This is a genomic window from Brevibacillus aydinogluensis, from assembly GCF_961514395.1.
Taxonomy (GTDB): Bacteria; Bacillota; Bacilli; order Brevibacillales; family Brevibacillaceae; genus Brevibacillus; species Brevibacillus aydinogluensis.
Window position 1 is genome coordinate 500,001 of sequence record NZ_OY569118.1, and the last position, 115,343, is coordinate 615,343.

Annotated in this window: 105 protein-coding genes, 1 tRNA gene, 1 other RNA gene, 5 pseudogenes and 1 riboswitch (2 of these 113 cut by a window edge); of the genes and pseudogenes, 87 read left to right on the forward strand and 25 right to left on the reverse strand. The window is 55.7% G+C overall.

All coding sequences use genetic code 11. The features are described 5' to 3' along the window. The 9 genes and pseudogenes from Q7F15_RS02450 to Q7F15_RS02490 form a co-directional block, all read left to right on the forward strand. On the forward strand, window positions 1-1,231 hold the 3' portion of the coding sequence (locus Q7F15_RS02450; RefSeq protein ID WP_171566342.1) for a tetratricopeptide repeat protein. Its footprint begins 503 nt before the window's first position; only the last 1,231 of its 1,734 coding nucleotides appear in the window; the start codon falls outside the window, past its left edge; the stop codon is at window positions 1,229-1,231. A gap of 74 nt (window positions 1,232-1,305) precedes the next feature. Further along, entirely contained in the window at window positions 1,306-2,265 is a 960-nt protein-coding gene (gene trxB / locus Q7F15_RS02455) for a thioredoxin-disulfide reductase (protein WP_171566341.1), read from the forward strand. Between the two features lie 331 nt (window positions 2,266-2,596). Continuing rightward, a pseudogene (gene rapZ / locus Q7F15_RS02460) lies at window positions 2,597-3,390 on the forward strand (RNase adapter RapZ). A gap of 66 nt (window positions 3,391-3,456) precedes the next feature. Then, on the forward strand, window positions 3,457-4,467 hold the full coding sequence (locus Q7F15_RS02465) for a gluconeogenesis factor YvcK family protein (protein ID WP_212133486.1): 1,011 nt from the start codon (window positions 3,457-3,459) through the stop codon (window positions 4,465-4,467). 6 nt (window positions 4,468-4,473) lie between these two features. Further along, window positions 4,474-5,424 carry a DNA-binding protein WhiA gene (gene whiA, locus Q7F15_RS02470; protein WP_171566338.1) on the forward strand — a complete coding sequence of 317 codons (951 nt, stop codon included), beginning with the start codon at window positions 4,474-4,476 and terminating at the stop codon, window positions 5,422-5,424. Window positions 5,425-5,475: 51 nt separating this feature from the next. Next, complete coding sequence (locus Q7F15_RS02475; RefSeq protein ID WP_171566337.1) at window positions 5,476-5,733, forward strand: HPr family phosphocarrier protein; 258 nt, start codon at window positions 5,476-5,478, stop codon at window positions 5,731-5,733. 186 nt (window positions 5,734-5,919) lie between these two features. Then, entirely contained in the window at window positions 5,920-6,471 is a 552-nt protein-coding gene (locus tag Q7F15_RS02480) for an AAA family ATPase (RefSeq protein ID WP_171566336.1), read from the forward strand. A gap of 172 nt (window positions 6,472-6,643) precedes the next feature. Further along, on the forward strand, window positions 6,644-6,817 hold the full coding sequence (locus Q7F15_RS02485) for a hypothetical protein (protein ID WP_171566233.1): 174 nt from the start codon (window positions 6,644-6,646) through the stop codon (window positions 6,815-6,817). 24 nt (window positions 6,818-6,841) lie between these two features. After that, window positions 6,842-7,021: an H-type small acid-soluble spore protein gene (locus tag Q7F15_RS02490; protein ID WP_171566335.1), complete on the forward strand. Its 180-nt coding sequence runs from the start codon at window positions 6,842-6,844 to the stop codon at window positions 7,019-7,021. Between the two features lie 64 nt (window positions 7,022-7,085). Here Q7F15_RS02490 and clpP read toward each other — a convergent pair whose 3' ends face one another. From clpP to Q7F15_RS02520, 6 genes are all read right to left on the reverse strand, one after another. Beyond that, window positions 7,086-7,679, reverse strand: a complete 594-nt coding sequence (clpP, locus tag Q7F15_RS02495) for an ATP-dependent Clp endopeptidase proteolytic subunit ClpP (protein ID WP_171566348.1) — start codon at window positions 7,677-7,679, stop codon at window positions 7,086-7,088. 120 nt (window positions 7,680-7,799) lie between these two features. Continuing rightward, window positions 7,800-7,931 (reverse strand): hypothetical protein, encoded by a 132-nt coding sequence (locus tag Q7F15_RS02500; protein ID WP_304415047.1) that lies wholly within the window; start codon window positions 7,929-7,931, stop codon window positions 7,800-7,802. Next, on the reverse strand, window positions 7,907-8,938 hold the full coding sequence (locus Q7F15_RS02505; protein WP_304415048.1) for a bactofilin family protein: 1,032 nt from the start codon (window positions 8,936-8,938) through the stop codon (window positions 7,907-7,909). Before Q7F15_RS02505 ends, Q7F15_RS02500 begins: the two co-directional genes overlap by 25 nt. Further along, the gene (locus tag Q7F15_RS02510; protein WP_171566333.1) at window positions 8,938-9,498 is read right to left on the reverse strand and encodes an anti-sigma factor family protein; all 561 of its coding nucleotides are present in this window, start codon (window positions 9,496-9,498) and stop codon (window positions 8,938-8,940) included. Before Q7F15_RS02510 ends, Q7F15_RS02505 begins: the two co-directional genes overlap by 1 nt. After that, window positions 9,485-10,090, reverse strand: a complete 606-nt coding sequence (locus tag Q7F15_RS02515; protein WP_171566332.1) for an RNA polymerase sigma factor — start codon at window positions 10,088-10,090, stop codon at window positions 9,485-9,487. The genes Q7F15_RS02510 and Q7F15_RS02515 overlap by 14 nt, the downstream gene beginning before the upstream one ends. Before the next feature lie 126 nt (window positions 10,091-10,216). Then, on the reverse strand, window positions 10,217-10,435 hold the full coding sequence (locus Q7F15_RS02520; RefSeq protein ID WP_171566331.1) for a hypothetical protein: 219 nt from the start codon (window positions 10,433-10,435) through the stop codon (window positions 10,217-10,219). 574 nt (window positions 10,436-11,009) lie between these two features. Here Q7F15_RS02520 and Q7F15_RS02525 point away from each other — a divergent pair. Further along, complete coding sequence (locus Q7F15_RS02525; protein WP_171566330.1) at window positions 11,010-12,212, forward strand: branched-chain amino acid ABC transporter substrate-binding protein; 1,203 nt, start codon at window positions 11,010-11,012, stop codon at window positions 12,210-12,212. A 284-nt stretch (window positions 12,213-12,496) separates the two neighbouring features. On the opposite strand, the gene Q7F15_RS02530 is transcribed toward Q7F15_RS02525, so the two are convergent. Beyond that, window positions 12,497-12,574 (reverse strand) — tRNA-Arg (locus Q7F15_RS02530). A gap of 41 nt (window positions 12,575-12,615) precedes the next feature. Here Q7F15_RS02530 and Q7F15_RS02535 point away from each other — a divergent pair. From Q7F15_RS02535 to eno, 11 genes are all read left to right on the forward strand, one after another. Next, complete coding sequence (locus Q7F15_RS02535) at window positions 12,616-12,780, forward strand: hypothetical protein (protein WP_304415049.1); 165 nt, start codon at window positions 12,616-12,618, stop codon at window positions 12,778-12,780. A 67-nt stretch (window positions 12,781-12,847) separates the two neighbouring features. Continuing rightward, window positions 12,848-14,224 (forward strand): RNA polymerase factor sigma-54, encoded by a 1,377-nt coding sequence (gene rpoN / locus Q7F15_RS02540; protein WP_171566328.1) that lies wholly within the window; start codon window positions 12,848-12,850, stop codon window positions 14,222-14,224. A gap of 3 nt (window positions 14,225-14,227) precedes the next feature. Next, a complete protein-coding gene (locus Q7F15_RS02545; protein ID WP_212133496.1) occupies window positions 14,228-14,497 on the forward strand; it encodes a glutaredoxin family protein in 270 nt (89 codons plus the stop codon). Between the two features lie 172 nt (window positions 14,498-14,669). Beyond that, the gene (locus Q7F15_RS02550) at window positions 14,670-15,689 is read left to right on the forward strand and encodes a sugar-binding transcriptional regulator (protein WP_171566326.1); all 1,020 of its coding nucleotides are present in this window, start codon (window positions 14,670-14,672) and stop codon (window positions 15,687-15,689) included. 24 nt (window positions 15,690-15,713) lie between these two features. Continuing rightward, complete coding sequence (locus Q7F15_RS02555) at window positions 15,714-16,220, forward strand: Na+/H+ antiporter NhaC family protein (protein WP_304415050.1); 507 nt, start codon at window positions 15,714-15,716, stop codon at window positions 16,218-16,220. 11 nt (window positions 16,221-16,231) lie between these two features. Beyond that, on the forward strand, window positions 16,232-17,068 hold the full coding sequence (locus tag Q7F15_RS02560; RefSeq protein WP_304415051.1) for a Na+/H+ antiporter NhaC family protein: 837 nt from the start codon (window positions 16,232-16,234) through the stop codon (window positions 17,066-17,068). Between the two features lie 28 nt (window positions 17,069-17,096). Next, entirely contained in the window at window positions 17,097-18,101 is a 1,005-nt protein-coding gene (gene gap, locus Q7F15_RS02565) for a type I glyceraldehyde-3-phosphate dehydrogenase (RefSeq protein ID WP_171566324.1), read from the forward strand. 101 nt (window positions 18,102-18,202) lie between these two features. Then, on the forward strand, window positions 18,203-19,387 hold the full coding sequence (locus Q7F15_RS02570; protein WP_304415052.1) for a phosphoglycerate kinase: 1,185 nt from the start codon (window positions 18,203-18,205) through the stop codon (window positions 19,385-19,387). A gap of 14 nt (window positions 19,388-19,401) precedes the next feature. After that, entirely contained in the window at window positions 19,402-20,169 is a 768-nt protein-coding gene (tpiA, locus tag Q7F15_RS02575; protein ID WP_171566347.1) for a triose-phosphate isomerase, read from the forward strand. A gap of 13 nt (window positions 20,170-20,182) precedes the next feature. Beyond that, window positions 20,183-21,724, forward strand: coding sequence for a 2,3-bisphosphoglycerate-independent phosphoglycerate mutase (gene gpmI, locus Q7F15_RS02580; protein WP_171566322.1), 1,542 nt, complete (start codon window positions 20,183-20,185; stop codon window positions 21,722-21,724). A 96-nt stretch (window positions 21,725-21,820) separates the two neighbouring features. Continuing rightward, complete coding sequence (eno, locus tag Q7F15_RS02585) at window positions 21,821-23,107, forward strand: phosphopyruvate hydratase (RefSeq protein WP_171566321.1); 1,287 nt, start codon at window positions 21,821-21,823, stop codon at window positions 23,105-23,107. Window positions 23,108-23,200: 93 nt separating this feature from the next. On the opposite strand, the gene Q7F15_RS02590 is transcribed toward eno, so the two are convergent. Genes Q7F15_RS02590 through Q7F15_RS02600 form a run of 3 tightly spaced genes read right to left on the reverse strand, consistent with a single transcriptional unit; the run spans window position 23,201 to window position 26,090 of the window. Beyond that, on the reverse strand, window positions 23,201-24,025 hold the full coding sequence (locus tag Q7F15_RS02590) for an ABC transporter ATP-binding protein (protein ID WP_171566320.1): 825 nt from the start codon (window positions 24,023-24,025) through the stop codon (window positions 23,201-23,203). A gap of 20 nt (window positions 24,026-24,045) precedes the next feature. Further along, window positions 24,046-25,083 carry a FecCD family ABC transporter permease gene (locus Q7F15_RS02595; RefSeq protein WP_171566319.1) on the reverse strand — a complete coding sequence of 346 codons (1,038 nt, stop codon included), beginning with the start codon at window positions 25,081-25,083 and terminating at the stop codon, window positions 24,046-24,048. Then, window positions 25,080-26,090: a FecCD family ABC transporter permease gene (locus tag Q7F15_RS02600; protein WP_304415053.1), complete on the reverse strand. Its 1,011-nt coding sequence runs from the start codon at window positions 26,088-26,090 to the stop codon at window positions 25,080-25,082. The genes Q7F15_RS02595 and Q7F15_RS02600 overlap by 4 nt, the downstream gene beginning before the upstream one ends. 196 nt (window positions 26,091-26,286) lie before the next feature. On the opposite strand from Q7F15_RS02600, the gene Q7F15_RS02605 reads away from it, so the two are divergent. Next, window positions 26,287-27,291 carry an ABC transporter substrate-binding protein gene (locus Q7F15_RS02605; protein ID WP_171566317.1) on the forward strand — a complete coding sequence of 335 codons (1,005 nt, stop codon included), beginning with the start codon at window positions 26,287-26,289 and terminating at the stop codon, window positions 27,289-27,291. 64 nt (window positions 27,292-27,355) lie between these two features. On the opposite strand, the gene Q7F15_RS02610 is transcribed toward Q7F15_RS02605, so the two are convergent. From Q7F15_RS02610 to Q7F15_RS02620, 3 genes are all read right to left on the reverse strand, one after another. Continuing rightward, window positions 27,356-28,102 (reverse strand): ABC transporter permease, encoded by a 747-nt coding sequence (locus tag Q7F15_RS02610; RefSeq protein ID WP_212133500.1) that lies wholly within the window; start codon window positions 28,100-28,102, stop codon window positions 27,356-27,358. Between the two features lie 12 nt (window positions 28,103-28,114). Beyond that, entirely contained in the window at window positions 28,115-28,852 is a 738-nt protein-coding gene (locus tag Q7F15_RS02615) for an ABC transporter ATP-binding protein (protein WP_212133502.1), read from the reverse strand. Between the two features lie 76 nt (window positions 28,853-28,928). Further along, window positions 28,929-29,318: a YqzM family protein gene (locus Q7F15_RS02620; RefSeq protein WP_171566314.1), complete on the reverse strand. Its 390-nt coding sequence runs from the start codon at window positions 29,316-29,318 to the stop codon at window positions 28,929-28,931. A gap of 207 nt (window positions 29,319-29,525) precedes the next feature. Here Q7F15_RS02620 and secG point away from each other — a divergent pair, with 207 nt between their 5' ends. From secG to ssrA, 4 genes are all read left to right on the forward strand, one after another. Then, window positions 29,526-29,768 carry a preprotein translocase subunit SecG gene (secG, locus tag Q7F15_RS02625; protein ID WP_029098168.1) on the forward strand — a complete coding sequence of 81 codons (243 nt, stop codon included), beginning with the start codon at window positions 29,526-29,528 and terminating at the stop codon, window positions 29,766-29,768. A 149-nt stretch (window positions 29,769-29,917) separates the two neighbouring features. Beyond that, complete coding sequence (gene rnr, locus Q7F15_RS02630; protein ID WP_171566313.1) at window positions 29,918-32,359, forward strand: ribonuclease R; 2,442 nt, start codon at window positions 29,918-29,920, stop codon at window positions 32,357-32,359. 98 nt (window positions 32,360-32,457) lie between these two features. Further along, window positions 32,458-32,931 carry an SsrA-binding protein SmpB gene (gene smpB / locus Q7F15_RS02635; protein ID WP_212133504.1) on the forward strand — a complete coding sequence of 158 codons (474 nt, stop codon included), beginning with the start codon at window positions 32,458-32,460 and terminating at the stop codon, window positions 32,929-32,931. A gap of 306 nt (window positions 32,932-33,237) precedes the next feature. Continuing rightward, window positions 33,238-33,593, forward strand: a transfer-messenger RNA (tmRNA) gene (gene ssrA / locus Q7F15_RS02640). Window positions 33,594-34,686: 1,093 nt separating this feature from the next. On the opposite strand, the gene Q7F15_RS20540 is transcribed toward ssrA, so the two are convergent. Further along, complete coding sequence (locus Q7F15_RS20540) at window positions 34,687-34,770, reverse strand: putative holin-like toxin (protein WP_256379891.1); 84 nt, start codon at window positions 34,768-34,770, stop codon at window positions 34,687-34,689. A 257-nt stretch (window positions 34,771-35,027) separates the two neighbouring features. Between Q7F15_RS20540 and Q7F15_RS02645 the strand changes: the two genes are divergently transcribed. After that, window positions 35,028-36,248 carry a beta propeller repeat protein gene (locus Q7F15_RS02645; protein ID WP_304415054.1) on the forward strand — a complete coding sequence of 407 codons (1,221 nt, stop codon included), beginning with the start codon at window positions 35,028-35,030 and terminating at the stop codon, window positions 36,246-36,248. A gap of 335 nt (window positions 36,249-36,583) precedes the next feature. On the opposite strand, the gene Q7F15_RS02650 is transcribed toward Q7F15_RS02645, so the two are convergent. Both Q7F15_RS02650 and Q7F15_RS02655 read right to left on the reverse strand, forming a co-directional pair. After that, complete coding sequence (locus Q7F15_RS02650) at window positions 36,584-37,429, reverse strand: IS3 family transposase (protein ID WP_230076700.1); 846 nt, start codon at window positions 37,427-37,429, stop codon at window positions 36,584-36,586. A gap of 17 nt (window positions 37,430-37,446) precedes the next feature. Beyond that, window positions 37,447-37,743: a helix-turn-helix domain-containing protein gene (locus Q7F15_RS02655; RefSeq protein WP_230076701.1), complete on the reverse strand. Its 297-nt coding sequence runs from the start codon at window positions 37,741-37,743 to the stop codon at window positions 37,447-37,449. A gap of 444 nt (window positions 37,744-38,187) precedes the next feature. On the opposite strand from Q7F15_RS02655, the gene Q7F15_RS02660 reads away from it, so the two are divergent. Further along, window positions 38,188-38,625 (forward strand): hypothetical protein, encoded by a 438-nt coding sequence (locus Q7F15_RS02660; protein ID WP_304415055.1) that lies wholly within the window; start codon window positions 38,188-38,190, stop codon window positions 38,623-38,625. 108 nt (window positions 38,626-38,733) lie between these two features. Next, window positions 38,734-39,078 (forward strand): N-acetylmuramoyl-L-alanine amidase family protein, encoded by a 345-nt coding sequence (locus Q7F15_RS02665; protein ID WP_304415056.1) that lies wholly within the window; start codon window positions 38,734-38,736, stop codon window positions 39,076-39,078. A gap of 29 nt (window positions 39,079-39,107) precedes the next feature. Here Q7F15_RS02665 and istB (Q7F15_RS02670) read toward each other — a convergent pair whose 3' ends face one another. Further along, on the reverse strand, window positions 39,108-39,875 hold the full coding sequence (gene istB, locus Q7F15_RS02670; protein ID WP_008409491.1) for an IS21-like element helper ATPase IstB: 768 nt from the start codon (window positions 39,873-39,875) through the stop codon (window positions 39,108-39,110). Continuing rightward, entirely contained in the window at window positions 39,872-41,095 is a 1,224-nt protein-coding gene (gene istA, locus Q7F15_RS02675; protein WP_008409807.1) for an IS21 family transposase, read from the reverse strand. The genes istB (Q7F15_RS02670) and istA (Q7F15_RS02675) overlap by 4 nt, the downstream gene beginning before the upstream one ends. 159 nt (window positions 41,096-41,254) lie before the next feature. On the opposite strand from istA (Q7F15_RS02675), the gene Q7F15_RS02680 reads away from it, so the two are divergent. The 7 genes from Q7F15_RS02680 to istB (Q7F15_RS02710) all read left to right on the forward strand — a co-directional run bounded on the left by Q7F15_RS02680 (window position 41,255) and on the right by istB (Q7F15_RS02710) (window position 48,292). Further along, on the forward strand, window positions 41,255-41,476 hold the full coding sequence (locus tag Q7F15_RS02680) for an N-acetylmuramoyl-L-alanine amidase (protein ID WP_304415057.1): 222 nt from the start codon (window positions 41,255-41,257) through the stop codon (window positions 41,474-41,476). A gap of 307 nt (window positions 41,477-41,783) precedes the next feature. After that, window positions 41,784-42,092, forward strand: a complete 309-nt coding sequence (locus tag Q7F15_RS02685) for a hypothetical protein (RefSeq protein WP_304415058.1) — start codon at window positions 41,784-41,786, stop codon at window positions 42,090-42,092. 316 nt (window positions 42,093-42,408) lie between these two features. After that, window positions 42,409-42,876, forward strand: coding sequence for a DUF6323 family protein (locus tag Q7F15_RS02690; RefSeq protein WP_304415059.1), 468 nt, complete (start codon window positions 42,409-42,411; stop codon window positions 42,874-42,876). Next, window positions 42,873-44,297, forward strand: a complete 1,425-nt coding sequence (locus tag Q7F15_RS02695) for a DUF6179 domain-containing protein (RefSeq protein WP_304415060.1) — start codon at window positions 42,873-42,875, stop codon at window positions 44,295-44,297. Before Q7F15_RS02690 ends, Q7F15_RS02695 begins: the two co-directional genes overlap by 4 nt. Window positions 44,298-45,529: 1,232 nt before the next feature. Then, window positions 45,530-45,967: a hypothetical protein gene (locus Q7F15_RS02700; protein WP_304415061.1), complete on the forward strand. Its 438-nt coding sequence runs from the start codon at window positions 45,530-45,532 to the stop codon at window positions 45,965-45,967. A 94-nt stretch (window positions 45,968-46,061) separates the two neighbouring features. Further along, window positions 46,062-47,558, forward strand: a complete 1,497-nt coding sequence (gene istA / locus Q7F15_RS02705) for an IS21 family transposase (RefSeq protein WP_212388566.1) — start codon at window positions 46,062-46,064, stop codon at window positions 47,556-47,558. Beyond that, window positions 47,555-48,292 carry an IS21-like element helper ATPase IstB gene (gene istB / locus Q7F15_RS02710; RefSeq protein ID WP_212133733.1) on the forward strand — a complete coding sequence of 246 codons (738 nt, stop codon included), beginning with the start codon at window positions 47,555-47,557 and terminating at the stop codon, window positions 48,290-48,292. The genes istA (Q7F15_RS02705) and istB (Q7F15_RS02710) overlap by 4 nt, the downstream gene beginning before the upstream one ends. A 595-nt stretch (window positions 48,293-48,887) precedes the next feature. On the opposite strand, the gene Q7F15_RS02715 is transcribed toward istB (Q7F15_RS02710), so the two are convergent. Then, on the reverse strand, window positions 48,888-49,355 hold the full coding sequence (locus tag Q7F15_RS02715) for a MarR family winged helix-turn-helix transcriptional regulator (RefSeq protein ID WP_212132814.1): 468 nt from the start codon (window positions 49,353-49,355) through the stop codon (window positions 48,888-48,890). 238 nt (window positions 49,356-49,593) lie between these two features. Here Q7F15_RS02715 and Q7F15_RS02720 point away from each other — a divergent pair, with 238 nt between their 5' ends. The 5 genes from Q7F15_RS02720 (at window position 49,594) to Q7F15_RS02740 (ending at window position 58,151) form a co-directional block, all read left to right on the forward strand. Further along, a complete protein-coding gene (locus Q7F15_RS02720) occupies window positions 49,594-50,784 on the forward strand; it encodes an FAD-dependent oxidoreductase (RefSeq protein WP_304415062.1) in 1,191 nt (396 codons plus the stop codon). A gap of 37 nt (window positions 50,785-50,821) precedes the next feature. After that, a complete protein-coding gene (locus tag Q7F15_RS02725; RefSeq protein ID WP_304415063.1) occupies window positions 50,822-52,924 on the forward strand; it encodes a multicopper oxidase family protein in 2,103 nt (700 codons plus the stop codon). Between the two features lie 34 nt (window positions 52,925-52,958). Beyond that, window positions 52,959-53,642: an MBL fold metallo-hydrolase gene (locus Q7F15_RS02730; protein ID WP_304415064.1), complete on the forward strand. Its 684-nt coding sequence runs from the start codon at window positions 52,959-52,961 to the stop codon at window positions 53,640-53,642. Window positions 53,643-54,414: 772 nt separating this feature from the next. Further along, window positions 54,415-54,500: riboswitch (cyclic di-GMP riboswitch) on the forward strand. Between the two features lie 235 nt (window positions 54,501-54,735). Then, window positions 54,736-56,994 (forward strand): methyl-accepting chemotaxis protein, encoded by a 2,259-nt coding sequence (locus Q7F15_RS02735; protein WP_304415065.1) that lies wholly within the window; start codon window positions 54,736-54,738, stop codon window positions 56,992-56,994. Next, the gene (locus tag Q7F15_RS02740) at window positions 56,991-58,151 is read left to right on the forward strand and encodes an ATP-grasp domain-containing protein (RefSeq protein WP_304415066.1); all 1,161 of its coding nucleotides are present in this window, start codon (window positions 56,991-56,993) and stop codon (window positions 58,149-58,151) included. Before Q7F15_RS02735 ends, Q7F15_RS02740 begins: the two co-directional genes overlap by 4 nt. A 156-nt stretch (window positions 58,152-58,307) precedes the next feature. Here the strand turns inward: Q7F15_RS02740 and Q7F15_RS02745 are convergent, their stop codons facing one another. Next, a complete protein-coding gene (locus Q7F15_RS02745; RefSeq protein WP_304415067.1) occupies window positions 58,308-59,696 on the reverse strand; it encodes a sensor histidine kinase in 1,389 nt (462 codons plus the stop codon). Continuing rightward, window positions 59,689-60,357 carry a response regulator transcription factor gene (locus Q7F15_RS02750; protein ID WP_171566300.1) on the reverse strand — a complete coding sequence of 223 codons (669 nt, stop codon included), beginning with the start codon at window positions 60,355-60,357 and terminating at the stop codon, window positions 59,689-59,691. Before Q7F15_RS02750 ends, Q7F15_RS02745 begins: the two co-directional genes overlap by 8 nt. Before the next feature lie 199 nt (window positions 60,358-60,556). On the opposite strand from Q7F15_RS02750, the gene Q7F15_RS02755 reads away from it, so the two are divergent. The 13 genes from Q7F15_RS02755 to Q7F15_RS02815 all read left to right on the forward strand — a co-directional run bounded on the left by Q7F15_RS02755 (window position 60,557) and on the right by Q7F15_RS02815 (window position 76,457). Continuing rightward, the gene (locus Q7F15_RS02755; RefSeq protein ID WP_304415068.1) at window positions 60,557-62,128 is read left to right on the forward strand and encodes an efflux RND transporter periplasmic adaptor subunit; all 1,572 of its coding nucleotides are present in this window, start codon (window positions 60,557-60,559) and stop codon (window positions 62,126-62,128) included. Between the two features lies 1 nt (window position 62,129). Further along, window positions 62,130-62,852, forward strand: coding sequence for an ABC transporter ATP-binding protein (locus Q7F15_RS02760; protein ID WP_171566299.1), 723 nt, complete (start codon window positions 62,130-62,132; stop codon window positions 62,850-62,852). Beyond that, a complete protein-coding gene (locus Q7F15_RS02765) occupies window positions 62,849-64,066 on the forward strand; it encodes an ABC transporter permease (protein WP_304415069.1) in 1,218 nt (405 codons plus the stop codon). Before Q7F15_RS02760 ends, Q7F15_RS02765 begins: the two co-directional genes overlap by 4 nt. A gap of 454 nt (window positions 64,067-64,520) precedes the next feature. Further along, a complete protein-coding gene (locus Q7F15_RS02770) occupies window positions 64,521-64,757 on the forward strand; it encodes a hypothetical protein (protein WP_171566297.1) in 237 nt (78 codons plus the stop codon). A gap of 111 nt (window positions 64,758-64,868) precedes the next feature. Continuing rightward, a complete protein-coding gene (locus Q7F15_RS02775) occupies window positions 64,869-65,075 on the forward strand; it encodes a hypothetical protein (RefSeq protein ID WP_230077848.1) in 207 nt (68 codons plus the stop codon). 264 nt (window positions 65,076-65,339) lie between these two features. Continuing rightward, entirely contained in the window at window positions 65,340-67,298 is a 1,959-nt protein-coding gene (locus tag Q7F15_RS02780) for a putative thiazole-containing bacteriocin maturation protein (protein ID WP_304415070.1), read from the forward strand. Continuing rightward, complete coding sequence (locus tag Q7F15_RS02785; RefSeq protein ID WP_304415071.1) at window positions 67,295-69,238, forward strand: TOMM precursor leader peptide-binding protein; 1,944 nt, start codon at window positions 67,295-67,297, stop codon at window positions 69,236-69,238. The genes Q7F15_RS02780 and Q7F15_RS02785 overlap by 4 nt, the downstream gene beginning before the upstream one ends. A gap of 21 nt (window positions 69,239-69,259) precedes the next feature. Continuing rightward, window positions 69,260-70,837, forward strand: a complete 1,578-nt coding sequence (locus Q7F15_RS02790; RefSeq protein ID WP_304415072.1) for a SagB family peptide dehydrogenase — start codon at window positions 69,260-69,262, stop codon at window positions 70,835-70,837. 606 nt (window positions 70,838-71,443) lie between these two features. Further along, the gene (locus tag Q7F15_RS02795) at window positions 71,444-72,397 is read left to right on the forward strand and encodes an ABC transporter permease (RefSeq protein WP_304415073.1); all 954 of its coding nucleotides are present in this window, start codon (window positions 71,444-71,446) and stop codon (window positions 72,395-72,397) included. Then, entirely contained in the window at window positions 72,387-73,337 is a 951-nt protein-coding gene (locus tag Q7F15_RS02800; protein ID WP_304415074.1) for an iron chelate uptake ABC transporter family permease subunit, read from the forward strand. The genes Q7F15_RS02795 and Q7F15_RS02800 overlap by 11 nt, the downstream gene beginning before the upstream one ends. Further along, the gene (locus tag Q7F15_RS02805; protein WP_171566290.1) at window positions 73,331-74,089 is read left to right on the forward strand and encodes an iron ABC transporter ATP-binding protein; all 759 of its coding nucleotides are present in this window, start codon (window positions 73,331-73,333) and stop codon (window positions 74,087-74,089) included. The genes Q7F15_RS02800 and Q7F15_RS02805 overlap by 7 nt, the downstream gene beginning before the upstream one ends. 187 nt (window positions 74,090-74,276) lie before the next feature. After that, window positions 74,277-75,203, forward strand: a complete 927-nt coding sequence (locus tag Q7F15_RS02810) for a siderophore ABC transporter substrate-binding protein (protein WP_171566345.1) — start codon at window positions 74,277-74,279, stop codon at window positions 75,201-75,203. 243 nt (window positions 75,204-75,446) lie between these two features. Next, on the forward strand, window positions 75,447-76,457 hold the full coding sequence (locus Q7F15_RS02815) for an LLM class flavin-dependent oxidoreductase (protein ID WP_230077431.1): 1,011 nt from the start codon (window positions 75,447-75,449) through the stop codon (window positions 76,455-76,457). 121 nt (window positions 76,458-76,578) lie between these two features. Here Q7F15_RS02815 and Q7F15_RS02820 read toward each other — a convergent pair whose 3' ends face one another. Beyond that, on the reverse strand, window positions 76,579-77,124 hold the full coding sequence (locus Q7F15_RS02820; protein ID WP_171566288.1) for a GbsR/MarR family transcriptional regulator: 546 nt from the start codon (window positions 77,122-77,124) through the stop codon (window positions 76,579-76,581). 252 nt (window positions 77,125-77,376) lie between these two features. Between Q7F15_RS02820 and proV the strand changes: the two genes are divergently transcribed. The 7 genes and pseudogenes from proV (at window position 77,377) to Q7F15_RS02855 (ending at window position 86,011) form a co-directional block, all read left to right on the forward strand. Further along, a complete protein-coding gene (gene proV, locus Q7F15_RS02825) occupies window positions 77,377-78,606 on the forward strand; it encodes a glycine betaine/L-proline ABC transporter ATP-binding protein ProV (RefSeq protein WP_304415075.1) in 1,230 nt (409 codons plus the stop codon). Beyond that, window positions 78,599-79,447 (forward strand): ABC transporter permease, encoded by an 849-nt coding sequence (locus Q7F15_RS02830; RefSeq protein ID WP_171566286.1) that lies wholly within the window; start codon window positions 78,599-78,601, stop codon window positions 79,445-79,447. The genes proV and Q7F15_RS02830 overlap by 8 nt, the downstream gene beginning before the upstream one ends. 3 nt (window positions 79,448-79,450) lie before the next feature. Beyond that, entirely contained in the window at window positions 79,451-80,350 is a 900-nt protein-coding gene (locus Q7F15_RS02835) for a glycine betaine ABC transporter substrate-binding protein (RefSeq protein WP_171566285.1), read from the forward strand. A 142-nt stretch (window positions 80,351-80,492) separates the two neighbouring features. Beyond that, the gene (locus Q7F15_RS02840) at window positions 80,493-81,347 is read left to right on the forward strand and encodes an SDR family oxidoreductase (RefSeq protein WP_171566284.1); all 855 of its coding nucleotides are present in this window, start codon (window positions 80,493-80,495) and stop codon (window positions 81,345-81,347) included. A 241-nt stretch (window positions 81,348-81,588) separates the two neighbouring features. Continuing rightward, a pseudogene (locus tag Q7F15_RS02845) lies at window positions 81,589-83,835 on the forward strand (DEAD/DEAH box helicase); the annotation flags it as partial. A gap of 363 nt (window positions 83,836-84,198) precedes the next feature. Then, window positions 84,199-85,146: pseudogene (locus Q7F15_RS02850) on the forward strand (ribonuclease H-like domain-containing protein); the annotation flags it as partial. A gap of 97 nt (window positions 85,147-85,243) precedes the next feature. After that, window positions 85,244-86,011: pseudogene (locus tag Q7F15_RS02855) on the forward strand (MerR family transcriptional regulator). A gap of 162 nt (window positions 86,012-86,173) precedes the next feature. Here Q7F15_RS02855 and Q7F15_RS02860 read toward each other — a convergent pair. The 3 genes from Q7F15_RS02860 to Q7F15_RS02870 form a co-directional block, all read right to left on the reverse strand. Next, complete coding sequence (locus Q7F15_RS02860; RefSeq protein ID WP_212132829.1) at window positions 86,174-86,491, reverse strand: hypothetical protein; 318 nt, start codon at window positions 86,489-86,491, stop codon at window positions 86,174-86,176. Window positions 86,492-86,506: 15 nt separating this feature from the next. Further along, entirely contained in the window at window positions 86,507-86,983 is a 477-nt protein-coding gene (locus Q7F15_RS02865) for a YqxI family protein (RefSeq protein WP_212132830.1), read from the reverse strand. A gap of 317 nt (window positions 86,984-87,300) precedes the next feature. Beyond that, complete coding sequence (locus Q7F15_RS02870) at window positions 87,301-87,882, reverse strand: GNAT family N-acetyltransferase (RefSeq protein ID WP_171566278.1); 582 nt, start codon at window positions 87,880-87,882, stop codon at window positions 87,301-87,303. A gap of 168 nt (window positions 87,883-88,050) precedes the next feature. On the opposite strand from Q7F15_RS02870, the gene Q7F15_RS02875 reads away from it, so the two are divergent. From Q7F15_RS02875 to Q7F15_RS03000, 26 genes and pseudogenes are all read left to right on the forward strand, one after another. Continuing rightward, window positions 88,051-88,629 carry a TetR/AcrR family transcriptional regulator gene (locus Q7F15_RS02875; RefSeq protein WP_212132831.1) on the forward strand — a complete coding sequence of 193 codons (579 nt, stop codon included), beginning with the start codon at window positions 88,051-88,053 and terminating at the stop codon, window positions 88,627-88,629. Continuing rightward, on the forward strand, window positions 88,626-89,006 hold the full coding sequence (locus Q7F15_RS02880; protein WP_171566276.1) for a DMT family transporter: 381 nt from the start codon (window positions 88,626-88,628) through the stop codon (window positions 89,004-89,006). The genes Q7F15_RS02875 and Q7F15_RS02880 overlap by 4 nt, the downstream gene beginning before the upstream one ends. Before the next feature lie 17 nt (window positions 89,007-89,023). Continuing rightward, window positions 89,024-89,284 (forward strand): annotated as a pseudogene (locus tag Q7F15_RS02885) (DUF5360 family protein); the annotation flags it as partial. 298 nt (window positions 89,285-89,582) lie between these two features. Then, complete coding sequence (locus Q7F15_RS02890; RefSeq protein ID WP_304415076.1) at window positions 89,583-90,947, forward strand: DUF8726 domain-containing protein; 1,365 nt, start codon at window positions 89,583-89,585, stop codon at window positions 90,945-90,947. Further along, on the forward strand, window positions 90,842-91,939 hold the full coding sequence (locus Q7F15_RS02895; protein WP_304415077.1) for a DUF8815 domain-containing protein: 1,098 nt from the start codon (window positions 90,842-90,844) through the stop codon (window positions 91,937-91,939). The genes Q7F15_RS02890 and Q7F15_RS02895 overlap by 106 nt, the downstream gene beginning before the upstream one ends. Continuing rightward, window positions 91,936-92,862, forward strand: coding sequence for an ABC transporter ATP-binding protein (locus Q7F15_RS02900; protein WP_212132835.1), 927 nt, complete (start codon window positions 91,936-91,938; stop codon window positions 92,860-92,862). Before Q7F15_RS02895 ends, Q7F15_RS02900 begins: the two co-directional genes overlap by 4 nt. After that, the gene (locus tag Q7F15_RS02905) at window positions 92,859-93,749 is read left to right on the forward strand and encodes an ABC transporter permease (RefSeq protein ID WP_230077424.1); all 891 of its coding nucleotides are present in this window, start codon (window positions 92,859-92,861) and stop codon (window positions 93,747-93,749) included. Before Q7F15_RS02900 ends, Q7F15_RS02905 begins: the two co-directional genes overlap by 4 nt. A gap of 6 nt (window positions 93,750-93,755) precedes the next feature. Then, a complete protein-coding gene (locus Q7F15_RS02910) occupies window positions 93,756-95,498 on the forward strand; it encodes a DUF8809 domain-containing protein (RefSeq protein WP_304415078.1) in 1,743 nt (580 codons plus the stop codon). A 29-nt stretch (window positions 95,499-95,527) separates the two neighbouring features. Then, window positions 95,528-96,511, forward strand: a complete 984-nt coding sequence (locus Q7F15_RS02915) for an AAA family ATPase (RefSeq protein WP_230077422.1) — start codon at window positions 95,528-95,530, stop codon at window positions 96,509-96,511. Next, the gene (locus Q7F15_RS02920; RefSeq protein ID WP_171566270.1) at window positions 96,508-97,389 is read left to right on the forward strand and encodes a DUF58 domain-containing protein; all 882 of its coding nucleotides are present in this window, start codon (window positions 96,508-96,510) and stop codon (window positions 97,387-97,389) included. The genes Q7F15_RS02915 and Q7F15_RS02920 overlap by 4 nt, the downstream gene beginning before the upstream one ends. 19 nt (window positions 97,390-97,408) lie before the next feature. Beyond that, window positions 97,409-99,265, forward strand: coding sequence for a VWA domain-containing protein (locus Q7F15_RS02925; RefSeq protein WP_304415079.1), 1,857 nt, complete (start codon window positions 97,409-97,411; stop codon window positions 99,263-99,265). Then, window positions 99,255-102,197, forward strand: coding sequence for a VWA domain-containing protein (locus tag Q7F15_RS02930; protein WP_212132838.1), 2,943 nt, complete (start codon window positions 99,255-99,257; stop codon window positions 102,195-102,197). The genes Q7F15_RS02925 and Q7F15_RS02930 overlap by 11 nt, the downstream gene beginning before the upstream one ends. Window positions 102,198-102,421: 224 nt before the next feature. Beyond that, window positions 102,422-103,198 carry a prolipoprotein diacylglyceryl transferase gene (locus Q7F15_RS02935; RefSeq protein WP_212132839.1) on the forward strand — a complete coding sequence of 259 codons (777 nt, stop codon included), beginning with the start codon at window positions 102,422-102,424 and terminating at the stop codon, window positions 103,196-103,198. Between the two features lie 3 nt (window positions 103,199-103,201). Further along, entirely contained in the window at window positions 103,202-104,620 is a 1,419-nt protein-coding gene (locus Q7F15_RS02940) for a radical SAM protein (RefSeq protein ID WP_212132840.1), read from the forward strand. Further along, window positions 104,613-104,882: a hypothetical protein gene (locus Q7F15_RS02945; RefSeq protein ID WP_171566265.1), complete on the forward strand. Its 270-nt coding sequence runs from the start codon at window positions 104,613-104,615 to the stop codon at window positions 104,880-104,882. The genes Q7F15_RS02940 and Q7F15_RS02945 overlap by 8 nt, the downstream gene beginning before the upstream one ends. A 284-nt stretch (window positions 104,883-105,166) precedes the next feature. Beyond that, on the forward strand, window positions 105,167-106,015 hold the full coding sequence (locus Q7F15_RS02950; RefSeq protein WP_171566264.1) for a patatin-like phospholipase family protein: 849 nt from the start codon (window positions 105,167-105,169) through the stop codon (window positions 106,013-106,015). 169 nt (window positions 106,016-106,184) lie between these two features. Beyond that, window positions 106,185-106,580: a hypothetical protein gene (locus Q7F15_RS02955; RefSeq protein WP_171566343.1), complete on the forward strand. Its 396-nt coding sequence runs from the start codon at window positions 106,185-106,187 to the stop codon at window positions 106,578-106,580. Window positions 106,581-106,727: 147 nt separating this feature from the next. After that, a complete protein-coding gene (locus Q7F15_RS02960; RefSeq protein WP_171566263.1) occupies window positions 106,728-107,345 on the forward strand; it encodes a SurA N-terminal domain-containing protein in 618 nt (205 codons plus the stop codon). 158 nt (window positions 107,346-107,503) lie between these two features. Continuing rightward, on the forward strand, window positions 107,504-108,961 hold the full coding sequence (locus Q7F15_RS02965) for an MDR family MFS transporter (RefSeq protein ID WP_304415080.1): 1,458 nt from the start codon (window positions 107,504-107,506) through the stop codon (window positions 108,959-108,961). 154 nt (window positions 108,962-109,115) lie between these two features. Further along, window positions 109,116-109,472: a hypothetical protein gene (locus Q7F15_RS02970; RefSeq protein ID WP_216369454.1), complete on the forward strand. Its 357-nt coding sequence runs from the start codon at window positions 109,116-109,118 to the stop codon at window positions 109,470-109,472. A 413-nt stretch (window positions 109,473-109,885) separates the two neighbouring features. Further along, window positions 109,886-110,929 carry a cytochrome c oxidase subunit II gene (gene coxB, locus Q7F15_RS02975; protein ID WP_171566260.1) on the forward strand — a complete coding sequence of 348 codons (1,044 nt, stop codon included), beginning with the start codon at window positions 109,886-109,888 and terminating at the stop codon, window positions 110,927-110,929. Between the two features lie 42 nt (window positions 110,930-110,971). Continuing rightward, window positions 110,972-112,816 carry a cytochrome c oxidase subunit I gene (ctaD, locus tag Q7F15_RS02980; RefSeq protein ID WP_171566259.1) on the forward strand — a complete coding sequence of 615 codons (1,845 nt, stop codon included), beginning with the start codon at window positions 110,972-110,974 and terminating at the stop codon, window positions 112,814-112,816. Next, window positions 112,816-113,442 (forward strand): cytochrome c oxidase subunit 3, encoded by a 627-nt coding sequence (locus tag Q7F15_RS02985; RefSeq protein WP_171566258.1) that lies wholly within the window; start codon window positions 112,816-112,818, stop codon window positions 113,440-113,442. The genes ctaD and Q7F15_RS02985 overlap by 1 nt, the downstream gene beginning before the upstream one ends. 3 nt (window positions 113,443-113,445) lie before the next feature. Then, complete coding sequence (locus tag Q7F15_RS02990) at window positions 113,446-113,763, forward strand: cytochrome C oxidase subunit IV family protein (RefSeq protein ID WP_171566257.1); 318 nt, start codon at window positions 113,446-113,448, stop codon at window positions 113,761-113,763. Window positions 113,764-114,059: 296 nt separating this feature from the next. Then, entirely contained in the window at window positions 114,060-114,962 is a 903-nt protein-coding gene (locus tag Q7F15_RS02995) for a cytochrome c oxidase assembly protein (protein WP_171566256.1), read from the forward strand. A 32-nt stretch (window positions 114,963-114,994) separates the two neighbouring features. Beyond that, window positions 114,995-115,343, forward strand: partial view of a DUF420 domain-containing protein gene (locus tag Q7F15_RS03000; RefSeq protein ID WP_171566255.1) — the 5' portion only. It continues 110 nt past the right edge of the window; 349 of the gene's 459 nt are visible here — the first part of the coding sequence; the start codon lies at window positions 114,995-114,997; the stop codon falls past the right edge of the window.

Here is a 115,343-nt window from a genome sequence, read left to right on the forward strand (position 1 = left end):
CTTTTTAGAGGCACTGGAGACGTTGAAAGAAATTGTGGAGACGGACCCGTCGTTCATGCCGGCCTGGAACAACCTGTCGCTGGCCTACTACTACGTGGGCGATTTTGCCCAGGCGATGGCGACGATCGAACAGACGCTGGAGCGGGAAAACGGAAACCTGCATGCGCTGTGCAACCTGGCCGTCCTGCTTTCCCACCACAATCGCGTGCAGGAACTAGTCGGGCTGATCGAGATGCTGAAAAAAGTGGTCCCGTATCACCCGGAGCACATGTACAAGCTGGCGACGACGATGGGCGTGCTCGGGCAGCATGAGGAAGCGTACCGACTGTACTACCGGATGTTGCGGACGGGGCGTATGCACGAAGCCTGCACATACCACTATGCGGCCATCTCTGCCTATATGACCGGACGCAGAAATCAGGCACTGCGTTGGTGGCAGAAGGCCAAGCAGCTGGACCCGGATTCGGGTGTAGCGGATCACTACTTGCAATTAGTAAAAGCGCAGGAAGAAGGGGAGAATACCCTATTGATTCCGTATCAGTACCATCCGCCGCAGCGTGAAGTATCCTGGGAAAAAGCGGCGCTTGAAGGCGTGGAAGGCCTCAAACAGGACCCGATGATCCGCGCTTCGTTGCTCTGGGCGCTGCAGCATGGGCGGGATGAAGTAAAGTTTGCCGTCCTGCAAACGCTTGCCATGATCGGCGATGACGAAGCGGAAGCGGCTGTTCGCCATTTTTACCACCAGACAGACGATCCGCAGCTGCAGAAGCTGGCCTTGCTGGCACTGGCTGACATGGGAGCGGCGTTGCCAGACTGCCCTCCCGGCATATCGGCGGAACGCGTCAAGGGCAAGCCAAACGCAGCGCAGCGTGATGCCGTCACAGACGGTGAGGCGAGCCGCACGACAAACGGTGCGGCGGGTCGCGTGAGCAGTGTCCCGCCCCAGACGGAAATGGAGAGCGTGGAAGACTGCATCTGCCGCTGCCTGATGGAAAACGACCGGACTGACATGGGCGAATGGTGCCTCAAGGTCTGGCACCGCTACAAGGAAAGCGTCGCCAACCCGGTACAGGTGCGGAAAACGGTGGCGTGGGTGGCCGCGCTGGAATATCTATACGGAACGATGAACAATCAGAAGCAATCCCAGGCGTATTTCGCCGAAAAATACGGGATATCTCCTTCAACCGTAGCCAAGTGTGTCAAAGCGTTGGCAGCACTTGATCTGAAATAGATTCTCATTTTATAATAAGTTTAAATAAGTGAATGAGAGCAGGCACAATCGTGCAGATTGAGGAGGCAGTGGACATGAGCGACCAAAAAATTTACGATGTCATCATTGCCGGAGCCGGCCCCGCCGGCATGACGGCTGCCGTATACACCTCCCGTGCCAACATGAGCACGCTGATGCTGGAACGCGGCGTTCCGGGCGGGCAAATGGCCAATACGGAGGAAATCGAAAACTATCCGGGCTTTGGGTCGATTCTCGGACCCGACCTGTCTACCAAAATGTTTGAGCACGCCCAGCAATTTGGTGCCGAGTACGCGTATGGCGAAATCAAGGAAATCCAAGACGGACATCCGTACAAGCGGGTGATTGCCGGCGACAAGGAGTACCTGGCGAAATCGGTCATCGTCGCGACCGGTGCTGAACACCGCCTGCTTGGCGTCCCCGGGGAAAAAGAACTGTCCGGACGCGGCGTTTCCTACTGCGCTGTATGTGACGGGGCGTTTTTCCGCGGCAAGGAGCTGGTCGTTGTCGGCGGCGGCGATTCGGCCGTGGAAGAGGCAGTCTTTTTGACCCGGTTTGCCTCCAAAGTGACCATCGTGCACCGTCGGGATCAATTCCGCGCCCAAAAGATTCTGCAAAAACGGGCGTTTGACAATGAAAAAATCGACGTAATCTGGGATACGGTCGTCAAGGAAATCCGCGGCGACAGCAAAGTACAGGCAGTGCTGCTGGAAAACGTCAAAACGGGCGAGCAGCGCGAATTCCCGACCGATGGCGTGTTCATCTACGTCGGCATGAATCCGCTGTCGGAGTGCGTGCGCGGGTTGGGCATCACCAACGAAGCGGGGTACATTTTGACCGATGAGCGTATGCACACCAAGGTAAAAGGAATTTTTGCCGCAGGGGACGTGCGGGAAAAAATGCTGCGCCAGGTCGTGACTGCTACCGGCGACGGTTCCATCGCTGCTCAATCGGCTCAGCACTACGTGGAAGAACTGAATGAGCGGCTGGCGGAAGAAAATGTCACAATGTCTTAACCTCCTTGTAACATAAATGAAATATTTGGGCGGTACACTAGAAGACGATGAATTGACCCCCTTATCTATACGAACCATACTTGCGTGGCTGCATTCAGCCGCGTCTTTTTTTTACCGAATCGGATGGGACAACCCGCTTCAGGTGCGATGCAGTCCGGCCGGTTCCACGGTTAGGTGGTTGGGAGGGTACGAATACGACAGTGGTTATGGTATGCTTATGTCAGAATCGTAGGAGGCGAGTGGAGTGACGGAAGTGGGAAAAGACAGAGCCATCAATTTGCTCATTATTACGGGAATGTCGGGTGCTGGCAAGACCGTAGCCGTACAAAGCTTGGAAGATTTGGGGTACTTTTGTGTCGACAACCTGCCTCCGGTGCTGATTCCCAAGTTTGCGGAACTGATTAAACAATCGGGCGGCGGCATCGAACGGGTTGCCCTGGTGATTGACCTGCGGGGACGAGAGTTTTTCGAAAGCCTGTCCGAAGCGATTGACAGCCTGAATCAGATGGAGGGTATTTCGTTTCATATCCTGTATCTCGATGCCAGTGACCAGACGCTGGTGTCCCGCTACAAAGAGACACGCCGACGCCATCCGCTTTCGCCGAACGGTTCGCCATTGGAAGGCATTCACGCCGAGCGCCGCCTGCTGCAGGAAATGAAAGGGCGGGCGCATCAGATTATCGATACCAGCCAGATGAAACCGGCACAGCTGCGTGAAAAGATTATCAGTCAATACGCACAGCAGGGATCGCCGCTGACGATCAACGTGCTGTCGTTTGGTTTCAAATACGGTACGCCGATTGACGCCGACCTGATGTTTGACGTGCGGTTTTTGCCGAATCCGCACTACGTGGAGGAACTGCGGCCGAAGACGGGATGTGACCCGGAAGTGGCCGAATACGTCATGAATCATAAGGAGACGAAGGAATTTATCGACAAACTGGTCGATTTTCTGTCCTTTACATTACCCCATTACCAGCGGGAGGAAAAAGCCAGCTGGTGATCGGTATTGGCTGCACAGGTGGCAAGCATCGTTCGGTGGCGATCACCGAGCACATCGGGAACGTCTTCAGCAAAGATTTTACGGTTCGCATCAGCCATCGAGACATTGACAAAAACAAATGAGCATAGGATGGCGAAAGGACATCTGCGAGGAACGCCTGTGTGGATCAGCATATAATGAGGTGACATATGCCGACAAGGAGAAAGGGAACGCAGCCCGGGGAACAGCTGCGGGTTGTCGTGATCGGCGGGGGAACGGGATTGTCTGTCCTGCTGCGGGGGTTGAAGCATGAACCGGTTCACATCACGGCGATTGTTACCGTCGCCGATGACGGAGGAAGCTCAGGCATACTGCGGGAGGAGATGGATATGCCCCCGCCCGGTGACATTCGCAACGTGCTGACGGCCCTCGCCGACACCGAGCCGTTGATGGAGAAAGTGATGCAGTACCGTTTTTCAACCGGCACGGGATTAGCCGGCCATAATTTGGGGAATCTACTACTTGCAGCGATGAACGAGATTACGGGAGATTTTGTGACAGCAGTGAAAAAGCTGAGCGGTGTCCTGGCTGTGCGCGGCGACGTGCTGCCGGCGTCCACCCAGTCGATTCGGCTGCTGGCCGAAATGGAGGACGGCTCGATCGTCGTCGGCGAGTCCCAGATACCGCTTACAGGCAAGCGGATCAAGCGCGTCTTCCTCGATCCCGAAGACGCAGTGCCGTTAAGCGAGGCCTTGTTGGCCATTGAAGAAGCGGATGCGATCTTGATCGGTCCCGGCAGTCTGTACACCAGCATTTTGCCTAACTTGTTGGTGCGCGGACTGTTTGATGCCGTGAAGCGTTCGCCATCACCAAAACTGTACATTTGCAACGTCATGACGCAGCCGGGTGAAACGGATGGGTACACCGCGTCCGCGCACGTGGAAGTGATGTACCGTCACGTGGGCAGTCCATTTTTGGACACCGTAATCGTCAACTCGGCTGACATTCCCGCGCATGTCTTGGAAAAGTATGCGGAAAAGGGGGCAACTCCGGTCATCTGCGATCTGGGGCGATTGCGTCAACTGGGGCTGCACGTCGTGGCGAAGCCGCTGGTAACGTTTGAGGACGGTTATCTGCGTCACGACGCGCACGCCGTAAGCAAACAGGTGGTATCCCTGATCAGGCGCAAGCGCAGGATGCAGAAGCTAGAGAAGGAGTGAGGGTCAATGTCATCATTCGCCGCACAAACGAAAAAGGAACTGACCATGCTGGACACCCCCGAGTGCTGCAGCCGGGCGGAGCTGGCTGCCTTGATCCGGATGAACGGCAGTCTGCAATTCGGGGCAGGACGGCTGGTGCTGGATGTGACAACAGAGAATGCGGCGATTGCCAGACGGATCTACACCCTGACCAAGCGCCTGTTTCATATACACGCCGAACTCTTGGTGCGCAAAAAAATGCGGCTGAAGAAAAACAACGTCTACATCGTGCGGATTCCGCACAAGGCGCACGAGATTTTGCAAGAACTTGGCATTATGGACCAAGACAAGTCCTTTGTTCAGGGCATTTCACCGGAGATCGTCAAAAGCTCGTGCTGCCGGGCGGCCTATCTGCGCGGGGCGTTTTTGGCTGGTGGTTCGGTGAATCATCCGGAGGCGTCCAGCTATCATTTGGAAATTTTCACGTCCTACCAGAATTTTTGCGAAGCGCTGACCAAGATGGCCAACCGCTATCGACTAAACGCCAAGTGTATCGAGCGGAAAAAAGGGTATGTGCTCTACATCAAGGAAGGCGAGAAGATTACTGAATTTCTCAGCCTCATCGGCGCGCATCAGGCTCTCCTGTACTTCGAGGACGTGCGGATCGTCAAAGACATGCGCAACTCGGTGAACCGCTTGCACAATTGTGAGATTGCCAACATCAACAAGACGGTAAATGCCGCTGCCCGCCAGATGGAGAACATCAAGCTGATTCAGCAGGAGATCGGCTTGGAGAACCTGCCGAAGCGGCTGCGGGAAGTGGCGGAACTGCGCTTGATGCACCCGGACATCAATCTGAAGGAGCTGGGGGAAATGCTGCCCAGCGGTCCGGTCAGCAAATCAGGCATCAATCACCGGTTGAGAAAAATCAACGAAATTGCTGAGAAATTGCGAGAAAAACAAAATGTATCCATCTAGCAGCATGGTATACTTATCGGTAACGAGTACACTGTGTGAGGAGGTCCATACATGGTTCAACAGCAGGTTGTGGTCAAATTGAAAACTGGGTTGCAGGCCCGTCCTGCGGCATTTTTCGTGCAGGAGGCCAACCGCTTTGTATCGGAAATTTTTGTGGAGAAAGGAAACAAAAAAGTAAACGCAAAAAGCATCATGGGCATCATGAGCCTCGCCATCAGTTCGGGAACGGAAATCACGATTTCGGCGGAAGGCCCTGATGCGGCTCAAGCGGTCAGCAGCCTGGCCAATCTGGTCAGCAAAGAGGAATAGGCCGCAACGTTATTGACACCTTGCAGCGCAGCCCCGTTTGCAATCGCAATGCTGCTCCTTGCAAGAACCAGAGGCATAATGCAAAGCAACTTCATTCTTTGCGGGTGCCTCTTTTTCTTTTACCGTGCGGCGGCGATGGCGTTGTACTCGGCTGTTTCACATCCCGTGTAAAAAGGGTGAGTGACCATGATTGTAATGATAAATGGTGCGTATGGCGCCGGGAAGACGACGGTTGCCAGCAGGCTGGCTGCCTCCATACCGAACAGCATGCTGTTTGACCCGGAAGAGGTGGGCTTTATGCTGCGCCGCATCGTTCCGGAGGAAATGAGGCTGCGCGAGGAAAAGACAGATAATTTTCAGGATTTGCAATTGTGGAGGGTGCTGACGGTAAAGGTGGCCGGGCTGCTGAAGATGACCTACGGGAAGCATTTGATTGTTCCCATGACGATTATACATAAGGAATACTTCACATACATTTTCAACGGCTTCAAAGAGCTGGACAAACATACCTGCCATTTTTGCCTGATCGCCAGCCGGGAAACCCTCTATGAACGGCTCAGAAGGCGGGGAGAAGCGGAGGGGAACTGGTGTTACCGGCAAATCCCAGCGTGTGTGGAGGCTTTTCAGGACACATGTTTTGAAGAAAAGATCATGACGGATGGGGTGCCGGCAGAGGAAATCGTTGATTACGTAAAAAAACGTATCGAAGCGATGGCCCATGCTGACGCGACGGGGTGATTTGGCGCAACCGTAATATCCTCAAGGTACGCGTCTGTTTGGGGCAGGCTGCATGTTTTCCCGTCGCTCGGGGGAATGCTAACAGATGAAACAGGCAAGGCTTCCACTCGCTGCCGCATGCGATGGAGTCTTTCATCACCCGGTGCCCAACCGCGCCAAAGGAGGGAGACGTGTGGAGAACAACCGTGACACCCTATACGAAGGACGCGACCAGTACGACATGGACATTGACCGTATGGTAAACGAGGGGCTCGGCGGCGGACAGGTCAGCGACCAGAACGGATTGATCGAGGAGTCGACCACCGATACCATGACGGGCGCCAGTTCGGCCCGCGACAACCGCTGACAGCACCAAGGGAGGGAATGATACATGGATGTGAAGCGCGCACAGGAAATCCTGCGCTCCTCGGAAAAAATCGAGGTCCAGTACAAAGGGCAGCCGGTCTGGATCGACGGCGTGGATGAACGAACCGCGACGGCCCGCGTCCACATTGAAGGCAATCCGGCCAACAGCATGGCGGTCGAGGTCGGACAATTGGAGGAGAAGTAAAAACACCCGGCCTTGCTGGCCGGGTGTCGTGCTTCGAGGGGAAGAACCCTGTCAAGCCGATTGCTTATTTGGAAGAGGATTCCGGCGTGATTACCTTGTCGATCAGGCCGTACTCCAGCGCTTCCTGAGCGGTGAGGAAGTTGTCGCGGTCGGTATCCTTTTGAATCCGCTCCAGCGGCTGACCGGTGCGCTCGGCGAGGATTTTGTTCAGGTGTTCGCGCATTCTCAGGATGCGTTTGGCAGCGATTTCGATGTCGCTCGCCTGGCCTTGCGCGCCGCCGAGCGGCTGGTGAATCATCACTTCGCTGTTCGGCAGGGCAAAGCGTTTGCCCTTGGCGCCCGCCGCCAGCAAAAACGCCCCCATCGACGCGGCCATGCCGACACAAATGGTGGACACATCCGGTTTGATGAATTGCATCGTATCATAAATCGCCATACCGGCGGTAATCGAACCGCCCGGGCTGTTGATGTACAAGTGGATGTCTTTGTCCGGGTCCTCGGCCTGCAGGAACAGCAGTTGCGCTACGACGATGTTGGCAACGGTGTCGTTGATCGGCGTTCCGAGAAAGATAATGCGATCCTTTAGCAGGCGCGAATAAATATCATATGCACGTTCACCGCGATTCGTCTGTTCGATGACGGTGGGAATCAAGTTCATATGCATTAAGCCTTCCTCCTCTCTTGGTAAGATTAATCATACACGAAAGGTCAGTAAAGGTCAAACAGGTAACTGCAAGCCTTTCTCTCAGTTCTCTCCCAATCCTGCCTCTCCTAAACCTTATGGCGTCAGAAATGTTTTATTCGCCTGACGGACCGCGCAGGCCAGCGATCCGAGGAAGGCCATCCACACCGGCAGCGCGAACAGCCAGCCGGCAAACGGGATAATCAGCAGGCACTGCAGCGCCACCACGCCCAGCAGCTCGGCGAGCAGGGGGGAAGCCGCCAGCGAAAACGCTCGGCCAGCCGGATGCCGATCCAGGAGCCGACAAACACCTTTGCCGACCAGGTAAGCAGCACGAATGCCAGCAGCAGCGCCACCGTCACCGGAATCCCGACGACGGTCACCAGCAGCGCGATCGACAGGAGCGGCAGGCCGAGCACCAAGCCGGCGCCACAAGCGAACGCCTGTCCCGGGTGCCGGTCCAATTGGCTGTAGATGCAGCTCAGCCCGGCCGGGAAGAGAAAGCGCACAGCCAGCCAGAGCAGCAGCGTGCTGAGCAGCGACGAGAGGCCCAACAGGATGGGAAAGTAGGAAAAGGTGTCTTGGTCTGCAGCCACCACCGCGGGGGAATACAGTTCCTTCCCTTTGAGGACAGCGCCGGAACCGATCGCAGCCCGATGCGGACTGGAGTAGACCAGATCGCCGCCGATCACGGCAGGTGCGTCAATCTGCAGGGAGCTGGAGTGGAGTAGTGAGATGCCTTCTCCGATTTCGCCCGTGATGCGCAGGGTGTCCACCTTGCCGTTTGCTTCACGGGCCACTTTGCCGTTCAGGTCCGCATGCGGGGTAAACATCAGCAGGCTGCCGCCTATACGGCCGTTCTGCTCCAGCACGATGTGGCTGGAACCGACGGTGACGTTTCGTTCCACATTGCCGGAGATCGACAGCTGCTGCGTGAAGGCGCGCACATCTCCCGCGACAGTGCCGTCGATGCGAGTGTCGACCGCAAACGCGAGGACATCACCGGTGACGCGTCCGCGTATCTGTACGTTTTCTGCAAGCACGTACAGGTCGCCGTTCACTGTTCCTTCGATGGAGACCGTATTGGCGTTGACCGCCAGATCGCCGTCGTGCACCGCGTCAGCCGGCAGCACGTAGCTATGGTTTGACACTGTGCCGAACGCATGGACTGCATGTGCCGGCACAAGCAGGAAAACGGACAGCAGCAGGCAGAGGATGAGTTTGATCCGTCCCATCAGTCGACCTCCCGATTCTGCAGCCGGGATGGAGGAAAGGGAAGGAAGCGTATGTTCACCAGCAAAAGCAGACCGATCAGCAGCAGCAGCGGCAGCGGCAGTGCCACCACGTATGGACCGGGGACGTTGAACAGGTCACCGGCGTTGTCCTTCAGCCACAGGGCTGACCCCCAAAAGAAGCGGGATGTCCAGGAATTCCACGCAGAGGCAACCCAGTGAAACCACACACTCTGCCAAAAAATGAGATACCCGGCCGCAACCGCCAGAAGAGTGCCCGCGCCAAGTATCGCCCGCCACAGCAGGCGGCGGCGATGCCGCCTGTGCAGGATGGCAATGCCTTCAATCTGCGCCGCCGTGAGCGAGTCCAACTCCAGCGGCGGCAGCGACGTATCCGCGGCGAAAATCGTCTCTGCCAGCAGATGCTGCTCGCCGGTCAACCGCTCCCACGACTGCCGGCAGTGAAAGCAGTGGTCCAGATGCACTTGAACGCGGGCCGCTTCCTCGGCGGACAACTCGTCATCGCTGTACATCATCAAAGTCAGTTCGTCAATATGCGGCATCGGCCATTCTCCTTTCCTCCCGATGTTTCTCCAGCAATTCTTTTAACTGCTTGCGGGCCCGGAACAGCCGGGTGCCCACGGTGTTTTTGTTCATCCCTACAATGCTGCCGATTTCTTCATAGCTCATGCCTTCGACAAAACGGAGGGTCAGAATCAGCCGGTCGGTTTCGTTCAGGTTGTCCATAAGCGCTGTCAGCTCGGTATGCGTCTCCTTTTCCACGAGGAACCGTTCCGGGCTTTTGACAGTCTCAGCGGGGTGTTTATGTACGTGCAGCAACAACTGTTCGTCCTCCAGCACGATCTCCCGTTTTTTGCGCAGGAAGTCGATGCACGAGTTGGAGGCGATACGGTACAGCCAGGAGTGAAAGGGCAGTGCAGGATCGTATTTGTGCAAATTTTGCGCGACTTTCAGCCAAATTTCGTTGTACAGGTCCTCACCGTCGTGATAGCCGCTGACCAGCTTGCGAACGATGCGCATCACGCGCGGCGCAAACAACAGGACCAACCGGTGGAACGCCCGCGGCTGTCCGTTCACAAACTGCACGGCCAACCGGGCGGCTTCGCTGTTGAGTCGCGCCAGTTCCTGATCCATCACGCATCCCTCCTCCCAGTGATCAATACGGGATCGCCTCCGTCAAAATTTCAATCGACGGGCTCCCTCCTTCAAACATAGCAGGAGAGGCGGGCACTGGAAAAGAGGGGAGCTTCCGAAGCGGACTCAGGCTTCCGTTTCTTCCGCTTCGGTTAGCTCAACAGCCAGGCGCAGCGTCGCGTTCATTTTCCGTCCCTTGATGATCGTGTATTCTTCCACCTGTCGGGCCTGCAGCTTGTTGATGGCCTCGGCCAATGCCTGTTCGTCCGTATACGGCTGAATGGTCAGCAGGCATTCTTCGTCGTTCGCTTCCTGGTAGATGAGGTACAATCGCTCGTTTGCCACGAGAACCGCTCCTTCTTGAACTTATCCACAAAGTTGTCAACAGGTTGTGCACAAAAACGTTTGTTCGCAGGATATGTGCCGTTTCTTCATAGTGTGGCATGCAGACGCAGGAAGGTTCATTGGTAATTATTGGTATTTTTGTGTGGCAAGGAGAATCACGTCCATCTAGACGGACAAGCAAGCCGTTTGGCGGATTCATCCGTTGTAACAGCCTGTCTTTTTCCCGTATAATAAGGCAGAAAGCAGTGGGAGAGGGGAAGTGCAAGATGGAAACGACGGTCATTGTGGCCAGTGTCGTCATGTTTATCGGGTTTATCGCCTTGACGCTCTATGTCACGAGCAAAGCGTACTCCCGCAAATACAAGGAATAGAGAAATAGCCAAACGCGCATGCAGCCGCTTCCCGACGGGAGGCGGTTTTCCTTTTTCATCATCTTGGAATCGCTCCTATAGGTATTGCCTATATCTTGCATCTATTTTATCTGTTGCAAATTTTCGTATTTATTTTAAAATATGAGCAAGTGGTTTTATTTCATCAATTGGTTTGCTGGTAAAGTAAAGGGGGATTTCTCGCGATGAAAAAACAGAAATCATTTGCGTTTCTTGCAACGGTTTTGGCGCTGGGCACCGCTCTGGCCGGCTGCGGACAGCAGCAGTCTAGCGACAGCGGCAGCAATTCCGGCTCCAACTCGGGTTCGCTTCAAAAACTGGTGATCGCTTCGGTCGGCCCGCTGTCCGGTCAGTACTCCGATTACGGCAGCACCGCCAAGGCGGGGGCCGAATACGCCCTGAAACAAAGACAGGAAGATTTCAAAAAACTGGGCTTTGACGTTCAACTGCTCGCCCAGGACGACCAGGCCGACCCGAAACAGGGCGTGGCGGTTGCGCAGATGCTCATCTCCAATCCGGATGTCATCGGCGTCGTCGGCCACGTGACCACCGGTGCGTCGATTACGGCATCCGCCCAGTACGAACAGGAAAAACTGGTCATGGTTTCGCCGTCCTCGACCGGGGCCAACCTGACGGAAGAAGGCAAACAAGTGGTGCACCGCATCTGCGCGCGCGACGACATGCAGGGCTCCAAGGCGGCTATCTACGCCAAGAACCAGTTGGGTGTCAAGTCGGCCTACATCGTGCACGACAAGCAGGCGTACGGTCAGGGACTGGCAGACGAGGTGAAAAAGCAGTTTGAAAAGGACGGCGTCCAGGTGGTCGGCTATGAAGGCATTACCGCCGGCGAAAAGGACTACAGCGCCGTGATCAACCAAATCATCGCCGCCAAACCGGAGATGATCTACTTCGGCGGCTACTACTCCGACGCCGGCGTGCTCATCAAGCAGCTTCGTGAAAAAGGCTTCAAAGGCATCGTGATGGGCGGCGACGGCTACGACTCCGCTGATCTGGTGAAAATCGCAGGCGCCGACAATGCCAACAACGTCGTGTTCACGTCCGTCGTTGGCGACATCGGGGCGACCGAGGAAGGCAAGAAATGGATTTCCGAATTTGAACAGGCTACTGGCAACAAAGTCGGGATCTTCACGTCCTTTGGTTACGACTCGATGAACGTCCTGCTGCACGGTCTGGAAGAAGCGATCAAAGCCAACAACGGTCAAAAACCGACCCGCGAGCAAGTGCTGGAGCACGTGCACAAGATCAAGGACTTCCAAGGCCAGTTCGTCAAAGTCGGATTTGACGACAAAGGCGACAACGAGTATGCGTCCGTCTACGTGTATAAATACGAAAACGGCCAGAAAGTATACGTGGGTGAAGCGCAGTAACGCGCGGATGAGTCCGGTCGATCGCATCAGCCGGAACGGGACCGCAAGCTGAACAAACAGGACCCGCAGTAAAAAAGCGCTCTGGAGAATGCTCTCCAGGGCGCTTCAGCGTGTAGACAAAGTGAGTGGTGCATGGGTGATAGGACCCGTTCGCTTTCTTGACGACCAGCAAAGAAGTTGGTAGCGTCCGCTGCAAAACGCGACGCGGGCAGGGGGGCATGTACACGTAAAAAACGCGACCCTCTGCCTGGCAGAGAATCGCGTTTATAGCTGATTGCCACGTATGGTGCGCCCGGTAGGAGTCGAACCTACGCAAGACGCGGTTCCGGAGACCGCCGCTCTATCCACTGAGCTACGGGCGCGTGACGATCTTTATTATAGAACATATTTTAGGGATATGCAAATGCAAAAACTGGAAAATCACAAAAAACTTTTTGGGGCAGGGGGAGTCACGCCGCTGCTGCTGAGTCTTCGTGTTTGCCAACAGTACGCGCAGCGGTCAATGGGGGTTGATTGGGCGAGCAGACATATTGAAAATCAAATATTGGCAGGAAAATTGCATGATTGAGCGAATATAATGAGAAAAGACAGAAGTGCCGAAATCTGCTGCATAATAGAGAAGGGGGGCGAACTCGATGAACATGGGACTGGGTCTTTATCAGGAGCAGACGCTGAAGCTGGTGATGACGCCGGAGTTGAGACAGGCGATCACCATTTTACAGTATTCGGCTGTCGATCTGCTCTCCTATCTGCAGGAACAGGCAAACGAAAATCCCGTAATCGAGTTGCAGGAAGAGGCGGTGGACGCGGCACCTGTAAAAAAGGAGCGTCCGGCTCCGGAAATCGACTGGAAGGAGCTCGTGGGAAATCGGGCCACGGGTGAATATTCCGTGGGGAAAAATGAAAGCACTTACAATCCGCTCGACTTTGTGCATCACGACACGGTGACGCTGTACGAACATTTGGAACGGCAGCTTGGCTACGTCAAGGGCTTTACGCCGCTGCAGCGGAAGATTGCCTTGTTTTTGATCGGCAATCTGGACGAAAAGGGCTATCTGGAAGTCCCGCTGGAGGAAGCGGCGGAGCGCCTGGGGGTGGCGTTGCACGAGATTGAAGACGTGCTGGCCGTCCTGCAGCACTTTGACCCAGCCGGGGTGGCGGCCCGCAGTCTGGAAGAATGTTTGCTGCTGCAGCTCCGCCACTTGGGCTTGGACGACGACAACATCGTGCAGGTGGTAAGTCTGTATCTGCACGATCTGGCCGACTGCCGCTATCAGCGGATTGCCGAGAAGATCGGCTGTACGGTGCGGGATGTGCAGGCAATGGCTGATCTGCTGCGCACGCTCAACCCTCGTCCGGGTTCCGCCTTTTCCCGCGCCGAGACGCGCTACGTCATCCCTGACGTGGCTGTGGAAAAGGTGGGCGACGACTACGTGGTGCTGGTCAACGACGTGGCGACGCCGCGGATCAAAATCAACAGCTTTTACGAGAAAATGCTGCGCCAGCAGAAGAGCCAGGATGACGCCCGGCAGTTTATTCACGAAAAGCTGAATGCCGCCATGTGGCTGGCGAAAAGCCTGGAGCAGCGGCGGTTGACCCTGATGCGCGTCACCCAGGCGATCGTCGAGATGCAGCGGGACTTTTTCGAGCGCGGTATACACTACCTGAAGCCGATGACGCAAAAAGAGATTGCCGAGCGGGTCAATCTGCACGAGTCGACCATCAGCCGCGCGACCAGCAACAAATACGTGCAGACACCGCGCGGAATTTTCGAACTGAAGTACTTTTTTACGTCGGCACTGTCGACGTCCAGCGGCCAGGCAGCCTCGTCGGAGAGTGTCAAGCGCCGGATCAAGGCGCTGATAGAACAGGAGGACCGGAAACAGCCGCTGTCGGACCAGAAGCTGTCTGAGATGCTGCTGCAGGAAGGCATCGAGATTTCCCGCCGGACAGTGGCCAAATATCGGGAAGAGATGATGATCCCCTCGTCAGCGAAGCGAAAGAGGTTTTGAGAGATGCAAGCAGGCAAACCGTTTGAGATCGTGCTGTACGGGCGGAAAAACTGTCATCTGTGCGAGCAGGTGGAGCAGTCAATCCGCCTTCTGGAGATGGAGTTTCCTCTGCGCCTGACCGTGGTCGACATCGAGGAGGATGATGCGCTGCACGAAAAGTACATGCTGGTCATCCCCGTCGTGGAGATTGACGGACAGGAGGCATTTCGCTCCGTCACCAGCGTAGTCACCTGGGAAGAACTGCGAGCGGAGCTGGTTCGCCGCCTGCAGTAACCAGCAACACGTCCCTTGGCTCTGATGGGCTGAGGGACCTTGCATGTTTTTTACAGGTGTGTTACATTCAAAGAGAAGTGAGATTATTTTTTTGCTCCAACCGGGACAAAAAATGTTACAGCGGGACAAATTACGTCCCGGAACAAAACCAAGCAGACGAGGAAGAAGGCAGATGCGGCGTTTCATCGAGATGCAACAAAAACTGCTGCCCGACCTGGTTGATGTAATGCGGCAGCGGTACATGCTGCTTCGCTCGGTGCATCACCTGCAGCCAATTGGCCGGCGGGCTCTGGCCCAGGAGCTTCACAGCACGGAGCGCATCCTGCGGGCCGAGGTGGACCTGCTGAAGGAAACCGGGCTGCTTCACGTGACGGCAGCCGGGATGAGCTTGAGCGAAGAGGGTCAGCGTGTGCTGGATGAACTGGAACCGCTGGTTGGCGAACTGTTCGGCCTGACCGAGCTGGCAGAACGGCTGCAGCGAGTGCTGGGCATCGCCAAAGTGATCGTCGTCCAGGGAGACGCCGACCATTCCCCCTGGGTCAAACAGGAGCTGGGACGCGTCGGAGCGCGCGTGCTGAAGCAGTACGTGCGGGAAGGAGACATCGTCGCTGTCACCGGCGGGACGTCGATCGCCAGTGTGGCCCAGCATCTGACACCGTCACCTGCGTTTAAAGGCGTCCAGTTTGTCCCGGCCCGCGGCGGACTGGGTGAGCGGGTGGAACTGCAGGCCAATACGCTGGCATCGGCGATGGCTGCCAAGACCGGTGGAACATACCGCCTGCTGCACGTGCCGGATCGGCTGCATCCGGAAGCGCTGCAAAGCCTCTTGCGGGAACCGCAGATCAAAGAGGTTCTGGCCCTGCTGAAGCACACCCGGATCGTCCTGCACGGCATCGGCGACGCCCTGACGATGGCGAGACGGCGCAGTTACTCCGAAGCGGAGCTGCGCGAACTGGAGCAGGCCGGAGCCGTGTCGGAAGCGTTTGGCTACTACTTTAACGAGGCGGGCGAGACGGTTCACCGCATGCCGACGATCGGCCTTCAGCTCGAGGACGTCAAAAAGGCGGAGGCGGTACTTTCCATCGCGGGCGGCAAGAGCAAGGCGAAAGCGATTCTTTCCTTTTCCAAGCAGTCGTGCCAAAATGTACTCATCACGGACGAAGGGGCGGCGCGTGCCATTTTGTCCGAATGACTGCATTGGAGGGACGAGGAATTGATGAACGTGCTGACGGTCCTCCCCGTTTTGTCGTTGATCGTGGGGATCGCGCTGAGTCTTCATTTCGGCTTTCCGCTGTATCTGGGGATGGTTTTTTCCATCTTGGTCACACTTGTTAGTGTACATCGCCTTGGTTATTCCTGGAGAACACTGTTGGCGTTCGGCTGGGACGGCGTAAAGCAGACCAAACCGGTGCTGCTCATCCTGTTTCTGGTCGGGCTGCTCATCCCTCTCCTGATGATGGGCGGCACGATTCCTTCCATCATCTATTACGGGCTGTCGGTCGTCGATGTCCGGTACATGTTGGTTCTTTCGTTTCTCCTGACCTCGGCGACAAGCTACCTGCTGGGAAGTTCGGTGGGGACGCTGAGCACGATCGGCCTGTCGTTGATGGGGATCGCCCACACGGCAGGAGTACCGGGCGGAAGCGTGGCAGGCGCGCTGATCAGCGGCGCGATGGTGGGGGAACGGTTTTCCCTCTCTCCAGCAGCCGGCTGCTGGTATTGAGCATCACCGGCATGACCGAAGAGGAGGAACGCCGCAGCAACCGCCCCGCTCTGTTCACGGTGGGGGCGTGCACTTTGTTGTTCCTGCTGGTGGACCTGCTGCGCAGTCAGACGGGCGTAACGGACATGATCGGCTTTTACCAGGAACTGCTGCACCGATTCTTTTTCATCGGCTGGCTGCCGCTGGTCCCGCTGATTGTGCTGATCGGCTCGTTTGCCTTGCGGGTCAGGGCAATCCCGGCCCTGCTGTACGGGATCGCTGCAGCCGCGGTGCTCGTGCTGACGACGACCTCGCTGGACGCCGGAACCATCTTTCGCTCTGTCCTGAGCGGATACGAGCTGCATTCCGGCACGCCGCTGGACCAACTGGTGCGCGGAGGCGGGATGGCCTCCATCCTGAACGTGCTGGTGCTGATTAGCTTGGCCGGCTTTTTGAACGGCATCCTGAACAAGGCCAATCTGCTGGCCCCGTTGGTCGACCGGCTGATGGGCGAGACGGTGCGGCCGGCAGCCTTTGCGGGCAAAGCCGTACTGTTGTCAGTGCTGGTGGTCGCCATCAGCTGCAACCAGACGATTCCGCTGTTGGTGCTTGGTTCGACGCTGCTGGAGCGGTTCTCCCGGCTGGAGGGGGGAAAGGTGCTGCTCGGCCGGACGATGCTGGATTCGACCATGTTGATTCCGGTGATCATTCCCTGGTGCGGCCTGGCGATGTTGATGGCCGTCACCTTGGGCGTTCCCACTGTCGAGACGCTGCCGTATTTGTTCTTCCCCCTGTTGCTGCCGATTGTAACGATAGTCACTGCCCGTTCCATTCAGACGGCGGGCGTTTTTGAAAAACTAAGCAGATAACGATGATGAGAGAGCAGGAGGTATTGTCATGGTAAAAGTAGGTATCAACGGATTTGGCCGCATCGGCCGCAACGTGTTTCGCGCTGCGCTGAACAATCCGAACGTGGAAATCGTCGCCGTCAATGACCTGACCGACGCGCAGACGCTGGCCCACCTGCTGAAGTACGACTCCGTACACGGCGTGCTGGATGTGGATGTGGAAGCGCGCGAAAACACGCTGATCGTCGGCGGCAAGGAAATCAAGGTGTTGGCGGAGCGCGATCCGGCTCAGCTCAAATGGGCGGAGTACGGTGTAGAGATCGTGGTGGAGTCCACCGGCCGTTTCACCAAACGGGAAGACGCGGCGAAGCACCTGGAAGGCGGAGCGAAAAAGGTAATCATCTCCGCGCCGGCGACCAACGAGGACATCACGATCGTAATGGGCGTCAACGAGGACAAATACGATCCGCAAAAGCACACGGTCATCTCCAACGCATCCTGCACGACCAACTGCCTGGCGCCGTTCGCCAAAGTGCTGCATGAGAAGTTTGGCATCGTGCGCGGGCTGATGACGACCGTTCACTCCTACACCAACGACCAGCAAATCCTCGACCTCCCGCACAAAGACATGCGCCGTGCGCGTGCCGCTGCGACCAACATCATCCCGACCTCGACCGGTGCTGCCAAAGCAGTGGCGCTCGTGCTGCCGGAGCTGAAAGGCAAGCTGAACGGCTTTGCGATGCGCGTACCGACGCCGAACGTGTCCGTTGTCGACCTGGTGGCCGAACTGAAAACCGACGTAACGGTGGAAGATGTCAACCGCGTGCTGAAGGAAGCGGCGGAAGGTCCGCTGAAAGGCATTCTCGGCTACTCGGAAGAACCGCTGGTCTCCTCCGACTACAATGGCAACCCGGCTTCCTCTACAATCGACGCACTGTCCACAATGGTACTGGAAGGCAGCATGGTCAAAGTCGTCTCCTGGTACGACAACGAATGGGGCTACTCCAACCGCGTTGTAGACTTGTGTCAATTTGTTGCAGAACGTGGCTTGTAAAAAGTAAAATAGAACTGTTGTGAAAAAAGGGAGAGCGTCCTCTCCCTTTTTCCCATACGCTATTTTCCGAACATAAGCCATAGTTGTGGGGAGGATCGTTCATGAACAAGAAGTCTATCCGTGATGTGAACCTGGCAGGTAAGCGCGTTTTCTGCCGCGTCGACTTCAACGTACCGATGCAGGACGGCGTGATTACCGACGACACGCGCATCCGTGCCGCCCTGCCGACGATTCGTTTCTTGCTGGATGCAGGCGCCAAGGTGATTCTCGCCAGCCATTTTGGCCGTCCGAAAGGGCAGGGGGTCGAAGAAATGCGCCTCACGCCTGTTGCTGCCCATCTTTCAGCACTGCTCGGCAAAGAGGTACAGAAGCTGGATGACTCTGTCGGTCCCGACGTGGAAGCAGCCGTCGCCAACATGCAAAACGGCGACGTGATCCTTCTGGAAAACGTGCGTTTCCATGCAGGTGAGGAAAAGAACGATCCTGAACTGGCACAACGCTTTGCGCAGCTGGCCGATGTGTTCGTCAACGACGCGTTTGGGGCGGCACACCGCGCCCATGCGTCCACGGCGGGCATCGCCCAGTACATCCCGGCAGTAGCGGGCCTGTTGATGGAAAAGGAAATCCGCTTCCTGGGCGGCGCCCTGACCCGTCCGGAGCGTCCGTTTACGGCCATTGTCGGCGGCGCAAAGGTTAAAGATAAAATTGCCGTAATCGAAAACCTGTTGACCAAGGTGGATCATCTGATCATCGGCGGCGGCATGGCCAACACCTTCCTCAAGGCAAAAGGGTACGGCATCGGCGCCTCCCTCTGCGAGGACGACAAGCTGGATCTGGCCCGTTCGCTGATGGCACAGGCCGAGGAGCGCGGCGTCCAACTGCTGATGCCGGTGGATGTAGTGGTGGCGGACCGCTTCGCGCCTGACGCACAGAAACAGACCGTCTCCGTCGACGCGATTCCGGACGGATGGATGGCGCTCGATATCGGCCCGAAAACGGTGGAACGCTACCGCAGCGTGATCGTCGATTCCCGTACGGTTGTGTGGAACGGGCCAATGGGCGTGTTTGAGATGGACGCCTTCGCCCACGGGACGATTGGCGTAGCTCAGGCGATGGCCGACTGCTCCGGCACGACGATCATCGGCGGCGGCGACTCCGTGGCAGCCGTGGAGAAAGCAGGCGTGGCGGAAAAAATGACGCACATTTCCACCGGCGGCGGTGCTTCCCTGGAATTCATGGAAGGCAAGGAGCTGCCCGGCGTGGCCGTGCTCGAGGACAACGAATAGGGAGGGCGATTCCTCTGAGAACCCCAATTATCGCTGGAAACTGGAAAATGTACAAAACGATTGCCGAAGCCGTCCGCTTCGTCCAGGAGGCGAAAGCGGGCAGCGCTCCGGCTGGCGTGGAACAGGTGATTTGCGCGCCGTTTACGGCTCTGGCTGCCCTGGCAGAGGAGCTCAAGGGCACCTCGATCGCCCTGGGGGCGCAAAACGTTCACTTTGAGGAGCAGGGCGCCTTTACCGGTGAGGTCAGCCCGCTGATGCTCAAGGAGATCGGCGTCCGCTACGTGATCATTGGTCACTCGGAACGTCGTCAGTATTTCAACGAATCGGACGAGACCGTCAACAAAAAGGTGCTGGCTGCCCTGAAGCACGGCATCAAGCCAATCGTCTGCGTGGGCGAAAGCTTGGAGCAGCGGGAGGCGGGGGAAACCGCCGCAGTCGTGCGCAGTCAGACCGAAGCGGCGCTGGCCGGCGTGGAGGCCAACCAGTTGGCAGACGTAGTGATCGCCTACGAACCGATCTGGGCGATCGGCACGGGCAAATCGTCCACGGCGGAAGACGCCAACGAGACGATCGCGATCATCCGCGGCACGATTGCCGATCGGTTTGGCCAGGCAGCTGCCCAGACCGTGCGCATCCAGTACGGCGGCAGCGTGAAGCCGGAGAACATCGACAGTTTCATGGCGCAGCCGGACATTGACGGAGCGCTGGTGGGCGGTGCCAGCCTGACGGCGGACAGCTACCTGCAGTTGGTGTCCAAAGCCGCCGCACAGCGTCAGTCGTAAGGAGGAAAGTCAGATGGCACATCGACCCAAACCGGTCGCACTCATCATTCTGGACGGCTTTGCGCTGCGGGAAGAAACCTACGGCAACGCAGTGGCGCAGGCCAACAAGCCCAACTTTGACCGCTATTGGCAGCAGTATCCCCACGCCACGCTGCAGGCGAGCGGACTGGCTGTCGGGCTGCCGGAAGGGCAGATGGGCAACTCCGAAGTCGGCCACCTGAACATCGGGGCAGGCCGCGTGGTGTACCAGGATTTGACCCGGATCTCCAAAGAGATTCGCGAAGGCGCCTTTTTCGAAAACGAAACGCTGATCGGCGCATTCCGCCACGCCAAGGAACACGGCAAGCAGGTGCACCTGTTCGGCCTGATTTCCGACGGCGGCGTGCACAGCCACATCGAGCATTTGTACGCACTGTTGGAGCTGGCCAAACGGCAAAATGTCGACCGCGTCTTCATCCACGGTTTTCTCGACGGGCGTGACGTGGCGCCGGACAGCGCCGTCGGCTACATCGAGGAACTGCAGGGCAAAATCGCCGAGCTCGGCGTGGGCAAAATTGCCACCGTGCAGGGACGCTACTACGCGATGGACCGGGACAAGCGCTGGGAGCGAATCGAAAAGGCGTACCGGGCAATGGTGTACGCGGATGCACCGGCTTACACCGACCCGATTCAGGCAGTCAAGGAATCGTACGAGAAGTCGATCATGGACGAGTTTGTGATGCCGACGGTGATCGTGGACGAGCAGGGCAAGCCGGTTACCACCATCCAGAGCGGCGATTCGATCATCTTTTTCAACTTCCGGCCGGACCGTGCGATTCAGATTTCGCAGGCGTTCACCAATGACGACTTCCGCGGCTTCGACCGGGGTGAGGGGCATCCGCGCAACCTCCACTTCGTCTGCCTGACGCATTTTTCCGAGACGGTGAACGGCTATGTAGCCTACAAACCGACCAACCTGGACAACACGCTGGGCGAAGTGCTGGCGCAGCACGGATTGAAGCAGCTTCGCATCGCCGAGACGGAAAAATACCCGCACGTCACCTTCTTTTTCAGCGGCGGACGTGAGCAGGAGTTTCCCGGCGAGACGCGCATCCTGATTCCGTCGCCCAAAGTGGCCACCTACGACCTGAAGCCGGAGATGAGTGCGCCGGAAGTGACGGAAGCGGTGCTGAAAGAGATCGAAGCGGAACGTTTCGACGCGATCATCCTCAACTTCGCCAATTGCGACATGGTGGGTCACTCCGGCTTAATGGAGCCGACGATCAAGGCAGTGGAAACCGTGGACGAATGCCTCGGCAAAGTGGTGGACGCCATCCTCGCCAAAGGCGGCGCAGCGATCATCACGGCTGACCACGGCAATGCCGACCTGATGCTTGATGAAGCAGGACGGCCGGTTACGTCCCACAGCACCTTCCCCGTGCCGGTAATCGTCACGAAGGAAGGCGTGACACTGCGGGAAGACGGCATTTTGGCCGACCTGTCGCCGACCATGCTGGAGCTGTTGGGTCTGCCGCAGCCGGCGGAAATGACCGGGAAATCGCTGATCGCCAAGTAAACAGCCAAGAAGACGAACCAGGCCAACGACGAACGCCGCACCCGCGAGTCCCAGGCTGGTGCGGGGTTCTCCAACATAACAAAGGAGATGGTCACAATGACGATGATTACCGACATTTACGCACGCGAAATCATGGACTCCCGCGGCAATCCGACCGTGGAAGTAGAGGTGTATCTGGAAGACGGCTCCATGGGCCGTGCAGCCGTTCCGTCCGGCGCATCCACAGGCGCGTACGAAGCAGTGGAACTGCGCGACGGTGACAAGAGCCGCTACCTCGGCAAAGGGGTACTGAAAGCGGTGGAGAACGTCAACGAGATTATCGCGCCGGAACTGATCGGCATGGACGCGCTGGATCAAGTGGGCATCGACACGGCGATGATCCAACTGGATGGCACCCCGAACAAAGGCAAACTGGGCGCCAACGCGATTCTCGGCGTCTCCATGGCAGTCGCTCGCGCCGCAGCTGCGTCCCTGGGCGTTTCCCTCTACAACTACCTGGGCGGCTTCAACGCCAAGACACTGCCGGTGCCGATGATGAACATTCTCAACGGCGGCAAGCACGCAGACAACACGGTGGACATCCAGGAGTTCATGGTGATGCCGGTCGGAGCCGAATCGTTCAAGGAAGCACTGCGCATGGGTGCGGAAATTTTCCACTCGCTGAAAAAAGTGCTCGCTGCCAAAGGCATGAACACGGCAGTAGGGGACGAGGGCGGCTTTGCGCCTAACCTGAAATCCAACGAAGAAGCGATCACCACCATTCTGGAAGCGATCAAGGCGGCTGGCTACGAGCCGGGCAAAGACGTCTTCCTGGCGCTGGATGTGGCCGCTACCGAAATGTACAAGGACGGCAAGTACCACTTTGAAGGTGAAGGCGTCGTGAAGACGACGGAAGAAATGATCGCCTTCTACGAAGACCTGGTGAGCAAGTACCCGATCATCTCCATTGAAGACGGTCTCTCCGAAGACGACTGGGACGGCTGGAAAGTGCTGACCGAGCGCCTCGGCGGCAAAGTACAGCTCGTCGGCGACGACCTGTTCGTGACCAACACCGAGCGTCTGGCACGCGGGATTGAAAATGCGACCGGCAACTCCATCCTGGTAAAAGTAAACCAGATCGGTACGCTGACCGAAACCTTTGACGCCATCGAGATGGCGAAGCGGGCCGGCTACACCGCAGTCATCTCTCACCGCTCCGGTGAAACGGAAGACTCCACCATCGCTGACATCGCAGTTGCGACCAACGCCGGCCAGATCAAAACAGGGGCTCCGTCCCGCACAGACCGCGTGGCCAAGTACAACCAACTGCTGCGCATCGAAGACGAGCTGGGCGACACCGCACGCTTCGGCGGCCGCAACGCTTTCTACAATCTGAAGAAGTAAGCCCATTCGCGGCAACGCAAAAAAGGTGCTTTCCCTCTGAGGGAAAGCACCTTTTTTTGTTCGTTTATCGTGTACCGATCGATCGGGCCGCATCTATGCGTGCACCATCTGTCTCGGCTCAGCTGCAGTGGTCAACCGGCTTTTGCTGAACGGGATGCACATCGGCGTGCCGTAGAGCGGATCGCGTGTTATCTGACACTCCATCTGAAACACGTGGCGGACCATTTCTTCTGTCATGACCGCGTCCGGGCTGCCCTCGGCGTACACGCTCCGGTTGTGCACGGCGACGATGTGGTGAGCGTAACGGCATGCCAGGTTCAAGTCGTGCAGTACCATGACGATCGTGCGCTGTTCCGTCCGGTTCAGTTCGTACAGCAGGTCGAGGATCTCAATTTGGTGCGCCATGTCCAGGTAGGTGGTCGGTTCGTCCAACAGGATGGTCTCCGTCCCCTGGGCCAAGGTCATCGCGATCCAGGCACGCTGCCGCTGTCCGCCTGACAGCGAGTCGACGGGCTGGTTGGCCAATTCGGTCAGTTGGGTGGCGGCCAGCGCCTTGGTCACCATCCGTTCATCTTCCTCCGACCACTGCTGCAGCCAACTCTGGTACGGATAGCGCCCCTGCTTGACGAGCTGCAGGACGGTCAAGCCTTCCGGAGCTGTCGGCCCTTGGGGCAGAATCGCCAGCCGCTTGGCCACTTCCTTGGTCGACTGCTTGGCGATCGACTCGCCGTCGAGCAGGATCGCCCCTTGCTTGGGCTTCAACAACCGGGCAAGCGAGCGCAGCAAGGTGGATTTGCCGCTGCCGTTGCTGCCGATGAAAACCGTGATCTGCCCGCGCGGGATGCGCAGATCAAGTGCTTCGATGATATTCCGTTCGCCGTAGGACAACGTCAACTGACGGGTTTCCAAGGCATGCACGCTGCTTCTCTCCTTTCAGCTTACCGGTTACGGTTTTTGTAGAGCAGGAAGATGAAAAACGGTGCCCCTACCGCTGAAGTAAAGACGCCGACAGGGATGTCGATCGGGGAAAAGGCCGTTCGCGCGATCAAATCGGCAATCAGCAGGATCAGGCTGCCGATCAGGGCGGATACAGGCAGGGCGCCTCCAAACGAGGGGCCGACCAGCATTTTGGCGATGTGCGGCGCCAGCAGGGCGACAAAGCTGATTTCTCCGCCGACGGAGACGGCCGCCCCGGTTAACGCGGCACAGATGAGTAACAGCGCAAAGCGGTCGAATTGAACCAGGCTGCCCACGCTGGTCGCCACTTCGTCGCCCAACTGCTGGACGTTGACACGGCGGGCGAGCAGCGCAGCCAGCGCGATCAGGCCGACAACCCACGGTCCGATCATCTTCACGTCGTTCCAGTCGACGCCGTAGATGCTGCCGGTAAGCCACAGGGTGGCCTTGTTTTGCAGGACAAACGGACTGAACAGGATCAGCACCGTAATGACTGCGCTGGCGGCGATTTTGATGCCCACGCCGATGAGCACCAGCCTTAGCGGCGTCACTCCTTTTTTCCAGGCGAGCGCGTACAGGATCAATGTCGTCAGCGTCGCTCCCAGAAACGCGACAGGGGGAAGCCACTGGATGCTGACCGATTCAAAGTAGAGCAGAAAGGCGACAGCCGCAACCGCAGCGCCTCCCGTTACCCCGAGAATGTCTGGCGCAGCCAGGGGATTGCGGACGATTCCCTGCAGAATCGCCCCGGCTGCTCCCAGCGCGGCACCCACCAACAGGCCGATGACGACGCGGGGGAGGCGAAACTGCGTTACGATTAGCGCATCCTGCTCCTCTCCCATGCCCAGAAACGCCTTTACAACGTTGAGGGGAGAGATGTTCATTTCGCCCATCCCCAGGCTGACTACCATGACGGCCGCGGTCAGCAGCAGGCAGACGGCGGCGCACAACAGCGACTTCTTGTGAATGTGGAAGGAAAAGGAGCCTTTTTTGTTGCGCAGCGACAGATACGACTTCATTTTTTCTCCAGCCCCTTTCTCGCCACGTAGATGAAGAACGGGATGCCGACCAGAGCGGTCATCGCTCCGATGGGCACTTCCGCAGGCTTGGCGATGAAACGGGCGGCGATGTCCGCTGCAAGCAGGATGGCGGAACCGAGGATGCCGCTGTACAAGAACACCCACCGCGTGTCCACCCCGACCAGGTAGCGGGCGAGATGCGGCGTGACCAGTCCGACGAAGCCGATCGGCCCTGCCACGGCGACTGAAGCGCCGGAAAGCAGGACGATCACCACGCCGGTCATGACTTTTACCAGCAGGGTTCGCTGCCCCAGTCCCTTGGCCACGTCATCGCCCATCAGCAGGGTCTGGATCGGACGGGCGAGCAGGAAGGCTCCCACCCAGGCCACTGCCATGTACGGAAAGACGGCTTGCAAAAACTCCAGCTTGCGTCCCCCCACCGAACCGGAGAGCCAGAACAGCACCTCGTCCAGTGCCTTTTCGTTCAGGACGAGCATGCCGTGCCGGGCGGATGCGGCCAATGCGGTGATGGCTGCACCGGCCAGCGTCAGCTTGACCGGCGTCAGGCCGTCCCGACCCAACGATCCCAAGAGGTAGACGACGAGGCCGCTGGCCGCGGCGCCCAGAAAGGAAATCCAGGTAAACGCGGTAAGGGAGCTGATGCCGACAAACGTCACCGCAAACACAACAAACAGGGCGGCTCCGGCGTTGAGGCCGAACAGTTCGACGTCGGCCACCGGGTTGCGCGTCAGCGATTGCAGCAGCGCGCCGGCGATGCCCAGGCTGGCTCCGACGGCGAGGGCATTCAGCACACGCGGGACGCGAACTTCCTTGATGACGATGTGTTCATTGGAACCGTTGAAGTGCGTGTAGGCGTCAATCGCCGTTTGCCAACTGGTGTCGATGACGCCGAAGATGAGGCTGAAGTAACTCAAATATAATAGAAGGAACAGGCCGATACAGACGCCAGCGATTTTGAGCGGATTGCTGTGGAGTAACGATTTCATTGTCTTCATCCTTGGGTGACGATTTCTACTGTTCTTATCACATTTCAGTGTAGTTCTTGCCGGCGTGCATTGTCAATGATTTTGAGATTCATTATCACCATTTTTGCAGTTGACTTCATCTGACCCTGGTAGTAGGATATTGGGTGTAAATGAGTTTAATTCTCATTATCATCAAGAATAGAAGGGAGTCAATTTCATGTTTTCTCGTACATACCGCACAGTACGCGGCAAAGCGTTTTTTGCCCTGCTGATGGCCCTGCTGCTGATCGTCACTGGTTGCGGCGGCGGACAGCAGGCAGCCGACCAAAAACCGGCTGACCAAACGCAAGCTCAACAGCCTGCGGGCAGCTCCGATCAATCCTACACGGTGAAACACGCGATGGGGGAAACCAAGATTCCGGGCACTCCGCAGCGCGTAGTCGTCCTCACCTCGCAGGGGGTGGAAACGCTGGTAGCTCTCGGTGTTAAGCCTGTGGGCGCGGTCGGTTCCTGGACAGATCCGACGACCTTTTACGATTTCGTGAAGCCGCACCTGGAAGGCACCAAAACGCTTGGTACCGAGTCCCAGCCGAACATTGAAGCGATCGCGGCGCTGAAGCCGGACCTGATCCTCGGCATGAAGTTCCGCCACGAAAAGATTTACCAGCAGCTGACTGCCATCGCGCCGACTGTCTTCGTGGAAGAACCGCGCGGCGACTGGAAAGAAAACTTCATGCTGTACGCGGAAGCGCTCAACAAGAAAGCAGAAGGCGAAAAAGTGCTGGCCGATTGGAACAAGCGCGTTGAAGAGTTCAAGGCGAAAGTGGGCGACAAGGCGAAGACCAAAGTCTCTCTCGTTCGCTTCATGCCCGGCCGTGTACGCATCTACTACAACGACACGTTTGCCGGCACGATCATGAAAGACCTGGGCGTAGCTCGTCCGGAGTCGCAAAACAAAGAAGAATTCGCCGCCGAAGTGACCAAAGAGCGGATTCCGGAAATGGACGGCGACATCATGTTCTACTTCTCCTACGAGACGGGAGACGGTGAAGCGACCAAGTTGGAAAAAGAGTGGACCAACGATCCGCTGTGGAAAAACCTGAACGTGGTGAAAAACAACAAAGCGTTCAAAGTGGACGACACGATTTGGAACACCTCTGGCGGCGTAATCTGTGCCAACAAAGTGGTGGACGAACTGGAAAAATACCTGCTCCAACAATAGTGAGAGCGACAGGCTGCCGGGATTCATTCCCGGCAGCCTGCTTTTTGCCCGGTGATCGCACGCGTTACGGAATCAGCATGGATTCGCGGGTAAACCAGAGCCGGTAGCACAGCAGGCTGACCAGCACGGCTGAGATTGCGGCGGACGAAGAAAAGGCGAACATGATCATAATCTGGTAGCGCACGGCATCGAGCGGATTGGCTCCGGCGATAATCATGCCGGTCATGGTGCCGGGAAGCTGCACCAGCCCGATCGTCTTCATCGTGTCGAAGGTGGGGATCATGCTGGCTTTTACGGTCCGTTTCAACACGTCGTGAATCGCCTGCCGCTTGGTTGCGCCCAGGCAGAGCAACGTCTCAATCTCGCCGCGGGCGGTGTTCATTTCACGCTTCATGTGACTGAGAAACAGGCCGCTGACCAGCATCGCATTGCCGATGATCATGCCGGAGAGGGGGATCAGGTACTGCGGTGTCGGTTCGATCAGCCCCAGCAATAGCAGCAGTCCCATCGTCACAACCGTCGAAGTTGTCAGTGTGGCGGCGATGCGCCAGAGTACACCCGGCAGCCGGTCCCCCCGGCGTGAGGCGTTCCAGGAGGCGACGGCGATCATCATGGTGAGCACCAGCGCCAGATAGACGGGGTGGTCGGCGTGAAACACGACCTGCAGCACGTACCCGATCACCAGCAGTTGGACGGCACAGCGAACCGTGCTGATCACGATTTCCTTTTCCAGGCCGAGCTTCTGCCATAGGGACAGCAGCAGCGCGATCAGGACAAACGATACCGACAGCCACAGCGACATTGATGACATCCCTATTTCCTCCTATCCCTCCTGGATGGCGGCGGCCAAAAATCGGCGCGCCTCCTCCGAAGCGGGAGCGTCAAAAAACAAATCGCTCGACGCATCCTCCAGCAGCCGGCCGTCTGCCATGAACCAGACCCGCTGGCCGATGGAACGCGCCTGCTCCCAGTCGTGCGTAACCCAGATGAGTGTGGTGCCCTCCCGGCGGTGCAGGTCGGCCAGCAGCTGCTCGGTCGCCTGTTTGCTGAGCGCATCCAGCGAGGCGGTCACTTCGTCCAGCAGCAGTACGGTCGGCCGCAGCAGCAGCGAGCGGACCAACGCGACGCGCTGTTTTTCCCCGCCGGAAAGCTGGTCGGCCGGTTTGGACCAATCCAGTCCGCCCAGTCCCAACTGCTCCATCCATGCCCGGGCCTGATCGGCAGGAAAGGAACGCTGGTGCAGGCGGCTGATCGTCTGCAGGTTGTCCTCCACGCTGCCCGGCAGCATGACCGGCTGTTGGGCGACGTAGCTCATCGTCATGCGCCAGCGTTCCGGCGTCCATTGTTCCGGAGGTTTTCCCGCCAGCCGGACGCTCCCGCTGTCCGGGCGGGTGAGAAGGGCCAGGATGCGCAGCAGGGTGCTTTTGCCCTGTCCCGACTTCCCCAGGATGTGGATGATGGCCGGCTCTTCCACCACCGCCGACAGGTCGGCGAACAGCCAGCCGTCGGGCCCTGACGACGACCGTTTGCCCAGTTGTTCCAGTTCCAGCAGCGGTGCCATCTGCTGTTCCTCCTCTCGAGAAATGAGAAAACACCGGAGATGTCTCCGGTGTGTAACGCCGCGGCTGTCTATGTAATTACTTGTGCTGAGCCAGCCACTCGGCAACTGCCTGGATTTCCGGTTGTTTTTTCAGGACGCCGGCGGGCATGCCGCCTTTTCCTTCCTTGATGATTTTGGCAATATCATCTGCGCTGTACTTGCTGCCCGCTGTGGTCAGGGCTGGGCCGAAAGCCCCTTCCAGGTTTTGACCGTGACAGGATGCACAGTTTGCTTTGTACACGGCTTCCGCGTCAATTTTGGCCGTTTGCCCGCCATCCTGGGCCTCTTCGCCGTGTTTCGGGAAAATGGCGGAACCGACAAGAGCAATAAGAAAAACAAGGAACAAGATGCCAAACGAAGTAAAAAAGGCCTTCGCGGAGTCAACCACGTCATTTTGATTCATGTCTTTTTTGTTGGAACCAGCCATATAACTAGGACCTCCTACGGCAAGTATAACGGTACAACTGCAATTTTACGGCAAAATCGTGACAGTTGCAAGGAAACGGAAAAACAGACATAGAACGTACACAATTTTTGGATAAATCCCCGTCAATTAACCAGGGTTGCTGATCCGATCCAACTGTGGTAGAGTGGAAGTAATAGTTTCTTCACGTTTGTTTTGAGGTGAATACAGATGGTATTGGCTGCGAAAATCTTACTTGTGATCGCAAGTATTGGCTTAATTCTTGTCGTATTGCTGCAATCTGGAAAAAGCGCCGGGCTCTCTGGGGCGATCGGCGGCGGCGCGGAACAACTGATGGGCAAGCAGAAGGCCCGTGGGATTGACGCTTTGCTCGGCAAACTGACCGTTGTGTTTGCCGTGCTGTTCATGGTGTTTGCCATTCTGCTCGGGTATTTCTTGAGAAGCGGTGCGTAACATACATGATTGCCAAAGGCAGCAAGTTTGACTTGCTGTCTTTTTTCTATTAGGATTGCCTACGGCGTAATCGGAGAATACTGAATACTACATACTACATAGATGAAGCAAAGTCGCGGCAAAGCATGTGCCGAAAAGGAGGATACGGAATGAAGGAACAGGATATCCTCGCGTTCATGCGGGAACAGGCGTATCACCCCATGACCGTGAAGGAGCTGGAGGAGGCGTTTGGACTGGCCGACACCGAGGCGTTCAAAGAGCTGGTCAAAACGCTGAATGCGTTGGAAGAACGGGGCGAAATCGTGCGGACCCGTACCAACCGCTACGGCGTGCCGGAAAAAATGAACCTGGTGCGCGGCCGACTGCAAAGCCATCCCAAAGGGTTTGGATTTGTCACCCCTGACACGCCTGGAGAGGACGACATTTACGTCCATGCCAACGACATGAACGGCGCCATGCACGGCGATACGGTCCTGGTTCGGGTGGAAAAGAAAACGAGCGGCAACCGCCTGGAGGGGCGGATCATCCGCATCGTGGAGCGCGGCGTGACGGAAGTGGTGGGGACGTTCAAGGATGAAACGTACTACGCCTACGTCATACCCGATGAGAAACGGATTGGCAGGGACATCTTCATCCCGAAAACAGCCTATAACGGGGCTGTGGACGGGCACAAGGTCGTCGCCAAGATCGTCCGCTACCCGGAAGGACGTACCAGTCCGGAAGGGGAAGTGATCGAGATCCTCGGGCATAAAAACGATCCGGGTGTGGACATTCTCTCGATCATCCGCAAGTATGGCCTGCCGGAAGCGTTCCCTGCCGACGTGCTGGCCGAGGCGGAAGCGGTGCCGGACGAAATCTCCGAGGAGGAGATCAAGGGCAGGCGTGACCTGCGCGACCGGATGATGGTAACCATCGACGGCGCGGATGCAAAAGACCTGGACGACGCGGTCTCGGTGGAGAAGCTGCCCAACGGCAATTACCTGCTGGGCGTCCACATCGCCGACGTCAGCTACTACGTCCGGGAACATTCCGCGCTGGATCAGGAAGCGTATCGGCGCGGCACCAGCGTCTATCTCGTTGACCGGGTAATCCCCATGCTGCCGCACCGACTGTCCAACGGCATCTGCAGCCTTAACCCGAAGGTGGACCGCCTGACGATCACCTGCGACATGGAGTTGGATGCGGAGGCAAACCTGGTCACCTACGACATCTACCTCAGCGTCATCCGCACCAATGAGCGAATGACCTACACGGATGTGCGCAAGATTTTGGAAGAAAATGATGAAGCGCTGATCGAAAAGTACAGCGAACTGGTGCCGATGTTCCGCCTGATGGAGGAGTTGGCCCGCAAGCTGCGCGCCAAGCGGATGCGCCGCGGCGCAATCGACTTTGACTTCCGCGAGGCGAAAATTTACGTCAACGAAGAGGGAACGCCGACGGAGATCGGCTTCCGTACGCGATCCATCGCCGAGTCGATCATCGAGGAATTCATGTTGGCGGCCAATGAAACCGTGGCAGAGCACTTCCACTGGATGAAACAGCCGTTTATGTACCGGGTGCACGAGGAACCCAACCCGGAAAAACTGATGGCCTTCATGGAGTTTGTCACCAACTTCGGCTACACGGTCCGCGGCAAGGGCAACACCGTCCACCCGCGCGCCCTCCAGCAGCTTCTGGAGGAGGTAAAAGGTACGCCCGAGGAGGTCATCATCAGCACGGTAATGCTGCGCTCGATGAAGCAGGCGCGCTACGACGCGGAAAGCCTGGGGCACTACGGCCTGGCGACCGACTTCTACACGCACTTTACCTCCCCGATTCGGCGCTACCCTGACCTGATCGTCCACCGGCGGATTCGCGAGTGGCTGGAGAATCGCGAGCTGTCCGAAAAGCGCTTGGCCTATTGGACAGAGCAGATGCCGATCATTGCGGAACACGCCTCCCAGCGCGAACGCATCGCCGTGGATGCCGAGCGGGAAACGGACGATTTGAAAAAGGCAGAGTACATGCTGGAGCGGATCGGCGAGGAATTTGAAGGCGTCATTTCCGGCGTTACGTCGTTCGGCATTTTCGTGGAGCTTCCTAATACAATTGAAGGTCTGGTGCACATCAGCTATCTGACCGACGACTACTACCATTACCACGAAAAGGCGTACGCCCTGATCGGGGAGCGGACGGGCAAACAGTTCCGCATCGGCGACGTGGTGCAGGTGCGTGTCTCCAACGTCAATGTGGATGAGCGGGCCATTGACTTTGAGATCGTCGGGATGAAGCGGCCCAACACCTTCCGCGGCCGGGAGCGCACCCCCAAGGTGATCGACGGGCGCAAAGGCAAGCGCGACACAAAACGGGCGTCCAGGCAGGAAAAGCCCCATCCCGCCGTGCTGCGCAAGCAACGAAAGCAGCGCCGTCAGCTCGAAGCCGCTCAGCAGATTGATGCCGGTCAAGCAGACACGTCCGAGGGTGACGTCGTGCCGCTCGACGAGGCAGAATCGCCGACGACCCGGCAAAAGGCGTTTTGGGAAGACCTGATCCGAGCCAAAAAATCGAAAAAGAAACACGTGGCCGCGCAGGCGAAACGGAAGCGGCGGTAATGATCTTGTCAAACGCCGCGATATTTGCTAGACTAACAGGTACGATATTGACCGATTCTACAGCCGTCCGTTTACCCAGGCAAGCGAGGTGATCTCCCATGGCAAAAGCGAAAACCGGTGTGAAGACGCTGGCGCAAAACCGCAAAGCGCGTCACGACTATCACATCGAAGACGTGTACGAAGCCGGCATTGCCCTGACAGGCACGGAGATCAAATCGGTGCGGGCCGGACGCGTACAGCTCAAGGACAGCTTCGCCCGCATTCAAAACGGTGAAGTTCTCTTGTACAACATGCACATCAGCCCGTATGAGCAGGGCAACCGCTACAACCACGAGCCGGAACGGACGCGCAAACTTCTGCTGCGCCGTCTGGAAATCCTCAAACTGAACGGCCTCACCCGCGAAAAAGGGTACTCGCTGGTGCCGCTCAGCCTCTACCTCAAGGGCGGCTGGGCCAAGGTGGAGCTGGCGCTGGTCAAAGGGAAGAAGAACTACGACAAGCGCGAGGACATCAAAAAGCGCGATGCTCAGCGGGAAGTGGAGCGCGCGCTGCGCGAGCGGCAGAAGGTGTAACGAAGCGGAAGACAAGTACCTCTTGTTTACTGCGATGGCATTTGATCGTGATGAATGGTTTTGTATCTGCTGGGCAGCGTACTTACAGGCAAGGTGCGCTGCCAGCAGCTGAACAGTGGCCGACAAGCCGTTGGCTGCAGGCACCGCGCATGGTGCACGATGGCAGGATTGGCACAAATCGACGTTGAGTTTTGAATGCCGCGTGTGCTATAGTAAGAAGGCAATGAACCCCGAAACTACAGTCTAGGTGTGGACAGTTGCCATCTTCGCCTAGACTTTTTTTCTCCTGATTGATTTTTTCATCACGGGGGCGTTCTGGATTCGACGGGAATAGTAGAGCATAAGAAGCGAGCCGGGGGGCTGCGGACCCCGTTAACAACGCGGAAAGCCATAACTGGCAACAAACAACTTTCTCTCGCTGCCTAATTACCAGCGAGGCTCTAACACTCCATCGGCCCGTGTGGCGTGATTAGGGCTCACTTCTAACGGGCTACGCCGGAGGTCTCCGCCTGGGGCCAAAGGAAGAAGATCAATCAGGCTAGGTTAGCGGCTGGCGTGTCGTTCCGCAGGCCGTTAGCCGAAATCTTATAGAACGACTGCGCTCGGAGATGCTTATGTGTCGCTATTTTCGGACGGGGGTTCGAATCCCCCCGCCTCCACCATACATAACAAAAAATGCACCCCTTGTGGGTGCTTTTTTGTTATGTACAGGCTGGTGCAGGATTTGAACTTGCAAGTCCGAACGGACGGAGGGGGCGAAGGCCGAGCGGAGCGAAGCGAAGGGAGGCCGCTCGGAATCCGACCGCTAAACAAGCGAGCGAAGCGAGCAAAGGAAAGGGAGGATTCCGATTATCCCCCCGCCCTAATGTGGGTGCTTTTTTGTTATGTACAGGCTGGTGCAGGATTTGAACTTGCAAGTCCGAACGGACGGAGGGGGCGAAGGCCGAGCGGAGCGAAGCGAAGGGAGGCCGCTCGGAATCCGACCGCTAAACAAGCGAGCGAAGCGAGCAAAGGAAAGGGAGGATTCCGATTATCCCCCCGCCTCCACCATACGCAAAAATAAAAGCACCCTTGAGGTGCTTTTTATTTTTGCGTCAGGCGAGCAGGGAGCCGAACTTGCAAGTCCGAACGGACGGAGGGGGCGAAGGCCGAGCGGAGCGAAGCGAAGGGAGGCCGCTCGGAATCCGACCGTTAAACAAGCGAGCGAAGCGAGCAAAGGAAAGGGAGGATTCCGATTATCCCCCGCCCTAATGTGGGTGCTTTTTTGTTATGTACAGGCTGGTGCAGGATTTGAACTCGCAAGTCCGAACGGACGGAGGGGGCGAAGGCCGAGCGGAGCGAAGCGAAGGGAGGCCGCTCGGAATTCGACCGCTAAACTAAGCGAGCGAAGCGAGCAAAGGGAAGGGAGGATTCCGATTATCCCCCCGCCCTAATGTGGGTGCTTTTTTGTTATGTACAGGCTGGTGCAGGATTTGAACTCGCAAGTCCGAACGGACGGGAGGGGCGAAGGCCGAGCGGAGCGAAGCGAAGGGAGGCCGCTCGGAATCCGACCGCTAAACAAGCGATCATCCCCGCACGTGTGGGGGTTTTACTTGCCGTTGTTTATGGTATAATATGTGAACAGGATCTTGTGCATCATAAAAAGGACCGCAGGTGCTGCTACACCTACGGTCTGTACAATAGACGTTCCCCACAAGGGGGGCGGCTCATTGTTTACAGTGGAGTAGATCACCGGTTGCCAAACTCAAGGGTGATCTACTTTTTCTTTGGGAACGACAGCAATGCGACAATCAACAATCCGAAAGAGATCATCAGGCTGATTGCCTCGTACACTGTCATGTTCTCACCCCCTTCCCGCGTGGGATGAGAGGTGAGCCGACCACCCTTGAGGAGCCATATCTATTGTACAAGGTAAATTATACCATGGAATTTTGAGGTCCGATAGTTGAGCGATGTGAAGCCGCTTGGTAACCTCCCGTTTGCACCTGCACTCACTCCCTGAAATTGGCTGAAATATTTTGGGGAACATTGCGTCAAAGTTATTGAAGCAGCTTTTATGGGTGATGGGTTTCAGACAGTAACAGGGAGTGATCATTTTGACATATGCATACAGACGCGCGTTTGCGATCATCCTGGCGGTGCTTCTGGGCATCTTCGCGGGGTGTTCCGGCTCCAATGAGGTGCCGACCCCCGCGGCGGAGCAACCGTCCGATACGAACTCCCAGGCTGGTTCCACTCAGGGATCGGCGTCTTCCGCGACAGGGGAACCATCGCCGGGAGAAAGCCGGGAGAATCCCGCTCCATCCGCTACGACACCTGCCAAGCTGGGAAACGTGACAGCCGTGCGGTTGGCGGATTTCCGCTCGGGCTGGGTCGGCGGCAAAGGGTGGATCGCGCGGACCGACGACGCAGGAAAGAGCTGGCGCGTCCAGCATCAAGTAGAAGGTGCGGTGGAACAGGTATTTGCGCTGAACCACCAGCTGGCGTGGGCGACCGTGGCCCGGGATGGGGCGGTCGATGGTGAACGCCTCCTGTATCACACCAAGGACGGCGGCAAGCACTGGTCGCTTGTGGGCAAGGTGCCGCAGCCGGGATTTCTCCACTTCGTGTCCGGCCAGGAGGGCTTTGTCGCCCATTCGCGGACGACAGACGGGGGAAAAACGTGGAAGCAGCTCCCGGTTCCGAAGCAGCTGACAGGCGATGCCTATTTTCACGACAAAGCGAATGGGTGGGCGGTGACGCAGGAGAACGGCGTCTTTCAGGTGATGCGAACCGTCGACGGAGGCCAGTCGTGGAGCGCGGTGATGAAGCGCGAAACGGTTGCCCCGCTCAGCGGTGCGGTCATCCGTTCGGCCGGAAAAGATGACGCCTGGATTCAGTGCATCGGGGGATACGGTATGAACCAAACCTCCTATTCCCTGTTTCACACCACGGATGGCGGACGGCACTGGCAGACCGTAATCGCGAAGTCGACGGCAGGCGGTGGACCTGCTCCGGGATTCCCCGCCAATTATCCCGGCGGCCCGACGATTGACGGTTCCGCGCCAGGCCCCTTGTACGTGGTCAATCCCGACATCGCCTTCATGGGCGGACGTTGCATGGCGTGCGATTTGCCCAATACGATCGGGTGGACGAAGGACGGCGGCAAAACGTTGGAAAAGGGGACGGAATCGTTCCCTGGATATGGGGATATGCTGTTGGCCTTTGAAGACGGGAATAAGGGGTGGTTGATCTGCTCGGATTCAAAGGAACCGACCGTCATGTACACGACGGTGGATGGCGGCAAGCATTGGGCGAAGGCGCACGTGTTTGACTAGCGTTCCGGGAAACGGGGGACTGGCGAAATTCGTTTGCCCCTATGATAGGGAAGCATGGTTTGGAACGATTGGTTCTGAAGCGGTCAACAAGTATTGGCGGAACAACCCTTCTTCCGGCTGATGGGGCCCGGCTTGCAGATTCGAGCTTGGCGAAGCGGCGTGCTGACATTCCCCGTGCGTAAAGACATAATGCAGAAACGGGTTAATGCACGGCGCACGGGTGAAAAAAATCGAAAAAGCACCAGAGGGCGACTGAGCAAAATAAATATAGAGATTACACTTTCCTCGCACTGGTCAAGACCCCATTTTGTAGACACTTAAAAAACCCCCGGCCGTTAGGCCGCATGCTGACGCCTGTACTCGACTGGCGTCAGCTTATTTAATTTGATTTGCAAACGCTCTTCATTGTAAAAACGAATGTACTCCTCAATTCGTCTTTGCGCTTCATCCAGACTTCGAATATCATAAGGATAGAGAGCTTCTGCCTTTAAGTGCGAGAAGAAACTCTCCATAGGGGAATTGTCTAAACAATTGCCCCTTCGCGACATGCTGATTCGGGCGTCAACCTTTTGCAGCATGTCGTGGTATGCGTGGGACGTGTACTGGGAGCCTTGATCGCTGTGTACGATCAGTCCAGTCACGTCCTTATGCTTTTCAAATGCTTTCCGAAACGTCTCCAGGACAAGGGCATTGTCATTGTGTAAGCTCACATGGTGCGCCACGATTTCGTTGTGAAACAAGTCTTTAATCGCTGATAAGAAGATACGTTGATCTCCTACACGAAACTGGGTAACATCGGTGACCCACTTCTGGTTTGGTTTCTCGGCTGTGAAGTCACGCTTCAACAGATTTTCGGCAACACGACCATCAGATTCAGCCGCTCGATACGTGCTCCGATACGCTCGCTTGCCACGAATAATGGCTTTCAGCCCAAGAATTTGCATGAGTCGTAACACCTTCTTATGATTCACAACCTTGCCGTATTGACGAAAGAGTTCCGCTTGAATTCTTCGATACCCATATATTCCTTTTCGTTCATCATAGATGGTTTGAATCTGCTGTTTCAGTTCTCCGTCTCTATCCCACTCCTTCTGTGCAAGATACCGATAATACCCACTCCTCGATACACCAAGAAGTTTGGAGAGTTCGGTAATCGGGTACAACGCTGCGACATTCTCCATCACACGATACTTTTTTCTTACACCTCCCGCATCCAGATTTCCAAACACTTTTTTAGAATTTCGTTCTCCCGTTTCAATTTTTTCACATGTCGATCTTGATCGATGTACGCTGTACGTCGTCCACGCTGATCCAAAAGACCGAACTCCCCAAGTTGTTTGTATTTCCGCATCCACTTTTTTACTCGATCCTTATCCTGGATTTCTAAATGCTCAGTGATCTGTCTGTATGTCCACTTCTCCTCTACATGCAATCGTATTGCCTCCATTTTCAACGACAAAGGATAATGCTTGAACTTTTGACCTTTGATAGCCATAAAAAATTCACCCCTTAAAGTAACATCGGTTTTCCCAAGGGGTTTTTCCAATGTCTACTTTAAGGGGTGCACTCTACACCCTCGTGGTGCTTTTTTGTTATGTCCGTGTTGAGGAGGAACAGAATTGGCAGTCCGAATGAACGGGAGGCTTATTTCCGCGAGGGAGCGAAGAGGGAGAGTATACTATTCCGCCTCTCTAGTCTGGAATCAACTCGATGCGCGTAAGTTTTTGGGAATATTAACAAAAATGGTTGATATTGCAAACGATATATATGTATAATCAACTTTTGTATAGTCCCTATATAGATTTAACATACGGTAATAAATAAGTGTAAGGAGTTGGTTATCATAAGAAAGTGGGTGCTTACTGCGGGGGCAATCATCCTCGTGTTATATGTGTGTTTTTACAGTCTTCACCTTAACAAAAGACATTTGGAAATAAGGATGGAATCTATTGTAGGACACCATTTGTTTTTATTGCTGACTTCTTGCGACGATGTTGAGGAAATGCTCAGATCAGAGAGTGTGGACAGCCAAACATTAAAGAAAATTGACGAGAAACTATTTGAGATTTACGGATATTCCATGGTTATTGACAGCATCTTGGACAATGACTCACTTCACAACGCAGCATTTACGTTTAGACAGATCTTCTCTTTGCTGAGCGAGATGGAAAATAAGCAGCAAGGTATGCACCTATCTCAGAATTTCGCCCAAATTAGCGAATTGCTCCAGGAATGGCAAGATGCTATCTACGCAACATACTACGATAAGAGCGATATTGAGGGAGGTAAAGCAAAACTGGAAGATCTTGATTTTCGAAAGATAGACACGATTAAGAAGAAAATAGAGGATTTCTACCAGGGAATAAGAAAAAAATAAAAATCACTCATCTATGGTTGTTAAAACACTAGAAACTTCACTTTTATATACGAAAAGTAATTCTGGCCAGATTACTTTATCTCAATAATTATAAAGGTGGGGTTTCAAATGGATTTGAGTGGAAAAAAGATTCTAATCGACCCAGGACATGGCGGAGCATTTCCAGGTGTAACATATAAAGGTCGTCAGGAAAAAGATTGTACTCTGAAGATTAGTAAAGCTCTCGAAAACCTGCTTGAAGAAGAAGGAGCAACCGTCTACATGACGCGTACTCGTGATAAGGACTTTGGGGGTAAGGATATAGAAGACGATATCAACAAGCGGGTAGAATACATTAATAATAGGTACACTGGTAAGGGTATTGATGTATTGCTTAGTATCCATGTAAATACTGAGCGGTTTATTAGCCGATGTCAACGCCGACTTTATTTTGACCCACCATCGCCGGTTTAGAATTGACCCACCCGGCGATTTTTTGTTGGTTAGGTGGTAGAGGGGGAGCCGTAGGCTCCAGTCCTCATCTTCTCACGAAGTCGGTAACTATTCCCCCTAATATTGACGATGTGGGAATGGTGTAAGAGCCGATCCAGGATAGCCGTAGCAAGTATCGGATCGCCCATCAGTTCCCCCCATTCACCGAAACTCTTGTTGCTGGTCAACAGAATACTCCCTCTCTCGTATCTTGCACTTACTACCTGGAAAAAGAGGTTAGCTGCCAAACTGTCAAACGGTAAGTAACCAATTTCGTCAATAATCAGGAGCTTTGGTCGAATATAGATGCGTAGGCGTTTATCCAGCCTGTTTTCCGTGTAAGCTTTTCGCAGATCTTCGATGAGTTGCGAGAGACTGACAAAGTAAACGGATATCCCTTGCGAGATGGCTTCTACAGCCAACGCCACCGCCAGATGACTTTTTCCTACTCCGGGAGGCCCTAAGAACAAGACATTCTCGTGTCGGGTTACAAAAGTCATCGTGGCCAGCTCTCGAATCAACCGTTCGTCAATGCTGGGTTGGAAAGCAAAATCGAACTCCTCCAGCGTTTTTCGGTAAGGCAAGTGTGCGAGTTTGGTGCGTACCTCCATATTCCGTTTTTGACGTTCCGCTATCTCTGCATCTAGAAGCATGTTGAGAAAGGACAGATAGGTGGGCTGTCCATGACTTGCCGCTTCCAAATGGGCATCCAAGAGTAGAGCCGCTTGCTGAAGCCCAAGTTCCTCAAGACGTAGCCGTGCCTGTTCCAGTTCAATCATGCTCCCACCCCCGTCAGCTGCTCATAGACATCCAGCGAACGCACTTCCACTTGCTGCGATGAAATCTGTCGGGCTTGCGGACGTGGATAGGCATATCCTTGAGCAGTCGTAAGACCTGCATACTGGTTTTCACAAAAAACAGTTGCACGGGATCGATAGACCTTTTGGTGTCGAGCAATACATGTGCCGTCGGCCCAGATTTCCACCCACCCATTCACTTCTCGCACGGTACCCTCACGTCCACTGTACCTCCATGGAACCCCATATCGTACACCATCGTAGCTAACAAATCCGTCTCGGCTGACCTGTCTCGGTTCATGCAAGTATTTTTCCCATCGTTCAGCTGAAGGGATAGGCGACAGATTTTCCTCACGGAGTCGGTCGATGGGACGTTCGCCGGTTGTTCCATGAATACGGCGGTTAATCCGCTCGCACCAGTGTAGGGCTTGTTGATTGAGATCCTGTAAATCAACGAAGCGTTTGCCAGGAAGAAAGTTGTTTTTTACGTATTGAACGCCTCGTTCCACTTTTCCCTTTGTTTCGGGGCGTCGAACTTTGCATACTTTTGGAACAAGCCCAATCGCTGCAGCAAAGTCGGCAAAAAGCGGATGCCAGCGAGGTTTTCGATCATCTCCCATGCCCAGTACGACGGTTTTCATCTGGTCGGTCAGCATTACCTTTGGGATGCCCCCAAAATATTCAAAAGCATGAATCAAGCAACGAAGAAAGCTGTGAATGTCACAACGCTTAGTGAACTCTATATAGGTGGAACGAGAGTACCCCAATACCATGACAAATACCGGCACTTTTCGGACTGTACCGTCCAAATCTACGTAATCACACAGTCCCCAGTCGACCTGTGCATATTCACCAGGTTTCGTCTCGTAACGAAGAACAGCGGGAACTTGTTTGGGAGGACGGAAGTCCTTCACATAGTCTTTCAAGATGGTACGTCCCCCGGTATACCCCTTTTCTCGTAGAAGATCGAATAAAACCTCGCAGTTATAGATACCTTCTTGAAGACGTTCCTGCAGGAACGGTTTATACGGATCAAGCTTGGAACCACGAGATTTACGGGTTCCCTTTTCGGGGGAGAATTCACCCCGGAGATATCGGCGAACTGTATTTCGAGAATGCCCCGTTAGACGGGCAATTTCACGAATACTCTTGCCTTCTGCCCTCATGGTATGTAACGATATCACTATCCCACTCCTTAGCATGTGTCTCCCTCCGAAGATTAACTTGGCCGTTAATTACGAAGGGGATATATTCGCTATGGGTGGGTCATTTTCTTTCCGGCGAACCTGGGTCAATTATATCCCGGCGGTGACAGCCGAGTTGGAGTCCTTTATCCCGAGAAAGGAAAAGCTTCCAAGATTTTGGCAGAAAATCTTGCAAGGAAATATGCAACCTTTATGTTGAACACAATGTATCGTGAGGCTGACCTTGCAATATTGAGAGATACTAAGGTTGCTGGAGCAAAAGCGTTAATTGAAACTGGGAAGATCAACCAATCCTGGTACGATGATGATGAGGAAGTAGAGCGCGCAGCATTCGCAATTGTCGCTGGTCTTTACGACTACTTCCGAGAAATCGATTAATTAAAAACATGGGTGAAGTGACTGTATTGGTCACTTCACCTCAGCGTGTAGACCAAGTACTGAAGGTACAAGATCTACACGCTTTTTGCCGTTGTAAGGAACTGAATGATATATCAAAATGCAGTGATTAACTTCAGGCTTGCATGCCTGCCAACTTTTCGGAAGAGGTTAATTTCGAAAATTCAACGTATTGGTAATAAAACGGATCAAACTGAAGAGTAATAAAAGAGCATAAAAAAACGATGATTGTCACTGAATTCGGATGCTGCACTTATGTGGGTGCCGAAAACGAAGGCAGCATGGGGGCGTGATCGACCGGGATTCCCGCCCCTGGCGTCTGAAAAAGCCGTTGGCCCGGGATGAGGAGCCGCAGGCAAAATACCTTACCGAGATGCTTTCCCTGTTCGAAGATGAAGGGATGGAAGTCGCTTTTGTTTTCACGTTTGTGAGTCCCAGTTACCCATCCAGCGAGAACCCGGAGTATGACCAGGATGTGGCCAGTTTCAGTATAGTTCGCACGTGGAAACAACGCGAAACATCGCGGTCACCGCTGCAGCAGAAACCGAAGCAAGCGGTACACGAGATAGCACGATATTATGGTGATCACATCATGTGATCCGCCATCGTGCCGGAGGACATAAGCAAACAACCCGATCGCATATGATCGGGTTGTTTGCGCTATTGATGTATTTTCCTCTTTGCTTCTTCAAATCCAGCATTGAAATCCATCTTACGACAGTTATCCGTTCCTCTAGTCCCAACCTGTTTTCCCCGCTTCGTTTCGTTATAGACCGTGCAAACAGGCAGCAGACCGCATTGACACCTAAAAAAAATGGTGCTATAATCTATACCACTCTAAAATTAATATTTAATTATAACGTAATAATCACCAATTGTCAATGGGTATATAACATTTTACAAGAGGGGTTTGCATGAACAATTTGTCCCGTCTCTTTACCTCTTTGACGCTATCCGCCCAGGAACAGCATATGATCCAGTTGCTTGAGCTGAACGAAAAGACGAAACGTTTCGGGCTGACGCTCGCCCCCGACGACATCAAAGAGTTGCTGGCCGCGAAAAATCAGATACTGCGTCATTACGGGCGGCTGGAATTGGGAATCGAAGCGACGAAGGAGATCATCGAGGTGTTTTCCGAATCCCCATACATCACCCAGGAACATTACGTGTCCACACTGCATGAACTGCACGAAATCTTCTACCATCTCAAAAACGAAACTGAAGACAAAATTGGCGATGCCAAGCTCATCGGAATGATGAAAGATTGCTTTGACCAGGAATGCGAAGGTTCTTTGGAACTGTTAAAAGACAAGCTGGAAGAATATGCGGCGGCATTCAGAGTCGAAGCGATGCGAGACGAAATGGGGGAAGATGACGAATGAATGTCGGAAAGATGGGCAAGACGGACAAGAGCGCAAGCGATCGCGGAGCGCTGGTATCCCGGCACGGATTACATCCATCATCTTTAAAGCGAAACCAGTATACCCTGTCGCTCATGCGTGAAGGTCAGCGCGCAGGTCTTCTGGATCAGCAAGACATTTCCCGCATCCAATATGAGTTTCTCCTCCTGCTGCAAGAACAGATCATACGCTATACGCAGGGCGAAAGTTCTTCCGTCGCTACCGAAACGGCTGAGCAATTGCTTGCCTCCGCCATGTACGCGGTGGATGCTTGCTTGTGGAGCATGGAAGATCCCGAGAAGGCGATTGCCAGCCTGAAAACAACGGAGATCGCAAGGCTGCATGCAATGGGGGTCGAACAGGTTCGGCAATGCCTGGAGGAGACGAAACGTCTCTACCATGAGGTCAAAAAGCACAAACTGGATGTTCCGGTTGACGCGTACAACATGACCATTGAGGAATCCCTGCCCATTTTTCTTCAGAAATACAACATTCTTTTTGATGGGCATAATACGATGGCCAGCATTGATTACCCGTTGGGAATCGACGATATGAGTCTGCAGGGCGTATTTTATTTCAGGCAGTATCTGGAGCGATTGCACATGGAAGATCGGTTTTGCCGCCAATGGGAGCGGGAAGATCTGCTCCGTTTGCTGGAACACTTCGGTCGCGTATGTAAATTCGACTACCGACTTGAATTATTCAATATCTTTGAACTGGTGCTGCATCATGCCTTGTTTTCCGTTCTGTCGGGCGGAGATCCTCGCCGGATTCTGATTTCACCGGTTCAATATGAACAGCTTGAACGAATGTTCACCCATGCGGATGCCGCCGCGGTCGGCCATCTCATTGACAGGGGAGTAGACCGGTTGCTGGACCAACTGCCGGCTCAGGATTCCGATACGACAGATTACATGAAACGATGCTGCCGTAATCTTGTGCGGCGAATCGTCAACGCTGCGGAACATCGGAATCTGCAGACGGTCATCATCGTAGACAAGGAAGACGACATCAGGCCTGTCACCATATCGTTGAAAACGGGAGACAGTATGAGCAATGTACAGCTGCGCCGTCTGCTCGACGACATCAGCCGCAGCGAGTCCAAGGAGGACAAAGTCCGGCTCATCCGGTCTCATTTTTTCTCTTTGCACGATTATCTGGATCTGTTGGAGAGCGACTGCCTGTACGGGGAAGATTACGAAGCGCTGTACGCATCGTTTAGTGACACGGAACTGGCGATCTTGTGCAAGATCATGTTCTATGAAGAGTTGCGAGGCGGGGCTGCGGACCTTTACACCATTATCCAGGGGCGGGAAGGGGCGGAGCGCGATTGGCAGAATCATTTGATCGGCTTTATGAAACGTCTGGACCTTCGCGTATCCGGACGATTGATGAGCGTATGAAGAGATCAGCTTTTATTGACTGCACATCGCTCGGCGTGTTGAGCGTGCGCGCCGAGCGATGCATTCCCTCGCCTTGCCACCCGCTGGTTAATGACTTCAATGGTTGTATTATCTTTTGATCCGCTCCGTTTAGGCGTTCCAGCACTTTGAGCTGTTGCGGCGGGAACGGGTGGAGAAGATCGTCAAGTATTTGAGAAGCATTGGCCAGCGCAAACATGCGACGAATCCGGTACAAGTGTTTTTCCGCGATTTAATGCTCCCCTTCTTTCTGAAGATGGCGAGCCGTTAATCTCTCAAGTGGATGACGATTATCACGTGAACTGGCATGATAAGATAACGGTATAAAGGGGCTCCTGGAGGGAGAAATAAAGGAGGCAATTCCGTGCTCGAGGCACTTTATGGTGTATAGGTCTTTCATTCGCAATCTCCACTAATCCATTCTTGGTAGCCTTCCGTGTTTACTTCTTATGGCAACAGCATGCCACAAGATTAACAAGCTCCTCATCACGTTGTTTAAAGCCAATTTAATATCCAGTCTCCTAGAACTCAATCTGTTAATATGCCTAATATTTGTAATTAAATGCAACCTCACTGGAATCTGCTAGTAGAGTTGTTCGTTGCCGCTGCAGACAAAGAGTAAGCCAGACAGCAATTATATAGATCACAGAGATAGATATGGCTAACATATAGGGAAATGGTACTCTCAGGGAAATGAGGGAAGAGGCGCGAATACGAACAGAAATGCATGGTAATTAATAGGAATAGCAATGGGTGCTTACAGGTAGAGGGCAGGGAAATAATTCAAAAATAATTCGTTGACAAGCACATTTATAAGCTAGAGATGCAATCCTAAAAAACACCCCTACGACTCTTACAAAAACCGTGCAATCGACATTGTGGCATTTAACTTGATGGTGGCTGTAGTTCTCTAAGTCGTTATTCTGTAGTAAGCCATGAAACCAAACCATTTCTTAGGAGTAATAATAGACAGTAGGAGAAAAAAAGAAGATGAAAAGAGATAATAAATGACTTCGAATTCGTTTATTTGCTATTTAATAGTCGTAGGCATGCTGAGTGACAAAATCTTATTCAGGATACAGTTACCTTATTAATGGGAATTCTTTCACTCCTAAGTGTAGGTAAGTTAGGAGTAATTAGTACAGACAATTAGGCGTTGCAACTACACAATGACCTAAAAATTACGAAAAGAAAATTCAAAGTAAGGTGATGACATGTCAATTACCAAAAGAGCAGATAACTTTTATCAAGAATTAGTTCTACATCTAAAAACACCTGAAAAAATTACAATGCTATGGGTGTTGCTATTTGTATATAAGTGTTTTTTTCCTACTCATGCAGAGAAACTTTTCTCAATATTAAAGAATAGTATACCTCATCTAGCATATGTAGTTGAAATGTTAATGATATTTGCATTTATTCTATCTATATTAGCTTTGTTAGCAATGTTGTTAATTATGCTTTACAAACCAATAGCAAACTTAAAATATGCAAGAATTTCAAAAGCGGAAGACTTAAAATTTGCTTCTCTTTATATTGAGAATTATTATAGATTATTATATGGAGCAAGACATAAAGTATTAATGGCCGCAACCTGGTGTATTTGGCAAACTAAATGTGCCGAATTCGGAAATGTGAAAATGCCCAATTGATGAGCATGCCATAGAAAGTAAAAAAACCTTGCCAGCGTTCCCTCATCACTCTACTCTCTTGTTTGGCGACATCAGACAGGAGAGGATGAAAGGAATGCTAGCAATGGCTTATGTTCAGTTTATCAAACATTTGAGAGAGAAAGAAGCGCTCTCTATAAATCAAATTGCAAAGAAATTGGGGATTCATTGGCGAACTGCGAAAAAATACGCAGATTGCGACGACTGGAATCAACCAATGAAGTCGGTGTCACGCCGCTATCGAGTGTTGGAGCCCTATCTCGATATTGTCGATGCATGGCTTCTGGAGGATGGGACACGCCCACGGAAACAGCGGCATACAGCGAAACGAATTTATGACCGGCTGGTTGCCGAACACGGCTTTACTGGCAGCGACCGTACCGTAAGGTACTACGTGGCCAAACGTCGCAAGGAATTGAGACAACAAGACAAAATGGCCTACCTGCGGTTGGAGCATCCTGGCGGCGAGGCTCAAGTGGATTTCGGCACAGTCCAGGTCATCCTCAATGGTCGAGAGCAAACCATGAAGCAACTGACGATATCCTTCCCGTACAGCAACGCCGCGTTTGCCATGTTGTTGCCAGCTGAAAACACAGAATGTTTCTTAGAGGGACTGCGGCGCATATTTGAGCGCATCGGCGGGGTTCCAACACGACTATGGTTCGATAATCTATCAGCTGCCGTTGTATCTGTAGGTCCGGAAGGACAGCGGCACCTGACAGACACATTCGAGCGATTTGTATTACATTATCGATTCGAACCCGTTTTTTGTAATCCGGCAAGCGGTCATGAGAAAGGACATGTCGAGAACAAAGTCGGATATACACGACGCAATTGGTGTGTGCCAACACCGAGCGGATCCAGTCTTGAGGAACTGCAAATCCAACTGGATCAACGCGCAGAACAAGACTTAAATCGACTCCACTACGCCAAGGGAGAGTCGATTCGCAAATTGTGGGAGCATGACCAAAGGAAATTGCTTCAATTGCCGATGATGCCCTTTGAGGCGGTTCGTTTGGGGCCAGCACGTGTGAACAATTACGGGGAAATCAAACTGGATGGTACACCTATTCCCCTTACGGGCACACAGCCAGGTCAAACCGTGTTGCTCAAAATTCGATGGGACACAGTCGACGTGTTGGATGCTCAGCAGCGCGTCATAACGACCATAGCCCGCCCTTACATGCAGCAGGGGCAACCCATTGACTGGGTCACCGTGTTGCGAGCTTTTCAGGCCAAACCACGTGCTCTCCCGTACGCTTCGTTGTTCGGCAACCTGCCGATGGCGATACAAAAATGGTTAACGTCAGCAGAAACGGTTGATGAGAAACGCCGCAGGCTTTCCTGGTTGATTCGCCAGCTCAAAAGTGGAGCAACTTTAGAACAACTCGATCACGTATTAGCAGTCCCAACCCCCGATTGGACGGTAATGGAACATCGGTTATATCGGATGCAGCATCCAGACCGTTCGTTTGAGGTCATTACTGATCCTTACACACCAACGGTGTTGTTACAGCAGGAGCCCGATATCTCCCGATATGACCAACTGAAACGGGCGGTGATGACACCGTGAAAGAGGAACTTCGTCGACTATGCAAAGCCTTACGGCTAGGTTATGTGATGGATCACTATGCCTCACAGCCATTTGAGAGCCGGGAACAATTTTTGTTGGCGGTCTTGCGGGCCGAAAAAGAACAACGAGAGCTGGCCAAGGTGCGTCGTCTGTTGAAAAAAGCACGATTTCATCAGATCAAGACACTGGAGAATTACACATTTGAATCGATCACATTTCCACCCAGCCTGACACAGCACGCGTTGTGTTCGCTTGAATTCGTACACAAGCGACAAAACATTTTGATGTTAGGAGGAGTCGGTACAGGGAAAACGCATCTAGCGACGGCACTGGGGGTAGCAGCGTGCCGGGAAGGATACAACGTGCGGTTCTTCCGGGTAGCAGATTTGGTGGCGCAGTTACAGCAACGTCACCACACCGGGACACTTGCACGTTTCAAGAAGGACATGGAACGATGCGACTTGTTGATCCTAGACGAGTTAGGATTTGTTCCGTTTCACCAGGATGGGGCCGAATTATTGTTTCACTTGATTGCAGATTGTTACGAACGAAACAGCATTATTGTGACTTCAAATCTGGAGTTTGGGCAGTGGACTCGGGTGTTCGGAGATAGCCGCCTAACGGCGGCCTTGGTGGATCGCCTCGTACACCATGCTCACATTCTAGCGTTTACTGGCGAGAGTTACCGATTGCGACATGCGCTTTCGGGACCTGAAAACGCGTGGCAAGGTTAGGCACAAAATGGCTGCCAAATTGAGCATTTTCTACTTGCCAAACACAACCTGGTTATGGGTTTTTGGTGGTTATTTTTTTCTAATTGATGAAAGTAAGGCATTCTATTATGTTTTTCTTATTTCGGAAAGAATGGGCGGACAAAATTTTATTATTACGACAATTGCGTTTCTCTTATCAGTTTTGTATGGTATATTTCTTGTTGAAGCGCTCGTAAATCTACTGCAAAAAATGATATATCACTTTCTTCACTTACGATATGAAAGATTAAATCGAGATGAGCCCGTATAATCATTTTATTGGGCATTAAAATAAATTAAATGAAATAGATCAATTGTACTGCAAGTTTCCAATTTTTGTAATAGACCTCTGCACTACGAGGGATGGTAAGAAAAATTATAGAGAGATGGGCTATACTGGATTAACTTCACGAATCTCTTATGTTTCGTTCGCAATAAATCATGCCTGAAGAAGTTTCATGATAAATCGCCCTAATCGACCCGACTCATCTTAGCAGTCTGTTATATTTGAATGCCCAATTGCTTTTAAGAAGCAGAGGGCATTTTTCAATTACTTCATTAATTTGTTATGACTGTTTTATCCCTTCAACCGCTCCGTTTGCCTGGCAAGAATGTGCGCGGATCGTTCGAGGTAGTCGAGGATCAGCCGCAGTTCGTCTGCGCTGTACCGGGAATACAGCTCGGCCATGGCCTTGCCGAGCGGCGCGAAGACGTCCTGAAGCGGTTGAAGGTTGCTTGGGATTGGTTCGACATAGACGACGCGCAGATCGTTGGGATCTTTTGCCCGGCGGACAAATCCCGCTTTCTCCAGGCGGTTGATCACGCTGGTGATGGCGCCTGTCGTCAGTCCCGTGAGCTCGGCCAGCTGCCCGGCGGTCGCTCTTCCCATCTCCAGCACAATATTCAGGCACTTATGATCGGTGATGTTTAGCCCCAGCGATTTGGCTACGGCCTGGTGGAAAAACACGGTCTGGGTGGACAGCTTCCGGGAAGCATCTTGCAAGGAAGCGTACAGTTCCGGTGGAACCGGTTCGCGGCGATTCATGGACAATCCCCCCATCACAATTTCATCTCCGACCAAAGTCGGGGAGCAAATCGGGCTGCAGCCGGTACAAGAAGCTTCTCATTCCCCGTAATATGGATATGGAAAGCGGAGCGCATTTTGCATATATTTTAATTATTAAGATATAGGAAATCGTCCGCTTATGCAAATGTGACACCTCCGGCCTTATATCTTAATTATTAAGATAATAACCAATGTGTCCAAGGAGGAGAATGACACGATGGGAAACAAGCGAGCGCTGATTATCGGCTGCGGAATTGCTGGACCTGCGATTGCGATCTTTTTGCGGCGGGCCGGTTACGAACCGCGCATTTATGAAGCACAGCCGGATCATGATGATTACGCCGGCCTGTTTCTGAATGTGGCGCGCAACGGCATGCGCATCCTGAGCGAACTGGGCGTAGACGACCGCATTCGCAGGGAAGGCATTGAAATGCGCGTCATGAGTTTTCACAGCAGCAGCGGCAAATGGCTGGGGACGATCGGCGACCGTTCCGGAGAAGTGCAAGGGTTCACGGTGAAACGGGGATTTTTGCACAAAGTGCTGCGCGAAGCAGCCTTGCAGGAAGGCATCCCGATCGAATTCGGCAAAAGGCTTGCAAATCTGCAGATGACGGATCGGCAGGTGACCGCCTTTTTTGAAGACGGGACCTCTGCGGAAGGCGATTTGCTGGTCGGCTGCGACGGCATTCATTCCCGCACGCGCAGGCTGATATTGCCCAACGCTCCGGAACCGGATTACACGGGCCTGATCAGCTTTGGCGGCTTTGCGCGCGGCGTCGATGTTCCGCGCGAGCCCGGCACCCAGCACATGGTATTCGGGAAAAAAGCGTTTTTCGGTTATCTGGTCAAGTCGGACGGAGAAATCTACTGGTTCGGTAATCTCAATTATCCGGGCAGGCCGACGAGAAAAGAATTGATGTCCATACCACAGGCGGAGTGGCGTCAAGTGATCAGCAACCTGTACCAAGGCGAACTTCAGCCCGTTCCGGACATTATTCGCAAGACGGAAAGCCACATCGGCGTCTATCCGATCTACGACCTGATCTCCGTCTCCGCCTGGTACAGCGGACCCGCGGTACTCATCGGCGACGCGATTCATGCGACTTCGCCCAACGCCGGGCAGGGGGCTTCGCTGGCGCTTGAGGATGCCTTGATGCTCGCCAAATGCGTCCGGGACATCGGCAATCTGGGAGAGGCGTTCCGGCACTTTGAGCTGTTGCGGCGGGAACGGGTGGAGAAGATCGTCAAGTATTCGAGAAGCATTGGCCAGCGCAAACATGCGACGAATCCGGTACAAGTGTTTTTCCGCGATTTGATGCTCCCTTTCTTTCTGAAGATGGCGAGCCGTCAATCTCTCGCGTGGATGTACGATTATCGCGTGAACTGGCATGACAAGGTAACGGTATAAAGGGGCTCCTGGAGGGAGACGTAAAGGAGGCAATTTCGTGCTCGAGGCACTGTATGGTCTGGAATTTATTCTGTTGTTGGCGCTTGTGATCGTCTGGGGGCTGACCGGACTTGCGGCGAATCGTCTGAAATACGTTTCGTTTCGGCAAACCGGTGTTTCCCGGTGGAGAAAAGCGGTGCGAGTCGGCGTTTGGGCGGGCTTCATCCTGCTTTTCCTCTGGGGTATTGTCATAACGATAGCCTATTTCACGCTAGGCTGGTATTTCGTCATGGATCGCGTTATCGTCATGCTGCCGCTCTTGGCTCTGCCGGCTATTTTCGTGGCCAGAAGCGCTCTGCCATTCTTGAAGCAGAACACGGTCATGACGCCGAAATCTTTGGTGTTCATCGCGGCATCCATTCACACGATGGCAGCCGGGGCCCTCTTGGTGCTGTCTTTGGTAATGTTCGATATTCCATCCATCCCGGATGTGAGAGAGTCCACGCTGTACCTGGCCGTGCTGGTGGGATGCGCCGCTCTGCTGTGGTTGTACCATCGGCGGCGCGTAGAGATCATCCGGTCCCGCCCCCAGGGGATTCTGGCGCGGGTATTGAGAAAAACCGCGTTGGCATCAGCGGCGGTTGTCCTGTTGGTGGCGTGGTTTCAGTGGTCGCTTGCAAACAGCAAATTTCCTGAATCCATGGCGATGATTCATCCGGAAACGTTTGAATATGGCGGAGGTTCCGAAATTCCGAGCGTTGTATCGTCAGATCATCACGGTCACCATGCCGTCATGCCGGCAGGAGGCAGCGCAGCAGCGGTGAGCGTCGCCGATTTGACAGGCCCCCGCACCGGCCAACCCGACAAACGCTTTACGCTCGTCGCGCAGAAGAAGACGATCCAGCTCGCATCGGGACACACGGTCGAAGCGTGGACATTTAACGGCCAGGTTCCGGGCCCGCAGCTGGTGGTGCACGAAGGAGATCTGGTGGAAGTCACGCTGCGGAATCAAGATATTGAACAAGGGGTTACTTTGCATTGGCACGGCGTCGATGTTCCAAACGCGGAAGACGGGGTGGCGGGATTGACCCAAGATGCCGTCATGCCCGGCGAATCCCATACGTATCGCTTTGTCGTGGAAGAGACGGGCAGCCATTGGTATCATTCCCATCAAGTTTCTTCGGTCCAGGTTGCCAAAGGGCTGTTCGGCGCCTTCATTATCCTGCCCAAGCGCAGTGATGCGAGCAGTGCCGGGAATGGTCAGACGAGCGGCGAGGAAGCCGATGTCACGGTTTTCGCTCACGACTGGGAAACGCCGGATGGAGAGACAGCGGTTCTGCATCTGCCAGCCCCCGCTCAAAGCCAAATCATAAAGCCCGGTACGAAGGTGAGGCTTCGGCTCATGAACAGCGCCAGCAATACGAAAATATTCTCGCTTCATGGGACGCCTTTCCAAGTGTCCGCGATTGACGGTTGGGACATTCACAAGCCGGGGGTGGTGACCGACCGGCGGCTGAAAATCGGGGGAGGCGGCCGGTATGATGTGACATTTACGATGCCTGAACATCCGGTAACATTGGCGCTGGATGAGAGGGAATCCCAAGCCGTTGTTGTATTCAGTAAAGACGGGCAGGGGAAAGCCGACATCCGGGCAGGAGGTCCGATCCTGGACCCGCTGGAATACGGTGCTCCCGCTCCGGCACCAATTGATGACACTGCAAAGTTTGACCGGGAATTTCTCATGGTGTTGGACCAGATCTATTTGGGGAATTACAATGGCTCCTCGAATCACTTGTGGGCCATTAACGGGGAAGTGTTTCCGCATACGCCGACGTTCGTGGTGGAGGAAGGGGACCTCGTCAAGACGCGCATCGTCAACCGGTCGTTTTCGGAGCATCCGATGCATCTGCACGGACATCATGTTGTTGTCCTAAGCCGAAACGGCAAGCCGTACAAGGGCAGTCCGCTCGTGCTTGACACTGTCCTCGTGGAACCGGGCGAAACCTACGAAGTGGCATTCCGCGCCGACAATCCGGGCATCTGGATGGATCACTGCCACATACTGGAGCATGCGGCGTTGGGGATGTCGATGCATTTGACGTATCCCAACGTGACAACGCCTTATACGGTTGGCGAGGCGTCGGGGAATCACCCGGAATAAACGATACGGACTAATGGAAAGTAGGGTGAAGTGTATGGAGATTGTCGAACTGAGCATTTCGTTTGAATTTAATGGCACAACCAATGTGATCTATCCCAGTTTGATCGTATCGGAGAATGAACTGGCTTTGGTCGATACCGGGTATCCGGGGTTTCTCCCTCTCATCGAAAGCGAGATCGCAAGAAACGGCTATGACGCGAAGAATCTCACACATATCATCATTACGCATTACGATGATGACCATATCGGCTCACTGTATGATTTTAAAGCAAAATACCCGTGGATACGGATTATCGCAAGTGAACAGGAAGCCAGGTTCATCAGCGGTGAAAGCAAAGCAGAGCGATTGATTCAGGCTGAAAACCTGCTGCAGCATTTGCCTGAGGAACAACAGGCATTTGGCAAATGGTTCATCCAGCAGTTGAAGAGTTTGAAACATGTGCCCGTTGATCACGTGGTGCGCGATGGCGACATGCTGTTTTCCAATCAATGTAAAATCATCGCTACTCCCGGACATACTTCCGGGCACATTTCCCTGTATGTTCCCGAACTGAACAGCGTGATTACCGGTGATGCTGCGGTGAATGACAACGGTCAACTCGTCGTCGCCAATCCGCATTATTGTTTGGATCTGGAAAAAGCGGAGCAATCGTTGCGAACCATAATAAGTCTGCACGCTGCGCATTATTACTGTTACCACGGCGGAAAATTAGGCTGAGCGCTCTTTTATCGTTATGAAGGAACAGCCCCCTCAAACAAGTCGTTTGGGGGGGCAGCGTGTAGACAAAGTTCGCGGCGCATGGGAGATCGGGCCCGCTCGCTCGCTTGACGCCCAGCACAGAAGCGAATGAAGTCCGCTCCAAAACGAGACGCGGGCAGGGGACAAACATCTGGGTATTTCGAGGAAGTGAGACTTGTGTCCCCTGTTGATTCCCGCGTCTTCGTTTTTCCGCTGAGCAGGTCGTCAAAGGAGCTCGCTTGGCCCATCCCTCCATGCGATGCACATTGTCTTCCGCTTCGGTTGATGAATGGGCAGGCCTTTCGGCCTGGAAATCATTTTTTGTGGACGCTAACTCAATGAACCGTTTGTCTTCAGTCCGCCCCCTCAAACAAGTCGTTTGGGGGGTTTTTATACGCCCATCACGCGGGGCAGTTCCCTTCGTTTTGACACGCGACACGTCACTTGATCCACGCAAATTATCTATACCAAAAGTAATTTCTGTAGATATTTATTTATCAATAAAACGTTTTTATCGACTTCAAATCCCCATTCCATCATCTCTTCATCCCTCCTACCAAGCTCCTCTCTATCGATCAATCCTATGTGAGAAAACTCCCAAGCCGCCGGAACTTCCGCTGCAAATCCATAGGTCTATCAACTTTCGCGGTATAGGAAATATTGACCAGTAACATATTTCGTTATATCATGAATGTGACAAAAAGAAACAATATATTACAGAAACAACTAAAATCAACTAAATTTCGACAAGGTTCGTCAATGGCAAACTTATCGAAAGATAAGGACGCAAAGCCTCGGGTCTAAGATTGTCAAAACTATGATGGCCGGGTTGCCGAAACCGATGCGCTCTATTTCACTCAGTCTCAGGAATGGCGGCTATTCGGGTAACCGAATAGTCTTTTTTGTGAACATTCCAGCAAGGGAAAATGGTTCCACGGCCACCGTTATCGTCTGCTTAGTGGCAGCCGGTTTTGCCAGTCCAACCTTTCGAATGAGCGAAAGGGGGTTACAGGTTTGTTCTAGGATGCCATTTCATATCACTTCAAACCAACAGACGATCGGAGGTAGAAACATGAACGCGACGAGCAAAAAATGGGACTTCCAGTGGCGCGGGTTGCGGTTGCGCAGTTTAAAAGCCCGTGTCCTCTTCTTGTTTGTGATCATTCTCGTCCTGCAATTGGGACTGTCCTCATTTGCCATCAGTTATTCCAAACAAACCATTCAGCAGGAGGAGATCAACAAAACAAGCAGCCTCCTGCAGTCCAAGATTCAGCTGATCGGGGAAGAGTTCGAAAAAATCGGGGTGGTCAGCAAGCTGGCCAACTCTTCGTACGAGAAAAAGCTGGAGGAACTGCGCGGATATCCGGATGACCTGGTCAACCAGTTGTTTGATAGCAAGTATCGGATGAGCAACGGGTTGTACGCGTTGGACGAATATGTCGCCAAAACAAAGGCGGACATCGGGAATGCGCGGATTGAAAAAGGACCGCTGACCGTTGAGCAAAAGCGGCAGATTTTGGCGTCCGAGAGCTTCGACGGTCTGTTTGCGACGATTAAAAAGACAATTCCCGAATCGCAGTGGTACTATTTTACGACCGTTCACAAGTTCCAAAAAATTTATCCGTTCGTGGATAACAAGGAAGGCGCCTATACGACCGACAAATCCATGGCCAATGAATTTTTCCAAATCGCCGTGCCCGAAAACAACCCCAGCCGGGAGATTAAATGGACGAAGCCGTACAAGGACGAATTGGGAACAGGCATGATGGTGACGGCTTCCATCCCGATTTATGCACAGGACAAGTTCCAGGGCGTCTTCTCCATCGACATTTCCTTGACGGGTGTGGCGGACATCGCCAACTCGCTCTCGCTGGCGGACGGCATGCACGCCATGGTTGTTGATTCCTATCAAAACATCTTGACGGGCGCAGTCAAACAGGTGGAGACAAACGAACAGAATACGCTGGAAACCGATATTGAAGATCCTGCCATGAAGGCGTGGATGGTGAAGGTATTAAACGAACAGAAAGACAGCGATCTGTACACCGATCAGGACGATCTCGTGTTTGCCAACAAGATCGAAGAGACAGGGTGGTATTTGTTCCTGTGGGTTCCTGTCAAAAACATTGAAAAATTGTCCGACCAGCAGGTGATGCTCATCAGCCTGATCATCTTCATGTTCATCGTGGGGATTGTGATTGTTTTCGCATACATCTCCAAACGTCTGAACGTGCTGTCGGACGTACGCGACCGTTTGGTTGCCATCGCCTCGGGCGGCGGAGATCTGACGGGGCGCATTCAGGTATCCGGGTCAGATGAAATTCGTCAATTGGCCGACGCATTTAATGAATACCTGAACCAATTGGAGAAGATGATCGCCGACATCAAACGTTCGGCCACGACCGTTGTTGACTACTCCATTCAATTGGAGGAAAACATCGCGTCCAGTACCGAGTACATCGAGGGCATCAACCGCAAAACCAACGACGTAAGCAATGAGTCCACCAACATCTCCGCGGTGGCGCAGGAATTGAGCGCGGCGGTGGAGGAGATTGCCGCGACCACTCGGGACAACCTGTCCACGTTGGGCCATCTGGTCAATGAAATTACACAGATCAAGAACTTGTCCGAAAACTCGGAGGGCGTTGCCAACAAGGCGCTGGCCGGCATGGACAATATCGAGGTCGAAGTGAAGAAGTCGGTTGACATTGCCAAGCAGCTGGAAGACAGCATGAAACGAATCAGCGACATCGTGACGACCATGACCAGCATCAGTACACAGACCAATCTGCTCGCGTTGAACGCTTCGATTGAGGCGGCGCGGGCGGGTGAAGCCGGCAAAGGTTTCTCGGTCGTAGCCGAAGAGGTTCGCAAGCTGGCGGAAGAATCCAAGAACAGTTCGGACAATATTCACGGCATTATTGGCGAACTGCAAAACTCGCTCAGTGAGACCATCCACACGCTCAGCAAGCAGAGCGAGATTATTCTGCGGGAAAAACAAAATGTCATGTCGCTGATCGAACACATGAAAGAGATCAAAACGTCGATTGAAAGTTCCACGGAGCAGATCAAGACGTTCGAGGCGAATGTGGACGCGCAGGCTGACGGAACGGACGCTTCGTCCCAAAATCTGGGGCAGGTAACCGAAAGCATCACGGAAATGACGGCGGCTCTGATGACGATCAGCAGCAACATACAAAATCAGACGGAGATTCAATCTGATATGAGACAGATTGCCGGTCAGATGAAAGCGACCTCCGAACAGCTCAATGAGTTGGTCAAAAAGTTTGTGGTGCGCGGCGATGCGGGTAAGGAGGAACAATCTGCATGATGATGGTGTTGGATAAGCCGTACGTATCTCTGCTCTTGTCCCAGACTCTTGCCAATGTGGGCGTACCGGCGGTGAAGTGCGGGGATATCCGCATTCCGCTGGATAAAACGCTGGAGATTTGGCAGTTGGACGAGGTGGCGGATCGTGTGCGTGATCCCGACCTTGCGCTGTTGTGCAATTCCGAGTATGCGGTGGCGTCCGTGTATCCGCTTCTGAAGGGAACACCGCTCATGGAACAGGCGGAGCTGTTTAAAAACAAGATCAAGTTTCGCGAGACCTTGCGAAAGCTGTATCCCGACTTCTTTTTCCGCGAGTGTTCCTATGAGGAGATTTTCCGACTGCCGGTGGAGACACTTCCGTTTCCACTGGTGGTCAAGCCGACAAAAGGCTTTCGCAGCGTCGGCGTTTACCTGGTGGAAAAGCTGGACGAATGGCCGGCGATGTGCAAGCAGCTGCAGGCGGACATGAGAGCGGCTAAGGAGATTTATCCCGAGTCGGTCGTGAGCGCCAGCAGCTTTATCCTGGAGGAGTGGATTCAGGGAGAGGAATACGCGGTCGATGCGTTTTACGATGCAAACGGGGAACCTGTCGTCCTGAACGTGTTCAAGCGCATGTTTGCGCACGAAGCCGACACGTCCGACCGGATTTATTTCACCGGGAAAAGCGTGCTGCTGGAGGCCCTGGCCAAAATCGAGACATTTATGAAGCAGTTGGGCCATGAAATGCAGCTCCGCCGATTCCCGATGCACTTTGAAGTGCGGATTTCCAAATCGGGCCAGCTCATTCCAATCGAGGTGAATCCGCTCCGCTTCGCCGGCCTGTGCACGACCGATCTGGGGGCGCATGCGTACGGCGTCAACGTGTACGAGTACTTCTTCCAGCAGAAGAAGCCCAAGTGGGACGAGATCATTGCGTCCCTGGACGATTCCATTTTCAGTTTCCTGTGCGCGGAGCTGCCGTTGAGCATTGACGGAAAGTCTATTGAGTCCGTGCACGACCGGAAGTTTGAAAAGAACTTCAGCGACATTCTGGAATACAGGCTCATCCCGTATGAAGAATATCCCACATTCTCCGTCGTCTTTTACCGCAGCCCTTCTCTGAAAGAGAATGAGTACCTGCTGCATTTGGATTTGGAACAGTACCTGGTCATGAAATAGCTCTTGTCGTCAGAAGCGGCTAGAAACAGACGGCGTCGGGGTCCAAGCGGAATGATGACGCCGTCGCGCTGGAAAAAGCGAGGGTCCATCAGCCTGTGCTGCGTGTGTCAGCAAGGTGATGGACCCTTGTTTGTTGTTTGCGTATGCACACAGCCGTTACGCTTTGGGGGAATGCAGCGGGAGTTTGACGGTGAAGCTGCTGCCGAGTCCGGGGCTGCTCGTCACGGTGATCGTGCCGTGATGGGCTTCCACAATCCATTTGGCGATGGCCAGCCCCAGTCCTGTGCCGCCCATTTGTTTCGAGCGGTTTTTGTCGACCCGGTAAAATCGGTCAAAAATGCGGTCCTGCTCCTCTGGCGGGATGCCGATGCCGGTGTCGCGGACGGTGAGGCACATGGACGGGGGATTCGCCGTGTTGTCAACGGAGAGAGTGACCGTAATGTCTCCGCCGCTGGGAGTGTACTTGATGGCGTTATCCAGCAGGATGTACAGCAGTTGTTTGATCCGTTCATGATCGCCGTACACCATCACCGTCGCTGGCGCATCCAGTCTCAGGGTGATCTTTTTCGAGGCAGCCACCGTTTGGGTGGAGCGGATCATCTGTTGGACAGCAGGGACCACGTCAGCGTACTCGCACTGCAGATCGGGGGGGCCGGAGTCGGAACGGGCCAACGTCAGCAAGTCACTCACCAGTTTGGTCATCCGTCTGACTTCATCTTTCATGTTGTCCAGAACGGTTCGTCCAACAGCGGAAAGCTGCTCGCCCTCTTCCATTTCCAATACATCCAGCGAAGACTGCAAGATGCTGAGCGGAGTCCTCAGCTCGTGCGAAGCGTCGGCGACAAACTCCCGCTGACGCTGAAAGGAACGACGAATCGGGATCATCGCCCGCTTGGACATGAAATGGCTGAGGAGGAGCGCAATCCCCAAAAACAAAATGCCCAGGACCGTCAATACGGTGAGCAGCCGTTTGAGCAAATGATTGATAAACGAAATGTCGATACCCGTGTAGAGGATTCCCTTCATCTGTACGCCCTGAAAAATGGGGCGGCCCGTCATCATCAGTTCCAGCCGTCCGTCCGTCGGCGGCATCGGCTTGCCTCGCCGGGGCGGAGGCGGAACCGTCACGGTGCCGTGCCGGACTTCGTTGGCGGCAGGAATCCATCCCCGGACAAGCTCCAGGATCTGTGACTTGGCCCGCGGGATGAATTCATCGCCAAACAAAAGCTGTCCGTTTGCGTCCACCACATAGTAAAAGAATTGATTCCGGCTTTCCCGCATCCGGTTGAGGTTGTCGTACTCTTCCTGACTCAGCACGTCGTCTCGCAGCGCCTCTTCGATCAGCTTGACTTCCTGTTCGGTGATCATCTGCAGCTGTCTCTTTTGTTCATACGCAATCCCGATGTCGACGAGGACGTAAACGATGCCAATAAACAGAGTGAGAAAGACCATGAGCAAAATGCTGTATTGGACGGTCATCCGGTTTTGCGTATGTACAAACAGATCCTTTTTCCAAAAACGGCAGCGCGAGAACCAGTCAGTCATCAAGTTTGTATCCCACCCCGCGAATGGATTGAATCATCTCCGTCTCGCCGTTGAGCTTCTTCCTGAGCAACTTGATGGTGGCGTCTATCGTTTTCATGGACACGTCGGAATTCAAGCCCCAGATGCGCTCGAAAATCACCTCTCGCGACAATACCTGTCCCTTGTTGCGTATGAGCAGTTCCAGCAGCTGGTATTCCCGCGGCGTCAGGTGAATTTCCTTTTCGCCGTCATGGACTGTGCGGTTGGTCAGATTGACGGTGATCGAATGGATCTGCACGATCTGCTCCTGAATCGGGGCAAAATTGCGGCGGGCCAACGCGCGCAAGCGGGCGAGCAGTTCCTCGATTTCAAACGGTTTTACTAGGTAGTCGTCGGCTCCGGAGTCCAGCCCCTCGATGCGATCCTGGAGCGCGTCTCGCGCAGTCAGCATCAGAATGGCGCCGTTGTATCCCTGCTGGCGCAATCGGCTGGCTACGCGCACCCCATCTTCTCCGGGCAGCATCCAGTCCAGAATCAGGATGTCAAAGTGGGCCTGCAGGGCATAGGCGAGGGCATCGTCTCCCTGTGTCACCCATTCAACCTGATAGCCTCCTTTTTTCTTCAGCATGTACGCGATCAATTCACCCAGTCGAATGTCGTCTTCGGCCAGCAAAATATTCAAAAGAGACACTCCTTGCACAAAACATGAAAAGGTGTCTGGTTTCATTCCTCTCTCCATACTACACGCTTTCAATGAAAATTGGGTGAAAAAATGGTTTCGGCATCGATCAGGAAGGCGTTTTCCTTTTCACCGTTTTTTCACCGTTGCTCCCTATAATGAGCGGGTAAGACTTGTCAGATACGTCTAGGGGGAATGCTGCGTGAGTGAGTATGCCAAGAGAAATCTGGCACTGTTCTTGCCCGGCAAAAACAGGCGACGGGTCGTGACGATCGGCTTGGTCGCTGTCCTGTTGGGCGGGGCGGGAACCTTTGCCTACCAGAAATGGGCGTCTTCGCAAAGCCCCGCCTCCGTGATGCTCGTGGAGACCGTCAAGCGGGGAAATGTAACGGAAACGGTCTTTGCATCGGGAACCGTGCAGGCCTCCAAGCGTGTTTCGCTGTCTGCTTCCAGCGGCAATGCAGTCATCAAATCGATCCGTGTGAACGTCGGCGACCGTGTCAAGGCCGGGCAAGTGCTGGCCGAGCTGGACGATTCGGAAGCCCGATTGCAGGTAAAGAATGCGGAAGCCAATCTCCTGTCCGCCAAGGCCCATTTGGCTGAAGTGACAAAGCCCAAGACCGCGGCGGAAATCAACGCGCTGCAGGCGAAGGTGAACCAGGCGAAGGCCGCACTGGACGCGGCCCAAAGCGGTTACGACGCAAAAAAGGCCGATTACGACGTGGAAAAGGCCAAAGCCAATCTGGAGAACGCGCAACGGACCTACAACACGCAAAGCGCGCTGTACAATCAGGACATCATTTCCAAAAGCGAGTATGAGCAAGCAAAGAGCAGTCTGGATCAGGCGCAGCTGGAGTACAACAGCGCCGTGCTGGCCCGCAGCCAGACACAAGCGAAAGTCAAGAGCGAACTGGAACAGGCGCGGGCGACGTATGAAACGGCGGTGGCCGACCTGCAGGAAGCCAAAGCGGGGCCGGACTCCTCGGCTGTGCAGTCTGCACAAGCCGCAGTAGCACAGGCGGAGGCGCAGTGGCAGCAGCAGGTAAAAAACCTGCAGGACACAACCATCAAAGCGCCCATGGACGGGGTGATTGTGCAGATAAACGGAAATGTGGGGGAAAGCCCGTCCAATCCGTTCATCATCATGGATAATTCGGACGCCGGCAATCTGGAGGTGCTGGCGCACGTCAGCGAAAGCGACATCGGCAAAGTGAAGGCGGGGCTGTCGGCCAGCTTTACCACCTCATCGTATGCCGATCAAACCTTTGCCGGAAAGGTGAAGCTGGTATATCCGGAAGCGACGACCGATTCGGGGGTCACCACGTATCAGGTGCTCCTGTCCGTCGACAACAAGGACGGCCTGCTGAAAACCGGCATGACCGTCAACGCGAGCATCGTAGTGGGAACGCACGAAAATGTGCTGTACGTCCCTGCAGCTGCCCTGAAAACCCAGAACGGGAAAGATGGTGTGTACCTCGCATCGGCCAAGGGTGAGGCCGGCGCTGCACAAACAGGAGGCGCAGCAGCAGGCCGGAACGCTGCCCGCTTCCGCTTCCAGCCGGTCACGATCGGTTACTTCAGCTCTGACCGGGTGGAAATCACGTCCGGTCTGCAGGAAGGGGATCAAGTGGTCCTGACCTTTGAGAACACTGCCGCCTCCGGCTCCAGCAGCAGGTCAAACGGCATGGGAGGCTTCCCGGGCTTTGGCGGGATGGGAGGCCCTGGCGGAGGACCCGGCGGAGGATTCGGCGGCGGCATGAGAGGGAATCGTTGAGATGAAACCGGTCATTCAGATGGAAGAGGTAAAGAAGACGTACGTTATCGGTGATCAGGAAATTCAAGCGCTGCGCGGGGTAAACCTGGTGATCGAGGAGGGGGATTTTGCGGCGATCATGGGTCCCTCCGGTTCCGGCAAATCGACGATGATGAATCTGATCGGCTGTCTGGACAAACCTACGTCGGGCGAACTGTACCTGGATGGTCACCCCGTGTCGCAGGCGGATGACGACGAGCTGGCCATCATTCGCAATCAAAAGATCGGCTTTGTGTTTCAACAATTTCATCTGCTCCCCCGTACCAGCGCGGTGGAAAATGTGGAACTGCCCTTGCTGTATGCGGGCGTTCCCGCGAAGGAACGGCGCGAACGAGCCGTGCAGGCGCTGGAAAGCGTGGGATTGGGCAACCGGCTGTACAACAAGCCGAACGAACTGTCAGGCGGGCAGCAGCAGCGGGTGTCGATTGCCCGGGCGCTGGTCAACAATCCCGTGCTGCTTTTGGCTGATGAACCGACAGGCGCGCTGGATACGAAAACGAGCATTGAGATCATGAGCATTTTTCAGCAGCTGCACGAGCAAGGCAAGACCATCGTGCTGGTTACACACGAACCCGACATTGCCGAACATGCCAAGCGGATCATTCGCTTTCGTGATGGACAGATCATCGCAAACGAAGCGGTTGCCCGGCAGAGACGGGCCAACCTTGAGGATGTGAAGGTATGAATTTCGCGGAAAGCCTGCGCGTCTCTTTGCGCAGTATCAAAACAAACCGATTGCGCTCGATGCTGACCATGCTCGGCATCGTGATCGGGGTTGCCGCCGTCATCGCGATGGTGGCCATCGGGGAAGGTGCTTCCGCCGACGTGGCGTCGCAAATCAACGCCTTGGGGAGCAATCTGCTCATCGTGACGCCCGGCCAGACTGCCCGGGGGCAAATCAACCTGGGTGCCGGTTCGTTAAACAGCCTGACGCTGGCAGACAGTGAAGCGCTCACGAAAAACAGTTCCATCGCAGCAGCTTCGCCCAGTGTGACGGGGCGGGCTCAGGTCGTCTGGCGAAACAAAAACTACGCCACCTCGCTTGAAGGCACCAATGAATCATATCCCCAGGTGCGGAACGTACAGGTGCAGCAGGGCCGGTTCTTTAACCGACTGGAAGTGCAGAGACAATCAAATGTAGCAGTAGTGGGTCCGGACGTGATCGCCAATTTGTTCGGCGACAGCAATGCCAGCCCGATCGGACAGACCATCCAGATCAACCGGATTCCGTTTGAAATCATCGGCATTTTGAAAAGTCAGGGCAGTACGGGAATGACCAACAATGACGACAAAGTGATCGTCCCGATTACAACAGCCATGAACCGGCTGACCGGAGGCAGGTTTGTGGGCAGCATTTACGTGTCGGCCGTCTCTGCGGAGGCGCTGCCTCAGGCGCAGTTTGACATTCAGCTGACGCTGAGAGCCCAGCACAACCTGCGGCCAAGCCAGGAAAACGACTTTCAAATCCGGTCGCAATCGGAAATTCTCAGTACGGCTGAAGAGGTGACCGGTGTAATGACCGCCCTGTTATCCGGCATTGCCGCCATTTCGCTGGTGGTCGGGGGAATCGGGATCATGAACATCATGCTGGTTTCGGTGACGGAGCGCACGCGTGAGATCGGCATCCGCAAAGCGCGCGGAGCAAAACGCTGGGACATTCAACGGCAGTTTTTGATCGAATCCGTGACCATCAGTTTGCTGGGGGGAATCATCGGCATTCTTTTGGGTGTCGGCGCTGCTATCGGCTTGCGGCAGTTTGCCGGCATTGCCACATCAGTCAGTGTGACGCCGATGCTGTACGCGTTCCTCTCTTCCGTGCTTGTCGGCGTGATCTTCGGGGTCTACCCGGCCCGCAAAGCCGCGCGGTTGAAACCGATTGACGCATTGCGTTACGAGTAGCGCGCAGCGGGTATCATCCCCCATCGAACAACCGAAAGCCACTCCTATGTATTGGAGTGGCTCAGACTGAAGACAAACCGATTGTACCGCAGGAGAAGCACGTTTCCAGGCAGAGCGATTTGTGAGCCCTACCGAGCGGAGTGGCGATTTGCGGGAAAAAGGAGCGCCACCTCTGAACGGGCTGCGTAGCCATGCGGCTTTGGCGATCCCCCGCAAATCGATGCGGAGCGTACAGTTTGTGCTTCCCTGCTGGGCGAGCACGGAGCGGATGACGGAAACGTGTTCTCCTTGCAATAGTCACCTTGTCTACACACTGAAGCCACTCCTGTGTATTGGAGTGGCTTTCGTGTTAGATAAACGCCCAATTCGATATGGGCAGGCAACCAATCTGGGAAATCGGAATATTGTGCACTGTAGCAGCAATCAGAAAGATGGTGAAAGGGGAAAGGTTTCATTGAGCAGCACACCCGTTGAAAGCCAACATGGCTATATACCTTACGACGCAGCCGTGTACGATCCGCAGTGGTATTATTGGCCGCACCCGTATCAGGTCATGTATTCGCCCTATCTGTCTTACGTGCCGGTTGTCTACCAGGCGCCGTTCTATGACGAATATCTGGACTACGTTGATTATGTTGACCCGTACGCAGGCTACTACGACGTGTACGACGCGTACGGTGACAGCTTTTGACGATGGCCGTTCCTAAATTTCCAGGTCAATTCTTGAATGGAGGTATCACAATTGGACGATTTCAAAAAGGAAATGAGAAACTTGGAAGCGGATGAATTTCATGCGAGCGAAATGGTTCCCTATGAAAATCCGGAATACGAATACGCTCAATTCAACTGCGGGCGATGTGGGGGACGCTGCCGCAACTGTTTTGCCCCGCGCTGCCGCAACTGCTTCTTCCCACGCTGCGCCAATTGCTTTTTCCCGCGCTGCTTCAACTGCTTTGTCCCACGCTGCCACAACTGCTTCTTCCCGCGGTGCGGACGGTGCTGGGGATAGCCCGAATATCGTTTTTATTATTATTGGAAAAAGAGCCGAATCCCTTCACTTGCAAGGGGTTCGGCTTCTTTTTCGGTTGGAAGCGACGGGTTCGGTTGGAAGTGACGGGCCTGTCAGGATTCGTGTCAAGGAAGCGGGCTGTCTAAAGAAGCCCTCCCCACAAAGTAGGCAAGAAGGACAAATAGCGGTACATATGATGAACACGAAATGTCATTGTGGGATGGATGCGCATAGTCAGCACGGCGAACGGGAGGGACCATGGGGATGACAGGTTTGAAGCCTTCGATGCGTCTGAAAGTGAAGGGAGATACGTTTTTTCTTCCCGATCCATCCGGCGGAGTACATGTTCGGAACAACGTCGGCTCGCTTTACATGGAAGGCAGGACGATCCTGCAGTGGATGGAAAAACTGATGCCGGTGTTGAATGGCGAGCATACGCTGGAGGAGTTGACGGACGGACTGCCGGCCCCGCACCGGAACCGGGTGTATGAGATTGCAGAGGTGCTGTACAAAAACGGTTTTGTCCGTGATGTAAGCCGGGATCGGCCGCATCAACTGCCGGAAGGGATACGCAAACGATATGCGGAGCAAATCGAATTTTTGGACAGTTTCGTGGGCTCGGGTGCCTACCGCTTTCAGACGTATCGTCAGACCAGGGTGGCTGCGGCGGGCGCCGGCACGTTTTTGCTCTCGCTGGCAGCGGCATTGTTGGAGTCGGGACTGCCCAGGCTGCACGTACTGATCACGGATGAGGCGGTCACCAATCGGCAGCGGTTGGCGGAACTGGCGGAACATGCACGAAAAGAAGACCCTGAGGTATCACTGGAGGCCATTTCGCTGCAAAAAGGGGGAGTCTTCTCCTGGCGGGAGTTTGTCCAGCCGTTTGATGCGATCCTGTACGTGTCAGAAAAGGGGGATGTCGAGGAACTGCGTCTTCTTCAAGACATTTGCAGGCAGGAAAAAAAGGTGTTCCTCCCGGCTTTGTGCATCTATGAGACAGGGATGGCCGGTCCGCTGGTGCATCCTGACAGTGCGGGATGTTGGGAGTCGGCGTGGCGTCGCCTGCACCTGTCGTCAGTGCGCAAAGACCCGAAGCAGCACGCCTTTTCCTCCACCGCGGCAGCCATGCTGGCGAATGTCATGGTGTTCGAATGGTTCAAAACGGCGGCAGGCGTATTCCGGCCAGAGCCGCAATTCTTTCTGTTGGACCTGGAGACGTTGGAAGGAAGCTGGCATTCGTTCCTGCCCCATCCGTTGGTGACGGGCTGTAAACCAATCGAGTGGATCAACGTTTCCGATCTGCCGCTTGAACGGGATGCCGGCAGGCGGGATACGGACGGATTGACTCCGGTTTTCAGCCGGCTCACATCGCCGGTAACCGGCATTTTGCACGTGTGGGAACCATTGGATACCCGGCAGATTCCATTGGCACAGTGCGTGGTTCAGGCTGTCGATCCGCTGGCGGAGGGGCCGGATCGCCTGCAGCCGGCAGTGGTTTGTACAGGGTTGACGCATGATGAGGCGCGGCGGGAAGCGGGGCTTGCGGGGATCGAGGCGTACGTGACGAAATTGGCTGATCGACTGTTGTCGGCGCTCTCCGCCGAGCAGGAGGCCGACAAGATCACGCTCCAACCGGATGAATGTATCGGCATTGGGGCAGGTGAAACAGCAGCAGAAGGCGTAAGCCGGGGACTGCGGAAGTGTTTGACCGAGGCCTTGAGGAGACGATACGCAAGCGAGCAGCCGCGCATCTCTTTGCTGCGGGTGGAAACGGTCGCAGACGAGCCCTGCCGTTATTACTTGCAGGCGTTGACCACGATGCAGGAGGCGCCGCTGATCGGCTTGGGAGAGGACGTCTGCGGGTTCCCCGTGGTGTGGGTCGGCTTGAATGGCCGGTGGTATGGCAGCGTGGGGTTCCACGTGGCGTCAGCTCTGCGGCAGTCGCTGCAGCAGGCGCTGCAAAAGGCGCAGAACCAGGCGGCGCACTCCGGGATGCAGGCGGTGGAGGTTCCCGACGTGCTGCTGGCAGACAAGACGCCGCAAAGCCTGAGCATCCCGGCGTGTGAAGCGGACGATCATGTCATGGTTGTGCAGTCCGCTTTGCAGGTGCTGCGACGAAATAACAAGCGGCTGCTGGTCTGTGATCTGGCGCTGGAGCCGTTTTTGCGCGAAGGATTGGCAGGGGTGTTTGGCGTGCTGGTGCGAGAGGAGGAGTCCCGGTGAGTGCTGGTGTGGTTGTTGTTGGAGAAGGGCTGTTGGCCGACTTCGTGAGCAGGGCATTGTCCTCTCAATACCGGATTGTTCGTCATGCCGACGTAAAAACCAGCCTGCCGGAATCGGCGGACCTCGTGCTGGTTTTGCACGATACCTGGGAGCCTGCTGTCCATAAGCAGGCTGAGGCGCTGTTTCAACCGGCCGGCATTCCCTGGCTGCGGGGATTTGCCGCATGCGGCGAAGCTGTAATTGGACCGCTGGTGCGCCCGGGGAAGCCGGGTTGCTCCCAGTGTGCGGACCTGCGGCGGATCGTGGCGAGAATAGATCGCAGCCAGATGTGGGAATGGAAACAGGCGCTGGCGGAGCAGGGAGGGATGCCGCGGGACCCGTGGGCGTCGCGGACCGGGATGCTGCAGACAGCTCACCTGCTCATCGCCGAAGCCGAACGGGTGCTGCAGGGCGGGCAGGCCCACCTGGAAGAACACGTCTGTCTGGTCAACCTGAAAACGCTGGAGAGCTCGCGTCACTTTTTTCTGCCCGACCCGCTGTGCCCGGTTTGCGGTGAACTGCCCGACGATTCACCGATGGCGGCGCAGATTTCGCTCGCACCCCGCCCCAAGCTGAGTGCCGACAGGTACCGCTGCTGTTCGCTGGATGAGCTGAAAGACGTTCTGAGCAGGGACTACCTGGATTCCCGGACGGGATTGCTCAACGGAAAACGGAACAACTACGAGGCGCCGTTTGCCGTTGTCAGCGTCAATCTGCCGCTGTTTGTGGGGGACGAATCGACGGCGGGGCGGACGCATTCCTTCGCGGAAAGCGAGTTGTTGGCGATTTTGGAGGGATTGGAGCGGTACTGCGGTTTGGAACCGCGCGGCAAACGGACGGTCGTGTACGACAGCTACCGCAACCTTGCCGATCAAGCGCTCAACCCGCTCACGGTAGGGGTGCACGCCAAGGATCAATACGCACGTCCTGATTTTCCGTACCGACCGTTTGACCCTGACCGCCCGATCAAATGGGTGTGGGGCTACTCCTGCATGCAGGAGCGTCCGATTCTGGTTCCGGAGCTGTTGGCCTATTACAGCTTGAATTACGGGGACGGCTTCGTCTATGAGACGTCCAACGGATGCGCCTTGGGGGGAAGTCTGGAGGAAGCAATCTTCTACGGCATTTTGGAAGTGGTGGAGCGCGATTCGTTCCTGATGACCTGGTACGCCCAGCTGCCGCTTCCGCGCCTTGACCCCGATTCCCTCGACGATACGGAACTGCAATTGATGATCGAGCGTGCGAAGACGGTGGGAGGCTACGACCTGCATTTTTACAACGCGACGATGGAGAACGGCATACCAAGCGTGTGGGTGCTGGCCAAAAACAGAAAACAAACAGGAGTGAATCTCATCTGTGCGGCCGGAGCTCATCCGGACCCGGTCCGGGCGGTGAAAGGGGCGGTCCACGAACTGGCTGACATGATGGGTACAATTGACGGCAAATTTGCGGCGTTTCGGGAGAAGTATGAGCGAATGATGGACGATCCGTTTCTGGTGCAGGAGATGGAAGACCACTCCATGCTGTACGGGTTGCCGCAAGCGGAGAAGCGCCTGGCTTTTCTGCTGAATGAAGACCGCCCGCTGCACACGTTTGACGAATCATTTCCGCAGCAGAAGAAGTCGGCCGACCTGACCGATGACTTGAAGGATATGCTCCAGGCATTTCGGCGTGTAAACCTCGATGTCATCGTGGTGGACCAGACCACACCGGAGATGCGGCGAAACAGCCTGTACTGCGTAAAAGTGCTGATTCCGGGGATGCTGCCGATGACGTTCGGGTATCACCTGACCCGCCTGGAAGGGTTGGACCGGGTGCTGCGTGTCCCCATGGAGCTGGGATATGTCAGGCAGCCGTTGACACCAGATCAGCTCAATCCCCATCCGCATCCGTTTCCATAATCCCGGACGGGAGGAAGTCTTATGCGTCTGGATTCATTTTTGCACCACCTGCACGGTAACATTGACAGGCTTGAGCCGCCGGACTGGGAGGTGGATTGGAGCGACGCGCCTCTCGGGTATAAACTTTACCGCGGCCTGACTGTCGTCCCGCTTTCGGCGGAAGTGCCGCTGACGCTGATAGGACGGGAGGTGACCGGAACGCCTGCGCTGTCCGACATCGGCCATTTTCTCTGGTATGTGTACGGGCTGACCAAGGTCAGCCAATGGGACTATCCCGGGGATGGAATGGGATGCGAAGGCGGCGTGATGCATGCGTTCCGGCGCTTTGTTCCTTCCGGCGGGGCACTGTATCCCAACGAATTGTACCTGTATTTGCGAATCATGGAACTGCCGACAGGGGTCTATCATTACGATGCTGCACATCACCGCCTGGTGCTGCTGCGGGAAGGCAATTTTGACTCCTATGTCGCCAGGGCTCTCGGCAATCGCTGTGACGTGTCGGCGTGCTTCGGCACGGTGTTTGTCTCGACGGTGTTTTGGAAAAATTTTTTTAAATACCATAACTTTTCCTACCGGCTGCAGGGGTTGGATGCCGGAGTGCTGATCGGGCAGATGCTGGAGGTGGCGAAACGATTTGGCTTTTCGGCCGGAGTGTACTTCCAGTTTCTTGACAGGGCCATTAACCATTTGCTCGGCCTGTCCGAACAGGACGAGAGCGTATATGCGGTCATTCCGCTGTCAGTGGAACCGGGGATGACCTGGTTTTCTGACAGGGGGAGTGACGAGGTGATCACGGCCAGTGAATTGTGCCGGGAGTTGATGCCTGTTGCGCATGAGCACTACGTCCGATCGCAGCGGGTCCGCCCGTATCCGATGCTGGTCAGGATGAACGAAGCCTCCCTGCTGGAATCGACACGGGCGTTTGTGCAGATAGAGGGTGAGAGGCAGGAGTCCGTAAAGGGGCGGGCGGTGTTCCTGCCCGAGGCAGAGCGGTTGGTCTATGACCTGGCAGCAGCGTGCAGAGGGCGGCATTCGCCGGGGATCGACTTCGTGCTGGGCCGGGTAAGCCAGGAGCAGCTGGCCGCAATGCTGCGGGAGGCAATTGCTTCCTTCGCCTACCGAAATGATTTGGACGGCAGCAGCGCGAATCCTCACCCTCGCATCTCGCTCTATCTCTGTCTGCATCGTGTGGAAGGAATCCCGGACGGTGCCTACAGCTATGACAGCGGTGCACATGCCTTGCAGCTGGAACGTCCCGGCGATCATCGGCTGTCGCTCCAACAGGCCATGACGCTGGACAACGTCAATCTGCTGCAAACCCCGCTATGCCTGCATCTGGCGGGGGAGCGGGATCACCTCAAAACGGCACTGGGCTACAGGGGATACCGCATTCAACAGATGGAAGCGGGCATGCTCGTGCAGCATGTGCTGTTGGCGGCAACAGCCCTCGGAATGGCGGGGCATCCGCTGCTTGGATACGATGCGGATGTGTGCGACGGGATTTATGGCATCGCCTCACGCGGCCAAACCTGCCTGATCCAGCTCCCGGTAGGTCCCTGCCGCCCTGCCGCCCGTCTGGAGGGGAGCTTGCACGGCTAGCTGCACCGATGACGGCATTCCGCGAACAAAGACACCTGTGACCGGGTGTTTCAGACTGAAGACAAACGGTTCATTGAATAAGCGTCCATAAGAAAATGATTTCCAGGCCGGAAGGCCTGCATATTGATCAACCGAAGGTGGAGATAAAGTTCGGGCATGGAGTGATGGGCCAAGCGAGCTCCTTTGACGACCGACTCAGCATAAAAACGAAGACGCGGGGATCAACAGGGGACACAAGTCTCACTTCATCGAAACACCCAGATGTTTGTCCCCTGCCCGCGTCTCGTTTTGGAGCGGACTTCATCCGCTTCTGTGCTGGGCGTCAAGCGAGCGAGCGGGCCCGATCTCCCATGCGCCGCGACCTTTGTCTACACGCTGAGACACCTGTGACCGGGTGTCTTTTTTCATGGGAAAACGTGATATGAAATATTGGGACATACAACCCATTGATACGGCGCTTTTTTCCAAAAACGCTGTTGACAGATACCCGGAACGTGTTAGAATAGTACCTGCCATGAGAATGATAATTAATATCATTGTTGGTGGCAGTGGCTTTTATCCGCGAGAAAACATCCCGAGTCGATCAGGGAAGAGTAAGGAAGCGACATGAAAAAGAGATATCTGTTTACTGCGCTTATCGCACTATCGGTTACATCCATTTTCATCGGCGTCAAGGACATCTCCCCGCTGGATCTGTTCGGCCTTCGTGAAGACCAGGCGCAGATCTTGTTGGTCAGCAGACTGCCTCGACTGATCAGCATTATCATGGCGGGCGCGAGTATGAGCATCTGCGGATTGATCATGCAGCAGCTCAGCCGCAACAAGTTTGTCTCCCCGACGACGGCGGGAACGCTGGACTCGGCCAGGCTGGGTGTGTTGGTATCCTTGCTGCTCTTTACGAGCGCAAGTCCTCTGCAAAAGATGATTGTTGCGTTTGCATTTGCGCTAATCGGAACATTCGTGTTTATGAAAATTCTTGATCGAATCAAGATGAAAGACTCCATTTTTATCCCGCTTGTGGGGCTGATGTTTGGCAACATCATTACGTCCATTTCTACCTTTTTTGCGTACAAATACGACCTGATTCAAAACATATCGTCTTGGCTCCAAGGGGATTTCTCAATGATTATGAAAGGCAGATATGAACTGCTGTACATAAGCATTCCGCTGCTCATCCTCGCGTACCTGTACGCCAACAAGTTTACCGTGGCAGGGATGGGAGAGGAATTTTCCAAAAACCTGGGGCTGAACTACAAGCAAGTGGTGAATGTCGGGTTAATCATCGTCGCTCTGGTGACGTCGTCCGTGGTATTGACGGTGGGAACGATTCCGTTCCTGGGGTTGATTATCCCAAACATCGTCAGCCTCTACATGGGCGATCATCTGAAGAAAAGCCTTGCTCACACGGCTTTGCTGGGTGCAGTCTTCGTCCTGTTTTGCGACATACTCGGCCGGATCATTATTTATCCGTACGAGATTTCCATCAGTCTTACCGTTGGGGTCATCGGAAGCGGCATTTTTGCGTACTTGTTGATGAGGAGACAGGCACATGGGGGATAAAGCAAAAGTCGGCGCTCTGGCCGCGGTTTGTGTGATACTGGTCGGCGTATTTCTCTTTATTAAACTCGGCGGCAATTGGGACTACGTCCTGCCGAAACGGCTGGGAAAGGTTCTGGCGATTCTTTTGACGGGCGGCGCCATAGCCCTGGCGACGACCGTGTTTCAGACCATTACGAACAACCGAATCCTGACCCCCAGCATTTTGGGTTTGGATTCGCTGTACATGCTCATCCAGACGGTCATCATTTTTCTGTTTGGCTCGAAGACCCTGACGATGATGAATCACAATGTAAACTTTCTCCTTTCCGTAGGGGTCATGATTCTGTTCTCGGGCGTGCTGTACCACGTGCTGTTTAAGCGGGAGAATCAACACATCTACTACTTGCTGTTGATCGGGTTGATCTTCGGCACCATGTTCCAGAGCATGACCACGTTCATGCAGGTGCTCATTGATCCCAATGAGTTTCTCGTCGTCCAGGACAGGATGTTCGCCAGCTATGCCAACGTCAATACGAAGATCCTCGTCCTCGCCTGTATCGCTGTCGTGCTCGTGCTGTTCTATTTTGCGCGGTTTGTCAAATACCTGGATGTCCTGTCCCTGGGAAGAGAGCAGGCGATTAACCTGGGCGTCGAGTACGATTACGTGGTCAAACGGCTGCTCATCGTCGTCGCGGTGCTGATCTCCGTCTCCACCGCACTGGTGGGACCGATCACGTTCCTGGGGCTGCTCGTGGTCAACGTGACCTATGAGTTCTTGAAGACCTATCGTCACAAATACCTGCTGGTGGGTTCGGCACTTATCAGCATCATCGCCTTGGTCGGGGGTCAATTGGTTGTGGAGCGGGTCTTTTCTTTTTCCACGCCATTGAGTGTGATTATCAATTTCGTTGGCGGCGTCTATTTTCTATATCTGCTGGTAAGGGAGAATAAGGCATGGTAGATGTGAGAAACGTCTCGAAACGGTACGGTTCGAAAAACGTGGTGGAAAATGTATCGGTCACCATCGAAAAAGGGAAGATCACGTCGTTTATCGGCCCGAACGGGGCAGGCAAGAGCACGCTGCTGTCCATGATCAGCCGGCTGATTTCCAAGGATCAGGGAGAGATATACATCGACGGCCAGGAAATTGGTCAGTGGAAAAGCGGCGAACTGGCCAAGAAAATCTCAATCCTCAAGCAGTCCAATCACATCAGTCTGCGGTTGACGATACGGGAACTGGTCTCCTTTGGACGCTTTCCCTATTCGCAGGGCAGACTTTCCGAGGAGGATTGGCGCTATGTTGATGAAGCCATCCGCTATATGGAACTGGAGGAGATCCAGCACAAATACCTGGACCAATTGAGCGGCGGGCAGCGGCAGCGGGCCTATATCGCCATGGTCATCGCCCAGAACACGGAATACATTCTCCTCGACGAGCCGCTCAACAACCTGGATATGAAGCATTCCGTCCAGATCATGAAGACCCTGAGGAAAATGGTGGACGAACTGGGCAAGACCATCGTGATCGTCATTCATGACATCAACTTTGCTTCGTGCTATTCCGACTATATCGTCGCGCTCAAGGACGGCAAAGTCATCAAGGAAGGCAGCACGAACCAGATTATTCAGCCTGACGTCTTGCGCAGCATCTATGACATGGATATTCAGATCAAGGAGATCGATCAAAACAAGATCTGTGTCTATTACGCATGAGTTACATCCCTAACGGTTTCAATTATTTGATGGTTTGACCGACGCGGACAAAGGGTCCCCGCCTGCACATCTCCGGTGATACACATCCGCAGGGCCTGCGCCCGTGAAGTCCAGCCATCAAATTATTGAATATACACAAACAATCATAGAGGTGAGCAGAGTGACCAAGAAACTGTCTGTAATTCTCATGTCGTTACTGGCAGCCGTCCTTGTGGCTGCATGCGGATCGAACAACTCTGGTCAGCCAGCGGGGGCAGGATCGGGCGCGGCACAAAGCGCAGAACTGACGATCAAGCACGAGCTGGGCGAAACAACCGTCAAGAAAAATCCTCAGAAAGTGGTTGTCTTCGACTACGGTACGTTGGATTCGCTGGACAAACTGGGCATTGAGGTGGCGGCTCTCCCCAAAACCAATCTTCCGCCGTACCTTTCCAAATACAACGATGAGAAGTACGTCAATGCGGGCAGCCTGAAAGAACCGGACTTCGAAAAAATTAGCGAAGTGCAGCCCGATCTGATTATCATTTCCGCCCGCCAAGCCAACCTGTATGAAGAGTTTAAAAAGATTGCCCCGACCATCTACCTGGGGATCGACACGAAGCGGTACATGGAGTCTTTTGCAGAGAATGCCAAGACGATTGGAAACATCTTTGACAAACAGGCTGTTGTGGAAGAAGAACTGAAAAAACTGGATGAATCCGTCAAGAAGCTGCATGAAAAAGCAGCGGCCAGCAACAAGAATGCGCTGATCATCCTGGCCAACGACGGAAAAGTAAGTGCCTACGGACCGGGTTCCCGTTTCGGCTTGATTCACGACGAGTTTGGCTTCAGGCCGGTGGACACGAACATCGAGGACTCTACGCACGGGCAAAGCATTTCCTTTGAATACATCGTGGAGAAAAATCCCGATTACCTCTTTGTGGTGGACAGAGGGGCGGCCGTAGGCGGCCAGTCTTCGGCGAAACAAGTGGTCGAAAACGAACTGGTCAAAAACACGAAAGCCTATAAAGAAGGAAATGTGGTCTATCTCGACCCGAACTACTGGTACCTGTCCGGCGGCGGACTGATTTCTGTCGCGGAGATGGTGAAAGAGGTAGAAGCCGGTCTGAAATAGTCGTTGCGGGGATCGGCGAAGGCTGTGAACCGAGGAACATCATTAATTATAAATATATGTATCGAGACCCTGCTTGTTTTGCGTAATGGCGGACAGGCAGGGTTTTTTCGTTACTGCCGCAGCACGGGCGGGGAGGAGCGCCAGCTCTTTTGCCTTGCGACGCCCAAACTGCACTCGGGTACACTTGGTTTATTGCCTGTCGGAGGAAAAACGTGAAATCATAAGGGAGAGGTGAGAAGCAAGATGATTCGCTTGAGCGTACTGGACCAATCCCCGATTGCCCAGGGCAGCACGGCCCCGGAGGCGCTGTCCCAGACCGTCCGCCTGGCCCGTGAACTGGACCGCCTGGGCTTTCATCGCTTTTGGGTATCGGAACATCACCATACGCTGGGGTTGGCCGGGTCCAGCCCGGAAGTCCTGGTGGCCCATCTGGCGGCGGTCACCACAAACATGCGGATAGGTACTGGCGGCGTCATGCTGCCCCACTACAGCGCGTACAAGGTGGCGGAAACGTTTCGCGTGCTGGAAGGACTGCACCCCAACCGGATCGACCTGGGTGTAGGCCGGGCACCTGGCGGCATGCCGCTCGCCACAAGAGCACTGCAGGAGGGAAAAGTAGCGGGCATCGACCGATACCCAGAGCAGTTGGATGATCTGATCGGCTATTTGTACGACACGATTGACGAGAACCACAAGTTTCCGGGGCTGCGGGCAACGCCTATCGTCCCCACCGTGCCCCAGTTGTGGCTGCTCGGCTCCAGCGGAGAGAGCGCCAGACTGGCCGCCGAGCGGGGAGCATCGTTTGCCTTTGCCCAGTTTATCAACGGGGAAGGCGGCGAAGAGGCCATGCGGTGGTACCAGAAACATTTTCAGCCGTCCCTCGTAAACGATCGACCGCAGTCGATGGTGGCGATCTTTGTCATCTGTGCCGAGACTGAGGAAGCAGCGAATCGAATTGCTTCCAGTCTCGACCTGTCCCTCTTGCTGCTGGAAAAAGGGGGCGGCAGTCAGGGCACCCCTTCCGTCGAGGCGGCGCTTCGTTATCCCTATACGGATTATGACCGCTACCGGATTCAGGAAAACCGCAAGCGCATGATCGTGGGCACCAAGGAACAGGTGAAGGAACGAATCCTGCAGATGAGCGAGCGATACAATACAACGGAGTTTATGGTGGCCACCATTACACACGATTTTGAGGCTAAGCTGAAGTCGTATCAACTGCTGGCAGAGGCGTTTGACTTGTTGCCTCGGTAGGAGCGGCTGCCGCACGCAAGCACGTATGAATCGCCACGCAAGGGCACAATGAAAGCACCCGTATTGCTGCCAAATCGCAGCAGCGCGGGTGCTTTTGTGCGATAAGCGGCTGAGGACATGCCTAGCTCATCGGTTTCTTTGGCACAAACTGGAATATCTCGTGTGTTTCAAACGAGTCGATCAAGCGGGAAAGCCAGTCGTAGTATTCCAAACCGTTCTCAATGCGTTGAATGCTTGTTTGCACGCGTTCTCTCAGCTCATCCGACAGGTCTTCGCTTTGGAGAAGGGCGTGCAGCTCCTGGAGTGATTTTTTCATCGCATGCACGTTGTATTCGGCCGCGCTTCTCCAACGGAGCGAGAACAAGTCAATGAAATTCTGGTACCAATCGAGGTTTACCTCGTAGTGATCCTTTCGTGCTCCTTTTTTCCAAATTTTTTCTACCATTTTTAATTCCATCAAGGTGCGCACACCGGTGCTCATGCTCGTCTTGCTCATGCCCATCGCTTTGCCCATTTCATCAAGCGTCATCGGCTTGTCTTGAAACAGCAGGGTTCCGTACAGCAACCCCGTGGACATGGTGATTCCGTACAGATCCATGTTTTTGGCGAGAGCTTCGATTACCCGTTCTTGAGCCCGTTGAAGGATTTCTTCATGTTTGGCATCCATAGCAAACAAAGCAGCTCCTCTATCCATTTTACCTGATTCGAATTGTACTAGGGAAACGACCAGAAGTAAATGACCACATCATACAGTATATACGAGATATTCTTAGTATATAGTAAAAAAAGTACGTAAAGTTTTTTCTGAACGCTATATAGTCCCAAATATCGCGGATTACCAAATTTGTGGCAGCCAACCTCGCTTCGCTACAATGAGGAGGAGCGATTGCGTCCGTACAAAAACGTTGGAGGTGACGTTATGCCGAAAATCAAGGTGGAAAATCTCACGAAAATCTTTGGACGTCAGCCTCATCGCGCGTTTGACTACCTGAAGCGGGGATGGTCCAAGCAGGATATCTTGAAGGAGACAGGCTTGACCGTGGGGGTCAATCAGGTCAGCTTTGAGGTGGAGGCGGGCGAGATTTTTGTCATCATGGGTCTGTCCGGCAGCGGTAAATCGACCCTGGTGCGCCTGATTAACCGGCTGATCGAACCGACGGCCGGCAGCATCCTGATCGATGGGGAAGACATCGTCCGGATGAACGCCGAACAGCTTCAGCAGGTCCGGCGGAAAAAGCTGGGCATGGTCTTTCAGAAATTTGCGCTGTTTCCCCACCGAACGGTGCTGGAAAACGTGGAATTTGGTTTGGAAGTGCAGAATATTCCCAAAAAAGAGCGGGAAGAGAAGGCGAAAAACGCCTTGGCGCTGGTCGGCCTCAACGGCTGGGAAAACAGCTTTCCCGATCAGTTGAGCGGCGGGATGCAGCAGCGGGTCGGGCTGGCGAGAGCGCTGGCCAACGATCCGGACGTCCTCTTGATGGACGAAGCCTTTAGCGCCCTGGACCCGCTGATCCGCAAAGACATGCAGGATGAACTGCTGGAGCTGCAGACGACCATGCAGAAAACGATCCTGTTTATTACCCACGATCTGGACGAAGCCTTGAAAATCGGGGATCGGATCGCGTTGATGAAAGACGGAGCGATCGTCCAGATCGGCACGCCGGAAGAGATTCTGACCAATCCGGCCAACGAGTACGTGGAGAAGTTCGTGGAAGACGTGGACCGCTCCAAAGTGCTGGCAGCGGAACACGTGATGAAGCGGGCGGAAACCATTACCCTGGACAAGGGGCCGCGGGTCGCCCTGCAGCTGATGAAAGACCGGGGCGTCTCCAGCCTGTACGTGGTGGACAAAAAGAAACGGCTGATCGGTGTGATCAAGGCGGACGCGGTCAATGCCGCCTCGCGGGAAGCGAAGACATTGGAAGACGTGATGGAACGCGAGGTGCCGACCGTCTCGGCCCATACGCTGTTAAACGAAATGTTCGACCTGGTGGCGTTTTCCGACGTCCCTGTAGCCGTCGTCGGCGAGCAGAACCGCCTGCTGGGTGTCGTCGTGAAAGGGGCGGTATTGGGTGGACTAGCCGGCAAGGTTAACCGGATAACGCCGTCCGATGCAGAAGCAGAAAGGCAGGTGGTAGAGGGTGAGTGAGCTGTTTCCGAAACTGCCGCTCGATCGCTGGGTGGAGCGGCTGGTCCAGTATCTGGATGAGCATTTCGGCCTGGTTTTTGACGTGATTTCGGCCATCATTGGCAGCACGGTGGATCTGTTTGCACTGATCTTTACCAGTCTGCCCGACTGGCTGTTGATTCTCGTTTTCACACTGTTGGCCTACATGGTCGGACGGTTGCGCGTCGCCCTGTTTACGCTGATTGGCCTGCTGTTGATCGCCAATCTGGGGTATTGGGAACATTCGATGGAAACGCTGGCGCTGGTGCTTACCGCCGGGTTGATTTCGATCGTGATCGGCGTGCCCGCCGGCATCTTGTGCGCCCGCAATGATTCGGTGCGCAACGTGGTCACGCCGCTGCTCGACTTCATGCAGACAATGCCGGCCTTTGTCTACTTGATTCCGGCCATCTTTTTCTTCGGTCTTGGCAAGGTGCCGGGTGTGATCGCGTCTGTAATCTTCGCGATGCCGCCGACGATTCGCCTGACCAATCTGGGTATTCGCCAGGTGCCGGGGGAATTGATCGAAGCCTCGGACGCATTTGGCTCCACCTCCTGGCAAAAGCTATTCAAGGTGCAGCTTCCGCTGGCCAAGACGACGATCATGGCGGGCGTCAACCAGAGCATCATGCTGGCGCTGTCCATGGTCGTGATCGCATCCATGATCGGTGCCAAGGGGCTGGGAGCCGATGTCTACCGGGCAGTCACCCAAATCAATATCGGCACCGGGTTTGAAGCGGGGCTGGCAATCGTGATTATGGCCATTTTGCTGGATCGCATCACCCAAAACATGGGGAAAAAGAAAAACCTGCGGGAGGGATAAATAATGAAAAAACGTTGGGTCAAAGGTTTGGCGGTTCTCCTCGGAATCAGCATGCTGATGGTCGGTTGTTCCTCGAAGGAGCAGACGCCGCAGGACGCCGGCGGAGGCAGTGTCGGCCAGCAGGTGGGGTACAAGATCATCGGGATCGACCCCGGTGCCGGCCTGATGAAAGCGACGGAAAAGGCCGTCGGGGAGTACGAACTGAAGGACTGGGAGCTGGTGGAAGGCTCCAGCGCGGCGATGACGGCAGCGCTCAGCGAGGCGATCAAAAACAAAAAGCCGATCATCGTGACCGGCTGGACTCCGCACTGGATGTTTTCCAAATTTGACCTGAAGTATCTGGAAGACCCCAAAGGGGTGTACGGGAAAGAAGAGCAGATTCATACGATCGTCCGCAAGGGGCTGAAGGAAGCGCACCCGAGCGCGTATGCGTTCCTGGACAACTTCACCTGGACGCCGAGCGATATGGAAAAGGTGATGCTGGCCATCTCCGAGGGCAAAAACCCGGAGGAAGCGGCAGCTGAATGGGTGAACAACAACCAGGAACTCGTCAATAAATGGGTGCAGGGCATCAAGCCGGGCAACGGCGAAACCATCACCCTGGCCTACGTCGCCTGGGATTCCGAAATCGCCAGCACCCACGTGGTGAAAAAGGTGCTGGAAGAGAAGCTGAACTACAAGGTAGAGCTGAACCAGGTGGAAGCAGGCCCGATGTGGGCCGGCGTGGCCAACGGCGACGTGGACGGCATGGTGGCGGCCTGGCTGCCGACGACGCATGCGGATTACTACGAGAAATTGGGCAAGGACGTCGAAGACCTCGGCCCCAATCTCAACGGCACGAGGATCGGTCTGGTGGTGCCGAGCTACATGGACATCACCTCGATCGAGGACCTGAAGAAGTAAGAAAGCAAACGGGACGCTCGCGCACACGCGGCGTCCTTTTTTGTCCTGGTTCATGCGAGCTGCGTGAGATAAGATGAGAGAAACCAGATGATTGTGCAGTGGCTGGCCTGTTGGGCGGCACTTGCACAAAGGAGGAACGGTCATGACGATAGAGCGGGAAACACGAGCGGTCGCTCTGGTTACGGGAGCCTCCAGCGGATTTGGCCTGCACACGAGCGTTGCCTTGGCGCAGGCGGGGTATCGCGTTGTCGCCACGATGCGCAGTCCGGAAAAGCGGGATGCCCTGCTGCATACGGCGGAGGCAGCCGGCGTGCGGGAGAGCATTGACGTGCGGCGGATGGATGTCACCGACCATGCGGGTATTCGCCAAACCCTCGAAAAGATCGCCGCGGACTACGGCCGGATTGACGTGCTGGTCAACAATGCCGGATTTGCTGCCGGAGGAGTCGTCGAGGAAGTGGACGATCACACGTGGCGTGCGCAGATGGAGACCAACTTCTTCGGGACAGTCGCCGTCACCCGGGCCGTCCTGCCGCACATGAGAAGACAGCGGCGGGGGACAATCATCAACATCAGCAGCGTCAGCGGGAGGATCGCGTTCCCGGGGTTCGCCCCCTACGCCGCTACCAAGTTTGCCGTCGAGGGGTTTACCGAAGCGCTGCGACTTGAGGTCCTGCCGTTTGGCATCCACGCTGTTCTAATCGAACCGGGAGCGTACAAGACAGAGATTTGGCGCAAAGGATTTGCGACCATCCCCGCGCGAAAGGACTCCCCTTATCAGCCCATGCTGGAGGCCGTCCTGCGCATGGCCAGAAAGACGGCAGATACGGCGCCGCCCCCGCAGGAAGTGGCGGCGGCGGTGGTGAGAGCGGCGCTCGCTCCCGCGCCTCGTCTGCGTTATCCCGTGGGACGGGGGACAGCGGCGATGAATCTGTTCAGAAGCCTGCTGCCCTGGAAATGGTACGAGCGGATTGTGTTGTGGGCGCTCCGTCGGTGAGCGAAGGCGGAATACGGTCTGACCGGCCTGGTCCTGGGCGGTCCGGGGCTGGCCGTGGCGAAAAAAACGGGTGGTTTGGAACAGAACCCGCCGGGGCAAGCGCCGCCGGCGTTGTAACGCGGCGGCTTCCCCTCCCATGTCCATCCCATGAAGTGGATTTCCCGCGAGCCATTTACTTGTCGAACGTACATTCGTAGAATAGAGAAAGAAGGTGGTGTTCGACGTGAAAATCAAGCTGGACATGGCGCAGGTGTTGGAACGGTTGCGCCAGGACGAGCGCTTTGCGCGAAACATCGTGCATTGGAAAACCATCGAACCCCGCGAGGCGCAAACGGTTCCCTTTCCCCCTGACCTGGACGGGCGGATTCGGGAAACACTGACCAAACGGGGGATTTCCTCGCTGTACACCCATCAGGAGACGGCTTTTCGCCACGTGCGGGATGGAAAGCACATCGTGGCGGTGACGCCCACCGCTTCCGGCAAGAGCATGTGCTACCACCTGCCGGTGATGCAGGCGCTTGCGGAAGACCCGGAGACACGGGCGCTGTACCTGTTTCCCACGAAGGCGTTGGCCCAGGACCAGAAAAGCGAGCTGCATGAGCTGATCAACGAATCGGGACTGCCGATCAAGTCGGAAACCTACGACGGGGATACGCCCGCCCAAATCCGACAGACGATCCGCAAGGCCGGCAACATCGTGATCACCAACCCGGACATGCTGCATGCGGCCATCCTGCCTCATCACACCAAGTGGGTTTCCTTTTTTGAACATTTGCGATACGTCGTCATCGACGAACTGCATACATACAGGGGCGTGTTCGGCAGCCACGTGGCCAATGTCATCCGCCGGCTGAAGCGGATCTGCGCGTTTTACGGCAGCCGTCCGCAGTTCATCTGCACGTCGGCCACCATTGCCAACCAGCGGGAACTGGCGGAGCAGCTGACGGAAGAGCCGATGGTGCTGGTGGACAACAACGGCGCGCCCACCGGAAAAAAACACTTCCTGTTTTACAATCCGCCCGTCGTCAACCGGCAGCTGAACATCCGGCGCAGCGCCACGCTGGAAGCCCGGGACATCACGGAGCTGTTTCTGTCCAACGGGATTCAGACGATTTTGTTCGCACGCAGCCGGGTGCGGGTGGAGATCCTGCTCAAGTATCTGCAAGAACTGGTCAAACGGAAGCTGGGGCCCAAGACGATCCAGGGCTATCGCGGCGGCTATCTGCCCAGCCAGCGGCGAGCGATCGAAAAGGGGCTGCGCCAGGGAGAGATCATGGGCGTGGTCAGCACCAACGCGCTGGAGTTGGGCGTCGACATCGGCCAGCTCCAGGCGTGCGTGATCACCGGCTATCCCGGTTCGGTCGCCAGCACCTGGCAGCAGGCGGGCCGGGCCGGGAGGCGGCAGGGGGAGTCGGTCGTCGTCCTGGTCGGCAGCTCCACGCCGCTGGACCAGTACGTGATTCAGCATCCCGAATACTTTTTTGAACGCAGCCCGGAGTCGGCCCGGATCAACCCGGACAACCTGATTATCCTCGTCGATCACATCAAATGCGCTGCCTACGAACTGCCTTTTTCCGAAGGGGACCGCTTCGGCCGGGCGGAGATCACGGAAATCCTGGAGTTTTTGACGGAAGAGCAGATTCTGCACCACGCCAAGGGCAAGTGGTTCTGGATGAACGACTCGTTTCCAGCGCACAACATCAGCCTCCGTTCGGCTTCCCAGGAAAACGTGGTGATCATCGACATCAGCGAGCGGGGCAACGAAAAGGTGATCGGGGAGATGGACCGCTTCAGTTCGCTGACGCTTCTGCACGACGAAGCGATTTACCTTCACCAGGGCGTGCAGTATCAGGTGGAGAAACTGGACTACGAAGAGAAGAAAGCGTACGTGCGGGAAGTGCAGGTGGATTACTATACGGACGCCAACCTGGCCGTCCAGCTGAAGGTGCTGGAGCAGGATCAGTCCCGTCGCGGGCCGCAGACCGAATACGCCTACGGGGAAGTGTCGGTCCACGCCATGGCGACCATTTTCAAGAAAATCAAGTTTGAGACACATGAAAACATCGGCTCCGGTCCGATCCACCTGCCGGAGGAAGAATTGCACACCAACGCGGCCTGGATCGGATTTTCCGAAGCGCTGCTGGAGGAAGTGAGGACAAGCGAAGTGGAGCGTGGGTTGGTGGGGCTGGCTCACGTGCTGCAGCACGTCGCCCCTCTGTTCGTGATGTGCGATCCGCTCGATCTGCACGTGATTCCGCAGCGCAAAGCGGTGCACTCCGGTCAGCCCACGATTTTCCTGTACGACCGCTATCCGGGCGGCATCGGATTGAGCGAGCAGGTGTACAAGCAGATGGAGACGATCCTGGCCCGGGCGGAGGAGCTGATCTGTTCCTGCCCGTGCGAGTCTGGCTGCCCGTCCTGCGTCGGCGCGGCGGAAGAAGGAGGCGGCAAGGAACTGGCGCTCTCCTTGCTGCGGGTCGCCCAGGGGGAAGCCCGCATGTCTCTTAAAGCGAAGCTGAACCGCCTCAAACCGCATCTCACCCGGGAAGCCCCCAGGCAGCCGGAGGGGGACGGGATACCCGGCGGGGCTGTCAGTTCTCCGGCGGCCTCCGATACGGCGTCGCTTCTGGACATCCCGTACCGGGAAAAGTGGGCCGGCCTGCAGGCCAAACCGTACGTGCTCGACGGCGAGTACGTGATGGTGCGTGAGGTCCGCTACCCGGTAACGGCGCGGCATGGAGCTTACACGTTTGCCCAGCTGTACGAGACGATCGACGCCTGGGAGCGTGCGGGCATCCGCCATCCGCTGTCGGCGGCAGGCAAAACGGCGGAAGACCTGCTGTTTTTTGACACGGAGACGACCGGTCTGCACGGCGGAGCGGGCAATGCCGTCTTTTTGCTGGGACACAGCCGGTTCGAGGGAGACTGCGTCGTCGTCCGCCAGCACTTTTTGACCGCTCCTCACGCGGAAGCCGCCCTCTACCACTCGTTTCTGGAAGCGGCGCGAACAGCGACCGATCTGGTTACGTACAACGGCAAGTCATTTGACTGGCCGCAGGTCAAGACGCGGCATACGCTGCTGCGCGATCTTGTGCCCCGTCTGCCGTCGTTCGGCCATTACGACCTCTTGCACGGGGCGAGGAGGCTGTGGCGGGAGGATCTGGAGTCCTGCCGGCTGTCGCTGATCGAGCAGGAGAAGCTGGGCGTCCGGCGGGAGAACGATCTTCCCGGCTATTTGGCGCCGATCCGGTACTTTGACTATCTCACGGACAAGGACCCGGATACGATCAAGGGCGTCCTCGCCCACAACGAGACAGACGTGCTCTCCTTGATCACGCTGTACATCCGCCTCTCTTCCCTGCTGCTCGCCTGGGACAGGGAGGACGTCTCCGCGGAGGAGCGGTTCAACATCGCTCGCTGGTATGAAGCGTTGGGCGACGGCGAAAGTGCCCTCCGCGCCTACCGATTGGTCGCAACTAGCGGTCATCCGCTTGGCGTGAAGGCGACAATCGCGATGGGCCACTGCTACAAGCGGCAAAAAGACTGGAAACAGGCAATGCGGTTGTGGGAAGAAGTGGTCCGATCGGGCAGCTACGTGCCGGAAGACGTCTATGTCGAGCTGGCCAAAATCTACGAGCATCATCTTAAAGACTATGAACAGGCGCTGCACTGCACACTGCAGGCGTTTGACCTGTGGAAGAAAAAAAGCAGCCTGCTGCGCCGCAAGTCCAAGGCGGAGGAAGCTGCCTACCGCAAGCGGATCGAACGGCTGGAACAGCGGTTGGAACAGCATGCGTAAAGGAAACAATGAGGGGACAGGACCAGATGATTCCTGTTCCTTTTTTTGTTGACCCTCACGCTGCGTCAGCCATTATGATCGAGGTGGAGGTGATGACGTGCCGTACATGGTGAAGGAAGTGGCCGAACTGGCAGGTGTGAGCGTGCGGACACTCCATTATTACGACCAGATCGGGCTGCTGAAACCGGCGGCGATAACCCCGGCCGGGTATCGGCTGTACACCGACGAGGACCTGGAGAGATTGCAGCAGATTTTGTTTTTCAAAGAGCTTGGCTTTCCCCTGCAGGAGATCAAGCAGATTTTGGACAGTCCCGGATTTGACCGCGCGCAGGCGTTGAGGGACCACAAGCAGTTGCTGCTGGAAAAAAAGAAACGATTGGAAGAGATCATCCGCACCGTGGACAAAACCCTCTCTTCCATTGAAGGAGGAATCACAATGGATAAAAAGGACATGTTTGGCGGGTTTGACATGACAAAGATCAAGGAACACCAGGAGAAATACGCGGCGGAAGCGAGAGCGAAGTACGGCAGCGCGATCGTCGACGAGACGGAAAGACGAACGAACGCCTACACAGAGAGCGATTGGGCGCGCATCATGGGGGAATGGGAGAATGTTATCCGCGGGATCGTCGAGGCGATGGAAAACGGACCGGCCGATCCGCAGGTTCAGGAAGGCGTCGGAAAGCTGAGACAGCACATCACCCGCTACTACTAGGAGTGCACACCGGAGATTTTCAGGGGGCTGGGTGAGCTGTACGTAGCCGACGAACGCTTTACAGCGACGTTTGACAAATACCGGGAAGGGCTGGCCGCCTTTTTGCGGGAAGCGATCCAACTCTACTGCGACCGGCTGCAGACTAATTGACCGAAATGGGATTGTGACCTTGGCCCATAATCTAATGAAGGTGGCGAGCATCCATCTGACTGCCATCAACTTAAAGAAACCAAGTAGCCAAAAAATGGACGGAAACCTTATCGGTTTTCCGCCCATTTTTTATTTTGGGGACTTATTGGACAGCCTCTTCTGTCAATCCAAATACTTCTCGCATAGTGATACGTACTTTCCATCTGACTTGAGCCCTTCCAAAATGCTTTTCAACATTGCACTTCTTTTGGGAAGCCGCTTCTCGAACTCTGCCACAAATGTGTCCTTGTCCCACTGTGATTTGCCAGCGTGATAAAACAGCTTTTCCAGGCGTTCCAACTCGTCGGCAGTAAAGCCAGTGGCTAAGGCCAGAATCGCAAAGCTTTTATGCTCCTTGTTCACCATATCTAAGAGTAACGTAATTGCGTCGGTGGCTAGATTCAATTTTGCTTCAAGATCCTTGATTCTTTCCTCGTACATAGCACCCTCCTTGTACTATAGTAATACCCAGTCTACGAATTTTGAAATGACCCAACCAACCTGTCTCGCTGTACTCAGTGGTACTCCCAGATCATATAACACCCCGCTAACTTGATCTTGAATGATTTTGATAGAAAGGTCTTTCCAAGAAGCTATGGTCCGCAAGGTATCAGCAATATCATCGGCATATTTCCTGATAGTATCTGCTACTTTTATACTGCCGTAATCCTCAACAAAGTCGAGCAATTTTTTTATGGCTTGCGATTCCAGCATATCTGCTAACTTCAATACCGCTTTCTGGAGTGCTGCAGTTTTGACACCCTGTGTTTCTACCTTTGGCGACACTGTGTTGACCTTCGCCACAGAAGGGTTGAGTTGTGACACCGTGTTTGTTTCTGCGGCAAAAACAGAAGTAGGTACTGCTACCGCCAAAACAGACAGAGCTAAAACAGGAGAAAAAATTCTTTTGAACAACTTCATAGACAGCTTCATAAATTTCTCCCCCTTTTATCTTGACGACCAGCAAAGAAGTTGTAATGTCCGCTCCAAAACGCAACGCGTGCAGGGGGCAAACATCTGGTAGTTCGACGAAGTGAGATTTGTGCTCCCCTGTTTTTCCCCGCGACTTCGATTTTCCGCTAAGCAGGTCGTCAAAGGAGCTCGGTTGGCCCATCACTCCATGCTCGTACTTTATCTCCACCTTTGGTTGTAAAAAGTGCAGGCCTTCCGGCCTGGGAACGATGGTAGATTGTTTCCTTGAGGAACTCAATGGCAAAAAGTACAGTTTGTCTTCAGTCTTTTTATGGCGGCTAGACGTGTTTCTTCAGGTGCTGCGCTCGGTATTCGTCTTCCAGGATGCTCATGATGATCGAGTCGTGATACTGGTGGTTGTAGTACAAGGCTTCGCGCTGCACGCCCTCCCGCTGAAAGCCGAGTTTTTCATAGGCGCGAATGGCCCGCGAGTTGTAGGAGAAGACGTTCAGCTCAATCCGGTGCAGGTTCAAAATCCCGAATGCGTAGTCGAGCAGAAGACGCATGGCTTCCGTGCCAAGCCCCCTGCCCTGGTGTTCCTGGGAATTAATGGCGATACGGATATTGGCATTGCGGTTCACGTTGTCGATGCTCTGCAGGGCGATGTCGCCGATCACCTCGTCCGTTTCCCGCAAGGCGATCAACAGTAGGAGCGACGACGGGTCCTGCGTTTTTCCTTCGATGTATCGGTATATTTGTTCACGGGTAAAGCTTTTCTGCGTGCCGGTCAGTCTCCGCACCTCCGGGTCAAACAGCATCCGGAAATAGAGATCGGTATCGTCAAGGCCGATGGGCCGCAAGTACACCCGGTCACCCTCGAGGAACCGCACGGGCGCAGTGGGGGTGTCCTGATTGTTCATGGTAATCCTCCTTTTCTCCTAACAATAGCAAAATTGCCCATGCTTGAAAATGTGCGGGTTTGGAAAGGATTGACACTTGGCTCGCATTCCTCTTATACTGCAGGCGTGAGGAAAATGATAGAAATAAAATATTTTCCTTGGTTTCCGAGTGGAAGGAGTGGGATGCCCTTGCAGGAACGCATTGTTCAGGCGGCGATTGAAGAAATCCAGACCAGAGGCCTCAAATTTACGATGGCGGACCTCTCGCGCCGTGCGGGTGTCAGCACGAAGACACTGTACGGCCATTTTCCGTCCAAGGAAGCACTGATTGGTCATCTGATCGAACAGGAAATTCAGGACGTGCGGGACAGCATGGAAACCATCGTGAATCGGCAGGATCTGGATGTGACGGAGAAGCTGCGCCGGCTGCTGACTTATGTGCCGAGCGGGTTTGGCGGCACCGACCTGCGGTTGTGGTACGAATTGAAGCGATACTATCCCGCCCAGTGGGCACTCGTGGACGCGTGCATTCAGGAAGAGTGGGACCAGGTCCGGGCCGTTTTGGAAGAAGGGATGGGCAAAGGCGTGTTTCGCCGGGTGAACACGGACATCCTGATTCAGATGTATGTGGGCGCCTGGGAGCAGTTAATCAACCGGCAGTGGCTGACGAGAAACAACATGACTCTTGATCAGGCGCTTGACGCGGTGATCGACATCTTGCTGGGCGGAGTGGTCCGTACCCAAAAACGACAGGAGGAGAGCGTATGAGCTGGTTGTATCTGGCGTTGGCCATCTGTTTCGAGGTGGCGGGCACCACATTCATGAAGCTGTCGAACGGGCTTAGCCGGCCTGTTTTTACCGTATTGATGTTCGTGTTTTACGTCATCAGTTTTTCGTCGTTGAGCATGGCGCTCAAACAGCTTGAGGTGGGCACGGCATACGCGATCTGGTCGGGAGTGGGGACGGCGGCGATTGCCGTCATCGGCTTCCTGTTTTTCAAGGATGTGCTCACTGCGCAAAAAATCATCGCCATCGCGCTCATCATCGTCGGCTGCGTAATGCTGAATTTGAGCGGCGCGGCGCACGGGGAAAGCGCTTCGGCCGGGCCGGAAAAAGGCGTTGTGGCGGAGAGTGAGGCCAAATGAAGCGGCTGACAGGGTTTCTCGATCTGTTCATCTCGATCACCGGATTTGCCAGTCTGTACGCGTACCGCAGGAAAAACAGCTGCTGGCGGCCGTTGGCGCTGATCTCGCTGGTACTGACGTCCTGTTCCGGTCTGCAGGCGATCTCCTTTTGGCTGTTCAAAGGGGATTTTGATCCGGTTTGGTGGATTCCCAACCTGTACCTGTTGATCTATCCGCTGTTCTTTCTGCCTCGTTTTTTTCGGGAGCAGCCCGTCGTATCGGCTTCGGGCAAGGCTTGATCACATCCCGTAGGGCAGCGTGAGCAATCGGGTGCTTCGAGTCGCCATTTCACGTCCCCATACGGTATGTTCCATCCTCCGGCACCGCTTTTTGGCGGTGTCTTTTTTGCTGCCGGGCCTGCTGGTCCAGCACCTTCTTCATAACAGGGACTGGCAGCATTTTATCCTTTATTTTTACCGCGATAAGTTTGTATATTTTGACAAAGGGCAATTGATTTGAATCCAACTTGTAGCCATTTGTCGAATTCATACGTCATTACAGGTAAACGACAAATTTGTTCGCGGAGGTTATGCGGAAATGAATATGGCGAAGTCCAAGCACTGGCTGCTGCACATATGTGTCTGCCTGCTGCTGTTGGCCGGACTGCCCGACAGCCGGGCAGCAACGGTACATGCGGAATCATCTGTACAACTGGGCGTCACGCCCGGCATTCGCGGTGAGTACAAGCAAGCAGGCGTGGTCCCGGTTCAGGTGACAGTCAGCAATGGCGGAGCGGATGTGGAAGGCAGTCTGGTCGTAGCCGGAAGTAAGAATGACGACTTTTCTGTAGGGTACTACCAGCCTGTATCCGTCGCCAAAGGAGCGACCAAGCAGGTAACGATCACCGTACCGGGCAACGCGATCGACCCATTCGGATACGTGGCCCTGATTCAAGGCGATGAGATCGTGGCCCAAACGAAAATCGGCGGACGCCGGTATGGTCCGGACACGCTGTTCGTGGGCGTGCTGGCGGCCGACGTTGACACCGCCAACTTCCTTGGGGCGATGCCCCAATCGGTCTTACCCAATCCGGTGCGGGTCCTGCCGATGCAACCGGAGCAGATCCCGACTTCAAAAGTGCAGTTGGAAATGCTCGACATTCTGGTTTTGAACAATTTTGCCCTGGACGGGTTAAATGGACAGCAGGTGCAGGCGATCCGCGACTGGACAGCGGGGGGAGGCATGCTCGTGCTGGCCGGCGGTGCCCACTACAACAAGACGGCGGGGGTGCTTGCCGACCTTTCGCCGGTAGAGGTGACCGGTGTTACGAGCCTGACCGCTTTTTCCAGTCTGGCGGTGGAGAAAAACAAGCCGCTTGTGCTGGAAAAGCCGTTTACGATCAGTGCGGGACGTCTGAAAACGGGCAGCGTGGTCCATGCGGAGGGCGGCGTTCCGTTAATGGCGGTACGTTCGCTGGGTGAGGGCAAAGTGCTGTACGTTGCCTACGACCTGTCGGAAGAGCCGGTGGCAAGCTGGAGCGGCAACAGCCGTTTCTGGGCGGAGACGCTGACCAAGGCGTTTGGCTCATCACTGCAACGAACAGAAAGAGATCCCATGGATGGCATGTGGGGATTAAACCAGGCCGCCGACCGCATTCCCCAGCTGAAATTGCCGGACGTGAAGTGGACAGCGCTGTTTTTTGGCTGCTACGCGCTGCTGGCGGGTCCGGTCTTCTATTACCTGCTGCGCCGCAAGCGAAAGCAGGGCTACATGTGGGTGGTTGTCCCGGTGTTTGCCGTCATCACCGGCGTCGCTATTTTTTCGTACGGCGCGCTGCAGCGGGAACTGGCGCGCTCGTGCATCAAACCGGCATCATCCACTTGCAGGGGGACGGACAGGCGCGGGCCAAGGCGGTCACGGCGCTGTTTGTGCCGACGAGCGGCGACTATGAGCTGGAAGTAAAGGGAGACGGCAAGGTGTGGCCGATTCAGCACCATTACCTCGGTGAAGCGTCGACGAAGGCGTGGGTCTCGATGCAGTCGGATCGGTCGCTCGTGCAGTTCCGCGACGTCGAGTTTTGGTCCATGCGCAAGGTGGGGATGGAGCACATCGTCACCGACGCTGGTTTGTTTGAGGCCGATCTGGTCTACGCCGACGGCACCGTCAAAGGGACGGTGACCAACAAGTCAAAGTATGCGCTGCGGGACGTCGTCATCGTCTCGGGCAGCAAGGTGCAAAAGGTGCCTGAACTGGCGCCGGGATCGAGTGTCCAGGTCAACCTGCCGTTTAATCCGGCACAAATAGACAATTCTGTCTATCAGTCCAGAACCGATATTCTCCCGCCGCACGTGGACTGGTACGACCCGTATGAAACGAGTCGGGAAGGCGAGATGATCCACGATTTGGATCGAGGAAGCGGCTTCCGGCCGGCGTCACTCATGCTTTTTGGCTGGACACAGACCCCTGCGGTGGAGACGGACGTGAAGAACAGGCGGTCTCAGACGGAAAGCCTGACGTTGGTGACGCAGCCGCTGTCGCTGAAGCCCTCCACGGACGGCCATATTGTCTACCCGCCCGGAACGATTGTGCCTATCAAAACGAGCAGTTCGGTGAAGGTTGATGAACGCGACGACGGGTATATGATGCAGGCGGGCGAGATCACGCTTGACTTCCCGATCGAACTTGGGGACAAACAGGTGAAGATCACGAACATTTACCTCTACACCTGGTCGGACAGCAATACGCAGTTTGATAAACAGGTGTACAACTGGAAGACCCATAAATTTGATCCGTTCGAAAAGGCGTTTGCCAACAACACGATGACCGGGGACAAGACGCCGGTGTACCTCTCGCCCGAAGGCACGCTTCGGATCAAGTTTTCGCACCGGTATGAAGATTACCGCCACCTCGGCACCCCGGTGATCAGCGTGGAAGGAAAGGTGATGCGTCCATGATCCAGATCAATCGGCTGGTAAAGCGATACGGCAAAATGGAAGCGTTGAAAGGGCTGACGCTGGAGATTGAGAAGGGCACCTTGTTTGGCTTCGTCGGCCCGAATGGAGCCGGCAAGTCGACGACAATGTCCATTCTGGCCACCTTGCTGGAGCCGACCAGCGGCCAGGCGTACGTCGGCGGATACGAAGTGACAAAGCATCCGCGTGAAGTGCGCAAGCTGATCGGCTACATGCCTGATTTTTTCGGGGTGTACGACAATTTGACGGCGGAGGAGTACCTGGACTTCTACGGAGCCAACTACGACATTCCCGCCCAGGAGCGCCGGCAGATCATTCCGCAATTGCTGGAGCTGGTCAATCTGAGCCACAAGCGGGACGCGTATGTAGACTCGCTGTCGCGGGGGATGAAGCAGCGCCTGGGATTGGCCCGCTGCCTCGTGCACAATCCGGAAGTGCTGATCCTCGACGAACCGGCATCCGGATTGGACCCCAGGGCCCGGATCGAGCTGCGCGAGATTTTGAAGGAACTGCGCGACATGGGCAAGACCATCATCATCAGCTCGCACATTCTGCCGGAGCTGGCCGAGATGTGCGACGTGATCGGCATCATCGAGGGCGGCAGCCTGGTCGCGTGTGGCAGAGTGGACGAGATTTACCAGAAGATGCAGGAAAAGCGGGTGCTGCGCATCCGCCTGCTGGACCGCGTGGAGGAAGCGATGACCCGGCTGCGTGAAGTGCCGACCGTATCAGACGTCACGCGCGAAGGCAGCTGGGTGGTAGCCGGGTTTACGGGAAATGACGAGCAGCAGGCAGCGCTGCTGCGCGATTTGGCGGCCGCGGGACTGCCGGTGGCCGCGTTCAACGAGGAGCAGGGCAATCTGGAAGAAATCTTTTTGGAAATCACGAAGGGGGTGGGCTCATGAACCTCATGCAGCGATTGCGCAACCCTGTGCTTGTAAACGAGTGGAAACTGCGGATGCGGACGCGCCGTTCGCCGTGGATCATCGCCTTTTACCTGCTGGCGTTGGGCATGGTGACGCTGACGTTTATCTATCTGGTGACGGGAGGCCGCGGCTACTACAACATGAACAACTCGCGCGAAATGTTCATCGTGCTCTCAATCCTGCAGTTGGGGATGATTTGCTTTGTCGTGCCGGGGTTGACGGCAGGGGTGATTTCCGGCGAGCGGGAGCGTCAGACGCTGAACGTCTTGCTGACAACCAACATCAGCGCGACCAAACTGATTTTGGGCAAATGGCTGGCGTCACTCAGCTTTGTGACGTTTCTCGTGTTCTCCACTATCCCGCTGTACGCGATCGTCTTTTTGTACGGCGGCATCTCTCCCGCCCAACTGCTGAAGGTGTTCGGCTTTTACCTGGTTACCATGTTGGCATTGGGCAGCGTCGGGGTGCTGATCTCGACATTGATCAAACGGACGGGAGTCGCTACGGTGTTGAGCTATGCGGTCGTCTTCGCGTATACCGCGGGCACCGTCATCCTGGCCGAAGTAATCCGTGAGTTCATCGAGTACCAGCAGCGGCAAAACCCTGCGCCGGTGCGCACGGAGCCGCTGTTGCCTGATCTGCTGCACAGCATCAATCCGCTGGTCGGAATGCTGGGCATTTTTAACGAAGGACCTGTGCATGATCTGCGCCGGACGCTCAGCAGCCAGTTCTCGTTCGTTTTGGTTGACCCGTTCTGGCTGTACGTGCTGTTTCTGACGTTTGTCACCGCAATCTGCCTGGCGCTGGCTGTTTATCTGATCAAGCCGGTGCGCCCCCGTTTGCGAAAAGCGGCGAATAAGGAGTGATGGGTCGTGTCCATCCGGCAACAGAAGGAACAGAAGGATGAGCTGTCCGCGCTGCTCCGGCCGATCCGCAGGAGGTTGAGCGTCCAGAAGCTTGTGCTCAGGCTCACGGCGGGTGTCCTGTGGGGACTGGGGGGAAGCCTGATGGTTCTTCTCATCGCCCGCCTGGTGCCCATCCCGTACTACAAGGCGATTGCGGCCGCCATCTGCCTGCTCGCAGTGGCGGCGGGAGCGATTGTCGCCTTTATTCACCGTCCTGATGAGCGGGAGTGCGCGCTGCTGGCCGACCGTCAGGGATTGGCACAGCGGGTCGTGACGGCGCTGGAGCACCGTGAAAGTACGTCGCCGCTAGCTGTTATGCAGCGGGAGGACGCCGTACGCCGCTTGCGCGAGGCGCTGCCGCAGGTGCTGGAGAGCATCCCCGTCCTGCCAGATGCAAAACGGCCCGCGTACGCAGCGGGATGCCTGCTCTCCCTTTGTCTCCTGCTGGTTTTCTGGGCCAACCCGCAGGATGAGCGGCTGGCACAGCTGGCCCAGGAGCGGGAGGCGAAGAAAGCGGCGCAAGAGGCGGTGACGAAGCTGGAGCAGGAGGCCAAAGCCGCTGAGGGGTTGAGCGACGCGCAAAAAAAGAAGCTGGAAGAGATACTGGCGCAAGCCAAAAAGGCGCTGTCGGAGGCGGACAGTCAGACCGAACGGCTCCAGGCGCTGAAGGCAGCGGAAAAGCAGTTGGATCAATGGAAGCAGGCGGAACTGGCGAAGCAGGCGGCACTGCAGCGTTTGCAGCAGTCGCTGGCGCAGCATCAAGGACTGCGGCAGGCGGCGGCTTCTCTCAGCAAAGAGGACCGGCAGGCGCTGGTAGAAGCGCTGCGCCAGTCGGCTAAAGCGCTGGAGGCGCTGTCTGCCAAGGAGCGGCAATCTCTTGCCGAGGAGCTGCAAAAAGCGGCGGAACAGTTGGCTCAGGCCGCTGCTGACGCCGGGACGGAAGACGCCGCCGCCACCGCGGCGCAATTGAAGCAGGCGGCCGAGCAGTTGGCCCAGGGCAACGTGCAGTCGGCCATGGCATCACTGCAATCCGGCTTGCTGCAGGCCATGCAGCAGGTGACACAGGCGCAGCAGGGAGCGCTGCTGGCCGCACAGTCACTGGCCGCGCTGCAGCAGTCGCAGATGATGCTGGCAGCAGCCGGTTCCCCGTCCGGCAGCGCCGGCCAGACAGGGATGGGCTTTGGCGCGGGAACAGCGGGATCAGTCGGCGCGGGAACGGCAGTCCCCGCCTCCGGGTCTGCGGGGGCGAATTCCTCGGGAGCAGGCTCCCAACAAGGCCAAGGGACATCCCCAGCCGGCAGTGCAGGTGGAAACGGCCAGGCAGGCGGAGGAAGCGGTTCCGGTGCGGGTAATGGCTCCGGGAATGGAGCAGGCTCCGGCAGCGGTGCCGGGGTGGGGGGAGGTTCCGGCAAAGGTGGCGGCAAGGGCCCGGGTGCGGGTCTGGGCGCAGGCAGACATGAACTGGTGACCGTCCCATCACCCCGCATCGGCGCAGAAGGGCCGACCGATACCGTGGGCGGTCCGCTCGGAGCCGGTCCCTCCCAGTCCCGGGCCAGCACCACGACACAGGTGTCGTCAGGAGCTGCCCGTCCCTATGAAGAGGTATACAGCCAATACGCTTCGTTTGTCCGCGAGAGCCTGGAACACGGGAAAATTCCGGACGATTACCAGGACGCGGTCAAAGCGTATTTCAGCAGTATCGAACCCTAAGCGAATACGTGAAGCAAGGAGACGTGGCGATGACACAACATGCAGTGGAAGAGTACCTCAGCCGGGTGGAACGGGTGAGGCAGGAGATCGGAAAAGTGCTGGTGGGGCAAAAAGACGTGGTGGAGCAGCTGCTCTGGGCGGTTTTTGCCGGCGGCCACGCGCTGCTGGAGGGCGTGCCCGGGCTGGGCAAGACGCTGTTGGTGAAGACGCTTGCGCAGGCGTTCGAACTGTCGTTTCAGCGGATTCAGTTCACCCCCGACCTGATGCCCACCGACATCACGGGGACCAACATCCTGCGCGTGGACGAAACGGGGCAGCAGTCGTTCCAGTTCCAACCAGGCCCCGTCTTCGCCCATGTCGTGCTGGCTGACGAAATCAACCGGGCTACGCCGAAGACGCAGAGCGCGCTTTTGGAGGCGATGCAGGAGCGGACCGTCTCTGCGGGAGGGAGCACGCGGCCGCTCCCGGAGCCGTTTTTCGTGCTGGCGACGCAAAACCCGCTGGAGCAGGAAGGGACCTATCCGCTGCCGGAAGCGCAGATGGACCGGTTCCTGATTAAAATCGACGTGCCGTTTCCCAGCGAGGATGAGCTGAGGGAGATCGTTTTGCGGACGACGGCGGGACAGCCGGCGTCTGTGGAAAAGGTGGCCTCCGCACGGGAGATCGCCGAGATCCAGCAGGCGGCGCGCGACATTCTGGTGGCTGATCCGGTGCTGCGATACGCGGTCAAATTGCTGCTGGCCACCCATCCCGGTGAACAGGCGGTGGAGTCGGTCAACCGGTACGTCCGTTCCGGGGCGGGACCGCGCGGCGTGCAGGCAATGGTGGCGTTGGCCAAGGTGCGCGCCCTGCTGGCCGGCCGTTTCAACCTGGCCTACGAAGACATCGACGCGGTTGCGCTGCCGGCGCTCAGGCACCGCGTGTTTCTCAACTTTGAAGGGGAAGCAAACGGCATCCGCCCTGACCGGATTATCACCGACATTCTGGCCGCGCTGGAGAAGGACAAGGCATGAGCGGGCAGTTGTTGGACCCGGCGTGGCTCAGCCGGTTGGAGCGGATGCAGGTGTTGAGCAGGCGGATGGCCAGCGGCACCCACGCGGGCAAACGACGTTCCAAACGGACAGGCAGTTCGCTGGAATTTGCCGATTACCGGCCGTACGCTCCCGGTGACGATCTGCGGCAGTTGGACTGGAACGCCTACGCCCGCTCGGGAAAGCTGTTTTTGAAAAAATTTCTCGATGAGCAGGAACTGCATGTCACGCTGTACATCGACTGCAGCCGGTCGATGGCCTACGGGGAACCCCGGAAGCTGGAACGGGCGGTGCAGTTGGCAGCCGCACTGGGCTATATCTCGCTTTGCCATCTGGACTATGTGTCGGTATACGCCTTTAACCAGAAGGTGACGGCGTCGCTGTGCAATCTGCAGGGGAAACACAAGGCGGCCCACCTGCTCTCCTTTCTCTCCGGGCTGCAGGCGGGAGGGACAGGTGACATGAACCGGGCGCTCCGCTCACCGGGCGCCGTGCGGGGCAAACCGGGCATCTCCATCGTCTTGTCCGACTTTTTGTTTGAAACGGGTTATGAAGCGGGCATCGCCTATCTGCAGGCTGCTCGGCAGGAGGTCGCGCTGGTTCAGATACTGGCGCAAGACGAACGAGAGCCGTCGTACGAGGGAGAGCGGCGGCTGATCGACAGCGAGACGCGGCAGTTTAAAGAGGTGTCGCTTACCCGGCAGCTCGTCGACCATTACAGACAGACCGTGCGGGACTATCAAGCGGAGCTGGCCAATTTCGCCTACCGGCGGGGAATCGCCTGCACAGCGGTGGAGGCGGAAGCGCCGCTGGAGCAAATGGTCTTTCGGGTGTTCCGGCAGGCAGGGTTGATTCGGTAGAGAGGAGGAGAAGGCAGTCATGCAGTGGATGGCGTTGGGCAATCTGGGATTTTTGCTGATCGTGCCGGCCATTGTCGCCCTCTACCTGCTCAAGCGGAACACGGAGGACCTGGAGGTGCCCAGCACGCTTTTGTGGCAGCGGACGCTGCAGAGCTGGGAAGCGGTGCGCCCGTGGGAAAAGTTGAAGCGCAACCTGCTGCTTCTGCTCCAACTTTTGGCCGCCGTCCTGCTGGTGCTGGCGTTGGTCCGTCCGGCCGTGCCCACGGCGGGAGCAATTGCCGACCATACCGTGCTTGTCATCGACACGTCCGGCAGCATGCTGACCAGGGAAGGGGAGCACTCCCGCTTTGAGCAGGCCCTCGATGCCGCTCGCGGCATCGTGGAACGGTTGAGCGGCGGGCAGGCGATCACACTGATCGAGGCGGGGCTGGAGCCGCGGGTTCTGGTGTCCAAGAGTACGGACAGGCAGGCGCTGCTGCAGGCACTGCAATCACTGGCGCCTCGTCCGGGGACGAGTGATCAGCAGGCGGCCCTGTCGCTGGCCGCGGCGATCACGGCGACAGAGCCGGGCAGCGGGGTGATGTGGTTTGGCGACGGCGGGACCGCCCGCGCGGCCGAACAGGAGAGCGCCTTGGCAGTATCCGGTCCGTATCGCTTTGTGCAAGCGGGTCGGGCAAAAGAAAACGCGGCAATCGGCGCCTTCGTTACTCAGCCGGGCCAAGGCGGGACAGAAGGGCTGTTGCGGATCGACAACTACGGCAGTCAGCCCGTGCGGGGCAGGGCGACGATCTACGGCCCCGAGCAACAAGTGCTGGACGTAAGCGAGTTTGCGGTGGAGGCCGGGGCGTCCCGCACCGTTACCTTTGAACGCCTGCCCGCCGCCCCTGTCTACCGGGCGGTGATCGAACCGGAAAAGGACGGGCTGGCGGAAGACAACGAGCGGTGGAGCGTGCCATTTGCCGCCGGAAAAGGGCGGGCCGTGCTGGTCAGTCCGCAGGGAAACCGGTTTTTGCACCAGGCCCTGCAGTCAGTCGGCCGTTTGGAAGTGGAGACGCGCTCCGAGCTGCCGGATGGCACCGAGAGGGCCGACGTGTGGGTGTTTGACGGCGTGGTGCCCGACCGGCTGCCGGAGGGGAACATCCTGGTGATCGCTCCCGATCGAAAAACAGACTGGCTGCCGTACACCGGTGCAGCTGCTGTGCAGCACAGGCCGGAAACACTCCGGCCGGACGATCCGCTCGTGAAGCACGTGGATTGGCAGGATGTGCACGTGGCCCGGACCTCCGTGGTAAGCGAAATGCCGGGCATGCGGCCGCTGGTGAAGGCAGGAGACACCAACCTCGTCCTGGCCGGGTCATTGGCGGGACGAAAGGGTGTCATCGTCAACTTTGACCTGCACGATTCCGACTTTCCGCTGCGGCCGGCGTTCCCGATTTTCATGCAAAATGTGGCCTCCTGGCTGTCGTCCGCCCAGAACGTTCCGATCGGCCCCGCCGTTCCGGGAGAGACGCTGGCGATTCCGCTGACGCCGGGAGCGGAAAAACGGACGCTGACCTACCCGGACGGACGGGAGCAGGCCGTCGAGGCGCAGGGAACGACCTGGCTGTTCCGTGTTCCGGAGCAGACGGGGTTGTACCGGTTGACGGAAGAAGTCGCAGGAACGGCACAGGTCCGTTACTTTGCGGTTCACATGGACGAGGCGGAGTCGGACATCGCGCCGCGTTCGCTGACGGTCGGAAGCAGCGGGGCCGGCGAAGGAGAAGCCAAGCCGCAGGACGGCCAGGCTGCCGGAAGCCGGGAGCTGACCGGGTGGCTGGCGGCGCTGGCACTGTTGGTGGTGTTTGCGGAATGGAGGGTGTATCAACGTGGGTATTGACGTGCAGCAGCCGTGGTTTCTGCTCCTGCTGATTCCCGCCGCCTGGATGATTGCTTCCTGGTGGCGCGGCCAGCGCAGGATGCCGAACAGCCGCAAGACGCTGATCGCTGCCGTGCGCGGTGCTGTCTTTCTCCTGCTGATTTTGGCGCTCGCCGGGACACAGCTTCTCCATCCGGTGCGGGCGGAGACAGTGGTGGTCGTCGTCGACCGGTCGGCGTCGATGAAAGATGACCCGAGGGTGTACGAATTCATTCGCGCCGCGGTGGAGGAGAAGCGGGCCGAAGATCAGTTCGGCGTGGTGGCTGTCGGTGCGGAAGCGGCAGTAGACCAGCCGCTGACGACCCGGCAGGACGTGCAGCCGGTCGGGGTGGAAGTGAACCGGCATGCCACCAATCTGGCCGAAGGGATCCGCCTGGCCGCCGCGATGATCCCCAGCCATGCGCGAGGCAAAATTGTACTCCTGACGGACGGATTGGCCACGCACGGCGATGCCGCGCGGGAAGCAAAGCTGGCGGCGGAACGGGGCATTGCCGTCGAAGCGGTCTCCCTGCAGCAGCCGCAGGGAGAAGAAGTGGTGCTCACGGCTGTACAGGTGCCGGAGCGGCTGTACGCAGGCGAGGAGTACGCGATCAAGGTGGACGTCGAAAGCACGACGGCCACGCGGGCGACCCTCCGCCTGTACGAGGGGAATCGGGAAGCAGGCCGGCAGACCATACAGGTGGAAAAGGGGAAAAACCGCTTCCTGTTTACGCAAAAAGCGCTGCAGGAAGGGTTTCAGCGCTACCGCGTCGAGATCGAACCGGAGCGTGACACGGTACAGACCAACAACCAGGCACACGCGTACGCGCAGGTGGCAGGCGCCCCGACCGTGCTGGTTCTGGAGGGACATCCCGGCGCGGCGAAAAACCTGGTCAGCGCGCTTGCGGCAGGCAGCATCAAGACGGACGTGAAGGACCCGTCACTTTTGCCCAAGGCGCTGGACGGATACAAGCGGTACGCGTCGATTATCCTCGCCGATGTGGAGGCCACCCAGTTGAGCGACGCCGACATGGAGCGGATACGGACGGCGGTCCGCGATCTAGGTGTGGGATTGATCATGACCGGCGGTTCCAACAGCTTTGGGATGGGCGGCTGGCTGCAGACCCCGATCGAGGAAGCGCTGCCGGTCCATATGGATTTGCGCGGCAAGGAAGATCTGCCCTCGCTGGGACTGGTGCTGGTGATCGACAAGTCGGGGAGCATGTCTGCGGACGCGCACGGCGTGGACAAGATGGAGCTGGCAAAAGAAGCGGCGATCCGGGCCACCACGATGCTGAACGGGCAGGATCAGATCGGCGTCATTGCGTTTGACGGGAGTCCCTGGGAAGTGGTTCCGCCCCGATCCGTCACCGACCTGGACGAAATCCATCGGCAGATCGGCGGCATTTTCGCCGACGGCGGCACGGATATATTCCCGGCGCTGCAGATGGCGTACGAGCGGATCAAGACGATGCAGACAAAGCGGAAGCACGTGATCCTGCTGACCGACGGACAGTCGGGCCGAAGCAGTGACTATCAGGCGCTCCTGCAGCAGATGGCGGGCGAAAACATCACCGTGTCCACCGTGGCCGTCGGTGATGACGCCGATACTTTGCTGCTGGAGGATATCGCCCAATGGGGAAACGGGCGCTACTACTTCGCCAAAGACGCGACGTCGGTGCCGAAAATCTTCAGTAAGGAGACAGCGCTGGCCAGCCGCACGTATATCGTGGAACAGCCGCAGGTGCCGAAGCGCACCGGAGGCGACGACTGGTCCGCGCTCCGCCAGCCCTTGCCGCCGCTGCACGCATACGTGGCGACGACGCCAAAACAGACGGCTGAACAGCTATTGACCAGCCTGGACGAGGACCCGATTCTGATCCGCTGGCAGTACGGGCTGGGACGGTCGGTCGCCTGGACCAGCGATCTGGAGGGGAAATGGGCTCCGGCATGGGTGACGTGGCCAGGCTACAGCCGAATGTGGAACGAGGCGGTGGCCTGGACGCTGCCGCAGGTCGCGACGGGCCGCTGGAAGACAGAGACCCGGCTGGACGGGACGAGCGGCGTCATAACCGTCACCGTCCCCAAAGGGGAGAAGTTGCCGCAGGAACTGGAAGCGGTGGTGGTCAACCAGGAGATGAACCGGGAGGCCGTGCGCCTGAAACCGGTGGCTCCGGGTACGCTGGAGGGCCGTTTTTCCGCCGCTGAACCGGGCAGCTATCTGATACAGATCACGGAAAAAACGAACGGACAGGTAACGGCAAGCGAAACCGCCGGGTTGACTGTCTCGTATTCGCCGGAGTACGGCCTGCCTCGGGACGGGGACAGCGAACTGAGACAATGGCTGACGGCGGGTGAAGGGAGACTGATTACCAGACCGGACGAGGTGTTTACCGGCAAGCTGCCCGCCAAGTGGGATACGCAGCCGATCGGTGAATGGCTGCTGATGCTGGCCGCCCTGCTGTGGCCGCTGGATGTCGCCTGCCGCCGTCTGCAGCTCCCGGAAGCATGGTGGACACGATTTACGGCCCGATTCCGCAAGCGCGGGTCTGTCGGGAATGAAGGCCATCAATCGGTGTTTGCCCGCTTGGGAGAAAAGCAGGAAGAGCGGAAACGAAGCCGGGCAGCCAAGCGAGAGGCGGAAACGGCCGACGTGGCAGGGCAGACGAGGGCCGCGACGGACAGCAGCATGTCAGCTGCAGCGGCTCCTCCCGCCGGGCATTCCGCGCAGGTATCCGGCAGCAGCGAGCAAGGGGAAGCGTTGAGCCGTTCCGCCGCCGGCAGCCGATCTGCAGGGGCTTCTGCAACGGACAGCACCGCTGCCGCGCAGACGGACAGCGGGAAAACGCCGGCAGACAAGACAGGCGAGACCTTCAATCGCCTGCTGGCCGCGAAAAAGCGAAGACAGAAATAAGGAAAAAAACGCCTTTTGGGCGGTTTTTTCCTGTTCCGGGCAGTTTCCCTTTCGGGGCAGTTTTTCTTTGCTGCTGGGATTTGTGCGCGAGTCAAGGAATCCGGTCAGCAGACGGGAACGGCACCAGCGGGTGACGGCGGATGGAAGTTTTTGTGTGTCTATGGTGATTTCTTGATATAATATCGTCTAATATGGTTGATATTGAATTTTTCAGGATGATATTCATGACCTTTCCAGTTTTTATTGACGTCGGTCTGCTGCGGCTGCATCCGCACTTTGTGTTTGAGGCGCTGGCGTATTTCATCGGCTTTCGGCTCTATCTGCTGACGCGGCGCAAAGGGCGAATTCCCGTCAACCAGGCGTTTTGGGTGTTGGTCGGGGCCACGCTGGGAGCGGCTATCGGATCCAAACTGCTGTTTTTGCTGGAAGATCCGGCGAGGACGCTGACCCATTGGAACGAATGGACGTATATCATGGGAGGCAAGACGATCGTGGGCGGCCTGTTGGGCGGTTTGATTGGCGTGGAGTTGACAAAACATTGGATCGGTCTGCGCCAATCCACCGGAGACGACATGGTGTTTCCCCTCATCACCGGCATGGCGATTGGCCGGATCGGCTGCTTTTTGACAGGCCTGGACGATCATACCCACGGCATCCCCACCGACTGGATCACCGGCGTGGATTTCGGCGACGGTGTGCCCAGACATCCGACCCAGTTGTACGAAATCACTTTTCTCGGGTTGTTGGCTGTCTTTCTGCTCGCAGTCAAACGGAGGCGAAGGCTTGGCCGATGGGAACTGCCCGAGGGGGCGCTGTTTCAGTGCTTCATGTTTGGCTATCTGAGTTTCCGTTTTCTCGTCGATTTCATCAAACCGACGCCGCACGTCTACCTGGGACTGAACAACATCCAACTGGCGTGTCTGGCCGGACTTGCCTATTACATGTCGCTCATGCGGAAGTGGCCGCGTCGGAAGAGTGTGCCGCTGCACGGAAAGGAGTAAACCATGCCGAAAAACAGACCGTATCTTTTCTACGAACTGACCAACAGCATTTGTTCCCAATGCCTGCGCAAGACAGAAGCCAAAGTCATCTTCGAGGAAGGGCGGGTCTATCTCTGGAAACACTGCCCGCGCCACGGGCGGGAAAAGGTGCTGATCTCCACCGACGTCGACTACTACAAACGCTGCCGGGAATTCCTCAAACCGGCGGAGATGCCGCAGGTGTGGAACACGCCGATTCGCTACGGCTGTCCCTACGACTGTGGGCTCTGCCCGGATCACGAACAGCATAGCTGCCTGACGCTGGTGGAAGTGACAGATCACTGCAACCTGCAGTGCCCTATCTGTTACGCGGAATCGTCTCCAAATAGGACTACCTGGCGCTCGCTTGCGGAGATTGAGCGGATGCTGGATGCGGTCGTCCGCAACGAAGGGGAGCCCGACATCGTTCAGATCAGCGGCGGCGAGCCGACGCTTCACCCGCAGTTTTTTGACATATTGGACATGGCCAAGGCGCGGCCGATTCGTCACCTGATGGTCAACACCAACGGCATTCGGATCGCGCAGGATCGGGAGTTCGTCCGGCGGCTGGCGGCATACATGCCGGGGTTTGAAATCTACCTGCAGTTTGACAGTCTGGAAAAGGAGGCGCTGATGAATCTGCGCGGCGCCGACCTGCGGGAGATTCGCCGTAAAGCCGTCGAGCATCTGAATGAGTTCAACATCTCCACCACGCTGGTGGTGACGCTGAAAAAAGGAGTGAACGACGGGGAAATCGGCAGGGTGATCCAGTACGGGCTGGAGCAGCCTGCCGTGCGCGGCGTCACCTTTCAGCCGATTCAGGCGGCCGGACGGACGGAGGCGTTTGACCCCTCCCGCGACCGGCTGACGCTAAGCGAAGTGCGGCAGAAGATCATCGAACAGTCCGGCGTATTTGCGGCGGAGGACATCATCCCTGTTCCCTGTCATCCCGACTGTCTGGCGATGGGGTATGCGCTCAAGCTGAACGGAAACGTCATCCCGCTGACGGGACTGATTGATCCGCAGATTTTGCTGGAGGGCGGTCGCAACACGATCGTGTTTGAGCAGGACCAGTCACTCCAAGAACGGATCTTCCACCTGTTTTCCACCAGCCATTCACCGCAGTCATCGGCGCTGTCGCTGCGAAGTCTGCTCTGCTGTCTGCCGCAGGTGGCCCTGCCCGACTCGATCGGGTATGAAAACGTGTTTCGGGTCATCATCATGCAGTTTTTGGACGCGCACAATTTTGACGTCCGCTCGGTCAAGAAGTCGTGCGTCCACATCGTCCATCCCGACGGGCGGATCATTCCGTTTGACACCTACAACCTTTTCTATCGGGACGGAAGGGAAGAGGTGCTGAAAGCGTTACGAGACGAACGGCAAATGGAGGATAGACATGTCTGACAAGCCGGTAAATCACGCCACCGATGTGTGGATCGGGGTCGGGATCACGGCCCTGCTGCATCTGCTGTTGTTTATTTATCCGGAAGCCTTTCTGTTCATCGGGGTCAGCCAGCTCGTTTACATGCTGCCGGTAATCGTCGTGACCGCGATGGTGGTTCGCAAGCGAACCGGCATTCTTCAGGGCATGATGCTCGGGATGGGCATTACCTTTTTGTTGAATGTAGCCTGCGTCGGCTTCGTTTTCTTTCAATTTTTATCCTAGGTGGTGACCCGCGTATCGGTTTCTGCTGGTCGCGGTGAAGTAACGACTTTCTCTTGTGAGCGTTAGATGGGGAAATAAGTCCGGAGCAGCCGGGCCGAATCGTATCGAGAAAACGACAAGCACCGTCGATGGCAGACGGTGCTTTTGTTTTTTGCACAAAGTTCGTGGTCGCATGTGTGACGGTGCCCGCTCACTCTTTTGACGACCGCCTGCCCGTGCATGTCTGTGTACATCCCAGAAATACTAACGAAAAGATACCGTCTCGACGGAAGGGAGGACGCAGCATGAGCAGGTTTGGCCTGGTGCTTCAGGGAGGCGGGATGAGAGGCATCTACACGGCCGGTGTGCTGGATTGCTTTCTGGAACATGGCCTGATCGCCCCGTACGTGGTGGCCGTCTCGGCAGGCGCCTGCAATGCACTCACGTATCTGGCGCGGGAGAAAGGACTGGGCAAGTCGATCTACATTGAACACCTGTGCGACATGCGCTTTTTTTCGTGGCGCAACCTGTTCCGCTACGGCTGCATGCTGGGCTTGGACTGTCTCTTTGACGAGATCCGCAGGCACGTACGTCCATTGGCGTTTGATGTCTTTTCCCAGTCCAAGGAAAAGCTGGTGGTCGCGGCCACCAACTTCCAGACGGGGGAGAGCGTCTACTTTTCCAAAGACGAGCACAAGGAATTTCTGCTGGCGGTGCGTGCTTCCTGCAGCATTCCCCTGCTGTCGGGGGTGGTGCAGTACCAGGGGGTGACGCTGTTGGACGGCGGGCTGGCCGACCCAATCCCGATTGAAAAGTCGCTTCAGGATGGCAACGAACGGGTCATTGTCGTGCGAACAGGGACGGAAGAGTACGTCCGGCAGCCGGTCAACCTGTCCTGGCTGGGAGAGCGATTGTTTCCCCGGTACAAAAATCTGGTGCGCGTCTTGTTCGATCATCACCGCCGATACAATGAGGCACTGGCACGGATCAGGTCGCTGCGCGAGGAGAAGCGGGCTTTCGTGATTACGCCAAGCCAACCGGTTCGCATCCGTCGAGTGGAACGCAATCCGGCCGGTCTGCTGGACTTGTACAACCTGGGTTACCAGGATGCAAGCAGGGCGCTGGAGCCGCTCTTTCGCTGGATCGAATCGTGAGGAACGTCCGCAGTCGCGCGCCTCTGTTTTCCCGGCTGTCGACAGGCTCCTGATGGGAGGGGCCTGTTTTGTTGTTGCTGCTGCTCCAAGGGGCGGCGGTACAAGCAAAGCACGGCTGCTTGTCATACATAAAGAGTAGAAGAAGAGGAGGCTGGAGGAGGTGGGAGCCATGACGCCGGGGAAAAATGAGACGGACAGCGCGCAGCGGATTTATCAACGCCTGGACAAGTTTGAGGAACGGATTGACCAGCTGGAAGGAAAAATGTCCGTGGCGACCACATGGCTGGAGCGCATCGAACACCGCCTGGAGAGGATGGAGGAGGTTCGGGCCGAACTGCTGCAGGCAATCACCAAATTGCAGACGGAGCTGGAACTGAAACGGATCACGGACAAGGACTTTATCCTGAAATTGTTGGACCACGACAGAATTGACATGGAACATATTACCAAAATGATCGAGGGAGACAAGGGGAGAAAGCAGGAGCGGTTTTTGCAAATTTGGGCGGTATTGGGGCCAGTGCTTGCCTCCATCATTTCCGCTTTGTTTGCCAAGTATTTTTTATAAGATTACAAGAGTGTCACAGAATCGTCACCTTTGTGGAAAGGTTGTGGAAGCGTGTTTCCATCTTTCTTCCGCAACTGCACTCTATTATAATGACATAATGGACATAAAGGCGTAAGAAGTGCAAAGGAAGAAAGAGAGGACGACCTGATGAAAAAGTTTGATGTATCCATCCTGGCTGCCGCCGTGCTGCTGCTGGCGCTGGCAGTAGTGGGTCTTTCGCAGGGAGAGTCGGAAGATCCGGCTGTCGCCAAGGTGGGAGACGTGACGATCACCGAGTCGCAATTCAGCGACGCGTTGAGACACAAGTACGGAGTACGGGTCATGGACCAATTGATTGCGGATGCGCTGATCACCCAGGAAGCGAAGCAGCAGGGCATCACGATTGACGAAGCGGAACTGAACAAACAGGTGGAGGCGCTGAAGGAGTCGCTAGGTTCGGAGGAAGCATTCCGCCAATCGTTGGAAAAGAAAGGGTACAACGAGCAGACGTTCCGGGAAGCGCTGAAAATCGTAATGCTGAAAGACAAGCTGTTTGACAAGGCGTATCCGGTGACGGAAGAGCACATCAAGGAATACTACGAAAAGAACAAGGAAAAACTGGGCAATCCCGTGCCCGCTCTGGAACAGGTGCGGGAGAAAATCAAGGATAAACTGGCGGGCCAGTTCCGTGCCAAATACGAAGACGAGTGGATAAACGGATTGGAGAAAAAGTACGGCCCGACCCTGTTCGACCCCGTATTGGCGAAGCAGAAAGCGAGCCAATAGGAACAGCGTGGGCGCGCGTGCATGGCGACCTGGGCCTCGAGATTACTGGCGGCACAGGTCGTTCGTTTTGTGTCATCGCATAGCCTAAGGCTGTCCCGCGGGCAGGTTCATGACCGGCGGGAAAAAACGCCGGCAACAGCAAGAGTGGAGGAGCTATGATGAAACGCGTGACAAACAAGCGCAATGTGACCATTGCCGTGATGATCGCCACCTTTTTGGCCGCGATCGAAGGGACGATTGTCAGCACGGCGATGCCCACCATCGTCAGCGATCTGGGTGGACTTCATCTGATCAGTTGGGTGGTGTCCATTTACCTGCTGACGTCGGCGGTCACCACCCCGATTTACGGAAAACTGGCCGACTTGTACGGACGGAAGATTGTGTTCAGCATCGGGGCCAGCCTGTTTCTGATCGGTTCGGTGCTGTCGGGGCTGTCCCAGACGATGGAACAGCTCATCTTGTTCCGCGCCTTCCAAGGGATGGGCGCTGGCACCATTATCACCATTACCTATACGATTATCGGGGACATCTATCCGTTTGAAGAGCGGGGAAAAGTGCAGGGGTGGATGAGCGGGATCTGGGGCATCTCCGGCATCCTGGGGCCGCTGACCGGGGGCCTGTTGGTAGACTACGTCTCCTGGCACTGGATCTTTTACATGAATCTGCCGTTCGGGCTTGTGTCCATCGCGCTGATCGGGATGTATTTGCACGAGCAGATCGAAAAGAAACGGAAGCATGTCGATTATGCAGGAGTGGCGACGTTTACCTTCAGCATGACCGCGCTGCTGTACGCGCTGTTGAGCGGCGGGACGGATCACCCCTGGGATTCGCCGCTGATCATCGGACTGCTGGTCGCAGCTGCATGCGGCCTTGCACTGTTTTTCTACATCGAGAAAAAGTCGCCTGAACCGATGCTGCCGCTGCAGTTGTTCTCCATCCGTGCCATCAGCGTTGCCAATCTGGCGGGCTTTTTGCTGTCGGCTGTCTTGGTAGCCGTCTCCTTTTATCTGCCGATGTGGATTCAAGGGGTTTACGGTCAAGGCGCGACCGGCTCCGGCCTGACGCTGATTCCGATGTCGATCGGCTGGCCGCTGGGAGCGGCGTGGAGCGGCCGGCTGCTGGCCCGCATCGGGATTCGCACCACCTCGCTGATCGGGGTAATCGCTCTGATTGCAGCGACGCTCTGGCTGGCGTTCATTTCGCCAGAAACGCCGCACGTGGTGCTGTTTGTGATCACCTTTATCGTCGGATTCGGGTTCGGCTTTGCCTTTACCTCGTTCACCGGCGCTGTCCTGTCCGTCGGTTGGAACCTGCGCGGAGCCGCGATGGCGACCAACACCTTGATCCGGACGCTGGGGCAGACGATCGGCATCGCCCTGTTCGGTCTGATGCTCAACCAGTCGGTACGAGGCATCCAGGGGACGGAGGGGATCGACGTCAACAAAATCCTCAACCCGGAGACGGCCCGACACTTGCCGGCAGACGTGCTGCAGGCGGCGCGGGAAGCGCTGGCCGGCGGGCTGCATCAGATCTTTGTCGTACTGGCGTTGTTGGCAGTCGTCGGTCTGGTGGTGACGCTGGCGTATCCGCGGCAGGAGCGGCAGGAAGCGGCGTAACAGAAGGCTTTCACAGGCGAAAAGCAGTGCCGATTGGGCGGCGACCGTTACCCCTGCGGGTGGTTTGCGCTGCAGGGCAGAGCGGCGGCTTTTCGGCGGGTTAATCGGCAGCAGCGGCGGACATACTGATGGTAGTCCAACAGAAGGAGGAAGGATGCTGGTGGCCGGTTTGCTCCTAAAGCTGTTTGTCTCCCCGGCAGTGGTCGTTCTCGCCGACGCCCTGTTCCCGGAATTGAATTACGCCTCCCTCTATCAGTCGATCGGTGTGGGATTGGTTTTTGCCATTGCCGGACATGTGCTGGAATTGTTTCTGCTGAGGCCCGGCACCTTGTGGCTGAGCACGGCGGTCGATTTTATCGCCGCCTTCCTCATCGTCAACCTGAGCGCCTTTGTCCTGCCCGGGGCACGGATCGCCCCCATTGGCGCCGGTTTTGCCGCCATCCTGCTCGGCGTGGCTGAATACCTGCAGCACCTCTGGCTGATCAGGAGCGGACGAGCGGAAAAGGCGTGACGAGCGAAGCCCTTCGGAAAAGACAAGATGTCTTTCCGAAGGGCTTTTTTGCCGATGGACGCAAAAACTTCCTGGAGGACACGCTACATCCCCTGCTTGTCAACCCATAAAAAAATAGTTTCACAAAATTGTTCATAAATTTGTTAACAGATTTATTACAAATGGCATGGGAGCTTGCAAGAAATTTTTGTATACTAAAGAGGTTACCAGTATAGGCAGGTGTAGGGAATGGCCCTGGCTCTATTTGTTTGTCGCGCTCCGGTTGCTAATACTTTTCAGCATTGGGTATTATAGTGAGGGATAGCAGCAGGCGGAGTGATGGTTGACAGACAAAGGAGTACGAATAAACATTCGGCTGCACGGCAGTTGTGGGCGGAATGTTACCAACACGAAGGAAAGAGGGGTTCAATGGTATGAAGAGTTGGCAACAGTTTTGGCGTCAGCTTTTCCTGTTTGGGTTGTTGGCGCTGACACTTACCGGTTGCGGCATCCAAGAGCTCTCCGCGCTCAAGCCGCAGGGGCCGGTTGCAGCAATGCAGTTCGATCTGATGAAGTTGTCCTTCTTCATCATGACCGGCGTCTTTATCGTTGTTATGCTGATCTTGACTTATGTCCTTATTCGTTATCGCAAGCGCCCAGGACAAGAGGGCATTCCAAAACAGGTGGAGGGCAGTCACACGCTTGAGATCATCTGGACGGCCATTCCGTTCCTGCTTCTGATCATCATGGCTATCCCGACAGTCACCACCGGTTTCGCCCTTTCCAAAGAATACGACAATAAGGAAGCGCTTCAAGTTAACGTAACCGCTCACCAGTTCTGGTGGGAGTTCGAGTATCCGGATCTCGGCGTAGCTACCGCGCAGGATCTGGTGCTGCCGGTGGGCAAAAAGATTCAATTCACCCTGAACACCGCCGACGTGATCCACGCGTTCTGGATTCCGGCGCTGGGCGGTAAAATGGACACCAACCCTGGTATGGAAAACAAAATGTGGCTGCAGGCCGACAGAACCGGAACCTTCTACGGCAAATGCGCCGAGCTGTGCGGGACGTCCCATGCTCTGATGGATTTCAAAGTGGACGTAGTGGAACAGGCCGAATTCGACGAGTGGGTACAGAGAATGAAAGCAGCGCAGACTGCCGAACCGCAGAATGCTACCGCCCGTGCCGCAGAAGGCCAAGCTATTTTCGAAAAGAGCTGTTTGGGCTGCCACGCTGTAGGCGGCAAAGGCGGAAAACTGGGGCCGAACCTTACCAACTTTGCCGACCGCATGCGCGTGGCGGGCATTAAACCGAACGAACCGCAATACCTCGCAGAGTGGTTGAAAGACCCGCAAGGCATGAAGCCGGGCAACACCATGCCAAACCTCAACCTGGATGATAATCAGGTGAATGCGCTGGTTGATTACCTGTACACGCTCAGCGTGAAGGACGAGGCACAGAACAGTAACAAACAGTAAGTGACCGTCATGAGGCAGTGACGCAAAAAAGGAGGTAAAACCGTGTCTGCACATGCTTCTCATGCACCCAAGCGGTCAGGGCTGTGGGATTGGCTCACGACAGTGGACCACAAGAAAATCGCGATCCTGTACCTGATTGCCGGCGGGATTTTCTTCCTGGCCGGCGGGATTGAGGCCCTGCTGATTCGTTTGCAATTGATGTATCCGGAGCTTAACGTCGTCGGTGCCAAGACGTTTAACGAACTGATTACCATGCACGGCACCACGATGATCTTCCTGGCGGTCATGCCAGTGATTTTCGCCCTGATGAATGCGGTTGTACCGCTGCAAATCGGTGCGCGTGACGTTGCGTTTCCGTTTGTCAACGCACTCGGTTTCTGGCTCTTTTTCTTCGGTGGCGTGCTTCTCAACACCAGTTGGTTTTTGGGCGGTGCGCCTGACGCGGGCTGGACGTCTTACACGACACTGGCCCTCAATGAATACAGCGGACGCGGGATCGACTTTTACGTGCTCGGTCTGCAAATCGCCGGTCTTGGTACCCTGATCGGTGGTATCAACTTCCTGGTGACGATCATCAACATGCGCGCGCCGGGTATGACCTTCATGCGCATGCCGCTGTTTACCTGGGCGTCCTTCGTGACCTCCGGTTTGATTCTGTTCGCATTCCCGGCGATCACCGTCGGTCTGGTACTGTTGATGTTTGACCGCTTGTTTGGGGGTAACTTCTTCAACACGGATGCCGGCGGTAACGTTCTGATCTGGCAGCATCTGTTCTGGATTTTCGGTCACCCCGAAGTGTACATCCTGATTCTGCCTGCGTTTGGTATCATTTCTGAGGTCGTAAGTACCTTCTCGAGAAAGCGTCTGTTTGGTTACAGCTCCATGGTATTCGCGACCGCGCTGATCGGTTTCCTCGGCTTCATGGTGTGGGCGCACCACATGTTCACTGTCGGTATGGGGCCGATTGCCAACATTCTGTTTGGTCTGGCGACGATGTTGATTGCGGTGCCGACCGGTATCAAAATCTTCAACTGGCTGTTCACCATGTGGGGCGGTCAAATCCGCTTCACCGCGGCAAACCTGTTCGCCGTCGGATTCATTCCGACCTTTACCATTGGCGGTATGACTGGTGTAATGCTGGCGAATCCGCCTGCTGACTACCAATACCACGACAGCTATTTCGTCGTCGCACACTTCCACTACGTAATCGTAGGGGGTCTCGTATTTGGTTTGTTTGCCGGACTCTACTACTGGTGGCCGAAAATGTTCGGCAAAATGCTGAACGAAACGCTTGGGAAATGGAACTTCTGGACGTTCTTTGTCGGGTTCCACCTGACCTTCTTCCCGCAGCACTTCCTGGGTCTGATGGGGATGCCGCGCCGCGTCTACACCTTCCTGGCCGGTCAAGGTCTGGAATTGGGTAACTTTATCAGTACGATCGGCGTATTTGGCATGAGCATCGGTACGATTCTGTTCCTGGTGAACGTCGCCGTTACCGCGAAAAGCGGCAAACGCGCTCCGGCCGACCCGTGGGATGGCCGCACGCTGGAATGGTCGATTCCGTCTCCGCCGCCGGAGTACAACTTTGCGCAAACGCCGCTGGTACGCGGTCTGGACGCACTGTGGGTAGAAAAAATGGCGGGCAACAAAGGCATGACTCCGGCCGAACCGCTGGGCTCCATCCACATGCCATCCGGTTCCTTCCTGCCGTTCGTCATGTCTGTGGGACTGTTTATCGCCGGTTTCGGGTTCATGTATCACAACTACGTGGTCGTCGTCATCGGCTTGGCAATCACCTTTGCGTGCATGCTGCTGCGTTCGATCAATGACGACCCGGGCTATCACATTGAACCGGATGAGATCGAAGAGAAGGGGGTTAAGGCGTAATGGCTACACATCACGTACATGCGGTTCTGCCTGACGAACCGGAAAAAGCCACCCTGGAAGGGAAGAACAAGATCCTTGGCTTCTGGCTCTTCCTCGGCGGGGAAACCATTCTCTTCGGTTCCCTGTTCGCGACATTCATCGCTCTGCGCGATCAGAACAACGGCGGCCCTACGTCGCAAGAGCTCTTCGACATGCCGCTCGTGGCGCTTGCCACCCTGCTGCTCTTGACCAGTTCGCTAACCAGCGTGTTCGCTGTGCTGGCAATGCACAAGAAGAACCTGAAACAGCTGCAGGCCTGGCTGACCGTGACGGTCCTGCTTGGCCTTGGCTTCCTCGGTCTGGAGATTTACGAGTTTATGCACTACTACCATGAAGGACACAAGATTTCCTCCAGCGCGTTTGGTTCGGCGTTCTACACGCTGGTCGGCTTCCACGGGGGCCACGTGCTGTTCGGGATTCTCTGGATTGTCACCTTGCAGTTGGCGGCTGTGAAAAAAGGCCTGACAGTGGTGACCGCTCCGAAGTTTTACGTCGCCAGCCTGTACTGGCACTTCATCGACGTCGTGTGGGTGTTCATTTTTACCGTGGTCTATCTCATGGGTATGATCGGTGGAAAGGTGGGATAATCGATGGGAGCACATACGCACAATGAAGAAGTACGCAAACCCAAAGTGAAAAAGGAAAGCGCGAAGAACCACATTGTCGCCTTTATCGCTTCCCTCGTGCTCACCGCCCTCGCTTTCATCGCTGTCGCGTATGAGGTAGTGCCGAGCGGCTTTACCGTACCCTTTATCATCGGTCTGGCGTTTGTTCAGGCACTGTTCCAGCTGTTCTTCTGGATGCACATGGACCAAAAGGGACACGAGTTTGCGCGCATCTCGATTTTTGCCGGTGTGTTCTTCGTGCTGGCATTCGTGATCGTATTCGTGTTGTGGGTATGGGTGTAACAAATTGATACAGAAGAAAGGGCAGACGAAAAAGTCTGCCCTTTTAGCATGTAGATAAAGTCCGTGGCGCATGGGTGATCGGACCCGCTCGCTCTCTTGACGCCCAGCAAAGAAGTGGATGGTGTCCGCTCCAAAACGCGACGCGGGCAGGGGCGTGGCCGACAGTGGACGTGCTGCCAACAGCCGAATATTTGTGCGAGTTTGTTCATTTTTACAAGACCAAGAAAGCGCAAATTCGCGGTATAATGAAGTTTAAATGGAGGGCACCCTTTCTAGTAAGAAAGGAGTAGGGATACATGCATAACCACCATCAGCATCACAACGCGGCCGATACGGGGATCGGCTCGTTTTCCGATCTGTGGAATCCGGAAGTCCTGCTGATCACCCTGCTTTTGGTCATCCTGTACTTTCTGGTGACCGGACCGCTGCGCAGCCGCTTTGATGGCGCAGAGCCAGTGACCGGGAAGAAAAAGACCGTCTTTGTCCTGGCGATGGTGATCTTATACGCGGCAGCAGGCAGTCCGATCAACTACCTGGGGCACCATTACCTGTTCAGCATGCACATGCTGCAGATGGCGCTGTTGTTCATTGCGCTGCCGCCAATGATCATGCTGGGCATTCCGGGCTGGCTGTGGGCTGTCATGTTCCGCAACCGGGGGATGCAGGCCGTCCTTCGTTTTTGCACCCGACCGGTGGTAGCAGCACTTCTGTTCAACAGCCTGCTTTCCTTTTATCACTTTCCGGAGGTTCTGGACTATGCGGCCCAGAACCACAACTGGATGAACGCCATTCACGCGGTGATCTTTCTTGCTGCCTTCTGCATGTGGTGGCCGATCGTGAACCCGCTTCCCGTGCAGGAGAAGCCGTTGGAAGGACTGCGGAAAGTGGCGTATCTGTTCCTCAATGGCGTCCTGATTACGCCGTCTTGTGCCCTGATCATTTTCGCGAGTGAACCGCTGTATCAAAGCTACATGAATGCGCCGCTGCTGTTTCCGAGCCATACCGCCTTTGCGGATCAGCGCCTGGGCGGCATCATCATGAAGCTGGTGCAGGAAGGAGTATACAGCTCAGTGCTGGCATACATCTTCTTCCAATGGTACAAGCAGGAGAAACAAAACGATTTGCCAATGGATCAGCAGGCGCCCAGACCGCAATTGGGCGATCTGGCTGCGTCCGGCGCAGATCAGGGAAACGCATAACAGACATTAGCGGACAATTTGAGGTGTAAGTCATGTCGATCATTCTCCCGACCATCAGTACGTCTTTTATTGCCATCAGCGGCATTCTTGTCGCGTTCGGCTGGTACTACATCAGCCGCCGCCGGACGGAAACGCACATCAAGCTGATGACATGGGCGGCCATTTTCGCCACCCTTTTCTTTATCACTTACGTGTCCCGCACTGCCTTCGTGGGCAATACGCAATTTGGCGGTCCGGACAACATTCGCATCTTTTATCAAATTTTTCTGCTCTTCCACATTGTGTTGGCCACGGTGGGGGGCGTGATGGGACTGGTTACTCTATACTACGGGTACAAAAAGCAGTACGCGAAGCACAAAAAAATCGGCCCCTGGACTTCGA

Bases quoted from the DNA above. Each gene is read 5' to 3' on its own strand.
- trxB (WP_171566341.1), top strand. From the start codon at position 1,306: ATGAGCGACCAAAAAATTTACGATGTCATCATTGCCGGAGCCGGCCCC.
- Q7F15_RS02465 (WP_212133486.1), top strand. From the start codon at position 3,457: ATGCCGACAAGGAGAAAGGGAACGCAGCCCGGGGAACAGCTGCGGGTT.
- whiA (WP_171566338.1), top strand. From the start codon at position 4,474: ATGTCATCATTCGCCGCACAAACGAAAAAGGAACTGACCATGCTGGAC.
- Q7F15_RS02475 (WP_171566337.1), top strand. From the start codon at position 5,476: ATGGTTCAACAGCAGGTTGTGGTCAAATTGAAAACTGGGTTGCAGGCC.
- Q7F15_RS02480 (WP_171566336.1), top strand. From the start codon at position 5,920: ATGATTGTAATGATAAATGGTGCGTATGGCGCCGGGAAGACGACGGTT.
- Q7F15_RS02490 (WP_171566335.1), top strand. From the start codon at position 6,842: ATGGATGTGAAGCGCGCACAGGAAATCCTGCGCTCCTCGGAAAAAATC.
- clpP (WP_171566348.1), bottom strand. From the start codon at position 7,679: ATGAACTTGATTCCCACCGTCATCGAACAGACGAATCGCGGTGAACGT.
- Q7F15_RS02505 (WP_304415048.1), bottom strand. From the start codon at position 8,938: ATGGGACGGATCAAACTCATCCTCTGCCTGCTGCTGTCCGTTTTCCTG.
- Q7F15_RS02510 (WP_171566333.1), bottom strand. From the start codon at position 9,498: ATGCCGCATATTGACGAACTGACTTTGATGATGTACAGCGATGACGAG.
- Q7F15_RS02515 (WP_171566332.1), bottom strand. From the start codon at position 10,090: ATGGATCAGGAACTGGCGCGACTCAACAGCGAAGCCGCCCGGTTGGCC.
- Q7F15_RS02525 (WP_171566330.1), top strand. From the start codon at position 11,010: ATGAAAAAACAGAAATCATTTGCGTTTCTTGCAACGGTTTTGGCGCTG.
- Q7F15_RS02535 (WP_304415049.1), top strand. From the start codon at position 12,616: ATGCAAAAACTGGAAAATCACAAAAAACTTTTTGGGGCAGGGGGAGTC.
- rpoN (WP_171566328.1), top strand. From the start codon at position 12,848: ATGAACATGGGACTGGGTCTTTATCAGGAGCAGACGCTGAAGCTGGTG.
- Q7F15_RS02545 (WP_212133496.1), top strand. From the start codon at position 14,228: ATGCAAGCAGGCAAACCGTTTGAGATCGTGCTGTACGGGCGGAAAAAC.
- Q7F15_RS02550 (WP_171566326.1), top strand. From the start codon at position 14,670: ATGCGGCGTTTCATCGAGATGCAACAAAAACTGCTGCCCGACCTGGTT.
- Q7F15_RS02555 (WP_304415050.1), top strand. From the start codon at position 15,714: ATGAACGTGCTGACGGTCCTCCCCGTTTTGTCGTTGATCGTGGGGATC.
- Q7F15_RS02560 (WP_304415051.1), top strand. From the start codon at position 16,232: ATGACCGAAGAGGAGGAACGCCGCAGCAACCGCCCCGCTCTGTTCACG.
- gap (WP_171566324.1), top strand. From the start codon at position 17,097: ATGGTAAAAGTAGGTATCAACGGATTTGGCCGCATCGGCCGCAACGTG.
- Q7F15_RS02570 (WP_304415052.1), top strand. From the start codon at position 18,203: ATGAACAAGAAGTCTATCCGTGATGTGAACCTGGCAGGTAAGCGCGTT.
- gpmI (WP_171566322.1), top strand. From the start codon at position 20,183: ATGGCACATCGACCCAAACCGGTCGCACTCATCATTCTGGACGGCTTT.
- eno (WP_171566321.1), top strand. From the start codon at position 21,821: ATGACGATGATTACCGACATTTACGCACGCGAAATCATGGACTCCCGC.
- Q7F15_RS02595 (WP_171566319.1), bottom strand. From the start codon at position 25,083: ATGAAGTCGTATCTGTCGCTGCGCAACAAAAAAGGCTCCTTTTCCTTC.
- Q7F15_RS02600 (WP_304415053.1), bottom strand. From the start codon at position 26,090: ATGAAATCGTTACTCCACAGCAATCCGCTCAAAATCGCTGGCGTCTGT.
- Q7F15_RS02605 (WP_171566317.1), top strand. From the start codon at position 26,287: ATGTTTTCTCGTACATACCGCACAGTACGCGGCAAAGCGTTTTTTGCC.
- Q7F15_RS02610 (WP_212133500.1), bottom strand. From the start codon at position 28,102: ATGTCATCAATGTCGCTGTGGCTGTCGGTATCGTTTGTCCTGATCGCG.
- Q7F15_RS02615 (WP_212133502.1), bottom strand. From the start codon at position 28,852: ATGGCACCGCTGCTGGAACTGGAACAACTGGGCAAACGGTCGTCGTCA.
- Q7F15_RS02620 (WP_171566314.1), bottom strand. From the start codon at position 29,318: ATGGCTGGTTCCAACAAAAAAGACATGAATCAAAATGACGTGGTTGAC.
- secG (WP_029098168.1), top strand. From the start codon at position 29,526: ATGGTATTGGCTGCGAAAATCTTACTTGTGATCGCAAGTATTGGCTTA.
- rnr (WP_171566313.1), top strand. From the start codon at position 29,918: ATGAAGGAACAGGATATCCTCGCGTTCATGCGGGAACAGGCGTATCAC.
- smpB (WP_212133504.1), top strand. From the start codon at position 32,458: ATGGCAAAAGCGAAAACCGGTGTGAAGACGCTGGCGCAAAACCGCAAA.
- Q7F15_RS20540 (WP_256379891.1), bottom strand. From the start codon at position 34,770: ATGACAGTGTACGAGGCAATCAGCCTGATGATCTCTTTCGGATTGTTG.
- Q7F15_RS02650 (WP_230076700.1), bottom strand. From the start codon at position 37,429: ATGGAGAATGTCGCAGCGTTGTACCCGATTACCGAACTCTCCAAACTT.
- Q7F15_RS02655 (WP_230076701.1), bottom strand. From the start codon at position 37,743: ATGGCTATCAAAGGTCAAAAGTTCAAGCATTATCCTTTGTCGTTGAAA.
- Q7F15_RS02660 (WP_304415055.1), top strand. From the start codon at position 38,188: ATGGAATCTATTGTAGGACACCATTTGTTTTTATTGCTGACTTCTTGC.
- Q7F15_RS02665 (WP_304415056.1), top strand. From the start codon at position 38,734: ATGGATTTGAGTGGAAAAAAGATTCTAATCGACCCAGGACATGGCGGA.
- istB (WP_008409491.1), bottom strand. From the start codon at position 39,875: ATGATTGAACTGGAACAGGCACGGCTACGTCTTGAGGAACTTGGGCTT.
- istA (WP_008409807.1), bottom strand. From the start codon at position 41,095: ATGCTAAGGAGTGGGATAGTGATATCGTTACATACCATGAGGGCAGAA.
- Q7F15_RS02690 (WP_304415059.1), top strand. From the start codon at position 42,409: ATGAACAATTTGTCCCGTCTCTTTACCTCTTTGACGCTATCCGCCCAG.
- Q7F15_RS02695 (WP_304415060.1), top strand. From the start codon at position 42,873: ATGAATGTCGGAAAGATGGGCAAGACGGACAAGAGCGCAAGCGATCGC.
- Q7F15_RS02700 (WP_304415061.1), top strand. From the start codon at position 45,530: ATGTCAATTACCAAAAGAGCAGATAACTTTTATCAAGAATTAGTTCTA.
- istA (WP_212388566.1), top strand. From the start codon at position 46,062: ATGCTAGCAATGGCTTATGTTCAGTTTATCAAACATTTGAGAGAGAAA.
- Q7F15_RS02715 (WP_212132814.1), bottom strand. From the start codon at position 49,355: ATGAATCGCCGCGAACCGGTTCCACCGGAACTGTACGCTTCCTTGCAA.
- Q7F15_RS02720 (WP_304415062.1), top strand. From the start codon at position 49,594: ATGGGAAACAAGCGAGCGCTGATTATCGGCTGCGGAATTGCTGGACCT.
- Q7F15_RS02730 (WP_304415064.1), top strand. From the start codon at position 52,959: ATGGAGATTGTCGAACTGAGCATTTCGTTTGAATTTAATGGCACAACC.
- Q7F15_RS02735 (WP_304415065.1), top strand. From the start codon at position 54,736: ATGAACGCGACGAGCAAAAAATGGGACTTCCAGTGGCGCGGGTTGCGG.
- Q7F15_RS02740 (WP_304415066.1), top strand. From the start codon at position 56,991: ATGATGATGGTGTTGGATAAGCCGTACGTATCTCTGCTCTTGTCCCAG.
- Q7F15_RS02745 (WP_304415067.1), bottom strand. From the start codon at position 59,696: ATGACTGACTGGTTCTCGCGCTGCCGTTTTTGGAAAAAGGATCTGTTT.
- Q7F15_RS02760 (WP_171566299.1), top strand. From the start codon at position 62,130: ATGAAACCGGTCATTCAGATGGAAGAGGTAAAGAAGACGTACGTTATC.
- Q7F15_RS02765 (WP_304415069.1), top strand. From the start codon at position 62,849: ATGAATTTCGCGGAAAGCCTGCGCGTCTCTTTGCGCAGTATCAAAACA.
- Q7F15_RS02775 (WP_230077848.1), top strand. From the start codon at position 64,869: ATGGTTCCCTATGAAAATCCGGAATACGAATACGCTCAATTCAACTGC.
- Q7F15_RS02780 (WP_304415070.1), top strand. From the start codon at position 65,340: ATGACAGGTTTGAAGCCTTCGATGCGTCTGAAAGTGAAGGGAGATACG.
- Q7F15_RS02790 (WP_304415072.1), top strand. From the start codon at position 69,260: ATGCGTCTGGATTCATTTTTGCACCACCTGCACGGTAACATTGACAGG.
- Q7F15_RS02795 (WP_304415073.1), top strand. From the start codon at position 71,444: ATGAAAAAGAGATATCTGTTTACTGCGCTTATCGCACTATCGGTTACA.
- Q7F15_RS02800 (WP_304415074.1), top strand. From the start codon at position 72,387: ATGGGGGATAAAGCAAAAGTCGGCGCTCTGGCCGCGGTTTGTGTGATA.
- Q7F15_RS02805 (WP_171566290.1), top strand. From the start codon at position 73,331: ATGGTAGATGTGAGAAACGTCTCGAAACGGTACGGTTCGAAAAACGTG.
- Q7F15_RS02810 (WP_171566345.1), top strand. From the start codon at position 74,277: ATGTCGTTACTGGCAGCCGTCCTTGTGGCTGCATGCGGATCGAACAAC.
- Q7F15_RS02815 (WP_230077431.1), top strand. From the start codon at position 75,447: ATGATTCGCTTGAGCGTACTGGACCAATCCCCGATTGCCCAGGGCAGC.
- Q7F15_RS02820 (WP_171566288.1), bottom strand. From the start codon at position 77,124: ATGGATGCCAAACATGAAGAAATCCTTCAACGGGCTCAAGAACGGGTA.
- proV (WP_304415075.1), top strand. From the start codon at position 77,377: ATGCCGAAAATCAAGGTGGAAAATCTCACGAAAATCTTTGGACGTCAG.
- Q7F15_RS02835 (WP_171566285.1), top strand. From the start codon at position 79,451: ATGAAAAAACGTTGGGTCAAAGGTTTGGCGGTTCTCCTCGGAATCAGC.
- Q7F15_RS02840 (WP_171566284.1), top strand. From the start codon at position 80,493: ATGACGATAGAGCGGGAAACACGAGCGGTCGCTCTGGTTACGGGAGCC.
- Q7F15_RS02860 (WP_212132829.1), bottom strand. From the start codon at position 86,491: ATGTACGAGGAAAGAATCAAGGATCTTGAAGCAAAATTGAATCTAGCC.
- Q7F15_RS02865 (WP_212132830.1), bottom strand. From the start codon at position 86,983: ATGAAGCTGTCTATGAAGTTGTTCAAAAGAATTTTTTCTCCTGTTTTA.
- Q7F15_RS02870 (WP_171566278.1), bottom strand. From the start codon at position 87,882: ATGAACAATCAGGACACCCCCACTGCGCCCGTGCGGTTCCTCGAGGGT.
- Q7F15_RS02880 (WP_171566276.1), top strand. From the start codon at position 88,626: ATGAGCTGGTTGTATCTGGCGTTGGCCATCTGTTTCGAGGTGGCGGGC.
- Q7F15_RS02890 (WP_304415076.1), top strand. From the start codon at position 89,583: ATGAATATGGCGAAGTCCAAGCACTGGCTGCTGCACATATGTGTCTGC.
- Q7F15_RS02900 (WP_212132835.1), top strand. From the start codon at position 91,936: ATGATCCAGATCAATCGGCTGGTAAAGCGATACGGCAAAATGGAAGCG.
- Q7F15_RS02905 (WP_230077424.1), top strand. From the start codon at position 92,859: ATGAACCTCATGCAGCGATTGCGCAACCCTGTGCTTGTAAACGAGTGG.
- Q7F15_RS02915 (WP_230077422.1), top strand. From the start codon at position 95,528: ATGACACAACATGCAGTGGAAGAGTACCTCAGCCGGGTGGAACGGGTG.
- Q7F15_RS02920 (WP_171566270.1), top strand. From the start codon at position 96,508: ATGAGCGGGCAGTTGTTGGACCCGGCGTGGCTCAGCCGGTTGGAGCGG.
- Q7F15_RS02925 (WP_304415079.1), top strand. From the start codon at position 97,409: ATGCAGTGGATGGCGTTGGGCAATCTGGGATTTTTGCTGATCGTGCCG.
- Q7F15_RS02935 (WP_212132839.1), top strand. From the start codon at position 102,422: ATGACCTTTCCAGTTTTTATTGACGTCGGTCTGCTGCGGCTGCATCCG.
- Q7F15_RS02940 (WP_212132840.1), top strand. From the start codon at position 103,202: ATGCCGAAAAACAGACCGTATCTTTTCTACGAACTGACCAACAGCATT.
- Q7F15_RS02945 (WP_171566265.1), top strand. From the start codon at position 104,613: ATGTCTGACAAGCCGGTAAATCACGCCACCGATGTGTGGATCGGGGTC.
- Q7F15_RS02950 (WP_171566264.1), top strand. From the start codon at position 105,167: ATGAGCAGGTTTGGCCTGGTGCTTCAGGGAGGCGGGATGAGAGGCATC.
- Q7F15_RS02955 (WP_171566343.1), top strand. From the start codon at position 106,185: ATGACGCCGGGGAAAAATGAGACGGACAGCGCGCAGCGGATTTATCAA.
- Q7F15_RS02960 (WP_171566263.1), top strand. From the start codon at position 106,728: ATGAAAAAGTTTGATGTATCCATCCTGGCTGCCGCCGTGCTGCTGCTG.
- Q7F15_RS02965 (WP_304415080.1), top strand. From the start codon at position 107,504: ATGAAACGCGTGACAAACAAGCGCAATGTGACCATTGCCGTGATGATC.
- Q7F15_RS02970 (WP_216369454.1), top strand. From the start codon at position 109,116: ATGCTGGTGGCCGGTTTGCTCCTAAAGCTGTTTGTCTCCCCGGCAGTG.
- coxB (WP_171566260.1), top strand. From the start codon at position 109,886: ATGAAGAGTTGGCAACAGTTTTGGCGTCAGCTTTTCCTGTTTGGGTTG.
- Q7F15_RS02985 (WP_171566258.1), top strand. From the start codon at position 112,816: ATGGCTACACATCACGTACATGCGGTTCTGCCTGACGAACCGGAAAAA.
- Q7F15_RS02990 (WP_171566257.1), top strand. From the start codon at position 113,446: ATGGGAGCACATACGCACAATGAAGAAGTACGCAAACCCAAAGTGAAA.
- Q7F15_RS02995 (WP_171566256.1), top strand. From the start codon at position 114,060: ATGCATAACCACCATCAGCATCACAACGCGGCCGATACGGGGATCGGC.